General features: G+C 62.3%; 111 protein-coding genes, 5 pseudogenes and 1 other annotated feature (1 of these 117 running past the window's edge). Of the genes and pseudogenes, 63 read left to right on the forward strand and 53 right to left on the reverse strand.

Annotated elements, in window-relative coordinates:
• The 4 genes and pseudogenes from AC0L2F_RS19040 to AC0L2F_RS19055 all read right to left on the reverse strand — a co-directional run.
• Nucleotides 1–611 (reverse strand): aspartate-alanine antiporter-like transporter (locus tag AC0L2F_RS19040; protein WP_473249593.1); only part of this gene is annotated, 611 nt, incomplete at its 3' end.
• Nucleotides 612–1,147: 536 nt separating this feature from the next.
• On the reverse strand, nt 1,148–1,432 hold the full coding sequence (locus tag AC0L2F_RS19045; protein WP_473249424.1) for a hypothetical protein: 285 nt from the start codon (nt 1,430–1,432) through the stop codon (nt 1,148–1,150).
• A gap of 25 nt (nt 1,433–1,457) precedes the next feature.
• Nucleotides 1,458–3,428, reverse strand: a complete 1,971-nt coding sequence (locus AC0L2F_RS19050) for a methyl-accepting chemotaxis protein (RefSeq protein ID WP_473249594.1) — start codon at nt 3,426–3,428, stop codon at nt 1,458–1,460.
• A 209-nt stretch (nt 3,429–3,637) separates the two neighbouring features.
• Nucleotides 3,638–3,829, reverse strand: a pseudogene (locus AC0L2F_RS19055) (tyrosine-type recombinase/integrase); the annotation flags it as partial.
• A gap of 52 nt (nt 3,830–3,881) precedes the next feature.
• Between AC0L2F_RS19055 and AC0L2F_RS19060 the strand changes: the two are divergent.
• The 3 genes from AC0L2F_RS19060 to AC0L2F_RS19070 all read left to right on the forward strand — a co-directional run bounded on the left by AC0L2F_RS19060 (nt 3,882) and on the right by AC0L2F_RS19070 (nt 6,800).
• Nucleotides 3,882–5,113 (forward strand): IS3 family transposase gene (locus tag AC0L2F_RS19060; RefSeq protein WP_473249425.1). Its coding sequence is split into 2 segments (ribosomal slippage): nt 3,882–4,173 and nt 4,173–5,113, totalling 1,233 coding nucleotides; the frame shifts between segments, so codons are not numbered across the junction.
• Nucleotides 4,166–4,282: a sequence feature (AL1L pseudoknot), on the forward strand. (Overlaps the previous gene by 117 nt.)
• A 388-nt stretch (nt 5,114–5,501) precedes the next feature.
• The gene (locus tag AC0L2F_RS19065) at nt 5,502–5,819 is read left to right on the forward strand and encodes a DUF1488 family protein (protein WP_473249426.1); all 318 of its coding nucleotides are present in this window, start codon (nt 5,502–5,504) and stop codon (nt 5,817–5,819) included.
• Nucleotides 5,820–6,041: 222 nt separating this feature from the next.
• Entirely contained in the window at nt 6,042–6,800 is a 759-nt protein-coding gene (locus tag AC0L2F_RS19070) for an outer membrane protein (protein ID WP_084777531.1), read from the forward strand.
• Nucleotides 6,801–7,612: 812 nt separating this feature from the next.
• Here AC0L2F_RS19070 and AC0L2F_RS19075 read toward each other — a convergent pair.
• Complete coding sequence (locus tag AC0L2F_RS19075; RefSeq protein WP_063995468.1) at nt 7,613–8,365, reverse strand: hypothetical protein; 753 nt, start codon at nt 8,363–8,365, stop codon at nt 7,613–7,615.
• A 245-nt stretch (nt 8,366–8,610) separates the two neighbouring features.
• On the opposite strand from AC0L2F_RS19075, the gene AC0L2F_RS19080 reads away from it, so the two are divergent.
• The 3 genes from AC0L2F_RS19080 to lpxD all read left to right on the forward strand — a co-directional run bounded on the left by AC0L2F_RS19080 (nt 8,611) and on the right by lpxD (nt 12,605).
• On the forward strand, nt 8,611–9,090 hold the full coding sequence (locus AC0L2F_RS19080) for a PH domain-containing protein (RefSeq protein WP_063995469.1): 480 nt from the start codon (nt 8,611–8,613) through the stop codon (nt 9,088–9,090).
• Between the two features lie 1,421 nt (nt 9,091–10,511).
• Entirely contained in the window at nt 10,512–11,438 is a 927-nt protein-coding gene (locus AC0L2F_RS19085; RefSeq protein WP_473249427.1) for a hypothetical protein, read from the forward strand.
• Between the two features lie 141 nt (nt 11,439–11,579).
• Nucleotides 11,580–12,605, forward strand: a complete 1,026-nt coding sequence (gene lpxD, locus AC0L2F_RS19090; RefSeq protein WP_473249429.1) for a UDP-3-O-(3-hydroxymyristoyl)glucosamine N-acyltransferase — start codon at nt 11,580–11,582, stop codon at nt 12,603–12,605.
• Nucleotides 12,606–12,868: 263 nt separating this feature from the next.
• On the opposite strand, the gene AC0L2F_RS19095 is transcribed toward lpxD, so the two are convergent.
• Nucleotides 12,869–13,327, reverse strand: a complete 459-nt coding sequence (locus tag AC0L2F_RS19095; protein WP_473249430.1) for a hypothetical protein — start codon at nt 13,325–13,327, stop codon at nt 12,869–12,871.
• A 433-nt stretch (nt 13,328–13,760) separates the two neighbouring features.
• Here AC0L2F_RS19095 and AC0L2F_RS19100 point away from each other — a divergent pair, with 433 nt between their 5' ends.
• Both AC0L2F_RS19100 and AC0L2F_RS19105 read left to right on the forward strand, forming a co-directional pair.
• The gene (locus AC0L2F_RS19100) at nt 13,761–14,282 is read left to right on the forward strand and encodes an HdeA/HdeB family chaperone (protein ID WP_473249431.1); all 522 of its coding nucleotides are present in this window, start codon (nt 13,761–13,763) and stop codon (nt 14,280–14,282) included.
• 493 nt (nt 14,283–14,775) lie between these two features.
• Nucleotides 14,776–15,450: pseudogene (locus AC0L2F_RS19105) on the forward strand (IS3 family transposase); the annotation flags it as partial.
• Between the two features lie 43 nt (nt 15,451–15,493).
• On the opposite strand, the gene AC0L2F_RS19110 reads toward AC0L2F_RS19105, so the two are convergent.
• Nucleotides 15,494–15,688, reverse strand: a complete 195-nt coding sequence (locus AC0L2F_RS19110; protein WP_473249432.1) for a hypothetical protein — start codon at nt 15,686–15,688, stop codon at nt 15,494–15,496.
• Nucleotides 15,689–15,962: 274 nt separating this feature from the next.
• Here AC0L2F_RS19110 and AC0L2F_RS19115 point away from each other — a divergent pair, with 274 nt between their 5' ends.
• From AC0L2F_RS19115 to AC0L2F_RS19130, 4 genes are all read left to right on the forward strand, one after another.
• Nucleotides 15,963–16,214, forward strand: a complete 252-nt coding sequence (locus AC0L2F_RS19115) for a hypothetical protein (protein WP_473249434.1) — start codon at nt 15,963–15,965, stop codon at nt 16,212–16,214.
• Nucleotides 16,215–16,403: 189 nt separating this feature from the next.
• A complete protein-coding gene (locus tag AC0L2F_RS19120; protein WP_473249435.1) occupies nt 16,404–16,583 on the forward strand; it encodes a hypothetical protein in 180 nt (59 codons plus the stop codon).
• A gap of 287 nt (nt 16,584–16,870) precedes the next feature.
• On the forward strand, nt 16,871–17,761 hold the full coding sequence (gene ligD / locus AC0L2F_RS19125) for a non-homologous end-joining DNA ligase (RefSeq protein ID WP_473249436.1): 891 nt from the start codon (nt 16,871–16,873) through the stop codon (nt 17,759–17,761).
• A 184-nt stretch (nt 17,762–17,945) separates the two neighbouring features.
• Nucleotides 17,946–18,122, forward strand: a complete 177-nt coding sequence (locus AC0L2F_RS19130) for a DUF3606 domain-containing protein (protein WP_106946516.1) — start codon at nt 17,946–17,948, stop codon at nt 18,120–18,122.
• A gap of 1,087 nt (nt 18,123–19,209) precedes the next feature.
• Here AC0L2F_RS19130 and AC0L2F_RS19135 read toward each other — a convergent pair.
• Nucleotides 19,210–19,587 (reverse strand): response regulator, encoded by a 378-nt coding sequence (locus tag AC0L2F_RS19135; RefSeq protein WP_473249438.1) that lies wholly within the window; start codon nt 19,585–19,587, stop codon nt 19,210–19,212.
• A 142-nt stretch (nt 19,588–19,729) separates the two neighbouring features.
• Between AC0L2F_RS19135 and AC0L2F_RS19140 the strand changes: the two genes are divergently transcribed.
• Nucleotides 19,730–20,881: a sensor histidine kinase gene (locus AC0L2F_RS19140; protein ID WP_473249439.1), complete on the forward strand. Its 1,152-nt coding sequence runs from the start codon at nt 19,730–19,732 to the stop codon at nt 20,879–20,881.
• A gap of 150 nt (nt 20,882–21,031) precedes the next feature.
• Here AC0L2F_RS19140 and AC0L2F_RS19145 read toward each other — a convergent pair whose 3' ends face one another.
• The 3 genes from AC0L2F_RS19145 to AC0L2F_RS19155 form a co-directional block, all read right to left on the reverse strand.
• Nucleotides 21,032–21,280 (reverse strand): hypothetical protein, encoded by a 249-nt coding sequence (locus tag AC0L2F_RS19145; protein ID WP_473249440.1) that lies wholly within the window; start codon nt 21,278–21,280, stop codon nt 21,032–21,034.
• The gene (locus AC0L2F_RS19150) at nt 21,277–21,573 is read right to left on the reverse strand and encodes a hypothetical protein (RefSeq protein ID WP_473249441.1); all 297 of its coding nucleotides are present in this window, start codon (nt 21,571–21,573) and stop codon (nt 21,277–21,279) included. The genes AC0L2F_RS19145 and AC0L2F_RS19150 overlap by 4 nt, the downstream gene beginning before the upstream one ends.
• 327 nt (nt 21,574–21,900) lie before the next feature.
• Nucleotides 21,901–23,307, reverse strand: coding sequence for a tyrosine-type recombinase/integrase (locus tag AC0L2F_RS19155; protein WP_473249443.1), 1,407 nt, complete (start codon nt 23,305–23,307; stop codon nt 21,901–21,903).
• A gap of 487 nt (nt 23,308–23,794) precedes the next feature.
• Between AC0L2F_RS19155 and AC0L2F_RS19160 the strand changes: the two genes are divergently transcribed.
• Nucleotides 23,795–23,980 (forward strand): hypothetical protein, encoded by a 186-nt coding sequence (locus AC0L2F_RS19160; protein WP_167552297.1) that lies wholly within the window; start codon nt 23,795–23,797, stop codon nt 23,978–23,980.
• A 43-nt stretch (nt 23,981–24,023) separates the two neighbouring features.
• Here AC0L2F_RS19160 and AC0L2F_RS19165 read toward each other — a convergent pair whose 3' ends face one another.
• Complete coding sequence (locus tag AC0L2F_RS19165; RefSeq protein WP_007612884.1) at nt 24,024–24,242, reverse strand: hypothetical protein; 219 nt, start codon at nt 24,240–24,242, stop codon at nt 24,024–24,026.
• Between the two features lie 228 nt (nt 24,243–24,470).
• Here AC0L2F_RS19165 and AC0L2F_RS19170 point away from each other — a divergent pair, with 228 nt between their 5' ends.
• The 4 genes from AC0L2F_RS19170 (at nt 24,471) to uraD (ending at nt 27,081) form a co-directional block, all read left to right on the forward strand.
• A complete protein-coding gene (locus AC0L2F_RS19170; RefSeq protein ID WP_007612882.1) occupies nt 24,471–24,749 on the forward strand; it encodes a hypothetical protein in 279 nt (92 codons plus the stop codon).
• A gap of 89 nt (nt 24,750–24,838) precedes the next feature.
• Nucleotides 24,839–25,252: a DUF3830 family protein gene (locus tag AC0L2F_RS19175; RefSeq protein WP_063995479.1), complete on the forward strand. Its 414-nt coding sequence runs from the start codon at nt 24,839–24,841 to the stop codon at nt 25,250–25,252.
• A complete protein-coding gene (gene puuE, locus AC0L2F_RS19180) occupies nt 25,253–26,188 on the forward strand; it encodes an allantoinase PuuE (RefSeq protein ID WP_007612873.1) in 936 nt (311 codons plus the stop codon).
• Nucleotides 26,189–26,193: 5 nt separating this feature from the next.
• Nucleotides 26,194–27,081 carry a 2-oxo-4-hydroxy-4-carboxy-5-ureidoimidazoline decarboxylase gene (gene uraD / locus AC0L2F_RS19185; protein WP_007612871.1) on the forward strand — a complete coding sequence of 296 codons (888 nt, stop codon included), beginning with the start codon at nt 26,194–26,196 and terminating at the stop codon, nt 27,079–27,081.
• On the opposite strand, the gene AC0L2F_RS19190 is transcribed toward uraD, so the two are convergent.
• Nucleotides 27,078–29,804, reverse strand: coding sequence for a molybdopterin-dependent oxidoreductase (locus AC0L2F_RS19190; protein WP_473249444.1), 2,727 nt, complete (start codon nt 29,802–29,804; stop codon nt 27,078–27,080). The genes uraD and AC0L2F_RS19190 overlap by 4 nt on opposite strands.
• On the reverse strand, nt 29,801–30,628 hold the full coding sequence (locus tag AC0L2F_RS19195; protein WP_473249445.1) for an FAD binding domain-containing protein: 828 nt from the start codon (nt 30,626–30,628) through the stop codon (nt 29,801–29,803). Before AC0L2F_RS19195 ends, AC0L2F_RS19190 begins: the two co-directional genes overlap by 4 nt.
• Nucleotides 30,629–30,781: 153 nt before the next feature.
• Here AC0L2F_RS19195 and AC0L2F_RS19200 point away from each other — a divergent pair, with 153 nt between their 5' ends.
• Nucleotides 30,782–32,131: an 8-oxoguanine deaminase gene (locus AC0L2F_RS19200; protein WP_473249446.1), complete on the forward strand. Its 1,350-nt coding sequence runs from the start codon at nt 30,782–30,784 to the stop codon at nt 32,129–32,131.
• Nucleotides 32,132–32,243: 112 nt separating this feature from the next.
• On the opposite strand, the gene AC0L2F_RS19205 is transcribed toward AC0L2F_RS19200, so the two are convergent.
• The 4 genes from AC0L2F_RS19205 to AC0L2F_RS19220 form a co-directional block, all read right to left on the reverse strand.
• Nucleotides 32,244–33,320 carry a BMP family ABC transporter substrate-binding protein gene (locus AC0L2F_RS19205; protein ID WP_007612862.1) on the reverse strand — a complete coding sequence of 359 codons (1,077 nt, stop codon included), beginning with the start codon at nt 33,318–33,320 and terminating at the stop codon, nt 32,244–32,246.
• A 78-nt stretch (nt 33,321–33,398) separates the two neighbouring features.
• Nucleotides 33,399–34,316, reverse strand: coding sequence for an ABC transporter permease (locus AC0L2F_RS19210; RefSeq protein ID WP_473249447.1), 918 nt, complete (start codon nt 34,314–34,316; stop codon nt 33,399–33,401).
• Nucleotides 34,303–35,394, reverse strand: coding sequence for an ABC transporter permease (locus tag AC0L2F_RS19215; RefSeq protein WP_007612859.1), 1,092 nt, complete (start codon nt 35,392–35,394; stop codon nt 34,303–34,305). Before AC0L2F_RS19215 ends, AC0L2F_RS19210 begins: the two co-directional genes overlap by 14 nt.
• The gene (locus AC0L2F_RS19220) at nt 35,378–36,949 is read right to left on the reverse strand and encodes an ABC transporter ATP-binding protein (protein ID WP_473249449.1); all 1,572 of its coding nucleotides are present in this window, start codon (nt 36,947–36,949) and stop codon (nt 35,378–35,380) included. The genes AC0L2F_RS19215 and AC0L2F_RS19220 overlap by 17 nt, the downstream gene beginning before the upstream one ends.
• A 546-nt stretch (nt 36,950–37,495) precedes the next feature.
• On the opposite strand from AC0L2F_RS19220, the gene AC0L2F_RS19225 reads away from it, so the two are divergent.
• The gene (locus AC0L2F_RS19225; protein WP_473249450.1) at nt 37,496–38,605 is read left to right on the forward strand and encodes a hypothetical protein; all 1,110 of its coding nucleotides are present in this window, start codon (nt 37,496–37,498) and stop codon (nt 38,603–38,605) included.
• A gap of 134 nt (nt 38,606–38,739) precedes the next feature.
• Here AC0L2F_RS19225 and AC0L2F_RS19230 read toward each other — a convergent pair whose 3' ends face one another.
• Genes AC0L2F_RS19230 through AC0L2F_RS19255 form a run of 6 tightly spaced genes read right to left on the reverse strand, consistent with a single transcriptional unit; the run spans nt 38,740 to nt 44,612 of the window.
• Nucleotides 38,740–39,225 (reverse strand): nucleoside deaminase, encoded by a 486-nt coding sequence (locus AC0L2F_RS19230; RefSeq protein WP_063995489.1) that lies wholly within the window; start codon nt 39,223–39,225, stop codon nt 38,740–38,742.
• 13 nt (nt 39,226–39,238) lie between these two features.
• Nucleotides 39,239–40,771 (reverse strand): ABC transporter ATP-binding protein, encoded by a 1,533-nt coding sequence (locus tag AC0L2F_RS19235; RefSeq protein ID WP_084777535.1) that lies wholly within the window; start codon nt 40,769–40,771, stop codon nt 39,239–39,241.
• Nucleotides 40,768–41,451, reverse strand: a complete 684-nt coding sequence (gene biuH / locus AC0L2F_RS19240; RefSeq protein WP_473249451.1) for a biuret amidohydrolase — start codon at nt 41,449–41,451, stop codon at nt 40,768–40,770. The genes AC0L2F_RS19235 and biuH overlap by 4 nt, the downstream gene beginning before the upstream one ends.
• A gap of 11 nt (nt 41,452–41,462) precedes the next feature.
• Nucleotides 41,463–42,389: an ABC transporter permease gene (locus tag AC0L2F_RS19245; protein ID WP_007612833.1), complete on the reverse strand. Its 927-nt coding sequence runs from the start codon at nt 42,387–42,389 to the stop codon at nt 41,463–41,465.
• A gap of 1 nt (nt 42,390) precedes the next feature.
• Nucleotides 42,391–43,503 carry an ABC transporter permease gene (locus AC0L2F_RS19250; RefSeq protein WP_007612831.1) on the reverse strand — a complete coding sequence of 371 codons (1,113 nt, stop codon included), beginning with the start codon at nt 43,501–43,503 and terminating at the stop codon, nt 42,391–42,393.
• Nucleotides 43,500–44,612: a BMP family ABC transporter substrate-binding protein gene (locus AC0L2F_RS19255; RefSeq protein WP_007612830.1), complete on the reverse strand. Its 1,113-nt coding sequence runs from the start codon at nt 44,610–44,612 to the stop codon at nt 43,500–43,502. The genes AC0L2F_RS19250 and AC0L2F_RS19255 overlap by 4 nt, the downstream gene beginning before the upstream one ends.
• A gap of 404 nt (nt 44,613–45,016) precedes the next feature.
• On the opposite strand from AC0L2F_RS19255, the gene AC0L2F_RS19260 reads away from it, so the two are divergent.
• Both AC0L2F_RS19260 and AC0L2F_RS19265 read left to right on the forward strand, forming a co-directional pair.
• Entirely contained in the window at nt 45,017–46,291 is a 1,275-nt protein-coding gene (locus AC0L2F_RS19260) for an allantoate amidohydrolase (protein WP_473249452.1), read from the forward strand.
• 94 nt (nt 46,292–46,385) lie between these two features.
• The gene (locus AC0L2F_RS19265) at nt 46,386–47,759 is read left to right on the forward strand and encodes a hypothetical protein (RefSeq protein WP_473249453.1); all 1,374 of its coding nucleotides are present in this window, start codon (nt 46,386–46,388) and stop codon (nt 47,757–47,759) included.
• 10 nt (nt 47,760–47,769) lie between these two features.
• Here AC0L2F_RS19265 and AC0L2F_RS19270 read toward each other — a convergent pair whose 3' ends face one another.
• Nucleotides 47,770–49,089, reverse strand: coding sequence for a dicarboxylate/amino acid:cation symporter (locus AC0L2F_RS19270; RefSeq protein ID WP_473249454.1), 1,320 nt, complete (start codon nt 49,087–49,089; stop codon nt 47,770–47,772).
• A 214-nt stretch (nt 49,090–49,303) separates the two neighbouring features.
• On the reverse strand, nt 49,304–49,525 hold the full coding sequence (locus tag AC0L2F_RS19275) for a hypothetical protein (protein ID WP_473249455.1): 222 nt from the start codon (nt 49,523–49,525) through the stop codon (nt 49,304–49,306).
• A gap of 351 nt (nt 49,526–49,876) precedes the next feature.
• Between AC0L2F_RS19275 and AC0L2F_RS19280 the strand changes: the two genes are divergently transcribed.
• Nucleotides 49,877–50,059, forward strand: a complete 183-nt coding sequence (locus tag AC0L2F_RS19280) for a hypothetical protein (protein ID WP_007612823.1) — start codon at nt 49,877–49,879, stop codon at nt 50,057–50,059.
• 18 nt (nt 50,060–50,077) lie between these two features.
• On the opposite strand, the gene AC0L2F_RS19285 is transcribed toward AC0L2F_RS19280, so the two are convergent.
• The 3 genes from AC0L2F_RS19285 to AC0L2F_RS19295 all read right to left on the reverse strand — a co-directional run bounded on the left by AC0L2F_RS19285 (nt 50,078) and on the right by AC0L2F_RS19295 (nt 52,755).
• Nucleotides 50,078–51,454 carry a vWA domain-containing protein gene (locus AC0L2F_RS19285; protein WP_063995495.1) on the reverse strand — a complete coding sequence of 459 codons (1,377 nt, stop codon included), beginning with the start codon at nt 51,452–51,454 and terminating at the stop codon, nt 50,078–50,080.
• 5 nt (nt 51,455–51,459) lie between these two features.
• The gene (locus AC0L2F_RS19290; protein WP_007612819.1) at nt 51,460–52,407 is read right to left on the reverse strand and encodes an AAA family ATPase; all 948 of its coding nucleotides are present in this window, start codon (nt 52,405–52,407) and stop codon (nt 51,460–51,462) included.
• A gap of 147 nt (nt 52,408–52,554) precedes the next feature.
• A complete protein-coding gene (locus tag AC0L2F_RS19295) occupies nt 52,555–52,755 on the reverse strand; it encodes a hypothetical protein (RefSeq protein ID WP_007612817.1) in 201 nt (66 codons plus the stop codon).
• 222 nt (nt 52,756–52,977) lie between these two features.
• Here AC0L2F_RS19295 and AC0L2F_RS19300 point away from each other — a divergent pair, with 222 nt between their 5' ends.
• Nucleotides 52,978–53,952 carry a quinone oxidoreductase family protein gene (locus AC0L2F_RS19300; protein ID WP_473249456.1) on the forward strand — a complete coding sequence of 325 codons (975 nt, stop codon included), beginning with the start codon at nt 52,978–52,980 and terminating at the stop codon, nt 53,950–53,952.
• A gap of 30 nt (nt 53,953–53,982) precedes the next feature.
• Here AC0L2F_RS19300 and AC0L2F_RS19305 read toward each other — a convergent pair whose 3' ends face one another.
• Both AC0L2F_RS19305 and AC0L2F_RS19310 read right to left on the reverse strand, forming a co-directional pair.
• Entirely contained in the window at nt 53,983–54,258 is a 276-nt protein-coding gene (locus AC0L2F_RS19305; protein ID WP_063995497.1) for a hypothetical protein, read from the reverse strand.
• A 96-nt stretch (nt 54,259–54,354) separates the two neighbouring features.
• Nucleotides 54,355–54,963 carry a S24 family peptidase gene (locus AC0L2F_RS19310; protein ID WP_007612810.1) on the reverse strand — a complete coding sequence of 203 codons (609 nt, stop codon included), beginning with the start codon at nt 54,961–54,963 and terminating at the stop codon, nt 54,355–54,357.
• Nucleotides 54,964–55,128: 165 nt separating this feature from the next.
• Here AC0L2F_RS19310 and AC0L2F_RS19315 point away from each other — a divergent pair, with 165 nt between their 5' ends.
• Both AC0L2F_RS19315 and AC0L2F_RS19320 read left to right on the forward strand, forming a co-directional pair.
• The gene (locus tag AC0L2F_RS19315) at nt 55,129–55,656 is read left to right on the forward strand and encodes a GcrA family cell cycle regulator (protein WP_007612808.1); all 528 of its coding nucleotides are present in this window, start codon (nt 55,129–55,131) and stop codon (nt 55,654–55,656) included.
• A gap of 46 nt (nt 55,657–55,702) precedes the next feature.
• Complete coding sequence (locus tag AC0L2F_RS19320) at nt 55,703–56,278, forward strand: hypothetical protein (RefSeq protein ID WP_473249458.1); 576 nt, start codon at nt 55,703–55,705, stop codon at nt 56,276–56,278.
• Nucleotides 56,279–56,324: 46 nt separating this feature from the next.
• Here AC0L2F_RS19320 and AC0L2F_RS19325 read toward each other — a convergent pair whose 3' ends face one another.
• Complete coding sequence (locus AC0L2F_RS19325) at nt 56,325–56,681, reverse strand: hypothetical protein (RefSeq protein ID WP_473249460.1); 357 nt, start codon at nt 56,679–56,681, stop codon at nt 56,325–56,327.
• A gap of 246 nt (nt 56,682–56,927) precedes the next feature.
• Here AC0L2F_RS19325 and AC0L2F_RS19330 point away from each other — a divergent pair, with 246 nt between their 5' ends.
• The 3 genes from AC0L2F_RS19330 (at nt 56,928) to AC0L2F_RS19340 (ending at nt 58,100) form a co-directional block, all read left to right on the forward strand.
• Nucleotides 56,928–57,110 (forward strand): hypothetical protein, encoded by a 183-nt coding sequence (locus AC0L2F_RS19330; protein ID WP_473249462.1) that lies wholly within the window; start codon nt 56,928–56,930, stop codon nt 57,108–57,110.
• A gap of 324 nt (nt 57,111–57,434) precedes the next feature.
• Nucleotides 57,435–57,620: a hypothetical protein gene (locus tag AC0L2F_RS19335; protein ID WP_007612798.1), complete on the forward strand. Its 186-nt coding sequence runs from the start codon at nt 57,435–57,437 to the stop codon at nt 57,618–57,620.
• A 138-nt stretch (nt 57,621–57,758) separates the two neighbouring features.
• Complete coding sequence (locus AC0L2F_RS19340) at nt 57,759–58,100, forward strand: phasin (RefSeq protein WP_007601491.1); 342 nt, start codon at nt 57,759–57,761, stop codon at nt 58,098–58,100.
• A 187-nt stretch (nt 58,101–58,287) separates the two neighbouring features.
• Here the strand turns inward: AC0L2F_RS19340 and AC0L2F_RS19345 are convergent, their stop codons facing one another.
• From AC0L2F_RS19345 to AC0L2F_RS19355, 3 genes are all read right to left on the reverse strand, one after another.
• A complete protein-coding gene (locus tag AC0L2F_RS19345) occupies nt 58,288–58,605 on the reverse strand; it encodes a c-type cytochrome (protein WP_007612797.1) in 318 nt (105 codons plus the stop codon).
• 292 nt (nt 58,606–58,897) lie between these two features.
• Complete coding sequence (locus tag AC0L2F_RS19350) at nt 58,898–59,728, reverse strand: alpha/beta fold hydrolase (RefSeq protein WP_007612796.1); 831 nt, start codon at nt 59,726–59,728, stop codon at nt 58,898–58,900.
• 155 nt (nt 59,729–59,883) lie between these two features.
• The gene (locus AC0L2F_RS19355; RefSeq protein WP_473249463.1) at nt 59,884–61,680 is read right to left on the reverse strand and encodes a ShlB/FhaC/HecB family hemolysin secretion/activation protein; all 1,797 of its coding nucleotides are present in this window, start codon (nt 61,678–61,680) and stop codon (nt 59,884–59,886) included.
• A gap of 130 nt (nt 61,681–61,810) precedes the next feature.
• On the opposite strand from AC0L2F_RS19355, the gene AC0L2F_RS19360 reads away from it, so the two are divergent.
• Together AC0L2F_RS19360 and AC0L2F_RS19365 are read left to right on the forward strand one after the other, a co-directional pair.
• Complete coding sequence (locus AC0L2F_RS19360) at nt 61,811–63,082, forward strand: FecR family protein (protein WP_473249464.1); 1,272 nt, start codon at nt 61,811–61,813, stop codon at nt 63,080–63,082.
• A gap of 59 nt (nt 63,083–63,141) precedes the next feature.
• Entirely contained in the window at nt 63,142–65,883 is a 2,742-nt protein-coding gene (locus AC0L2F_RS19365; protein WP_473249465.1) for an EAL domain-containing protein, read from the forward strand.
• A 17-nt stretch (nt 65,884–65,900) separates the two neighbouring features.
• Here AC0L2F_RS19365 and AC0L2F_RS19370 read toward each other — a convergent pair whose 3' ends face one another.
• Nucleotides 65,901–66,185, reverse strand: a complete 285-nt coding sequence (locus AC0L2F_RS19370; protein ID WP_007612789.1) for a hypothetical protein — start codon at nt 66,183–66,185, stop codon at nt 65,901–65,903.
• Between the two features lie 242 nt (nt 66,186–66,427).
• On the opposite strand from AC0L2F_RS19370, the gene rocF reads away from it, so the two are divergent.
• The 4 genes from rocF to AC0L2F_RS19390 all read left to right on the forward strand — a co-directional run bounded on the left by rocF (nt 66,428) and on the right by AC0L2F_RS19390 (nt 69,765).
• Nucleotides 66,428–67,405: an arginase gene (rocF, locus tag AC0L2F_RS19375; protein ID WP_007612787.1), complete on the forward strand. Its 978-nt coding sequence runs from the start codon at nt 66,428–66,430 to the stop codon at nt 67,403–67,405.
• A gap of 160 nt (nt 67,406–67,565) precedes the next feature.
• Complete coding sequence (soxC, locus tag AC0L2F_RS19380; RefSeq protein ID WP_473249466.1) at nt 67,566–68,837, forward strand: sulfite dehydrogenase; 1,272 nt, start codon at nt 67,566–67,568, stop codon at nt 68,835–68,837.
• Nucleotides 68,824–69,366: a c-type cytochrome gene (locus AC0L2F_RS19385; protein ID WP_473249467.1), complete on the forward strand. Its 543-nt coding sequence runs from the start codon at nt 68,824–68,826 to the stop codon at nt 69,364–69,366. Before soxC ends, AC0L2F_RS19385 begins: the two co-directional genes overlap by 14 nt.
• Before the next feature lie 102 nt (nt 69,367–69,468).
• Nucleotides 69,469–69,765 carry a hypothetical protein gene (locus AC0L2F_RS19390; RefSeq protein WP_473249468.1) on the forward strand — a complete coding sequence of 99 codons (297 nt, stop codon included), beginning with the start codon at nt 69,469–69,471 and terminating at the stop codon, nt 69,763–69,765.
• A gap of 5 nt (nt 69,766–69,770) precedes the next feature.
• On the opposite strand, the gene AC0L2F_RS19395 is transcribed toward AC0L2F_RS19390, so the two are convergent.
• Nucleotides 69,771–70,985, reverse strand: a complete 1,215-nt coding sequence (locus AC0L2F_RS19395; protein WP_473249469.1) for a mandelate racemase/muconate lactonizing enzyme family protein — start codon at nt 70,983–70,985, stop codon at nt 69,771–69,773.
• Between the two features lie 173 nt (nt 70,986–71,158).
• On the opposite strand from AC0L2F_RS19395, the gene AC0L2F_RS19400 reads away from it, so the two are divergent.
• Nucleotides 71,159–71,347, forward strand: coding sequence for a hypothetical protein (locus tag AC0L2F_RS19400; protein ID WP_473249470.1), 189 nt, complete (start codon nt 71,159–71,161; stop codon nt 71,345–71,347).
• Nucleotides 71,348–71,505: 158 nt separating this feature from the next.
• On the opposite strand, the gene AC0L2F_RS19405 is transcribed toward AC0L2F_RS19400, so the two are convergent.
• Both AC0L2F_RS19405 and AC0L2F_RS19410 read right to left on the reverse strand, forming a co-directional pair.
• Nucleotides 71,506–72,792 carry an NRAMP family divalent metal transporter gene (locus AC0L2F_RS19405; RefSeq protein WP_473249471.1) on the reverse strand — a complete coding sequence of 429 codons (1,287 nt, stop codon included), beginning with the start codon at nt 72,790–72,792 and terminating at the stop codon, nt 71,506–71,508.
• A gap of 271 nt (nt 72,793–73,063) precedes the next feature.
• Nucleotides 73,064–73,249 (reverse strand): hypothetical protein, encoded by a 186-nt coding sequence (locus AC0L2F_RS19410; RefSeq protein ID WP_473249472.1) that lies wholly within the window; start codon nt 73,247–73,249, stop codon nt 73,064–73,066.
• 259 nt (nt 73,250–73,508) lie between these two features.
• Between AC0L2F_RS19410 and AC0L2F_RS19415 the strand changes: the two genes are divergently transcribed.
• The 3 genes from AC0L2F_RS19415 (at nt 73,509) to AC0L2F_RS19425 (ending at nt 74,395) form a co-directional block, all read left to right on the forward strand.
• The gene (locus tag AC0L2F_RS19415; protein ID WP_473249473.1) at nt 73,509–73,757 is read left to right on the forward strand and encodes a hypothetical protein; all 249 of its coding nucleotides are present in this window, start codon (nt 73,509–73,511) and stop codon (nt 73,755–73,757) included.
• A 133-nt stretch (nt 73,758–73,890) separates the two neighbouring features.
• Complete coding sequence (locus AC0L2F_RS19420) at nt 73,891–74,067, forward strand: hypothetical protein (RefSeq protein ID WP_007612770.1); 177 nt, start codon at nt 73,891–73,893, stop codon at nt 74,065–74,067.
• 157 nt (nt 74,068–74,224) lie between these two features.
• On the forward strand, nt 74,225–74,395 hold the full coding sequence (locus tag AC0L2F_RS19425) for a helix-turn-helix domain-containing protein (RefSeq protein WP_473249474.1): 171 nt from the start codon (nt 74,225–74,227) through the stop codon (nt 74,393–74,395).
• A 21-nt stretch (nt 74,396–74,416) separates the two neighbouring features.
• Here the strand turns inward: AC0L2F_RS19425 and AC0L2F_RS19430 are convergent, their stop codons facing one another.
• Nucleotides 74,417–75,187 carry an EAL domain-containing protein gene (locus tag AC0L2F_RS19430; RefSeq protein ID WP_473249475.1) on the reverse strand — a complete coding sequence of 257 codons (771 nt, stop codon included), beginning with the start codon at nt 75,185–75,187 and terminating at the stop codon, nt 74,417–74,419.
• A 628-nt stretch (nt 75,188–75,815) separates the two neighbouring features.
• On the opposite strand from AC0L2F_RS19430, the gene AC0L2F_RS19435 reads away from it, so the two are divergent.
• Together AC0L2F_RS19435 and AC0L2F_RS19440 are read left to right on the forward strand one after the other, a co-directional pair.
• The gene (locus AC0L2F_RS19435) at nt 75,816–76,064 is read left to right on the forward strand and encodes a hypothetical protein (RefSeq protein ID WP_473249476.1); all 249 of its coding nucleotides are present in this window, start codon (nt 75,816–75,818) and stop codon (nt 76,062–76,064) included.
• A gap of 195 nt (nt 76,065–76,259) precedes the next feature.
• A complete protein-coding gene (locus AC0L2F_RS19440; RefSeq protein WP_473249477.1) occupies nt 76,260–76,529 on the forward strand; it encodes a DUF6894 family protein in 270 nt (89 codons plus the stop codon).
• On the opposite strand, the gene AC0L2F_RS19445 is transcribed toward AC0L2F_RS19440, so the two are convergent.
• The gene (locus AC0L2F_RS19445) at nt 76,523–76,729 is read right to left on the reverse strand and encodes a hypothetical protein (protein ID WP_473249478.1); all 207 of its coding nucleotides are present in this window, start codon (nt 76,727–76,729) and stop codon (nt 76,523–76,525) included. The genes AC0L2F_RS19440 and AC0L2F_RS19445 overlap by 7 nt on opposite strands.
• A complete protein-coding gene (locus AC0L2F_RS19450; RefSeq protein ID WP_063996883.1) occupies nt 76,726–76,926 on the reverse strand; it encodes a hypothetical protein in 201 nt (66 codons plus the stop codon). The genes AC0L2F_RS19445 and AC0L2F_RS19450 overlap by 4 nt, the downstream gene beginning before the upstream one ends.
• A gap of 500 nt (nt 76,927–77,426) precedes the next feature.
• Here AC0L2F_RS19450 and AC0L2F_RS19455 point away from each other — a divergent pair, with 500 nt between their 5' ends.
• From AC0L2F_RS19455 to AC0L2F_RS19465, 3 genes are all read left to right on the forward strand, one after another.
• Nucleotides 77,427–77,777: a hypothetical protein gene (locus AC0L2F_RS19455; RefSeq protein WP_473249479.1), complete on the forward strand. Its 351-nt coding sequence runs from the start codon at nt 77,427–77,429 to the stop codon at nt 77,775–77,777.
• Nucleotides 77,778–77,846: 69 nt separating this feature from the next.
• Complete coding sequence (locus tag AC0L2F_RS19460; protein WP_473249480.1) at nt 77,847–78,152, forward strand: type II toxin-antitoxin system HigB family toxin; 306 nt, start codon at nt 77,847–77,849, stop codon at nt 78,150–78,152.
• The gene (locus AC0L2F_RS19465) at nt 78,149–78,532 is read left to right on the forward strand and encodes a helix-turn-helix domain-containing protein (RefSeq protein ID WP_473249481.1); all 384 of its coding nucleotides are present in this window, start codon (nt 78,149–78,151) and stop codon (nt 78,530–78,532) included. Before AC0L2F_RS19460 ends, AC0L2F_RS19465 begins: the two co-directional genes overlap by 4 nt.
• Nucleotides 78,533–79,869: 1,337 nt before the next feature.
• Here AC0L2F_RS19465 and AC0L2F_RS19470 read toward each other — a convergent pair.
• Nucleotides 79,870–81,402: an FAD-dependent monooxygenase gene (locus AC0L2F_RS19470; RefSeq protein ID WP_473249482.1), complete on the reverse strand. Its 1,533-nt coding sequence runs from the start codon at nt 81,400–81,402 to the stop codon at nt 79,870–79,872.
• Between the two features lie 125 nt (nt 81,403–81,527).
• Nucleotides 81,528–81,725, reverse strand: a complete 198-nt coding sequence (locus AC0L2F_RS19475; protein WP_473249483.1) for a hypothetical protein — start codon at nt 81,723–81,725, stop codon at nt 81,528–81,530.
• A gap of 548 nt (nt 81,726–82,273) precedes the next feature.
• Between AC0L2F_RS19475 and AC0L2F_RS19480 the strand changes: the two genes are divergently transcribed.
• Nucleotides 82,274–82,612: a hypothetical protein gene (locus tag AC0L2F_RS19480; RefSeq protein ID WP_473249484.1), complete on the forward strand. Its 339-nt coding sequence runs from the start codon at nt 82,274–82,276 to the stop codon at nt 82,610–82,612.
• Between the two features lie 33 nt (nt 82,613–82,645).
• Here AC0L2F_RS19480 and AC0L2F_RS19485 read toward each other — a convergent pair whose 3' ends face one another.
• The gene (locus tag AC0L2F_RS19485) at nt 82,646–83,023 is read right to left on the reverse strand and encodes a hypothetical protein (RefSeq protein WP_473249485.1); all 378 of its coding nucleotides are present in this window, start codon (nt 83,021–83,023) and stop codon (nt 82,646–82,648) included.
• Nucleotides 83,024–83,223: 200 nt separating this feature from the next.
• Here AC0L2F_RS19485 and AC0L2F_RS19490 point away from each other — a divergent pair.
• The 6 genes and pseudogenes from AC0L2F_RS19490 to AC0L2F_RS19515 all read left to right on the forward strand — a co-directional run.
• A pseudogene (locus tag AC0L2F_RS19490) lies at nt 83,224–83,415 on the forward strand (hypothetical protein); the annotation flags it as partial.
• Nucleotides 83,412–83,712 (forward strand): annotated as a pseudogene (locus AC0L2F_RS19495) (hypothetical protein). The pseudogenes AC0L2F_RS19490 and AC0L2F_RS19495, both read left to right, overlap by 4 nt.
• A gap of 46 nt (nt 83,713–83,758) precedes the next feature.
• The gene (locus tag AC0L2F_RS19500; RefSeq protein ID WP_473249486.1) at nt 83,759–84,187 is read left to right on the forward strand and encodes a GNAT family N-acetyltransferase; all 429 of its coding nucleotides are present in this window, start codon (nt 83,759–83,761) and stop codon (nt 84,185–84,187) included.
• Between the two features lie 237 nt (nt 84,188–84,424).
• Entirely contained in the window at nt 84,425–85,693 is a 1,269-nt protein-coding gene (locus AC0L2F_RS19505; RefSeq protein ID WP_007612735.1) for a CaiB/BaiF CoA transferase family protein, read from the forward strand.
• 188 nt (nt 85,694–85,881) lie between these two features.
• Nucleotides 85,882–87,111: an acyl-CoA dehydrogenase family protein gene (locus AC0L2F_RS19510; RefSeq protein ID WP_473249487.1), complete on the forward strand. Its 1,230-nt coding sequence runs from the start codon at nt 85,882–85,884 to the stop codon at nt 87,109–87,111.
• Nucleotides 87,112–87,120: 9 nt separating this feature from the next.
• Entirely contained in the window at nt 87,121–87,675 is a 555-nt protein-coding gene (locus AC0L2F_RS19515) for a flavin reductase family protein (RefSeq protein WP_473249488.1), read from the forward strand.
• Between the two features lie 16 nt (nt 87,676–87,691).
• On the opposite strand, the pseudogene AC0L2F_RS19520 reads toward AC0L2F_RS19515, so the two are convergent.
• Nucleotides 87,692–88,633: pseudogene (locus AC0L2F_RS19520) on the reverse strand (NAD(P)-dependent oxidoreductase); the annotation flags it as partial.
• A 150-nt stretch (nt 88,634–88,783) separates the two neighbouring features.
• Here AC0L2F_RS19520 and AC0L2F_RS19525 point away from each other — a divergent pair.
• The 6 genes from AC0L2F_RS19525 (at nt 88,784) to AC0L2F_RS19550 (ending at nt 95,136) form a co-directional block, all read left to right on the forward strand.
• Nucleotides 88,784–89,767, forward strand: a complete 984-nt coding sequence (locus tag AC0L2F_RS19525) for an ABC transporter substrate-binding protein (RefSeq protein WP_167552320.1) — start codon at nt 88,784–88,786, stop codon at nt 89,765–89,767.
• 78 nt (nt 89,768–89,845) lie between these two features.
• Nucleotides 89,846–91,540 (forward strand): dihydroxy-acid dehydratase, encoded by a 1,695-nt coding sequence (gene ilvD, locus AC0L2F_RS19530; RefSeq protein WP_473249489.1) that lies wholly within the window; start codon nt 89,846–89,848, stop codon nt 91,538–91,540.
• Between the two features lie 120 nt (nt 91,541–91,660).
• Nucleotides 91,661–92,506: an ABC transporter ATP-binding protein gene (locus AC0L2F_RS19535; protein WP_473249490.1), complete on the forward strand. Its 846-nt coding sequence runs from the start codon at nt 91,661–91,663 to the stop codon at nt 92,504–92,506.
• Entirely contained in the window at nt 92,503–93,288 is a 786-nt protein-coding gene (locus tag AC0L2F_RS19540) for an ABC transporter permease (protein WP_473249491.1), read from the forward strand. The genes AC0L2F_RS19535 and AC0L2F_RS19540 overlap by 4 nt, the downstream gene beginning before the upstream one ends.
• On the forward strand, nt 93,285–94,052 hold the full coding sequence (locus AC0L2F_RS19545) for an ABC transporter permease (RefSeq protein ID WP_473249492.1): 768 nt from the start codon (nt 93,285–93,287) through the stop codon (nt 94,050–94,052). Before AC0L2F_RS19540 ends, AC0L2F_RS19545 begins: the two co-directional genes overlap by 4 nt.
• A gap of 37 nt (nt 94,053–94,089) precedes the next feature.
• The gene (locus tag AC0L2F_RS19550) at nt 94,090–95,136 is read left to right on the forward strand and encodes a 2,5-dihydroxypyridine 5,6-dioxygenase NicX family protein (protein ID WP_063995528.1); all 1,047 of its coding nucleotides are present in this window, start codon (nt 94,090–94,092) and stop codon (nt 95,134–95,136) included.
• Here the strand turns inward: AC0L2F_RS19550 and AC0L2F_RS19555 are convergent.
• The 5 genes from AC0L2F_RS19555 to AC0L2F_RS19575 are packed head-to-tail and all read right to left on the reverse strand — an operon-like array spanning nt 95,133 to nt 100,838.
• Nucleotides 95,133–96,125 carry a 3-hydroxybutyryl-CoA dehydrogenase gene (locus AC0L2F_RS19555; protein ID WP_473249494.1) on the reverse strand — a complete coding sequence of 331 codons (993 nt, stop codon included), beginning with the start codon at nt 96,123–96,125 and terminating at the stop codon, nt 95,133–95,135. The genes AC0L2F_RS19550 and AC0L2F_RS19555 overlap by 4 nt on opposite strands.
• Before the next feature lie 3 nt (nt 96,126–96,128).
• Entirely contained in the window at nt 96,129–97,217 is a 1,089-nt protein-coding gene (locus AC0L2F_RS19560; protein ID WP_473249495.1) for an NAD/NADP octopine/nopaline dehydrogenase family protein, read from the reverse strand.
• Entirely contained in the window at nt 97,214–98,737 is a 1,524-nt protein-coding gene (locus AC0L2F_RS19565; RefSeq protein ID WP_473249496.1) for a class I adenylate-forming enzyme family protein, read from the reverse strand. Before AC0L2F_RS19565 ends, AC0L2F_RS19560 begins: the two co-directional genes overlap by 4 nt.
• A gap of 2 nt (nt 98,738–98,739) precedes the next feature.
• Complete coding sequence (locus tag AC0L2F_RS19570) at nt 98,740–100,029, reverse strand: acyl-CoA dehydrogenase family protein (RefSeq protein WP_473249497.1); 1,290 nt, start codon at nt 100,027–100,029, stop codon at nt 98,740–98,742.
• A gap of 11 nt (nt 100,030–100,040) precedes the next feature.
• The gene (locus tag AC0L2F_RS19575) at nt 100,041–100,838 is read right to left on the reverse strand and encodes an alpha/beta fold hydrolase (protein ID WP_473249498.1); all 798 of its coding nucleotides are present in this window, start codon (nt 100,836–100,838) and stop codon (nt 100,041–100,043) included.
• A 208-nt stretch (nt 100,839–101,046) separates the two neighbouring features.
• Here AC0L2F_RS19575 and AC0L2F_RS19580 point away from each other — a divergent pair, with 208 nt between their 5' ends.
• The 4 genes from AC0L2F_RS19580 (at nt 101,047) to AC0L2F_RS19595 (ending at nt 106,438) form a co-directional block, all read left to right on the forward strand.
• The gene (locus AC0L2F_RS19580) at nt 101,047–101,808 is read left to right on the forward strand and encodes an SDR family NAD(P)-dependent oxidoreductase (protein ID WP_473249499.1); all 762 of its coding nucleotides are present in this window, start codon (nt 101,047–101,049) and stop codon (nt 101,806–101,808) included.
• Between the two features lie 41 nt (nt 101,809–101,849).
• A complete protein-coding gene (locus tag AC0L2F_RS19585; protein ID WP_473249501.1) occupies nt 101,850–102,686 on the forward strand; it encodes an enoyl-CoA hydratase family protein in 837 nt (278 codons plus the stop codon).
• A gap of 94 nt (nt 102,687–102,780) precedes the next feature.
• Nucleotides 102,781–105,132, forward strand: coding sequence for a bifunctional salicylyl-CoA 5-hydroxylase/oxidoreductase (locus AC0L2F_RS19590; RefSeq protein WP_473249502.1), 2,352 nt, complete (start codon nt 102,781–102,783; stop codon nt 105,130–105,132).
• A gap of 55 nt (nt 105,133–105,187) precedes the next feature.
• Nucleotides 105,188–106,438, forward strand: a complete 1,251-nt coding sequence (locus AC0L2F_RS19595) for a flavin-dependent oxidoreductase (RefSeq protein WP_473249503.1) — start codon at nt 105,188–105,190, stop codon at nt 106,436–106,438.
• 2 nt (nt 106,439–106,440) lie between these two features.
• On the opposite strand, the gene AC0L2F_RS19600 is transcribed toward AC0L2F_RS19595, so the two are convergent.
• On the reverse strand, nt 106,441–106,896 hold the full coding sequence (locus AC0L2F_RS19600) for a cupin domain-containing protein (RefSeq protein ID WP_007601580.1): 456 nt from the start codon (nt 106,894–106,896) through the stop codon (nt 106,441–106,443).
• Between the two features lie 29 nt (nt 106,897–106,925).
• A complete protein-coding gene (locus tag AC0L2F_RS19605; protein WP_473249505.1) occupies nt 106,926–108,101 on the reverse strand; it encodes an ABC transporter substrate-binding protein in 1,176 nt (391 codons plus the stop codon).
• 249 nt (nt 108,102–108,350) lie between these two features.
• Here AC0L2F_RS19605 and AC0L2F_RS19610 point away from each other — a divergent pair, with 249 nt between their 5' ends.
• Together AC0L2F_RS19610 and AC0L2F_RS19615 are read left to right on the forward strand one after the other, a co-directional pair.
• On the forward strand, nt 108,351–108,869 hold the full coding sequence (locus tag AC0L2F_RS19610) for a MarR family winged helix-turn-helix transcriptional regulator (RefSeq protein ID WP_473249506.1): 519 nt from the start codon (nt 108,351–108,353) through the stop codon (nt 108,867–108,869).
• Nucleotides 108,870–109,015: 146 nt separating this feature from the next.
• A protein-coding gene (locus tag AC0L2F_RS19615) for a benzoate-CoA ligase family protein (RefSeq protein ID WP_473249507.1) crosses the window boundary here: on the forward strand, nt 109,016–109,019 show its 5' end (the start). Its footprint extends 1,688 nt past the window's final position; 4 of the gene's 1,692 nt are visible here — the first part of the coding sequence; it begins with the start codon at nt 109,016–109,018; the stop codon falls past the right edge of the window.

The raw sequence follows: 109,019 nt of genomic DNA on the forward strand, positions 1-109,019 counted from the left end.
CCACCCGAAAGCTCCGCCTCGAGCTTTGCAGCTTCCGCTTTCAGATCGATCCCCATCAATTTCGGCGCGACAAACGGCACGTACAGGAGCGTAAGTATATAGCCGAGCACGTAGGTGACGGCGTAGCCGGCGGCAATATTGGCGTCTTGCTGCTGCAGCACCTCTTTGGCCAGTCCGAGCTGGGATAGCGCCCCAGATGCGGTGCCGATGACTGACGACTGTGTCAGGGCTCCCGCAGCAAGACCGGAAGCGGTGCCGGGACCGAGCGCGAACACATGGGCAAATATGAGAACGATAATGAGGCCGGTGCCGCCAAGCACGAGTGCGAGCGCAACCTGAGCCAGGGTCCGGATGCTCAATGAGGCAAAGAACTCGGGTCCTGACCGGTAGCCGATCGTGAACACGAACAGGCTGAAGAGGATGACCCTGAGTAAGGACGGAAACGTGAAGGTGCCGAGCTGCCCGATCAGAACGGCAACGATGAGCGTGCACGCCGTGGTGCCGATCGAAAAGCCGCGGATCCGGACGCGGCCAAGAATGGTGCCGAGCGCGATCGACAGCAGCAGGAAAATTTCCGGTGCGGCTGAGATGACCCATTTCACCGTGCTCATAACGAAGGCCCTCCAGCAATCTGCGTCAAATTGGCCGCTGTATTCCCGCGACACTTGATCCAGATCAATTCTGGTCGGCGCCCTTGCTCCCTGTGTTTTTTTCGCCACCTGTCGACGACGCGCTCGCTAACGTCGGCTCTTGCCCCAAAGCCGAAGAGCACCTCAGCCGCCGTGATGTCCGCTGTCGCTAGTAAACCCGACGCCGCGATCCGCTAACGCTTGCGCACCAGTAAAGTCCAAACAGGCGACGCAACATCCCAGCCGCGAAGGCGCCCCGACAGCCGCACCTTCAGCCCGGCTTCCGTGATCCGCTCGACAACCAGATGCAGCGCTATCACGTCGCCCTCTGACAACTCCACACAGCCACGCTTCCGCGACCACACCGCGCCCGGGAAGCGAAACAAGTTCGCCTTCAGCCACCTGCCGCTGCGCTCCGACAGCGGTTGTAAGTCGACCTGAGCGCCGGCCCTAGGCCGCAGCCTGACATCTGCTCGTCGCAGCCAATTCGGAATCCAGCCCATGCGAATGACTAGCCGTTACTTTTCACGTTTGTCTAGGCGGCGTGCAACCATGGTCAGCCCGAAAAGCGATGGTCCATCGGCGTCGTCCGTCTGAATGGATTCGCCGCCGGAAGCCGAGGGCGTCCACTCTTTCAAATTAGACTGGAAGTTTACAGCCCGCGCCGAACCGGCGGCTGTTGGCCTCAGCTGAAGGCCGCTGAAAGAGGTGTGTCGTCGGCTGTCAGGGCTAAACCGGACCTCGATCAGGTTGGCGCCAACTGCCGCTTGTGAGGACCCACAGCCGACGTCCTCGTCGGCCATGGTGCTTTTTCCCCGTACCCGATGACTAGGCCGCGCGGACTGTCACAAGGAACCGGTCGACTTGCTGCTTCAGTCGATTGCTTTCCAGCGATAGGGACTGAGCGGCGGAAAGCACCTGCGTCGAAGCTGAGCCCGTTTCGCTTGCTCCCCGCTGAACGTCGCTGATGTTCGAAGAGACCAACTCGGTGCCCTGCGCCGCCTGCTGAATATTACGCGAGATCTCCTGAGTGGCCGCGCCCTGCTCCTCGACGGCGGCGGCGATGGTAGAAGAGACTTCCGAGAGCTGTTCGATAGTTCCCGAAATCGCATTGATCGCATGGACCGACTCCTCGGTCGCGGTCTGAATCCCGGATATCTGCTGACCGATTTCACCTGTAGCCTTGGCGGTTTGCTCAGCCAGTGCCTTGACCTCGGAGGCGACTACCGCAAACCCACGGCCTGCCTCGCCGGCGCGCGCAGCTTCAATGGTGGCATTAAGAGCCAGCAAGTTGGTCTGGCCGGCAATGGTGTTGATTAGATCAACGACGTCACCGATCCTGGCCGCTGCCTTCGACAACGCGCCGACCTTTTCTGTGGTCGTTCTTGCCTGATCGACCGCCTGCGAAGCCATCCGGGCTGAAGCCTGGACTTGCCGGCTGATCTCGGTCACGGACGACGACAGTTCCTCGGTTGCGGAGGCGACTGATTGTACATTGGTGGATGCTTCCTCCGAGGCCGAAGCAACGGTGGTTGCGAGGTCCTGGGCGTGTTCAGCCGTTCTTGAGAGCGTTCCTGCGGATGCTTCGAGTTCGGTCGAAGCCGACGAAACGATTTCCACAATCTCGCCAACAGCGGCTTCAAACTCGCCAGCTAGGCGATGCATGTCGGCTTTCCGCTGTTCGGCCTGACGTTTTTTGGCCTCGACCTGTTCGGCACCGAGGCGATCCGCCTCGATCATGTTCGTCTTAAAAACGTCGACCGCCCCCGCCATCTCGCCGATCTCGTCATGTCGTCCGATGCCGGGGACCGCCACTGTCATGTCGCCTCTGGCCAGCCGGACCATGGCCTGCACCATGGAGGCAATGGCCTTCGTAACAGAACGAGCAATGGTCAGCGAGATTGCTGAAACAACGACAATTGCGAGCACCAATGCAATCAGCATCCAGCGTTTCACGGCGGCCAGCGTGTCCGACTCTCGCGCCTGGGCGTCATCGTGGCGCTGCCGAACATCCTGTTCGATGGCCTCGAAGATAGGCTCGATGTTGGCATATGCCTTCGACAATGCCGAAGCTTCGGCCTTGGCGCGTTGGGCGGCCTCTGCCCACGACGCAAAGTCGTTTCTGTAGCTCTGCAGCTTGGCTGCGATCTCGGTCTTCACAGCGGTAACAAGATCAGAACCTGCGACCGTCTTGGCAAAGTCGTCCGCGCTCTTCTGGAACGACTCTACGTAGCTTGCGTCTCGGCGGAGCATGAAATCTTTCTCATGTCGTCGCATCATCAGCATGCCGCTCGTGAGCGTCTGGCTTCCCGTATCCTTCAGTCGGGCTTCGATGTCATGCACCGACCCGCGCAACGACCCGCTTAATCCGAGCTTCTCGTTCAAACCGAGCCTGATCTCTGTTTGCTGCAAGGCGGCAAATTGCTTCTGGTATTCACTGAAACCCTTGGCAAGGCTGTCGACCTTCTCTGAAAGCCCACTAAACCCGCTCGCTCGGATCATCGTCCCAAGCCGGTCTATCTGTGTCGTGATCGTCGCGCTGACTGCTGCATGGCGCTTCATGGAAGCTTCATCCCGTCGCAGCAGGAAATCCTTCTCGGCCCGGCGAGCATCCAGCATGTCACGCGCGAGCTTGTCATTGAGGTTCGACAGTAGCCGAGCCTCTTCTGCCACTTTGCGCGATCCCTCCTGCGAGGCTGCGCCTGTCAAATAGATGCCGCCGAATACGGCGAGCCCGAGCAAGCCGATGAGCCCGATCAACAGGATTTTATGACTCAAACGAAAGGAGAAAAAACCCATGATTGAACCTCTAAAAAAGGTCGCTTTAAACAGCAAAAAGTGTTTGCTTTGCTTAACTTACGGGTAATGAAAGAACGAACCGTAAAAGGGGCTGTCGCTTTTAGGCAATTAAGAAGATCCGAGCAGGCGGCGGGGCGCGCCTGACTTCGGTTGCTGGCCCGCAGCCGACTGTGAGGGCAGGGCAGAGCACGTCTGCTCTGCCCCCGAAGTCAGGCGTCAACCTGTTCTGCTATCGTGAGAGCGTCGTCGACCTCGATGCCTAGGTATCGAACGGTGCTCTCGATCTTGGTATGCCCCAGCAGGAGCTGTACGGCTCGCAGGTTGCCGGTTCGGCGATAGATCAAGGTTGCCTTGGTCCGGCGAAGCGAATGCGTCCCGAACAGGTGCGGATCCAGTCCGATATTGAACCGCCCCGGGTTTGCCGGAGGCTCCAACTCCTGAGAGGATGGAGCCATGACGAGCAAGACGCCGAACAAGTTTTCACCCGAGGTCCGGACCCGAGCGGTTCGGATGGTTCTGGATCACGCCAGCGAGCACCCGTCGCGCTGGGCGGCAGTGACGTCGATCGCGGCCAAGATCGGCTGCACGCCACAGACGCTGCATGACTGGGTCAAGAAGGCCGAGGTCGATAGCGGGCAGCGGGCCGGCGTTCCGACCGACGCGGCCGAGAAGCTGAAGGCGCTCGAACGGGAGAACCGCGAGCTTCGGCAGGCCAATGAGATCCTGCGCAAGGCAAGCGCCTATTTTGCGATGGCGGAGCTCGACCGCCGGTCCAAGCCATGATCGCCTTCATCGACGATCATCGTGGGGCGCATGGGGTCGAGCCGATCTGCAAGGTCTTGCCGATCGCCCCCTCGACCTACCACGCCCATGTGGCCAAGCGGCGCGATCCCGCTAAGCGGTCGGCGCGCGCCAGGCAGGACGCCGCGCTGAAGATCGAGGTTCGGCGCGTCTTCGATCAGAACTTCTCCGTCTACGGCGTGCGCAAGGTCTGGCGCCAGCTCAAGCGCGAAGGCTTCGATGTTGCCCGTTGCACGGTGTCGCGACTGATGCGGGACATGGGCTTGCAAGGGGTTATCCGCGGCAAATCCGTCAAGACCACGATCAGCGACAAGGCCGCGCCATGCCCGCTCGATCACGTCAAGCGCCAGTTCAAGGCGCCGAGGCCAAACGTCCTCTGGCTCTCCGACTTCACCTACGTCGCAACTTGGACCGGCTTCGTCTACGTCGCCTTCGTCATCGACGCCTATGCCCGCAGGATCGTGGGCTGGCGGGCCTCGCGCACGGCGCATGCGGGCTTCGTGCTCGATGCGCTGGAGCAAGCCCTCCATGATCGACGGCCGGTCCATCGTGGCGGGCTCGTGCACCACAGCGACAGGGGCAGCCAATACGTATCCATCAAGTACACCGAGCGCCTCGCTGAAGCAGGTGTCGAGCCTTCTGTCGGCAGCGTCGGAGATTCCTATGACAACGCTCTCGCCGAAACCATCAACGGTCTCTACAAAGCCGAGGTGATCCATCGCCGCGGACCATGGCGCAGCTTCGAGGCCGTCGAGTTCGCAACACTGGAATGGGTGGACTGGTTCAACAACCGGCGGCTCCTGGAGCCCATCGGCAACATACCGCCAGCCGAAGCCGAGCAACGCTACTACGCCATGCTGGAACAACCGGCCATGGCGGCATAACTTAAACCAAATGGCCTCCGGCAAACCCGGGGCGGTTCAATATCAACGATCCAGTGAGATAGGAGTCGGGCGTACTGGCGCGTCGTCATATGCCCACTCCGCCGCCGGCCAGTGAACCGAGTATTCTCCCGACTTCTTGCCAGTTGGAGGAGGAGCAATGTTTCCGCGTGAAGGACGCCAACGGAAGGCGTACTGCGCCGCAATACCAAGACCGGGTCAATTTCGGTGACGTCACCCGCGATCCCAGCAGGTCTCGAATTTGCAAACCGCTGAGGACATGCTTTGCTCCGTTGCTTCAAGAAGGTCAGTTGCCGCGCTTATAGATGCTCACCTGGCAGCCCACCGCGCGGTCCGCTTCACGGGTCGTTGGGAAAAGGGGACCGGGTTCATGCCGCTGAGGAGAGGAAAGGCCATTGGGTATGATGCCGACCTGATGGCGTTCAAGTTTACGATGAGGAATGGACAGCAAATTGTGCAATGCCAAATTAGCACTGCCGCGCTTAGCGACTTGGCTGATCGCCGGAGAGGCTCGAAGGGGGACTTGCTTGCTGAATTTAAGGCTCGTCGCGTGCTGATCGAAGCCATAGCGTCCGCACTGTTCGACCAATCATCCAATGAGAAAACAAGGGTGGTCAGTATTTTTTCGAAACACATTCCGACCAGCCGTTTCGGCAGACGTCATACGATAAAGCCGGGAAGTAGCTGAACGGGCGGATAGCGCCTATTCGCCGCGATCTCCGCCGAATGAGTGACCTCACTCAAAAAAATTCAAACAAATCATCAGCTTAGACGAATGCTCACTTTGGTCTTGAGTGTTGTCCATCGGATACAGGTCTTTGGGATATTTCCGCCTATCGTGCCACCATAGATCGATCGGCAGTCGTGCCAATGACCGCTTCGCCTGAAGCGCACAACAAGTGGGGATTTAATGATGAAGAAGTTTTTACTAGGCACGGTAGGCGTGCTTGCTCTCGGAATGGCTGTGCCAGCCTCGGCTGCCGACATGCCGATGAAGGCTGCGCCGGCTCCCTATGTTGCCCCGATCTACAACTGGACCGGCTTCTATATCGGCGGCAATGGCGGCTGGGCGCAGAACCACAATTGCGTGGATTTCCTTGACGCGGCTGGCGTAGCCTTCGCTTCTGGCTGCCGCGATCGGTCCGGTGGCGTCATTGGTGGCCAGCTCGGTTATCGCTGGCAATCCAGCCAGTGGGTGTTTGGTCTGGAAGCGCAGGGCGATTGGGCGGATCTCAGCAACCAGCGCGTCAGCCTCATCAATCCTGCGCTCTCAACTCGTACCAAAACCAGTGCCATTGGCCTCTTCACCGGTCAGATAGGCTACGCTTGGAATGCGTCACTGTTTTACGTGAAGGGCGGCGCGGCGGTGACGGACAACCGCTTCAGCGTCCTCGATAACGCTTTCGGCACTGAACTCGTGGCGCAAAGCGCGACCCGCTGGGGTGGCACCGTGGGTGTTGGTTGGGAGTATGGCTTCGCGCCGAATTGGTCAGCCGGTATTGAGTACGACCATCTGTTCATGGGGCACCGCAATAATTCGTTCACGGTCGCCGATCCGCGACTTGCTGCTTTCGTGAACGACCGGATCACGCAGGACGTGGACATGCTCACGGTGCGCGTGAATTACCGCTTCGGCAATTACGGCAGCCCGGTCGTCGCGAAGTACTGATCTCGCGTTATTTAGACTGCTCCAGCAAACCAGGTCGGCAGAAATGCCGGCCTTTTTGTTGGAGGGTACAAATCTAAAAAGTCCTCAGACCCGCCACCCGCAATCGAGCCCTCGGTTCGCTCTATCGCCTGCACCGGCTAATGACCCGCCGCGAACCGCGGCGGAGGATCGAAGACATGGCTCAAATCGAAAAAAACCGCGATCGATGCGGTGCGCCGAGAGCGCGAGGAAAAGTGGCGCTAGACCGGCTCACGCTTATCAGACGCATGAAAGGCAGCGCCGACGTGATGATTGCCTCGACTATACGCGTCACGCTCCCTGCGCATCAGGCCGTATGTCGACGAGAACTTCCCTTGAAAAACGGATCAAGTTTCACGGGTTCCCCGGTTTCTTTCCAGTACAGTTGTTTACCGGCGCTCGCCGCCACCGCGAGGCGGTGGTGACCGCCGATCAGCGTATGCCTCCGATGCCATCGCAACGATCTCGCCAGCTTCGTCCACGATGTTTCGCATGCGCCTTTCTTTGGCGGCCGTCGCGCGGCATCGTTGATTTGGATCATGTGAGGCAATAACAGTACCTGACCGAAATCAATTCCGGCCAACCGCCCCGGAGAGGTCCCGCCCTTGGTCCGAAACGCACGAACCGCACACGCTGGCGTTGCAGCGAAAATCCGATAGTTTAATTCGTTCCGGCGCTTTAGATGTTCGATCTGCGACGAGCAAACAACCGTTTACCCGGTGCCTGCAACAGTTCAGTCCGAGCGAACTCTTGGTGGGCTGCCATCGCTCTGAACAGGATCGTAGCGCAAAACGCTAGCGGGGTTGCGCTATGTCGGCATCCAATTCGAGGGGATCCCGCGCAGCCTCAAAGCGGGGAATAAGATCGGCAGGCAACGCTACCAGTTTTGCTGCACGGTTGATCGACGATCCGAAAACTGTGGCGGCAGCGATGTGCTTTGCGAGCCTCGTGTAGTCGGACCATATCAAGTAGAACATGAGTGGTGGCTGCTCTCCATTCGCCAACAGTTGACTGGAGCGTTCGCCAGCACCCTCAGTTAACCACCACCTGTGAGCAAGCGTGACGAGACTTCTGAAGTGACGAATAGTGCCCAACTGCTTACTTGGCTGAACGCCGGCCAATTTGGCGCAATGTGTTAGCCAATTGAGGCCAGCCAAGATAGCAATCGAAAAATCAGTCGCCGCCGTTCCAGTGAAATCGACCACGGTCTCGTCGTGAGGACGCTGGAGGAGGTAAGCGTCTATCATTTCGATTTGCCGGTCTGCATCGCTTAGTAAGTCAAAGTCGGCCCTTGGCACCATCATTACATAGCGCATCGCTTCCAGCCGGGTGTGATCCCAAACCGAGCGAACATCACCGTTCAAATCCGACAATGCCCGCTTGCACGCTGGATAGATCAGTTCGCCCTGATCGACCTCATCGAGATATCGAGGAACGTGGCGGCGCAATTCATCGAGGATAACGTGCGGTCCGAAGAAGCGGTGACCGCCCGCTTTGTAGTCGGAATGTTTCCTGAGCCGCTTTCTGGGTTGCCACCAATCAAACAAGTGCCTTGCCTCCCAGCCAGGCGAAGGAATCGGGAGCAAACCCTGATAACCGCTACCGCCATCGGCAATCCAAACGAATAGCAATCAACCCTCAGCTCGCTCCGGCCCTTTGCGGGGGATCGTTGCGGCTCTCGTATGAACCGCAGCTTCCGGGCGCGGTCGATCGAAGGCTTGAGATAAATCAAGGTCCCGATCGGCTCAAAGGGCGCAAGGTGCTGCGGTGGCGGGTTAACTCAGGGTCCGTTATGGCGCGGTATATCGACAAGATTATACAGCCCGGCGAACGGTTGCTGTATTCGACCAACGAACACTGGATGTACTTTCTGCCCGCAATCGCTGCGTGGATCGTGGTGGTCGCATTTTTGGTGCTGTGGCGCTTCTTTACTTCCGACGTGCTGGCTTCGGTTTGCTTGGCCTTCGCGGCGGTAGCTGGGCTTGCGGCTTTGTACTGGACGGCGACGGCTTGGTTTCACCGCTGGACCACCGAGACCGACGTGACCAACATGCGGGTTGTCCACAAGACAGGTTTCATCAAGCGGGACACCTTTGAGATGAGCCTCGACAAAGTTGAGAGTGTCGATGTCAAACAGAGCATTCTTGGCCGCTTCATGGACTACGGCGACCTCACCATTCAGGGTGTCGGCGAAGGCACGCGAACCATTACCACCATCACGGCGCCGCTCGCGTTTCGCAACGCCATCACGACAAGGCCGGTTGGTACGTGAACCAAGGCATGGTGTGACAGCCGCCTGGCCTCACGGCAAAGCATTGCCGGCCAGCCGTCAATGCCGCCGACCTGAACGCACCAAGCCGCTGAACTGGCGAAGATCAAGGTCAGGGTGACTTCGGCAGCTACCAGCAATCATAAGCGGGTGTTACCTCTGACCATTCCGATCCCAACATTCCGCCCCCGGGGAAGCCCCGCTAGGCATTTCGCCTCGATGTCTGCGGGGAAATGAATAACCGGCACCAGTACCTGCTCGAATCAAATCTCGGCCTACACCCCCCGGAGTGCACCCGATCATCCGCCATCGTGCGAACATCCAGAGGCTTTTTGCAGGAGTGGACCCGCGTCCGGGTCAAAACCGCCCGGTTGAAGAAGCGAAAGCGCAGGGTTTAGCACAGGCGTCATGAAGGACCTCTTCTGGCCCTAAGCGGAAGTGCGGATGGAAACGTGTCACGTCGACTGTCAGAGGCAAACCGGACGCCGAGCCCGCTTTAAGTTCACCGCCGCCTCCCCCGTTGCAGACGTTCTCGGAGGGATCAGGCGATGCCACATGGTGCGCCCGTGCGCTTTGCTCAAAGGACAGCGCAAAGGCCCGGTTTGATGGGGTTCTCTCCGGGCCTCTGGCTCCGCTTCGTCGCACGCCGGTTCGGGATCGAGAACCGTCACAGACGAGACGCCGGCAACGAATACAACCACAGCCTGAGTCGGATGGTGAAATTGAGGCGCAAACAGCGCCGCGTATGCACGGCGGTCCGCGTTGGCCTGGGGAGCACCTCAGAGCGACAAGACAAGCAGTGCCACCAGCACGAGGTTGAACGTGCCTAACACTAGCACGGCGACATCAAAAACGCGGGTCAAACTGATCATAGTGTCCCCCGATACACGCCGACCGGGTAAAATAGTTGAACTGCCACGAGAGGAGGTCTATGCGGTTTGTGCCTCAGCACCCGATGATGGAAGGCTCCCCACGCAGACTGCAACTGAATCGATGGGGAAGGTCGCCTGAGGAGCCGAGTCCATTTATCCCAACCCCGCTGAAGAAGCCGGACTAGTTAAGAACCCTTGATCCATCTCAAGTCTTGGGACCAAGTGCGACGTCAGCTTGGCCGTTCATTGCTCTTCGAGGGGGTGAGAATGATCAGGTTGATTGCAATTGGCGCGCTCGCTCTGTCTCTCGCGGTGTCGGCGCAAGCTACCCCCGTTGCTCCCGTGCTCGCGCAGCCGGACAGCATGATCACGGAAATCGCTGCTGCCTGCGGCGCGGGCAGAACTCGGGTGAACGGTGTTTGCGTGGCACGAACAACCGTCCGGCAAACCCGTCGAGCCGTCCGCAGATGTGCGACCGGAATGACCTGCTAGCGTGGTCTCCCGGTCAGCGTAGCTGATTAGCCCACAAAACGCGTCTCGACCGGTAGTGCCGTGGCCAATGAGCAAAGCCCAGCATGGATTGAAGAGCGCCGCGTGCGCGGTGCACTGGACGACGTGATCATCGTTCCACTTGCTTTGATAGCGATCGCCGCGAACAAGATCCTGCGTTTCACTATCGCGTTTTTAATGCGATTGCTCGACTATACTTTCCCTCTGGTCATGGAGATTGTCCGGCTTCCGCTTTTCGCGGCCAGGGTTCTGGGTAACCTGATCGTCGCTGTCACGGCCGGTGCGCTGGGCATCCTTCCGCTATCCGAGGCGAGGCGTCGAAAGTGGATCGTGTCAATGCGCCGTCGCTGGTCGTGGCTCCGGCGCAGAATTAGCTATCGGGCGTTCGAGCGAACCCTGCACGTTGCCTTTGCCAAAGGTATGGCGTGGGTGTTTCGAAAATGTCGTCATCTCACCCCGAACACCGCATTGCTTGTAATCCTGGCTGCGGTAGTGTGGCTTCCAATCTCTTTCGGCGTCGCGACAGTGATGCATGCGGTATTGTTTGCCAAATTAGCCTCTTGGCCAGCCTGGATGCAGCTTTTGCATCCGTTGGCTACGGTGATCGCTAAGAGCAAGCTTCTGGTATTGCCGGTGTATCCGGCAGCGTGGCCGCAAGCGAAGAAAAGTTCGTTCGCTCGGCTCATGGGTAGCTCTTACGAAAGCATCCAGCGTCAGTACGTCATTAAAAAGCTAGGTTACCGTTATCGACAGGCCGATACGGTCGGCCTCGCACTGTTTCGCGGGTTGATGCGCTCAGCCTGTTTTGCGTCGCTCGCTGGATGGCTTCGCAACGCGCACGTGGCCGAACATCTTGGCGTGGAAAGACCCACGCAGAAGTTGCGTTCGTTCTTCTCTCGGTGGTCGATCAAGTTTTCGGCCGAATACTACGAAGCACAGGAACGGCAAGCTTCGAATGTCCCGCGATAGCAGCAAGTCAACAGTGACAGGATAAGAGCCGGTAAGTCCATTGGATCAACGTCTCAGAGCCACCGGCACCCAAGTGAGACTTGGCTTGACACAGACGTCGGAGGAAACGCCAGTTCAACTCGCATTGCGGGAGGGGATGTGATGACCGAAACAGTACTAGGGAGCGCAAGGTTCTTCCGGCGAACTGGCCCGCATTCCCTCGCGCTCGTCGCTAGCGCGGCGCGGGGTGTGGCGGACGGACGCGAACTTTTGCTGGAAGGTGTAGCCCCTCTACAAACGGCTCGGCCGAGTGAAGTGAGCTTCCTAGATAACCGACGTTACACTTCTGCGCTGGATCAAACGTCCGCCGGCGCTGTGGTCGTTCACCCTGATATGGCTGCGCGAGTGCCAGCGACAACTGCGGCGATTCTTACGAGCGAGCCCTATGCGGCCTGGGCCCGCGTTGCTGCCCTTTTCTATCCTGTGCCGCCGCTGCGACCCGGTGTTCACCCGTCCGCCATAGTAGCGGATGACGCACACATAGATCCCTCGACAGAAGTTGGACCCCTGTCTGTGATCGAAAGCGGAGTGGAGATAGGGCCGGGCTGTCGGATCGGTCCTTCCGCAGTCATCGGAAGCGGCGTCACCATCGATAGGGACTGCCGGATTGGCGCACATGTGAGCCTTAGTTACGCGGTATTGGGAGCGCGCGTTTACGTATATCCGGGTGCGCGGATTGGCCAGGAAGGGTTCGGATTCGCCTCCACCAGCGGTGGGTTTCTCTCGATCCCCCAGCTTGGGCGAGTTATTCTTGAAGATGATGTTGAAGTAGGTGCTAATTCGACGATTGACCGAGGATCATCGCGAGACACCGTGATCGGCGCTGGCTCCCGCCTCGATAACCTCGTGCAGATCGGTCACAATGTTACTCTCGGCCGCTGTTGCGTCGTAGTTGCACAGGTGGGGATCTCGGGTTCAACCGTCCTTGAAGATTTCGTCCGCGTTGGTGGGCAGGCTGCTATGGCAGGGCATCTTCGAATAGGCCGAGGTTCGGAAATCGGAGCGCAGGCGGGCGTCATTTCGGATCTAGCACCCGGCGCTAGGGTTCTCGGAAGCCCTGCCCAGTCGATAAAAACCTTCTTTCGACAGATTGCCACGCTTAAGAAGATGGCGGCGCACAGAAACTGAAGCAGCGGGCCACAATCGGCAAGGCGCACGACAGACAAGAAGCTCCGCTGTACCTGCGGCCGGAGTCGCTATCCGGCTGCCGCCATAACGGCTGACAAAGCGCGTGCCGCGATCCGTCGATGCGTCCGATTCCGCGATCAACCGAACATCATGAATCGAACGGCCCGCGCAATGCTAGTAACATGGCATGCTGAGTTGTCAGCGGTTCTGAGCTTACATTGCTTGTCCACTTATGTTGCCGCTCGCGGACGGCCTCTGGTCAGTTACAGCCTTAGAAAAATTGCAGCATCCAGATAGCACCGTGCGAACATGTCCTGCAACTTCGGCCCCCGAAGGAAGATCATGCGAGGCGACAACCCACCCCGCGTTGATATCCAATTCCGAACTGGAGCCGGGTACATCAAATACATCGTCCGTGTGGCTTCTGGATTTGTAATGTGGCGTCCACCAGGCCCGAGGTCCCAAGCTGCGTGGAAAGCAAGGTTTGCCTTTTCGGTAACGCAGATCCTGTTTGATGGGACTATCGAAAGCACGATCGTGCAGGCGGAGGCGCACAGCCCATCGATGACCACCGTCTGGCCCGTGTCGTTCAACTGATCGTATCGATCGACGTAATGTCGGATCAAGCCGCCGCGATCATTGGCAATTCTCACCACAGCGTGGCTCTCGCCTGCGCAGAAGAGGAAAATTGCCGAAGCGAGCAACAGCGCAAGTATCTTCATATTTTGCCTCTTCCGACGAGACATCAACTAGCACTAGCGACTATCATCGGGGATCCTGACTGGCGCGAGGTGGAATAGCGGCTTCGCGATGCGCGGCCGTCTTGCCAGAGAATTGTGGCGGATGGCATTCCGATCCAGCTAAAGGCATGAACCCAAAAGAAACTTGCCTGCGGGTGGGGATTGGCATTGATCTAAGTCAATGATTGGCGACCCGACAAATGGCGGAAGGTTTACTGGGATTGGAGGGACATACTTTTGCTTGAGCGGAAATGGCCGGAAGGAGATTGCGTCGCCGGCCTTGATCTAGATCAAGTAGGTCAGTCGCCCTAAGGGCGAATGCCCTTGTAGGCACGGGAGGCGTGTGTGATCACGGTGATCGTGCTTGGTCCGGCAGCCAATCGTCGCTTGGGAGGTCATCACAATGAGGTGCAGATTGCTTCTGCTTGCGCTCGTCCTAGTCTCCTCAACTATCGCCAGCGAGGCGGGCGCCACGACGGCAGATATTCGCAGCATCACCTGTGGTGAATATCTTGCCATGCCGGCTGCACCGTCGAGCAAGTTTTCGGCTTGGATGACCGGCTGGTTTAGTTATGAAAGTCGGAGGACGTTTGTAGATTTTGACCTGCATCGGACAAATGTCACAAGCGTAAGAGGGTGGTGCCAATCCAACCCGAATGCCGGCGTGATGGCAGGGTTGGAAAAATCGATAGGCGTGACCGCAGTGCCTACTGCTACGCTGGATTTTAACAAGATCACTTGCGGAACTTGGTTGGCGTACGGTCCAGCGGATCAAGATTTCGTAAGATACTTCATGAGTGGCTATTACAACGCAGCCGCAAGCAACAGTGTATTGGATTACGACCGCCTGCAGCGGAATTCCGCTGCGGTCGTCGCGTATTGTAAGAAAAACAAATCCCGGACTCTACCAACGGCCATTCAGAACAGAGCTACCTAGGTCGAACCAGTTTGCAGCCAGGGAGGGACGACGGCGCTCCCAAAGTCCCTGTGCCGGGCAGGACGTTTCGGCACGAAGAAGCCGTAGACGCGCGCCAGCCCGCCTCGCTCTGTCAGACCCGGAACGAACGCGTTATTTGCTTCGCCAAGACAAGAACAGCGTCAGTATACTTGCCGTTTGATACTTGGTGATCGTACAATGCCAAAAAAAACAGCGCGAAAGCAGCAATCGTGCATCCTTTTAGCATAAGGGTCTCTCCCACGAAGAGACTGCCAACCGAGCAGGTCTAGATGATAAGGGGCGACGAGTTGCAATGCTCTCGACGTTGGCAATGATCCATTAAGTTTCCGTAAATCAGAACTAGAGAGGCGGGCGCCCCCGATCTGCCGACCAATAGTATCCTCGAAGAACATGCCCCGCTCAAGGCCTTAATAGGCGCCTCAAAACCAACAGCTCGCACAGCGTTGCGGATCATCAGGTGGCGTCAGCATCTCGTTGGAGGCGAGGCGAAGCCCTCAGCGTGCGCAAGCGCCGGGCCCGCCGCCGCGCCGTGGGCACCCGAGCGCCGATACTGGTCGAGGCTCGGCCGAACGCCCGGTGGTCGCTGGATTTTGTCCACGACCATTCCGCCAGCGGCCGTCGCTTCCGGGTCCTGAATATCGTCGATGACGTGACCCGCGAATGTCTGGCGGCCATCCCCGACACCTCGATCCCGGGGCGGCGGGTGGCACGCGAACTGACGGCGCTGATCAATCAGCGCGGCAAGCCGGGCATGATCGTCTCCGACAACGGCACCGAGTTCACCTGCAATGGCATGCTGGCCTGGTCGGAGGAGAACAAGATCGACTGGCACTTCATTGCGCCGGGCAAGCCGATGCAGAACGGCTTCTGCGAAAGCTTCAACGGCCGGATGCGGGACGAGCTTCTCAACGAAACCTTGTTCTTCGGCCTCGATCACGCCCGCGCCAAGATTGCGGATTGGGTCGGCGACTACAACGGCCAACGCCCGCATTCCTCGCTCGGCTATCTGACCCCTGCGGCCTATGCCGCCTACCTCACCGCAACGTGCGATCGGCTGCGCAACCCCGACCAGCTCCGCCGATCGCACGTTGCTCACACCGCGCCAAACGGCGTAACATCCCCCGAGACTCTAACCGCTACTGGGTGAAACTTCAGGGGCAGGTCAGAATCATCAAGGAAGAAAGGTAAGCTTAGGCTCCACGCCAGACGCGCAGCACGCCTTCGCGAAAACCGCCGACGAAATGATCTGACAGGTCCGCTGGCAGCATTTGGCTGAGTTCATTGAACGAGCCGCTCACCAAGGTGGCCAGCTCGTGTGCCGAAGCGTGCTCCGCCCATCGGCGACCCAACTCCAAACCACGTTGCCGCTCAGCTTCAGCGTCCATCGTCTTGAGCTATCCCGCGCTGACCGGCCCCGGCGAAGCTGACCGCGCCGGGGCCTTCGACGCTCTCGCCAATCGTCGGAAGCTTGGGGGCTTGAAAGACTGGCAAGGCGCACCTTAGACAAACAGACCGTCCGTCTTTGGCTAGTGCACTATGTGCCCAATGCCGGTGCGATGCTCCCGCCGAGTGAGAGAGGTACATCAGTAAATCTTTCACGTCCGCCGCCTTGACCGGATGTTCGGCCTTTGTTCTATTGTGGGAAATCCAGGTCTGTCCATGCCCACACTCGAATATCTCCGCTCGGAAATCGAGCGCATGCGCTCGCAGGTCAGTCGCCAGCGCAAGGAAATCCTCCAGCTTCAAAGGGCGGGGTTAACGACCGCCTCGGCTGAGACCCTGCAACGGATGCAGAGCAAGGTTGACGATCTCTGCGCTGAGCGAGACCGGCAGGTGCGGGCTGCAAAGGAAGGCCCGACCTATGCCTCCAGTAAGCCGATAAGGGGCACTCCGGCAAACCGACGGATGTGATGGATAACCCTCGCGGTTTCCACCACCGTGGACCATCCTGGAGGACGACGGACATTGCTTCTCGCCCGCGACGAACCCTCGTTTCGATTAGTGATAGTCCTGTGCCGTGCACGGGTCTGATGCGAAATGTGATCCGACTGCCGCGCCTGAGCGTTTGAGGTTTCGAAACCACGCTTACAAGGTTAGTCAATGTCAGAACGCGATAGCGCTCACCATGACGCCGCCATTCAGTATTTGGCCTGGGCTGTCGAAGAGATTGAAAAATCAGGTAACGAAGAAGCCGCTCGTCACGCTCGGGCTGCGTTGAAGGCGCTTGAAGAAGGCTACGCCATCGTGCAAAGGCGATCTCGCGTCTGCCGGAGCTTCTGAAGAGGTCCCAGTACTAAGGGCGTTCCGCTGTAAGAACGCTTTATCGCATCGCGTTCGCTAACCGTTCGTCTGACGTTCTAGTTGACGTTGAAAATACAACCTGGAATCTCAATCGCGGTTGTATGTGAGAACGCCTGGGAACGGCGCATGAGCCTCGCGGTTGGAGAGTCCTAAGTAAGGTAGGTAGACTGCCCCGCCGTCGGCTCCCCCCACCGACGGCGGGCTTTTTGTGAGTTGCGTTAGTGGCAAAGCGTACCCGAGCACCGGCCAAGAAGCCGCGAGCTTCCATGCCGGGCTTTATCAGCCCCCAGCTTGCGACCCTGAAGATGAAAGCTCCTTCAGGGGCTCAATGGATTCACGAGGTCAAATACGACGGCTACCGCATTCAGCTCCACATCGATGGCGACAGTCGGAAGGCCTTCACCAGGAACGGCCATAATTGGATCGACAGGTTCTCCGTCATTGCCGGCGGCTTTGACCTCGAAGGCCAAGCCATTGTTGATGGTGAGGTAGTCGTCATCCACGAAGAGCGCACCAACTTCTCCGAACTCCAGGCGGACCTGGGCCGAGGCGACCAAGACCGGCTGGTTTACTTCGCCTTCGATCTCCTGTGGCTCGACGGCGTAGACCTCCGCAAACATGCGCAGCTCGCCCGGAAAGAACTGCTGAAGCAGTTGATCGAGGAGAACGGGCTGGAAGCACCAATCTTCTACAGCGAACATCACGAAGGTGACGGGCAATCGCTGTTCGAGGCGGCCAGCAAGCTGAACTACGAGGGCATCGTCTCCAAGCGGGTTGACGCACCCTACCGGTCGGACCGGGTTGAGGCTTGGCAAAAAATCAAGACCGTGCAGCGCGAGAAATTCCCCGTTGTCGGTTTCGTCAAGGACCCCTCCGGCGTCGCCGCGCTCTATCTCGGCAAGCAGGAAGGGAAAGAGCTGCGCTATATGGGCAAGGTCGGAACGGGCTGGAGCCGGACGAAGTCGGCCGAGATTCGCAAGGCCCTCGATACCGTCGTCAGCCCGAAGCAGAAGCTCACCAAGCCGGTCAGGAAACCGAAGGCCACCTGGGTCGAGCCGAAGTTCTACGCCGACATCGAATACCGGGACATCACCTCGGAAGGCCTGCTGCGGGCCAGCTCATTCAAGGGGCTTAGCAAAGGAACGCGGCGTTCCTGACGGCGTTTTCTCCACAGTAAGTGGAGTACCGGCATGCCGGATCGCGTAACCCGAGCGGTAAAAGAAGCCCAGGCCATCCTAGCTCGCTATGTCGAGCCTGGGCCGAGGGACGCCGAAAATACGATCAATGACCTGCTAGCCGTTCTCGATGATGAGCGGCTCGTATGGGCGATGGAGGAGGAAGATGAGCGACAGTCTCACCAAACGGGACCAGCGCGACCGTAGCAAGATCAACATGCATGAAGACTTCGAGGTCAAGTATTGGACCAAGGCGCTTGGTGTCTCAAAGGACGAGTTGCAAAAGGCCGTCGACAAAGTAGGCAATTCGGCCGCCGCCGTTCGCAAACAATTGGCGGTGTAACCGAGGCGCGCGGTATGCTTGCGATCTTTGGAGCAAGGCCGCGCGCTTTTTCATTCCATGTCAAATCCCAACTGTCCCATTCGTCTGCGAGAACAACCCGGACGGGGCTAGAGCTGCCGGTGATCCGTGCGCCTGCAATAGATCGCCGGACATCGACGCGGGAATCGAAGAGCCGGACGCCAGCCACATCATTTCGGACACCTACGGGAAAAGGGAAGCCACTGAGCACGGTGAGGACGGGAAGCGACCTATTTACTGACTGCCTCCGAGCGTGCGCCTCCGGCTTCTCGCCTTCGTCAGTATCACAGGCATCGCTTGGATGAATCGGCTCGACCACGGGGTTATCGTGAGGACACTGGAGACCTGATGCGGCCTCAGCGTCTTGTCGATCCAACGATTGTCAGCGTGTTCGTTCAGCAATCGGTTGAGTTCACCACAATAGAGCTGACGCCAGTTTGCTTTCAAGTTGGCGAGGCGTTCGAGGTCACGGTCTGTGAAGAATGACATAGTGATGAAGAGCCTAGCTCAGATTGCGGTGGACGGGGTGGCCGGCACAATCGGACGGACCGCTCATCCATTCGGCGGATAGGACAGCCGCTTCACGCTACGGTCGCTTGACGCAGATCAAGGCCGTTATCCGAGTGCCGCCAAAACGACCGTCCCAGCGGCGCAGGCATGCAAAGGCATGACCGGACGCATCCCGTCGGAGCCGGTTTCCGCATGGCACAACTGCATATTGCCGAGCGTTGATCTGCAACAAGACATGCCGAAATTGCATATCCCGAGTGTCACCCGGTTGATAAAATCCGTGCATGGATGGGGGCAGGGTTTACCGCGCGAACTATGAGGATTGCCGAGCGGAAGCTAGTAAGGCTACTAGCGCGTCCAGCAAGGCGCAGTGGCTGTTGTTCGCCGAAGAATGGTTGAAACAGGCGGAAGCAGCCGAAGATCAACAGCGCCGAGAAGCAGCAATCTCTGTAGTTGCTCCAGCAAGTAAGGTCGACGCGAGTTGCGCCGATCCAGCGGCGATGTTCGCGCGATCAGTTCTCGAGGTACCCTCCAGCCGCTCAGCCGCGAAGCGGAGGGCCTAGGTGCCGGCGCTGACGTCGAGGATGACTTCGAGAATTCCTTGAGCGCTATAGGGTTTTCGGATAAATCGGCCGCCCGAAGGCAAGTCGTCGGGGCCGACCTTCGTCATTCCAGACGTAGCAATGATCTTGATTGGCGGCCAGCGGTCGCGAACCGCAGCGGCCAGTCTGAGGCCGTCCATCGAGCCCGGCATTTGCACGTCCGTAAATACGACTGTGATGTCGCGTCGGCGCTCCAGAATGGCGATGGCTTCATCCGCGCCGTTTGCTTCAATCGTTTCAAACCCGGCTGCCTTGATCATATCCACGGCATCCAAACGAATAAGGAGGTCATCCTCTACAATCAGCACAACGGGTAGCTTAATATCTGTTTTCAAAGCATAAATGCCTCCAGCCAACCTAAGCTCTGCCGGCTCGGATAGTTCCCCCTCTGCGAGTGTGCGGCTCGCTTATCCCGAAACAGTAGACATCGCTGTCTGTAAAGGCCACCATACTGGCCACATAGATATCAGAGAAATCGTGCAAGCTGATCTGCATAGGGCTGAAGAATCTCGTCTTGCTGCCCTCCGGCGGTATGGCATCCTCGATACTCCACGAGAAGCTGACTTCGACGAAATCGTGAAGGTCGCGTCCGCCATCTGCGGCACGCCAATCTCTGTCATCAACTTGATCGACTACGGCCGCCAATGGTTCAAGGCGGAAGTCGGATTAGGCATCCGGGAAACGCCGCTGGACAGCTCGATCTGCGCGCACGCGATCTTACAGCCGGACCTGTTTGTCGTACCCGACACCACGCTGGACTCGCGTTTCGCGGATAATCCGCTGGTCACGGGCGACCCGCATCTGCGGTTTTATGCCGGAGCGTTGTTGGAGACGCCTGATGGCCTTCCGCTAGGTACCGTTTGCGTGCTCGATTACAAGCCACGGGAGCTTAATGAGACTCAGAGGGCTTTCTTGCGACTGATGGCCAATCAGGTGATGAAGTTGCTTGAACTGCGCCGGATTAGCGCTGCCGAACACGCCGCCAGAGTCGAAGCCGAAGACCTGCTCAACGAAAAAGAGACGATGATGCGCGAAGGCGATCACCGGCTCATGAATTCATTGCAGCTCGTCCAGTCAATTCTGGCACTTCAGAGCCGCAATGCCGCGAGCGAGGAGACGAGGGCTCAGCTCGATATGGCCAGCAATCGTGTGCTCGCCATTGCAACCGTCCACAAGCAGCTGCACTTGACCGGCAGTCATGAAGAGATCCAAATCGATACCTTTCTGCTCAGGCTGTGCGAAAGCCTCAAGCACACAGCTCCGGCACAGATAACTGCGATCAATGTCGATGCGGAAAACACCAGAGTTCCGTCGGATGTCGCGAGCGGACTAGGCCTTTTGGTCGCGGAGTTGGCCACGAACAGTTTCAAGTATGCTTATGCTCCGGGTCAGCCGGGGCCTGTCAACGTAAGCTTCAAAACAAATGCGGGCGGATGGGCTTTGGTAGTCTCTGATCAGGGGCGCGGCTTGCCGGCAGGATTCGACATCGATCAGAGCAAAGGCTTCGGCATGCAAGTCGTGAAAGCATTTGTGCGGCGACTAGATGCAACGATGACGATTTCTTCTCGCCCAGGATGTACCGCATTCGAGATTGTCGGCCAGACCAACGGCCAGCAGTCCGCTCCTTGACCCACATCTCCGACTCCGTCCGGCTAATTAGCCTCGTCGTGTCGTTGTTTGGGTCGACTACGTCGTGGGTGCGGAGCGACCTATCGCCTCGCACTATCGTTGCGACTTCACATATCGGCTCGTCATTGTCAGTTTTCGCCGTCTCGGTCATCAGCAGGCAAGCCATCTGAACGCCACCGCGCCCCGCCGTGCGAAGTCGATCAGCGACAGCTCGGCGCGCCAATCGTTGCGCCCCTTGCTCCAGTACAGGTACAGGTGCGGTTCGTAGTAAAGGCCTTCCTCATCCGGGTTTATCGCCGCATCGGGGATCACGACATCAAACCGAATGTCGGTTGCGTGAATGATCTTGTTGCAAGCCTCGCGCAGCGTGAGCACCTCGACCGTTTTTGGATCGGTCACCCAGTTCGGAAACAGTTTCCCGCAATCTGATCTCTCGTCGTTCGTTGGTCTCTGGGACGCTGATCGAAACGGATGCGCAAGCCAGTGGCACACGAGATCAAAATCCGTGTGACTTCGGACTTGAAAAAACCTCCCTGCATCATCGCGATGACGGGCGAGGTGAGGCCGTGTCTCGCCACGTCGCGAGAGGCCATAACCATGCAAAGCAGCCGGTAAAGATCGAGCACGAATGCTCCCGGCTCAATGGCGTGGGGCTGCTTCTGGTTCGTGAAGTAGAGGTCTTCTTCCGCCATCGGTCACCGCTCTGGCGGCGGCTGCACCGACGCTGCGCCGGCCGGCGGCACTGACGGGACAATTGTCCCGGCAGAAAGTGCGAGCAGGATCATCGTGGGATTCGTCATCCGCTGATCGTAGCGCGACCGTTGCGCCCGCCGCTAGACTTCACCGCGATCCACAGTAACTCATATAATTTTCTCGCGGACCGCCTCCGGATCGCGACACAAATGTGGACATTGCGGCACCATGGCATTGATATAACTATGATTTTAGCGCCCATTGACTCCCTGCAGGGGAAGAGGCCCGCGAGAGTGACCGGGCTCGGAGTCGGTGCGCCTAAGCAATTAGGCGGCGAGCCGTTGCCCCTCTTTTCCTTGGGCATTAGCGACAGGCGCGCCAACGATCCGCCGCAGCTCGGTGGCGATTCCGTCCAGCACCGCCCGCTTTTCTTTCATCCGTCGGGAGTGGTTGTAGACCTTGCCCGTGACGGTCGGCACGATGGTGTCACCCTTCTTTGTCACGGCGTGGTCAAGGCATTTGGCGATGGCAGCATCGTCAAAGCCGAGATCGCCGGCCAACGTCGCCGCCGTTCGCCGCAGATCGTGCGGCGTAAACGGCTTGAGGCCCAACAGCTCGCAGAGCCCAGGCGTCTTGGTCTTGTCCTCGTTCTTCTCGTATTTGGTGCCGCGCAGCGCGTCGGCCATCGCTTTGCGGTGGATCGGCTGGCCCTTGTACATCGGGCTTTCGAACACAAACTGCTGGTCGGTGGACGCCAGCGCCTCCTTGATGATTTCAACCGCCAGATCGGACAACGGCTGCTGGATCACGCGCCGCTTCTTCACTCGCTTGAGGGGCACGTCGAAGCGCGGGTTGTCGCCATTGAGGTCGAATAGCTCATCCCGGTGCGCACTGAGCAGTTCACGCGAGCGCAGCATGGTCACGAGTTCGAACTTGAGCGCCAGCCGGGTCCGGCGGTCCCAGGGCAGGTCCTTGCGATCAAGACCGTGCCAGAAGATCCTGATCTCATTCTCCGACAGGACGCGGGTGCGCGGATGTTCCGGATCGAGCTTCGGCAGGTTGACGCAGGGGCTGGCTGTCGCATAGTCGCGGCCTGCCTCCGCCGCCCAGTTGAACAGGCCCGAGGCCGCCTTGCGCATATGACGCGCGTTACTGACCGAGGGCTTGCCGAACTTCCCCGCGACGATATCGTTCGAGAGTGTCGCAATGTCGTGCTTGGTAACCTCCATCGCCAATTTTTTGCCGAGGCGGGGCCGGATGAAACGGTGGAGGTGGCTTGCCGTGTTCTCCCAGCTTTCCAGCCGGGGCCGCATCTCGCCATCCGGCTTCTTGACTGGCGTCTTCATCCACTCGATCCGCTCCTCGATGATCTCGGCGACGGTCTTGCCGCGCCTCGCTTTTGCGGTCTTCTGGTCGCGGAAGGTTTCGGCGAGAGCCTCGGTACCCAGTCCCTTGAGGCCGTAGACCCTGCTGCGGGCGTCTTCGACGGTAAAGGTCTCGGCATTGTAGACGCCGAGCCAGCCGGTGCGCTGCTTCCCGGTCTGGCGGTCGGTGAACTTGTACGAAAAGGTCGCCACGCCCGCCGCCGTGATGCTGACGTACAGACCAGGGCATTTGCGGTCGTAGAGCTTGGCTCGCTTGGCGACCCGCTTCTCGCACAGGCGGTCGGTCAGGATGACGCTGCTGTTGCGGCCGCGCTTGCGGACGGGGGAGGGGGCGATGCTACTATCCATTTGGTTTCGGCTCCTAAGGCTTGGGACCAAAGGGCTCGGCTCTGAGGCTTTCAGTTTGTCGTGCGGACGCTGAAAGACTTAGGGCCGGGCCCTTAATTTGGTGAAGCCCGCTGAAACAGCCTGCATCAGGGTAGTCCAAAGGCGCTTGTTTTAAAGTCTTTTGTTAGTTTCGGCGTGTTTCACCGAGTACCAAAATATAGACGTGTGGTCCTGGCCGTCGTTGCTACGGTCAAGCTCTTGCGGATGCGGCATGCGCGTCAACCGGCGCGGTGTCGGCGACTTTCGCTGGGGTGAGGGAGGCCAAAGAGAACTCGGCTCCCGGGAGAGCACGGCATAAGCCGTCCAACCATCGCGCAGGGAAGGCCGAGTGATTGGCACCACCTGTATGCTGCTGTGCGGTTTTCCTGCGTGTGCTTTTCGCGCAGCGGACCGCGGGTGCGAGGTCAGCACCCGGCCTTCCCTGCGCCCTCTTGGACAAGAGGGTGAAATGACGAAGCAAAACTCGGGCGAAACGCGCCGCGAGGACGCGAATGCGTGTATGCAATTAAAATGCGAGCTGGAAGAGTGGCGCTGCCGCCTCATACTCCGTCATTGCGAGCGCAGCGAAAGCATTCCAGAAATGCATCCGTGGAAAATGTCTGGTTTGCTTCGTCGCAAGAGCTCCTCGCAATGACGACATGGAGGCACTTTCGGTTGATCGCGCTAGGCTTCCGGCATCACCGTCCCGCTGGTGCAGACATCGCGCCGTTGGAATAGCGCGACCAGTCGGGCCCGGTCGGCTGCGATGGCCAGAGCGCGGCGTTGGAATCGCGCACCGACTGGGTGATGGGATGGGGTTGCGCCTTGCGGACATGACGGCGGTCGTTCGCCGCGGCAGTCTGGATGGTGGCGGCGGCAATCAGCGTCGCGCCGAGAATGATGAAAGTCTTTTGCATTGTTTCTTTCTCCCGTGACGACAGCCCGGCTGTGAGATGTGTGTTTTGTGTGGTCGCCGTCGCGGCTGACATGGCGACGCGCCTAGCCGATATCAGCGCTCGCGACATCACATTGGGGCGAGCCAATTTTCTAGCCTCGGCTAAATATTCGGCAATCGCGCCCGTGGCACCGATGGACTTGACCTGCGCAATCCGGTTCAATGGGCCAAATTTGGTTTTCAGGCGACAATGATGTCGAAATATCTGCTTGTCCTTCTGCTGATCGCCTCGCCGGCCGTGGCCCAGGTCAAGCTGACCCCAAAAACATCGGCGGCGCATCCGGACCCCTGCGTGCCGATCGGGCGGACCGCGGACGGCAAGCTGGTCTACTCCATGAAATGCGAGAATCTGCCGGTGCCGCCTCCGCCGCCGCAGGCAGAACTGAGGGAGGCGCCGCAGCCCGCCGCCGAGCCGGAGCCCGAGACGCGGCGGAGTGGCGTTTTCGGCTGGTCCTACGACCGCAGGTAACGGGCCGCGCCCCTTGCGCGAAGCCCGACGGAATGCTCTTTGCCTGAAAATTCCCCGTGGGGCCATCGCCCCCGATCCAGAGAGATGAGATGACCAAACTCGTTATCCGTGCCGGCGACTTCACCTTCGATGCCCGTTTCGAGGAGCAAGCGGCGCCCAAGACTGTCGCCGCGTTCCGCAAGGCGCTGCCGTTCGAAAGTCACGTCATCCACGTGCGCTGGAGCGGCGAGGGCGTGTGGATGCCGCTCGGCGACCTCGATTTCGGTGTCGGCTACGAGAACCACACCAGCTATCCCGCGCCCGGCCAGATCATCCTCTATCCCGGCGGCATCAGCGAGACCGAGATCCTGATGGCCTATGGCGGCGTGCACTTCGCGAGCAAGATGGGCCAGCTCGCCGGCAACCATTTCATCACGCTGACCTCCGGCCTGGAGAATCTGGCGACGCTCGGCAAGAGCGTGCTGTGGAAGGGCGCGCTGCCGATCCGCTTCGAGGAAGTCTGAGTGACTGGTACCCGCTACCCGCGCGATCTCCGCGGCTACGGCCGCAACCCGCCGCACCCGCAATGGCCCGGCAACGCGCGGGTCGCGGTGCAGTTCGTCGTCAATTTCGAGGAGGGCAGCGAAAACAACATCCTGCATGGCGACCCTGCCTCGGAAGCGTTTCTGTCCGACGTGCTCGGCGCACAGCCCTGGCCCGGCCAGCGCCACGCCAACATCGAATCGATGTTCGAATATGGCTCGCGCGCCGGCTTCTGGCGGCTGTGGCGGATGTTCAGCGAGCGGAAGTGGCCGACCACGGTGTTCGGTGTCGCCACAGCGCTGAAGCGCAATCCGGAAATCGTAGCTGCCATGAAGGAGGCGGGCTGGGATATCGCCAGCCACAGCCTGAAATGGATCGAGCACAAGGACATGACCGAGGCGCAGGAGCGCGCGGAGATCGCGGAAGCGATCCGCGTCCACACCGCGGCGACCGGCTCGCGGCCGCTCGGCTGGTACACCGGGCGCTCCTCGATCAACACAAACCGTCTGTTGATGGAGGAGGGCGGCTTCCTCTATCTCAGCGATTCCTATGCCGACGATCTGCCCTATTGGCTCAAGGGCGCGAGCGGCAAGCAGCTCGTCATTCCCTATACGCTCGACGCCAACGACATGCGCTTCATCAATCCGCAAGGATTTGCCGAAGGCGAGCAGTTCTTCACCTATCTGAAGGATGCCTTCGACGTGCTCTATGCCGAAGGCGAGAGCGCGCCGAAGATGATGTCGGTCGGCCTGCACTGTCGTCTCGCCGGCCGCCCCGGCCGCGCGGCGGGGCTGATCCGCTTCCTCGACTACATAGGCAAGCACGATCGCGTCTGGGTGCCGACGCGGTTGCAGATCGCACAGCATTGGCACGACAAGCTCGCGCATCTTGCCGCCGACGCATTCGAGATCGAGTGAGGACGATGTCGCAAATATCCCTGTCTGATCTCAATGCCGCCGATGAAGCCGATTTCGTTGCCGCGCTCGCCAACGTCGTTGAATATTCGCCGTGGATCGCCGGGCAACTGGCCGCGAAGCGGCCGTTCGCCGGCATCAACCAGTTGCACGCCGCGCTGATGGCGGCGATCCAGAGTGCCGAACTCGACGTGCAATTGGCGCTGATCCGGGCGCACCCGGATCTCGCCAACAAGACCCAGCGCGCGGCGGGGCTCACCGCAGAATCGACCGACGAGCAGAACAGCGCCGGCCTCGATCGGCTGTCGGAGGCCGAATACGCGGCGTTCGAGCGCGTCAACAATGCCTATCGGGCGAAGTTTGACATCCCCTATATCGTGTGCGTGCGTCGTCACACCAAAGATTCCGTGCTGCGCGATTTCGAGACGCGGTTGCGCAATATCGCCAAGACCGAGACGCGACGTGCGATCGAGGAGATTGGCCGCATCTCGGCGTTGCGGCTCGATCAACTCGTCGCAGCCGATGACAAGCTCAAGGTCCATGGCCGGCTCTCGACCCATGTGCTGGACAACCACGCCGGCAAGCCCGCACCGGGCATTCCGGTCGAGCTGGTCGAGCTCGCGAACCTCGGCGAGAGCCGCGTGATAGCGCGCGCGGTGACCAATGCGGACGGCCGCACCGATCAGCCGCTGATCGGTGGCCGCCCGCTGCCGATCGGCCGCTACGAGCTCCGGTTTAGCGTTGCCGAATATTACGCCGAGCGCAACGTGCCGCTCACCGACCCGCCGTTCCTCGACGAGATCCCGCTGCGTTTTGCGATCAGCGAGCCGGAGAGCCACTACCACGTGCCGCTGCTGGTCACGCCGTGGAGCTATTCGACCTACCGCGGCAGTTAGTTACCGAACTTCTCGTGCAGCGCCGGAAACAGCCGGTCCGGCTTGAAGGGTGGCGCCGTGAAGCGAATGCCGGTGGCATCGGCAATCGCGTTGCCGAGCGCGGCGGCGACCGGATTGTACGGACTCTCGCTCATCGACTTCGCACCCAACGGTCCGATGGTGTCCAATGTCTCGGCGAAGAAGACCTCGGTACGGGGCACGTCGGCGAAGGAGGGCAGATGGTAGTCGCGGAATTTGGGGTTGGTGACGCGGCCGTCCGCGTCGATCACCATCTCCTCGTAGAGCGCGGCACCGAGCGCCTGCGCGACACCGCCTTCGACCTGACCGCGGCACTGCATGGGATTGGCGACGACGCCGGCGTCCGCCGCATGCACGCTCCTGAGAATCCGGAGCTCGCCGGTGCCCTTGTTCACCGCGACGCGAAAGCCTTGCACGTTGAAGCCGACCGAACGCGGCGTGCCGCCGGAATTGCCGGCGCCTGCGAACGGCTGTCCGCGTTCGCGCGCGAGCTTTGCCAGCTCCATAAAGGACATCCGCCGCACGCCACTGACGACGGCTTCGCTCTCGAGCGTGCAGCTGCCGACGTCGCAGAGCCATGCGCCGGCGGCGGCCGCCTTCAGCTCGGTCGCAAGCTGCATGGCTGCCGCATGCGTCGCCTTGCCTGCCACGAACATGCCGGCGCTGCCATAGGCGCCGGTGTCGTGGCCGCCATGGGCGGTGTCGGACTGGCGCAGGCGGATCCGGTCGACGGTGGTCGCAAGCGTCGTCGCCGCGATCTGCCGGTGCACGGTGCTGGTGCCGTTGCCGAATTCGGCGGTGCCGACGGTGAGGTCAAAGCCGCCGTCGTCGTTGAGCGCGATCCTCGCATCCGCGAGATGGCCCGCCGGGGGTACCGTGTCGATCATGGTCAGCGCGATGCCCTCGCCGATCAGCCACTCCGGCGACAGGCCTGGCTGCGGGCCATCAGCCTGCATCGCGCGCTCGACGAGGTCGAGGCATTGGTCCAGCCCGTAGGAGCCGTAGTGCACGTCGTGAAATTCCGACGGCGGCGGCGATACCATGGGGTCGCCGGGCTTGACGACGTTGCGCCGGCGCATCTCGTAAGGGCTGACGCCGAGCTGCCTGGCCAGTTCGTCGATCGCGGCCTCGACCGCAATCAGTGTTTGCGGCAAGCCATAACCGCGAAACGCGCCTGCCGGCACCGTATTGGTGTAGACCGCGTGGCCGTCGACCCGCTTGTTCGGGCAATTGTAGACGCTGATGGATTCGGCCAGCGAGTGGAACATCACGGGGCCGGCGTGATTGCCGTAGGCGCCGGTGTTGGAGAGGACGTCGAGCTGGAGCGCGGTGAGCTTGCCGTCCGCGTCGGCCCCCGCCTTGACGTGGACCCGCATCGGATGCCGCGTCGAGGTTGCGATGAACTGCTCCTCGCGGGTGAGCTCCAGCTTCACCGGCCGCCCGGTCTTGAGCGCGGCGAGCGCCAGAATGTCCTCGACGAACATCTCCTGCTTGCCGCCGAAGCCGCCGCCGACGCGCTCGCAGAACACGCGGACCTTGTCCATGGGAAGCTCGAAGATGTCAGACAGCGCGCGCCTGGTCAGGAACGGCACCTGCGTCGAGGTGCGGACGTTGAGCACGTCCGAAGCATCGAGCCAGGCGAGACCGCCGTGGGTTTCCAAAGCGGCATGCTGCACACGGTGACTATGGAAGGTGCCCTCGAAGGTGGCGGCGGATGTCGCGAGCGCAGCCGCCACGTCGCCGAATTCGCCATGCGTCTCCGCGGCGAGGTTGCGCTGGGCGTCGGCAACGCGGTTCGCAGTGGTGCGGTCGGGATGAATGACAGGCGCGCCGGGCGCCATCGCCTGCTCCGGATCGATCAGCGCAGGCAGAAGCTCGTAGCGGACCTTCAGCCGGCGGCATGCGTCCTCGGCGGCGGCTTCGCTGTCTGCGACCACGGCGGCGACCTTCTGGCCGATGAAGCGGACGATGTCGTCGAGGACACGGGTGTCCTCGGGATCCATCCAGTCCTTCTCGTGCCGCGCGGTCGAGAGCAGGATCGTGGGCGCATCCTCATGCGTCAGCACCGCGTGGACGCCGGGAACGGTCAGTGCTTCCGACTTGTCGATCGCGACGATCCTCGCGTGGGCGTGCGGTGAACGGAGCAGCTTGATATGCAGCAAGCCGTCGATCTGCGTGTCGAACGTGTAGCGCGCCTTGCCGCGCACGATATCGCGGCCAGCTGGTGCCGGCAGGCTGCGGCCGAATGCGGCGCCGGCCTCGACGCTCTCCTCGATGTTGGTCTTGCCGAGCAACGCATCCTCGATCGATCGATACCCGGTGCAGCGGCAGATATTGCCCTTCAGCGCCACGCCGAGATCGGTGCGCTGCGCCTGGTTCAGCGAGGCGCAGGTCAGGATCATGCCGGCGGTGCAGAAGCCGCATTGAAAGCCCTGTGCGTCAAGGAAAGCCTGCTGCATCGGGTGCGTGCCGCCGTCTCCGCCTAGACCTTCGATCGTGGTGACGGCACGGCCGTCGGCGCGAAATGCCGGGATCAGGCAGCTATGCACCGGCTCGCCGTCCAGCAGCACGGTGCAGGCGCCGCAATCGCCGGCGTCGCAACCCTTCTTCACGCCGAAATGACCGAGCTCGCGCAGGAACGTGCGCAGGCACTGGCCGGCGCGGGGGCTCTGCGAAAACGGCTTGCCGTCGACCTCGAAGCTCATGACGACGTCGCTCCGAGGAGTTCGTCGCGGATCTCTTCGGCAAGCCGCAGTGTCATGTGCTTGCGCCAGAGCGGCTTGCCGTGGATGTCGGTGTGGTACAGATCGTCCGTGATCTGCTGCGCGATGGCGTCGCGAAATGCTTTCGCCTCGGGGGCCTCGCGAAAGGACAACCGGATTGGCCGCACTGTCGATGCGGTGACCGTGAGCGTCAGCGTGCCATCGGTATCCAGGCTGCCGATCAGAAGCGCCGCCGAACGGCCGACCGGCGCCAGCGAGATCTGGCGGAAGGCAGTACGACGCTTCAACGCGGCAATCGGAACATCGATCTGCCGGAGCAGGTCCCCCGGCGCCAGAAGGTTGCGTTGGTTGCCGGTGACGAAGTCGACGACGGGCATCATCTGTTCGCCACCGCCGGCCTTCCAGATCGTGCAGACGCCGTCCAGCGCAGCCGTGAGCGAGATCATCGGTCCTGCCGGCAGCGACATGCAGAGATTGCCGCCGACCGTCGCCGTCTTCCAGATCTTGAACGAAGCAAGGAAGGCGCGGCAGCACTGATTGATCAGCGGCGCCGCGAACCAGTCGCGTGGGCAGACGAATCCATCGAGCTGCGCAACGGTGCAGGTGGCCGCGATGCTGAAATGGCTCTCGGTGACCGTCAGCGCCGGCCATTTCAGGTCGGTGAGATCGATGAGCCGAGTGAGTTGAACTTGCGGCTCCGAGAACAGCCAGGTGCCGCCCGCGAGCCAAGCATCACCTGGCGTCCAAACAGGCAGCTGCGCGCGCGTTTGCGGATGGGCGACCGCTGTGATGGTATTCAAGTCCATGACGACGCCAACGCTTCCAACGAGTGAATCGAACCAGGAGAAAGTCTTGCAAGACGAGCGCCAAGTCGCAACAACAAGTCGCAGCAAAAACGCAATCAGGCCGGCCCCTGTCGTGCAAGCCTGTCGTCAGCGGATGTGAGGAGAAGCAGGTTGATGAGCAACGCAAAGCCGATCTGGATCAGGGATCCCCTGGCTATCCTCGCCGATGGCGCCGAGCGCGGGATCGTGGTGAAAGGCGGCCGGATCGTCGAGCTGGTGCCGGCCGGCGCTGCGCCCGCAACCGCTGACGTCGCGGTGTTCGATGCTAGCGACCACGTCGTGCTGCCGGGCCTCATCAACACCCATCACCATTTTTACCAGACGCTGACGCGGGCGTTGCCGGCGGCGATGGACCGCGAGCTGTTTCCCTGGCTCCAGGCGCTCTACCCGGTGTGGGCGAAGCTGACGCCGGATGCGCTCGAGCTCGGCGTCACGGTGGCGATGTCCGAACTGCTGCTGTCGGGCTGCACCACCACGACGGATCATCACTACGTATTTCCGGCAGGGCTCGAAGACGCCGTCGATATCGAGGTGGCGGTGGCCAGGCGGCTGGGCGTGCGCGTACTGCTCACGCGCGGCTCGATGAACCTGTCGCAGCGCGACGGCGGTCTGCCGCCCGATAGCGTCGTGCAGGATGAGGACACCATCCTCGCGGACAGCGCGCGCGTGGTCGCCAGGCACCATCAGCGCGGTGCTGATGCGATGGTGCAGATCGCGCTCGCGCCTTGCTCGCCCTTCTCGGTGACGACATCCCTGATGCGCGCCACCGCCGATCTGGCCGAGAAGCTCGACGTGCGCCTGCATACCCATCTTGCCGAGACCGAGGACGAGAACAAATTCTGCCAGGAGATGTACGGCTGCCGTCCGCTCGACTATCTCGAACAATGCGGCTGGCTCAATGCGCGGACGTGGCTCGCCCACGGCATCTTCTTCAATGCAGACGAGATGAAGCGGCTCGGCAGGGCGAAGACAACGATCAGTCATTGCGCCTGCAGCAACCAACTCCTGGCCTCCGGCTGCTGCCCCGTCTGCGAGATGGAGGAGGCCGGTGTCGGCATCGGCATCGGCGTCGATGGCTCGGCCTCGAACGACGGATCGAACCTGATGCAGGAGGTGCGGGCCGCGTTCCTGCTGCAACGTGCCCGCTACGGAGTGACGAAGGTCAGTCACAAGGATGCGCTGCGCTGGGCCACCAAGGGCTCGGCGGCCTGCATCGGCCGGCCGGAACTCGGCGACATCGCCGTCGGTAAGACGGCCGACCTCGCGCTGTTCCGGCTCGACGAGCTACGCTTCTCCGGCCATGGCGATCCCCTGGCCGCACTTGTGCTGTGCGGGGCGCATCGGGCTGACAGAGTGATGGTGGCCGGAAAATGGGCCGTGATCGACGGGACGATCCCGGGGCTGGATGTGGCAGACCTCATCCGCCGCCACAGTTCGGCGGCGCGGGCCATGCAGGCCGGATAATAATCAGGCGAAAATTGAAAGAGGGGGCGACCACAAGTGCCGGGTGCTTCTGGCCACCCCCTCCGAACCTGTTCCGGGAGGAGCAGGTGATCTAGGCAATGCAAGAAGCGTGCTACTTGCCCGGCAGCTTGTCGTCGATGCCCTTGACGTAGAAATTCATGCCGAGGATTTGGCCGTCGTCGAGATTGGCGCCGCCCTTGCACTCGACAGGCTTGCCGTCCTGCCCAACGACCGGGCACTTGAACGGATGCAGCTTGCCCGCAGTGATCGCGGCCTGGGCATCCTCGGCGATCTTCTTCACGTCGTCAGGCATGTTGGTGTAGGGCGCCATCGCGAACATGTGGCTGTCGAGGCCGCCCCAGCTGTCCTCCGATTTCCAGGTTCCGTCGAGCTCGGCCTTGACCCGGGCGATGTAGTAGGGACCCCAGGTATCGAGGATCGAGGTCAGCTGGGTCTTCGGCCCGAACTTGATCATCTCGGAATCCTGGCCGAAGGCGAGCTTGCCGCGTTCGCTGGCGATCTGCATTGCCGCCGGCGAATCGGTGTGCTGCATGATGATGTCGGCGCCCTGGTCGATCAGCGCCTTGGCGGCGTCGGCTTCCTTGCCCGGGTCGAACCAGGTATTGGCCCAGATGATCTTGACCTTGATGTTCGGGTTGATGGTCTGCGCAGCGAGGATCGTCGCGTTGATGCCGGAGACGACCTCGGGAATCGGGAACGAGCCGATATAGCCGAGCACGCCGGACTTCGACATCTTGGCCGCGATCAGGCCCTGGATGTAGCGGCCTTGGTACCATTTGGCCGAATAGGTCGACATGTTCGGGTTGCGCTTGTATCCGGTCGCGTGCTCGAAATGCACATTCGGATATTTCTTCGCGACCTTCAGCGTCGGATCCATGTAGCCGAACGAGGTGGTGAAGATCAGCTTGTTGCCGGCGCGGACGAGCTGCTCGATCGAGCGCTCGGCGTCGGGGCCTTCAGGCACGTTTTCGAGAAAAGTGGTCTCGATCTTGTCGCCGAGCTCCTTCACCAGCGCCTGGCGTGCCAGCTCATGCTGATAGGTCCAACCGAGGTCACCGACCGGGCCGAGGTAGATAAATCCGACTTTCAGCTTGTCGGCGGCGGAGGCTGCACTGACGCTCCCGGCAAGCAAAAGCCCGGCAGCCAGCGCAAGAAGTGATTTCCTCATCATCAATCTCCAAACATCAGGGGAAAGCCACGATCCCCAACGTGCGCGCCCCATCGCGCACGCCGCGGAAATGAAACGCTAGCGGTCGGGCACGAACACGGTGCCAAGCGCAGCCGGTGCGGTCGATCCGCCCGTGCGCGCACGGGAGAGCAGGACCAGGACGATGACCGTCGCAAGGTAAGGCAGCGCCGACATGAGCTGCGAGGGAATGCCGACGCCCCAGCCCTGCGCGTGCAGCTGCAGGATCGTCACCGCGCCGAACAGATACGCGCCGACCACGAGGCGGCCCGGCCGCCAGGACGAGAACACCACCAGCGCCAGTGCGATCCAGCCGCGACCTGCGGTCATGCCCGGAATGAAGAACGGCGTATAGGCGAGCGGCAGATAAGCGCCGGCAAGTCCGGCGCAGGCGCCGCCGAACATCACGGCGAAGGTCCGGATCCGCAGCACGGGGTAGCCGAGTGCATGCGCAGACACGTGGTTGTCGCCGCAGGCGCGCAGGATCAATCCTGGCCGCGTGCGGTACAGGAACCCCCAGACGCCGGCGACCAGTGCCAGCGAAAAATAGACGAAGGCGTCCTCGCCGAACAGCACGCGGCCGATCAGTGGGATGTCCGTGAGGCCGAGAATGTAAAGATGCGCTGCCGGCGTGATGCGCTCGCCGACGAAACCGGCGCCGATCAGGCCGGAGAGTCCGACGCCCAGGATGGTCAGCGCCAGCCCTGTCGCAACCTGGTTGACGGCAAGTCCGAGCGCCATCAACGCGAAGACCAGCGACATCAACGAGCCGGCGACGATGCCGAACAGCGCGCCGATAAAGATCGAGCCGGTCAGCCACGCACCCGCAAAGCCACATGCGGCGCCGACGATCATCATGCCCTCGACGCCGAGATTGAGCACGCCGGAACGCTCGGTCACGAGCTCGCCGGTCGCCGCGATCAGGAGCGGCGTCGAGGCGGCGAGCACTGCGAGAATGATGGCTTCAATGAGTTCCACGAGCCACCTGTCGGTTCGGGAAGACCAGCTTGAAGCGATAGAGAATGAGGGAATCGCAGGCGAGCACGTAGAACAGCAGGATGCCTTGAAAAACCTTGGTGACGTCCAACGGGATCTTCATCGCGATCTGCGCCTGCTCGCCGCCGATAAAGGTCAACGCGAGAAAAAGGCCTGCAATTAATATTCCAAGGGGGTTCAACCGGCCGAGAAAGGCGACGATGATCGCCGTAAAACCGTAACCCGGCGAGATGCCGGGCTGCAGATGCCCGACCGGACCCGCGACCTCGATGATGCCGGCGAGGCCTGCCAGCGCGCCCGAGACGGCGAAGGTCAGGATGATCAGCTGGTTGGAATTGAAGCCGCCGAACCGCGCGGCACGAGGCGCCGCACCGACCACGCGAATCTCGAATCCCTTGATGGTGCGCCCGAGCAGGATCGCCGCGCCAGCGACGACGAGCAGGGCGATGATCGAGCCGAGATGCAGCCGGCCGCCCTCGATCAGCAACGGCACCGTTGCGACCGGATCGAACTCGGCCGTGGTCGGGAAGTTGAAGCCGTGCGGATCGCGCCAGGGGCCGCGCACGAGATAGTCGAGGAAGAGATCGGCGACGTACACCAGCATCAGGCTGGTCAGGATTTCGCTGGCGCCGAACTTCACCTTGCAGATTGCCGGGATCAGTGCGTAGAGCGCGCCTGCGGCGGCGGCGAGCACGAGCATGACCGGCAGCACCCAGACGCCGGCGTCGGTGCCCTGCGTCTTCACCGCAATCCAGCTTCCGGCGACTGCACCGATCAGGAACTGCCCTTCGGCGCCGATGTTCCAGGCATTCGCGAGATAGCAGAGCGACAGTCCGATCGCGATCATCACCAGCGGTGTCGCCTTCACCGCGATTTCCTGGAGCGAATAGCCGTCGGTCAAAGGGGCGATGAAATAGGCGTGCAGGGCGAGCAGCGGATTCTTGCCGAGGATCGCGAACAGGATGACCATGGTCACGATCGTGAGGCCGATCGCGATCAGCGGAGAGATCAGCGCGATCGTGTTGGAGCGTTCGGCGCGCTTCTCAAGCACCAACTGCATGCGCGGCCTCCCTCGGCTCCAGCGTGCTGCCGCCCATCAACAGGCCGAGTTTTTCGCGCGTCGCCTCGCTGGCGGCGAGCGGTGCGGATAGATGGCCATGGAACATCACGGCGATGCGGTCGGCGATTTCCGCGAGCTCGTCGAGGTCCTGGCTGGTCACGAGTACGGCGGCGCCTGCGGTTGCGAGATCAAGCAGTGCCTGGCGGATGACGGCGGCAGCGCCGGCGTCGACGCCCCAGGTCGGTTGGCTCACCACCAGCACCGCGGGATTGCGCAGGATCTCGCGTCCCACGATGAATTTCTGCAAATTGCCGCCGGAGAGGGATGCTGCTTCCGGATCGCGCTTGGCCTTGCGGACGTCGAACGTCTCGGTTGCGCGGTCGACCGTCTTCAGAGTGGCCGCAGTATCGATGAAGCCGTGATGGACCATGCCGCTGGCGGCGTGCCCGGTGAGCAGCGCATTCTCCGAAAGCTTCATGCGCGGCGCGGTGCCGTGGCCGAGCCGCTCCTCTGGAACGAAGGCCGCCCCGAGCTTGCGGCGCTGCGTGATCGAGAGATGGCCGGCGGCAAGGCCTTCGATTACGATCGTGCCGGGATCCTTCGACAGGCGTTCGCCGGACAGCGCGGCGAACAATTCGTCCTGGCCGTTGCCGGCGACCCCGGCGATGCCGAGGATCTCGCCGCCTTTTAGCTCGAACGAGATGTGCTCAAGGCGCACGCCATGCGCCTCGCCGGGGGCGAGCGAGAGTTCGTTGACGACGAGGCGCGGCACGGTCGTCTGCCGGCCTGCGGTCGCCTTCACCTCCTTGATCTCGCCGCCGACCATCATGCGCGCGAGTGAAGCGGCGGTTTCAAGCCTGGGATTGCAGGTCTCCACCTTCTTGCCGCCGCGCAGGATCGTTGCCGTGTCGCACAGGCGCTTCACCTCCTCGAGCTTGTGGCTGATGTAGAGGATGGCGCGACCTTCGGCCTTGAGCCGCTCCAGCACGACGAAGAGCTGGTCGGCTTCCTGTGGCGTCAGCACCGCGGTGGGTTCGTCAAGGATCAGGAATTGCGGATCCTGCATCAGCGCGCGCACGATCTCGATGCGCTGGCGCTCGCCGACCGACAATTGCCAGACCTCGCGTTTGGGATCGAGCGGCAATCCATAAGTCTTCGACACCTGCTCAAGCCGCGCCGACATGTCCTTGAAGGATTCTCTCCCGTCGAGGCCGAGCGCGACGTTCTCCGCGACAGTGAGATTGTCGAACAATGAGAAGTGCTGGAACACCATGCCAATGCCGCGGCTGCGCGCCTCCGAGGGACCGGACAGCATGATCGGCTGGCCCCGCCAGAAAATCTGGCCGGCGCTGGGCTGGATCAGCCCGTAGATCGCCTTGACCAGCGTCGACTTGCCGGCGCCGTTCTCGCCCAGCAACGCATGGATTTCCGTTGGCCAGATATCGATGTCGATGGCATCGTTGGCGAGGAAATCGCCATAGCGCTTGGTGAGCCCGACCGTCCTGAGGAGCGGGGACTCGCCGGAATGCAGGCTGTTAGCCGTGGGATCCAACATTCGCTGATGCGCTTGCATGGGGTGAAGTGCCTCAATACTGGGCTAGTTTGAACCGCTGCGTAAGGTGTGAAAAAGCGTCATCCCTTGCTCAACGCTTCGGCAGGCAGGTGGTGTCGGCGAGTCGCAGCTCTCGCCTGCGGCGATCGTCTTCAGATATCTTCCGAGATGACGCCTGTTGCAAATTTGTGACGGCTCAAGCCAAATCGGAACCCGCTATGCAGACTTGGCGTGAAGTTAAGCAGAGACGCGCCATCACGCGTATGCATTTGCGAACACTGCGACAGTAGCTCCCGCCCATTCTGTCTGCCTCGTCCGCTCGACATGAAAAGGCGAGCGAAATCAAATGGGAATATCCGGCAATGGCCGCTCTCGCCTGGCCGCGCGGCGGTGAGGTTGGCGTTCAAATCGGCCGGTGAAACGCAGTGCCCTGTGCAAACAAGCGGCATGCCTTGAAATAAGTTGAGGCTTCTCACTCCGGGAGATCGGCGCAAGTGTCGCACCCAAGGGACGTTCGTTTTTACGTGTCCAAACTTGGGGGTATTCAGGATGTCGTTTCGTTTCAAGGCAATTGCAGCAGGCGCGCTGTCACTTGCCACGCTCGCTACCGGTGGCCTGGCTCAGGCGGCGGATCTGCCGGTCAAGGCTGCCAAGAAGGCGGCGGACCTTCCGTTCTTCCTGGTAATCGACGACCGCGTCACCTTCTCCTACATCTTCAATGCCTCGCAGCCCGGTGCGTTCACCAACACCAACGGCGTGATCAACGCCAAGACGACGAAGCAGGTCTACTCCTTCACCCACTTCGATGCCTGGACTTACGGCACCAACTTCTTCACCATCTCGATGTTCAAGTCGGACCACAACGATCCGGCAGGCCCGTGTACTGCCACAGGCGTGGTTGTGTCGCCGGCTGCAGGCTTCGCAGCGACGCCGACGAGCTGTGCCGGCGCGACGGAGATCTACGGCCTTTTCCGCTCAACCTTCGGCTGGAACGAAATCTTCAACACCAAGGCCTTCACGCAGGGGCCGCTGCATAACATCTCGTTCGAGGTTGGCATGGATGCCAACACAGAGAACCGGTATTTCGGCGCCGCCAAACGCGACGTTGTCGCCGGTCTGCAGTTCGCCTTCGACCTTCCCTATAAGGGCTACTTCAACGTAGCGCCGCTGGTGTATTGGGAGTTCGCCAACCACAACTCCTTCTCGCAGTGCGGCGCCGGTTGGTCCGCTCCGTGTATTGCCGACGGCAACACGTCGTTCAAGCCGACCTGGGCGATCGAAACCAACTACTATATGGACCTCGGCTTCCTGCCGCAGAACATGCAGTATTTCTCGATCAGCGGTCGCGCGGCGTGGTACGGCAAGAAGGGCACTGACACCGAGCCGCTTCCCGCCAGCGTTGCCAACAACGTCTATCCGACCAAGGTCGAGTTCAATTCCGAGCCGATCCGCCTGACCCTCGATGCCTCGAAGGCGATTTGGGGTGATAAGTACTCGCACTTCGTCGACGTCTGGGTCGCCTATCGCTACTGGCAGAACAAGTTCGGCCTCGATCACAACAATGCCTTTGCTTGCACCACCTTCGTCGGTGGTACGAAGGTGAGCACCGGATCCTGCACCGAGTCCTCGCTCTACTCCGGTATCACTGTGAAGTTCTAGCCACCTGACATTCTTCAGGTGAACGACGATGGCGCCGCGTCAAACCTCCGCGGCGTCATCTTCGTTTGGGGGATGGGCTGGGTACCGTCAGGCGGCCCTTCGGTGAGTGCGGGGCAAGGCCCGCTTGGCGCCGTCTACTTCGTCCACACGCCGTCGTGCAGGGCTTCGGCCTCGTCTTCGAGCAGCGGCCCCGCAACCTCTGTCGGCCGCTGGCCGCTGGTAAAGACCTCGCGGCAGGGCAGGTCGAGTGTCGGGTTCTCCGGATGATCGCCGGTAATGCCGCGCAGGCGGTGCTCGCTGAGCCCGTAAACGACACGGCCGATGCCGGCCCAGTAGATCGCGCCGGCGCACATCGCGCAGGGCTCGGCGGAGGAATAGAGCGTGGCCCTCGCCAACACCTCGCGGTCGAGCGTGCGGCAGGCCTGCGTGGCCGCGAGGCGCTCGGCATGCGCGGTGCCGTCGTGATCCGGCATGTAGCCGTTCTCGGCTTCGATCAGGACCTTGCCCTCGGCATCGACGACGATGCAGCCGAAGGGATGGTTGCCGTGTGTGAGGGAACGGCGGGCGACCGCAAAGGAAAGGCGGAGGAAGTGCTCGTCGCGCCCGGATCCGCCGCTCATCGCTATTCCCCGGTCAATGCCCCGCCATATGCCGGCCGACCACGGTGAGATCGGCTTCGCTGGTCCGTGCTTCATACACGAATTCGCCGTGGAACATCACCACCAGCCGATCGGAGAGTTCAAGGAGTTCGTCGAGGTCCTCGCTGACCAGCAGCACCGCGGCGCCGCGGTTGCGCGCAGCCATGATCTCGGCATGGATTTGCGCCACCGCAGCGAAATCGAGCCCGAAGCAGGGATTGGCTGCGATCAGCACCTCGACGTCGCCGCCGAGCTCGCGGGCCAGCACGGCGCGCTGGACGTTGCCGCCCGACAGCGCCGAGATTGGCGTGTCGGGCGTGCGGGTCTTGATCTTGTACTGCGCGATCTTCTTCCTGGCATCGACGCGGAAGGCGCCGTGGTTGAGCCACCAGCCGAGGCTTGCGAAGGGCGCGCGGTCGAACTCGCGGAAGGCGATGTTGTCGGCGACGCTCATGCCGCCGACACAGGCGTTCTTCAGCGGCTCCTCCGGCAGGAGCGACATATTGTGCCGCCGCATCTCCTCGCGGCTGGCATGATAGGGATCGCCTGCGACGCGGATCTCGCCGCTCTCGGCTGCGCGCTGCCCCGCCAGCACCTCGACGAGCTGGCGCTGGCCGTTGCCGGAGACGCCGGCGATGCCGACGATCTCGCCGGCACGGACCGTGAGGGAGACGTCATGCACGGCGATGGCGCCGGCGTCGTCGAGCGCGCGCATCTTCGCCAGTTCAAGCCTCGCCTTGCCGGCTTCTCCGGTGCGCGGCGGCTGCACCGTCAGCTCCTCGGCGCCGATCATGGTGCGCGCCATCGCGTCCGGCGTCAGTTCGGAAACCTTGCCGGCGCCGGCGAGCTTGCCGCGGCGCAGGATCGTGACGTCGTCGGCGAAGGCCATGACCTCGCGGAACTTGTGCGTGATCATCAGGATGGTCAGCTCGCCCTTGACGACCATGTCGCGGAGCATGCCGAGCACTTCGTCGGCTTCCGCCGGGGTCAGCACCGAAGTCGGCTCGTCCAGAATCAGGAAGCGGCGCTTCAGGTAGAGCTGCTTGAGGATCTCGCACTTCTGCCGTTCGCCCGCGGAGATGTCGGAGACTTTTGAGCTGAGCGGTACCTTGAACGGCATGCGCGCGAGAAAGGCCTCGAGCTCCTTCATCTCTTTCGGCCAGTTCACGACAGCCGGCACGTCATCGCGCGCCAGCACCAGATTTTCGGCCACTGTCATCGCCGGCACCAGGGTGAAATGCTGGTAGACCATGCCGAGGCCGAGGGCGTGGGCGTCCTTCGGATTGCCGATCGCCTGCTCGCGGCCCCCGACGAGGATGTCGCCCTCGGTGGCGTGATAGTAACCCATGATGCATTTGACGAGGGTCGACTTGCCGGCGCCGTTCTCGCCGAGCAACGCGTGGAACGAACCCGGCCGCACTTTCAGCGCGACATTGTCCAGCGCCAGGAAATCACCGAAGCGCATGGTCATGGCGATCGCATCGACGCCGAAGGCGCCCGATGGTGGAGGCGTTTCGCCGACGATCACGAAATCGCTCCGATGAAGGCGTCGGAGGTCGAGACCGCACCGAACACGCCACCCTGCATCTTGATCATCTTCAGCGCGTGGTCGTGGTTGCTCCTGTCGGTCGCGCCGCAGCAGTCATGTAACAGCACGCATTCGAAGCCGCGGTCGTTGGCCTCACGCATGGTGGTGTGAACGCAAACGTCGGTGGTGATCCCAGCGAGCACGATGTTCTCGATACCGCGCACGCGCAGAATCAACTCCAGATCGGTGGCGCAGAACGAGCCCTTGCCGGGCTTGTCGATGATGGGTTCGCCGGGCAGCGGCGCGAGCTCCGGGATGATGTCCCACCCGGGCTCGCCGCGCACCAGGATGCGGCCACACGGGCCGGGATCGCCGATGCCGGCGCCGATCTGCCGGGAACGCCAGCGCTTGTTGGCAGGCAAATCCGACAGATCGGGACGGTGGCCTTCGCGGGTATGGATGATGTGAAAGCCTTGGGCGCGCATAGCCGTCAGCAATTTCTTGATCGGCTCGATCGGCGCCCGTGTCAGTGAGAGGTCATAGCCCATCTTGTCGACATAGCCGCCGACGCCGCAGAAATCGGTCTGCATGTCGATGATGATGAGCGCGGTATTTTCGGGACGGAGATCGCCGTTATAGGGCCAGGCATAGGGCTCGGACTTGATGGTGCGCTCGGGCATGATCTGGCTCTCTAGCGGGTGATCGACAATTCGGCCGGGGCGCCGGTCAGCGTGCGTTTCGGCGAGCAGGTGATGATCATGATCGCCAGCGTCAGGATGTAGGGTGCGGCGTTGAAGAGATGGTAGCCGGAGGTGACGCCGACCGATTGCAGCGCCGGGCCCAGCGCCGCGGCGCCGCCAAAGGCGAGCGAGGCCCACAGACACAGCAATGGGTCCCAGCGCGCGAAGATCACGAGCGCCACGGCCGTGATGCCCTGGCCCGACGACAGGCCCTCGTTCCAGCTTCCGGGATAGAACAGCGACAGGAACGAACCACCGATGCCGGCGAGGAAGCCGCCGACCATGGTCGCGCGCAGGCGGATTAGCAGCACCGAGTGGCCCATCGCACGCGCGGCGTCCGAACTCTCGCCGGCGGTGCGGATCAAGAGGCCCCAGCGCGTGGTCCGGAAGGCCCAGTAGAGAATTGGCGCGAGCGCGACGCCGATCAGGAAGAGCACGTTGACCCGTAGGGCCGCGCGCACCTGCGGAATGTCGCTCCACCAGCCGAAATCAATCGCGGGCAGCCGAGGTGCTGTCGGCTCGATCAACGGTTTGCCGAGGTAGAAAGCTAGGCCGGTGCCGAACAACATCAGCGCGATGCCGACCGCGACGTCGTTGACGCGCGGCAGGGAGCAGATGCCAGCATGCAGCGCACCCAGAAGCGCGCCGGTGATGCCAGCGGCGAGCACGCCGAGCCACGGCGATCCCGTGAGGTAGGAAATGCCGTAGGCGCTCATCGCGCCCATCACCAGCGTGCCTTCGAGGCCGAGATTGATGCGGCCGGAGCGCTCGGTGATACATTCGCCCAGGCTCACGAACAGGAACGGTGTCGAGACACGAATGGCGCCGCCGAGCACGGCGAGCGGGACCGTCCAGAGTCCGATCGAGCCGTCTGCCATCTCAGGACTTTCCCTTCAGAAACCCGATGCGGCCGTAGAGCGCATCGCTGGCCAGCACGAAGACGAAGATGATGCCTTGCAGCACCAGCACGGATGCATCCGGCAATCCAAGGCGGCGCTGCAACAGCCCGCCGCTGGCGCTGATACCACCGAGCAGGATCGCGACGGGGATAATGGCGAGCGGATTTTGCCGCGCCAGGAAGGCGACGAGAATCCCTGTGAAGCCGTAGCCTGCGGCGAGGTTGGCATTGGTGCGCCCCTGCACGGCGGCGACCTCGACCATGCCGGCAAGGCCAGCGGCGCCGCCGGCGAGGAAGCAGATGGTCAGGATCAGCTTGCTGACATTGAGGCCGACGATCTTCGCAGCCCGGATGTTGCCGCCGGCAACGCGCGCGGCGAAGCCAAACACGGTGTGATAGATCAGGATATAGGCGGCGATCGCGGCGATCAGGCCGAACACGAGACCCCAATGCACGTCGGTGCCGGGAATCGATCCGATCATGTTGGCCGCGCCGATCTCGCGGGTCGACGGCTTGTTGAGGCTCGAGGGGTCGCGCATCACGCCTTCGACAAGATGGTTGAGGACCGCGAGCGCGATGTAGACGAGCAGCAGGCTTGAGATCGTTTCGTTGACGCCGCGATATTGCCGAAGCGCGCCCGAAAGCATGACCCACAGGCCGCCGCCGATCACGCCGGCGATGACCATGGCGATCTGCACGATGAGCGGCGGCATGCCCTGAAGCACCAGTGCCGCGCTGGTTGCCGACAGCGCGCCGATTAGGAGTGCGCCTTCGCCGCCGATAATGACCATGCCGAGCTGCGCCGGCAGCGCCGTGCAGAGTGCGGTAAGGATCAACGGCGCCGCGCGCGTCAGCGTGTTCTGCCACGAGAACCAGGTGCCGAACGCGCCGTAGTACATGTAGAAATAGAGGTCGAGCGGGCTCTTGCCGAACATTGCGACGAAAATGCCGAAGACGCCGAGCGCGCCGGCCAGCGCCGCGCCCGGGATCAGGATATATTCGATTGCTCCGCCGTGACGTTGGAGGAATCCCGGATCGGCGGCCGGGGCAACCGTCCCGACCGCATCAACAGGATCCGCAGCTTCCGTCGTCACGAAGTCGCCCCGACCACGCCCTCCACGAGATAGTCCATCTTCTCGAGCTCGGGATCCTTCTGGCCGCGATCGGTGCCGGCCGCGATCACCGTCTTGCCCTTGTTGTCGACCAGGCCTCCCTTGAAGATGGCGTAGCCGTCACCGGACAAGAACTTGGCCTTGACGTCGTCGGCGTGCTTGCGCGCCTCGGCGGAGACCGCTTCGCCATACGGCGAGGTCTTGACGATCTCTTCCTTGAGGCCGCCGCGATAGAAGTTCGGGATGCTCTCGCCGGCGGCGATCATCTTGACGAACTTGGGGTACAGCGCTTCCCAGTTCCACTCGGCGCCCGTGAGATACGCCTTCGGCGCGAGCGGCGACTGGTTGACGTGATAGCCGCACACCATGGCGCCCCGTCGCGCGGCGTTCTCGACCATGGTCTTCGGACCGTCGACATGGCAGGTCAGCACGTCGACGCCTTGGTCGATCAGGCTGTTGGTGGCCTCGGCTTCCTTGACCGGCATCGACCAGTCACCGGTGAAGATGACCTGCGTGGTAGCCTTGGGGTTGGCAAGCCTCGCGCCGAGCGCGAATGCGTTGATGTTGCGCAGCACCTGCGGGATCGGCTTGGCGGCGACGAATCCGAGCTTGCCGCTCTTGGAGCTATAGCCGGCGACGATGCCCGAGATGTACTGAGCTTCATCGATATAGCCGAAATAGCTGCCGGCGTTTTTCGGGTCCTTGTCGCTCCAGAGGCCGCCGCAGTGCTCGAAGTGCAGCTTCGGGAACTTGTTGGCCATCTTGACCATGTGAGGATTGTAGTAACCGAACGAGGTGGGGAAGAGCAGGGTGGCGCCGTCGAGATTGATCATGGACTCGATCGTCTTCTCGACCGCGTCGGTCTCCGGCACCTTCTCTTCTTCCACGACCTTGAGGCCGGGAATCTTTTTCAGCGCCGCCGCGCCCTGGGCATGTGCCTGGTTGTAGCCATAGTCATCGCGCGAGCCGACGTAGATGAATCCGATGGTGGTCTCGGCCGCGAAGGCCGGACGAATGCCCGTCGCCGCACCGAGGGTGAGGGCCGCACCGCCCTGCAACAAATGACGTCGTGAGATCCTGCCAAATTCCATTGCTTGCTCCCCTTGGCGGATGCACCGCCTCATCTCGCGCTGCGCCGGTCTGGCGGAGCCCGGGATAGATTGTCGCAAGCTTCGTGCCAGAGGCTGTCGAGAGAGAATTTCTAGTTAAGTTATTGAAATTAATTTGTTATTTTCTGTGATCCGAGCTTGATCAGGAAAGCAGCAGATGAAATTATAGGCAGTATTTTGTAATTGTATGCAATGTGGTTAAGCAGTCTTAACCGGCTTGGACATGTGCATGACGAGGGCCGGGCGGTCTGCCGGCGACCTCATTCATGCTAACCACGCGCTGATTGGAACGATGTCGGCAGCGTGATTTCGCTGGCACCGAACTTGAATCGATTGCCGCCAGGACCGCCGTCGCCGCGGTCCCAAGAGATGGAAAGCCCGCCGAGATGGCTGCTGGTACCGCCGTTCAGAATGGTTCGCTCGGCGAAGAGATCGTGCGAGGGATCAACGACCTCGCGGCGATCTCGGAAGAAGGCGACAAGCTCACCCGCATCTATCTGACCGGCGAGCTGCGCAAGGCCGCGGACCTCATCCTGAGCTGGATGCGCGATGCCGGCATGAGTGCGCGTCTCGACGCGATCGGCAATGTCTGCGGGCGCTACGAAGGCGAGCGGCCGGGCGCGCCGTGCCTGATGCTCGGCTCGCACTACGACACCGTGCGCGATGCGGGCAAATGGGACGGGCCGTTGGGCGTGATCACGGCGATCGCCTGCGTCGCCGATCTCAACCGCCGCGGCAAGCGCCTGCCGTTCGCGATCGAAATCGTCGGTTTCGCGGATGAGGAAGGGGTGCGCTTTGCCTCGACCCTGCTCGGCAGCCGCGCGGTAGCCGGCACTTTTGACGAAAGCGTCCTGAACACACGCGACAGCGATGGCGTCGCCATGCGCGATGCGCTGGTGCAGTTCGGGCTCGACCCCGATCATATCGGCGCAGCCGCGCGGGCCCGGCGCGAGCTGCTTGCCTATCTCGAGCTGCACATCGAGCAGGGGCCGGTGCTGGAAACGCAAAACCTGCCCGTCGGCGTGGTCACCGCGATCGCGGGCGCGACACGGCTTGCCGCGCGGCTGACCGGCATGGCGGGGCACGCGGGCACGGTGCCGATGTCGCTCCGGCGCGATCCGTTGGCGGGCGCGGCCGAATGCATCGGCGCGATCGAGCAGTTTTGCCGCACCGACGAGGGTGGGCTGGTCGGCACTGTCGGCTACATCCAGGCGAGGCCCGGCGCAACCAACGTCATTCCGGGCGAGGTGTCGTTCACCATCGATATGCGGGCGCCGACCGACATGCACCGGAAGCGCGCGGTCGCCGATGTCGTGAGGCAGATCGAAGCCATCGCAAGGCGCCGTCAACTGTCGCTTCAGCTCGACGTCACCCACGAGAACCGCACCGCGCCCTGCGCGCCCTGGCTCCAGGAGCAGATCGCCCAGGCGATCAAAGCGGAAGGTTTCTCCGTGTTCGAGCTGCCGAGCGGGGCCGGGCATGACGGCATGGCCATGATCGACATTGCCGACGTCGGCATGATCTTCGTTCGCTGCCGCGGCGGCATCAGCCATCACCCCGACGAGCATGTCGAGCTAGCCGATGCCCATGCCGGTGCGCGGGTGTTGCTGCGGGTGATCGAGAATTTTCGGCCGCGGGAGGACCGCACCGGCGCGAGCTGAGTGTCGGGAGTTCACGTCATCGGAGCGAGACGCGAATCAGCCATGCTTGGAATGGTGACCGGCCAGTGCCGGGATCGCCGCAGACCAGGCGAACATGAACAGCGATATTTCCTTGCCGTCACATCGTGAGAACCGATTTTATCAAGGCGCGGCTGCGACCTTTGTCGCCAACGCGCTTCAGGCGGTGAATTTTCTCGGTGATCGATTCCTGAGGCAGTCACATCATCCGTTCACGGCCATCGAGGACCTCTACCGGCACTCGATGGACAGCGCCTTTTCGATGACCGAGGCATTCCTCGTCACGGGGGCGCCGCACGCTTCCGCCTATTACCCCCGCGACTTCGCCTGGTTCTATCCCGACGTCCTCGACCCCGAAACCATCATGGGCCCGCAGGATGCGGTGCGGCGGGCTCGTCTGCTCGAAAAGAGCGTCCGCCTGTTGCTGGAAGCGGTTCGCGCCGACGTCGTCACGACGACCATCGTCCCGGCGGGTCGCGCCCGGTACCTCGGCGTGAACTATTTCTCGCGCCCCTCGGATACGCTGCTCGGCATTCTGGCCGGCCTCCAGCAGATGATCTCTGCCGAGCAAAGAGCGTCATCCTATTTGGCGATGTCGCAATGCGCGCATGCCGGCCGCCTGCTCCTGGCCGAATATGGTGGTGATCTGAAGCGCGCGATCCTCCAGCTCGCAAGCGAGCTCGAACCTTTCAATGATGATGGCTCCACGTATTTGCTGTGCGATGCCAGTGCTCCGCGCTCCGCGGCAACCGACACGCGCGCCGAGCGCAGGCGTTTCGTCACCAATGCCTGCGTCTACACGACGTTCGTGTGGGGCGTGCGGCTCGGAATCGTCGACGAGAACGAGCTGAAGCGGCGGCTCGGACGCGATCTGGCGCAGTACAAGAGGGACCTGCTCCGCCTGTTCGGCAAGGGCGGCTATATCAGGCATTCCCTGGACGGCCCCGCGGGCTCGCCGGTATTCTCGGTCGCGTTAGATTTCGTCAGCGTGCATCGCGGCTTCTGGGATCTGAACGAGGCAAGCGAGCGCGCACTGTTCGCGGCCACGGCGGATCTGATCATTGCGGAGCCGCGCTTTCGCATCCCCACCACGTTCCACTTCCTGGTGTCGGCGGATAATCCGCGCAATAAGATGATCCACAAGATCGCGGCTCCCGCCTACCAGGGACGTTCCTCCTGGCCGACGTTCAACGTCGAGTTCGCGGATCGCATGCTGGACTATGACGAATTCTCGGGGAGCGATACCTACCGCGCCTGCGCGCAAGGAATATTGAAGGACATCCGCACCGCGACCGAAGTCCACGGCGGCTATCAGGAACTGATCTCGGAGCAGGGCCTGAAATATCGTACGTGGGCCTACAAGGGCGCCGTGGCCCACTCCTGGTTTCCGCGTTTCCTATCCGTCTGGAGGAGGGCGTATGGAACGCCGCTCCTCCAGTGGAATGACTGAACGGCGGTCGTTACCCCGCCGTCACGTCCACAACCTCACCACCGTCGAGGACCTTGGCCGCCTTGGCGCGGTCGAGGTCGCCTTCCCAGGCGGCCACCACCACGGTCGCAACGCAATTGCCGGTGAGGTTGCCGACCGCGCGGGCCATGCCGATGAACCAGTCGACCGACAAGACCAGCACGAGGCCGATCGCAGGGATGCTCGGCACCGCATTCAGCGTCGCTGCCAGAATCACGATCGCAGAGCCCGGCACGCCATGCGCTCCCTTCGAGGTGATCAGGGAGACGCCGAGCACCAGCAACAGATCGCCGAAGGACAGCGGCGTGTTGGTCGCCTGCGCGATGAAGACGACCGCGAGCGTGAGGTAGATCGAGAAGGCGTCGAGGTTGAAGGAATAGCCGGTCGGAATGACGAGGCCGACGACGGAATCCTTCACGCCCATCCGCTCCAGCTTCTTCATGATCTGCGGCAGCACGGCGTCGGACGAGGCGGTCGCGAGCACGATCGTCAACTCCTCGCGCAGGTAGGCGAGGAATTTGAGAATGTTGATGCCGGCAAGCGCCATGACGCCGCCGAGCACGCCCAGCACGAAGATGCCGACCGAGACGTAGAACAGCGCCACCAGTGAGACGAGCTGCTTGAGCGAGCCGACGCCGTATTTGCCGACGGTGTAGGCGACTGCGCCGAGCACGCCAAGTGGAGCAACGCGGACGATAAGCCCCATGACGCGGAACAGCACGGTCGAGGCGGCATCGATCATCGACGTGACGAGCTTGCCCTTCTCGCCGCCGACCAGTGCGAGGCCTACGCCGAACAGCACGGCGAAAAACAGTACCTGGAGCACGTCGTTGCGCGACAACGCGTCGAACGAGGTGCTCGGGATCACGTTGAGGAGGAAGGAGCCGATGCCGCCGCCCTGAAGCTTGTGGGCGTTATCGGCATAGCTATTGAGCGCCTTGGCGTCCAGCGTCGAGGGGTCGATGTTCATGCCATGGCCGGGGCCGAAAGTGTAGGCCAGGATGAGACCTACCACGAGCGCGACTGTGGTCATCACCTCGAAATAGACCAGCGCTTTGACGCCGACCCGTCCGACCTTCTTGAGGTCGCCCGCGCCGGCAATGCCGTGCACGACGACGCAGAACACGATCGGCGCCACGATCATCGAAATCAGCTTCAGGAAGGCGTCGCTGAGAATCTTGAGGGAGATGGCAAAATCCGGCACGGCCACGCCGAGGATAATACCGAGGATCAGCGCGGCCAGGACCTGGACGAACAGCGATGTGTAGAGCGGTTTTGGCTCGGCGGCCGGGGCCGCGGCAATGGTCGACATGGTGACTCCCCCGTTTTGACGACGTCTCGATCGTCTAAAGGAGCAACTAGCGTGCCAGATTGTCGCGGTGTTCGCTGAGGAGGAGGTCTATTCGGCCTTCTTGCGGTGCGACCGGGCATCCGCGTCGGCACGGGGAAACCGTTCCAGAAGCCGACGGTCACGTGGACAGGAGATTTGCGGTCCTACTGTCACGTTCCGCACGCGCGTGGCCGCGTCACGCCGCGAGATCCAGCAGCCGACACGATCCGCGTACCAGCACCTTGCGTCCATTCGGCGTCATGACCGGCACGCCGTCGCGGACGACGACAAGACCAAGCTTGACGAGGCCCTCGATGAGATAAGGCTTCGAAAGGCGACCGTTCGACACCGGGTTGCGAAGCGCCTTCAGAACCTCCCATTGGTCCGGCGCAAGATCGAAGTCGCTGTCGTTGCTCATGTTGCCTCAAGCCACATTGCCGGTCGTGCGCCTCTGTTAGAGGCGCTGCATGAAGACCGTGCGACGACAATGAGTCGGGAATTCGGTGAGGCGTTTAGAACTTCTCTTCACAAATTGCTGCACGCCATTGCGCCACAAGAGTTAAGTCCGCCCGATCACGGGGACCATCCGGAGCCTCGATCACATATTGATGATGTGGGCTTGATGTTGGTCCGCGAACTACCGCACTGCATGGGAAGCGCTGCTGTCCCATTCTGCGTCGCAATATGCACAGAAATCATGAGACGAAGGGTTCGAGATTCTGTTACGCTGATTCGCGGGGAATGGCTTCACACGGCAGGAGTGGAGTGCATGAACAGGCTGGTCGAAATTCGCAGTCAGGAATCCTTGTGCCGGGAGCGCGCCGCGCTTGATTTCGAGCGCCGGGTTTTCTGGCTTGCGCAAGCTCAGGAATGGGAGCAGCGCGCGCTTGACGAGATCGCCTATCATTTCCGGGAGTGCAATGTGGCTCAGACGGAGCTGGTGCGAAACTGACGTCGGCTGTGGTAAGGCCTACTGATAAGTCGCCACAATATCGGACACCGCGCGCTCGAGCTGCTGCGCGGTGGCGCACTGGCGCACCACGCTGCAGAAGGTCGCATAGCGCGGCATCTCGGAATCGCCAAAACCCCAGGCGAGACGTCCCTCGGGATTGAGCCACACCAGTCGCTTCGAGCGCTCGGAGATACGGCGCAGGATGTCGGCGCGCGGATCGAGATTGTTGCTACGGGCATCGCCTAGCACGATCACCGTGGTCTGTGGCGTCAGCGCACTCATGAACTCCTTCTCGAAATCGGCCAGCGACGAGCCGTAGTCGGAGGAGCCGAAGCCGACCTTGGACATGATCTCGGCCATCGCTTCTTCCGGCGATTTCTTCTCGAGGATGTCGCTGACTTCGATCAGATGCGAGGAGAAGGCGAAGGAATGGACGTCGTCGACGACCTCGTGCAGCGAGTGGATCAGGAGCAGGAAGAAATCCGAGACCTGTGCGACCGACCCCGAGACGTCGCAGAGTGCTACGATCTTCGGCCGGTCGCGATGCTTGCGCTTCCAGGCCGTGAGAAAGGGGATGCCGCCCCAGGCGGCATTGCGGCGCAGCGTGCGGCGGACGTCGAGATGACCGCGCCGTTGGCGCTTGCGTGGTTTCGAATAGCGCTCGCGCAGGCGCCGTGCGATCTGGCGGATGAGAGCGCGCATCTCCGCGACATGGCGCCGCTCGATGCGGGCAAGCGGCGCGTTGCGCAAAATCTCATTGCGGAGGTTCTCGGCCTCCTCGCGGGCATAGAGCGCAAGCCCCTGCGCGACGGTGTCGCGAACGGCTTCGCGCAAGCCATCGAGCGCGGCGCGCAGCCGCTCGGCCAGTGCCGGATTGGTCGCGGTCAGCTCGTCGAGATCGTCGCGCAGCCGCTGGAGCCCCATGGCGTCGAGGATGCGGCTGGAGAAGATGCCGCGCTGAGTGGAGTAGCGGATGTCGGACAGGGAGGCCGCCCCTGAGGCGCTGGCGATCGCGGCGGTGATCGCGTTGCGATCCTGAGACAGCAGCATCTGCGCGAGGGGACCCAATTCTGCGGGAGGCGAACCGCCGCTCGCATCGCTGGCCTCGTCAGACGACGGAGATTGATCCGCGTTCTCCGAAACATCGTTGCTGTCGGCTTCAGGCTGTTCCTGCCGCGGCTCCGGCTGGCTGAAGAACAGATCGAAACAGTCACCGAGCGCGAGCTTTTCGTCCTGCGACTTGGCGAGCGTCAGAAGGAGCGCATCGCGCAGGATGGTCCGGTCGGAAACGCCGACCTGTGCGACCGCGCGCATCGCATCGATGCTTTCGGCAGGCGAGACATGGACGCCGGCGCCCCGTGCCGCACGGAAGAAACGATGGATATTCTCGCGCATCGGCGTCAACCGAAGACGTTGGATCGTGCTGCCTTGGCAATGAAGGTCGTAATCTGAGGCTGAGCCGCCTCGATGTCGGCCTCGTATTTCAGGAGCACGTTGAGCGTGTCCTTGACGATCTCGGTGTCGAGCTCCGAGGCCTGCAAGAGCACCAGCACGCGGGCCCAGTCGATGGTCTCGCTGACCGAAGGCAGCTTCTTCAGGTCCAGCGAGCGGATTTCGTGGATGAAGCCGACCATCTGCCGCCGCAGCGTCTGCGAAATACCGGGGACGCGGCTCTCGACGATGCGCTCCTCGAGCCGTTGCTCGGGGAAGCCGATGTGCAGATGCAGGCAGCGCCGCTTCAGGGCGTCGCCGAGATCGCGCTCGCTGTTGGAGGTGAGGATCACCGTTGGCGGCGTGATCGCGGAGACGGTGCCGAGTTCGGGGATCGTGACCTGGAAGTCGGAGAGAATTTCCAGCAGCAGCGATTCGAACTCCGCATCCGACTTGTCGATCTCGTCGATCAGGAGCACGCAGCCGCCCGGCTGCTCCAGCGCTTGCAGCAGCGGGCGCGGCTCGACGAACTCCTTGGAGAAGAACACGTCACCGAAATCGTGGAGCTGATTAAGTGCAGCGTGCAAAGTCTGCGCGCCGCCGAGGACTTCGCCAAGCTTGTCCTTGAGGATCTGCGTGTAGAGAAGCTGCTTGGCGTATTTCCATTCATAGAGCGCCTTGGCCTCGTCGAGGCCTTCGTAGCATTGCAGGCGGATCATCTTCAGGCCGCGCCAGGCCGCGATCGCCTTGGCAAGCTCGGTCTTGCCGACGCCCGCGGGTCCTTCGACCAGGATCGGCTTCTCGATCTGTTGCGACAAATAGACGGCGGTCGCGATCTGCCGGCTCGCGATGTAGCCTTGCGCGGCGAGGCCGCTCTCCACTGCCTCGATCGCTGTCGAGGGCTTCTGTTCAGCCACGAAAAGGCGCTCCCAAAGGTCTTGATTGAGGCTTGTTCTGCCTGCGTTCATGGCAAAGAACAAGCCTCGTTTGGGAGAGGCCAGACCCGCGCGAATGGGCGTTTTTTCCGCTCAACGCAAATAGTCGGGCGGCTACCGGCCGCGCGATCAGTGCCGCAGCAACTCCGGCTTGCGGATCGTCTGTCTGACCTCGGCGCCGCAATCGGCGCATTCGTAGACGAAGTCGATCTTGGCAAGACTCCAATGCGGTTCGACCTCGCGCACATACATTGGAAGGAACCCCATGCATGCAGGGCAAATCACAGGCGCGATTTCGATATCCTGATGATGCTGTACATAAGCTGGCATCTCGGCTCTCCTTCGCAGACGACCTCCAAACCCGCGCGAAGGCTACTGCCGGCCGGCGCAAGGCCGAGATCAACTCTTTCGAACAGAGGCGGAACGGCGGAGGTTTGTCGTTCGCTGTGACATTCTTGTTACGTCTCTGTACTGTGACGGGCGGACCAAATACCTATTTCGAAAGCCCGAGCCGGTATTCGGCTTTACCTCAACGATAAGGGAGCAACGCCCATGACGCATGCCATTCGCTTTCACAGGACTGGTGGTCCGGACGTGCTGGTCTGGGAGGAGGTCAGTGTCGGCAAGCCCGGACCGGGCGAGGCACGAATCCGCCATACCGCCGTCGGTCTCAACTTCGTCGACATCTACAACCGTTCGGGCCTTTACCCGGCGCAACTGCCGAGCGGGCTTGGTAGCGAGGCTGCTGGCGTCGTCGAGGAGGTCGGGCCCGGTGTCACCGATCTGAAGCCGGGCGATCGCGTCGCCTACGGCGCCTCGCCGCTGGGCGCCTATTCCGAGGCGCGGCTGATCCCGGCGGACCGACTGCTGAAGCTGCCGGACGGTGTCGACGACAAGACCGCGGCGGCGATGATGCTGAAGGGGCTCACCACGCAATATCTGATCCGGCAGACCTATCGCGTGAAGGCCGGCGACACCATCCTGCTGCATGCGGCCGCCGGTGGCGTCGGCCTGATTCTCTGCCAGTGGGCCAAGCATCTCGGCGCGACCGTGATCGGCACGGTCAGCAACGACGAGAAGGCCAAGCTCGCAAAGGCGCATGGCTGCGACCATGTCATCATCTATAGCCGCGAGGATTTCGTGAAGCGCGTGGACGAGATCACAGGCGGCAAGAAGGTGCCGGTGGTTTATGACTCCGTCGGCAAGGACACGTTTCTGAAGTCGCTCGACTGCCTCGCGCCGCTGGGCGTCGCCGCGCTGTTCGGTGCGTCCTCCGGCGCCGTCGAGCCGCTCAACCTTGGTCTGCTAGCGCAGAAGGGCTCGCTCTACGTCACCCGGCCGACGCTGTTCACCTACGCCGCCAAGCGTGAGAGCCTGGTCGCGATGGCAGGCGAGCTGTTCGACGTCGTCAAGTCCGGCGCGGTCAAGATCGAGGTGCACCAGACCTATCCACTGAAGGACGCCGCCATGGCGCATGCCGATCTCGCCGCGCGCAAGACCACGGGATCGACCGTCCTCACGGTGTGATCTCCGACCGGGCTGCCGCTTGGGCCTGCGTCACGTCCGCTCGTGCTTACGCAGATCGCGGGCGTGATCGAGGCGGAGAGCCTGTAGGTCGACTTCTTCGGGGCGGATCTCCGGGAGGGCCGCCTCGGCGAGGATCGCCTCGGTCACGTCTTCGACCGAATTCTCCACGATTTCCTGGATGAACGAGATATTCCGATATTCACCTGAGGCGACGCGGGAAATGACCTCGCGCCTGGTGATTTCAGGGTCGACGACCGCCTCGCGGCCGCGGCGCCCATAGTCGATCATCACGACGAAATACTGCATGAAACGATCCTGCCGTGCCCACGGTCGGGCACGGCAGAGTATTTCCGAAAAACGGAATCAAGTCAAGGTGAATTTCGTAAAAACGGAAATTGCAGCCTACTTGCTCCTCTTGCGAGGGCGCGCCGACTTGGCGCGCAGCCGCTCCAGCTGCCCCTTGGGCATCGACAGGCAGATCTCGCCGACCCACTCCAGTTTCACGCCGACGATCTGCTTGGCATTGAAGCTGCTGAGATTGACGACGGAGGGGGATTTGCCCCGCTCGATGGTCTTCAGATAGCGCTCGCCGGTCTTGAGCCGGACCACGGCCTCCTCGCCGTAGAAGCTCGACAGCGGATGGCGCTGGTCCTTGTAGACTACGATTACGTCGCCGCTCTCGTATTTGGGCAGCATCGAATCGCCCACGATCTCGAATGCGATGGTCTCCTCCATGATCGGAAAGGGCAGCGCGATGTCGCCAAGGCCTTCGGGGGGAACCTGCTCATAATCCGGCTCGATCACGGCACCGGCCCCGACCCGGCCCATGATCGGCGCGAGATTGAGCTCGAGATATTCCATGATCGGAATGATTTCCGAAGCCTTCACCAGGCGTTCGCCGCCTAGGATCTCCGAAACTGCGCCGGGGCGTACGCCCATGGCAGCCGCCAGGCCGCCCTTGCTCTTGCCCGTCTTTTCCAGGCCCCGTTCGATCATCGCAGCGTCCAACATGGTGATTCCCTCGACTGTCCATCGTTCCGCCTCTTGTAATCCGAAATTCGGAATTGATGCAATTATGAATATCAGAATTATCGCTTGACTTCGACTTCGGAATACCGGAATGTAGGCCCGCCTCGCGATCGTGCGATCGGAGGAGGCGCATCACAGGACAGCAGCATGGAACCGGGCCATTGGCCGTCGGAGCACTCCGACGCGCTTCGCGACTATCTTCTCAAGGGAATGTCTTATACGGAGATCGGAAGACAGATTAATGCAAGGTTTGGAACGGCTTACACGCGCAATGCGGTGGTCGGCCGCGCCAAGCGGCTCGGACTGATCGTGCAGGTGCGGACGACGAGCCCGTCGATCGTGCCGGTGCTGCCGTCTGGAGCCTGTCTTATCCTCCCGCACCGTCCCGCGTTACTGAACCTGCCTCCGAAATCCGCGATGAAGCCTGCCGCGCAGATCAAATTGCGATGCGTCGGCGTCCAGCCGCGCCTGGTCCCGCTGGTCGAACTCGCTGGCGAGGACTGTCGCTATCCCTATGGCGGCGACAAGGACGGGGAGGAGATTACCTTCTGCGGCCATCCAAGTGAGCCGGGCTCGAGCTATTGCACGCCGCATGCGCGCCTGACGCGCCGCGCCGGAGCTGGCTCCGCGCGCGTCGCCGGCCCGGTCGTGCTGAGGCTGGTCTCCGCCGCCTGATCCGACGACCGCCCGTCCAATCGTCAATTTCGCAAGGAGTACCCGAGTGGCACGTGTCCGACGCAACAGATCCTACAAATTGGCGAATGTCTACGACCGACGCTCACGTGAGATACCGTTCAATGCGGAGGTGGCGGAAGTCGAGGTGGACAATCCGCTGGCGCTCGACCCCGGCGAGAAGATCATGGCCGTGCGATCCATCCGCAGCGATCCGCTCGGCCGGCTGCATGCGCACCATCAGATCGACGAGGCGCAGTATCGCGGGGGGCGCGCCTTCCAGGACGATTGGGAGAAAGCCGAGCGAGGCCTTCAGGCAATCGACCCGACTCGCGAACATGTCGATGGCGCGCGCACGCGCGAGCCGGTCACCGAGAGCCAACGCCAGGCGGTGCTGCGGCTGAACAGGATCGAGCGCGAACTCGGCACCGACGGCGCCGCGCTAGTGCACGACGTGTTGGTGCTGGGCCTGACCATGGACGAGATCGGCCAGCGTCGCGCCGTCCGTACGCAGCGCTGGACCGACTATTTTGCCCGACGTTTTCGGGAATGCCTGGATCGGCTGGCGCTGATCTATGGCTTTGCGACGGAAAAGGGGACACGACGTGCAGGGCAACGCCGATGACAACGGCGCGCCCGCGACCGCGGTCGCGGGCGCGCCAGTCTGCTGCTTAGGGATGCGGCAGGATCTGATAGGTCGTGGTATAGGGCTCCACGCGCAGCGAGGCGTTGGCCAAAAGCCCTATTCTGGCGGTAGGCGCTTGCTGTAACTCGCCGTTCGGACCGCGATGCACGTTGTATTGCCAGACGGTGAGATCGCCCTTCTGTGCCAGAGCATGTGCAACGGCGCTGGCATCGTTGCCGCCGAGCGCCTGAAGCTCCTCCATCGACAATCCGACGACAATTTCGTCCTTGATGGTGACGATCTTGAACAGGTTCATCCTGGTCTCCTGCGCCCATGCGCCTTGTATCGAGAAGGTGAGAAGCGCGACTGCGGCGCCCTTGATGAGATCGCAGCGAGAAAGCATGCCGTCGTCCTTTGGTGCTGGGGCGCCCGAATCGATCAAATGCATCGGCCACGGCGCCCGTGATCTGCGTGATTGTTTCGCCATCGCTTTGTCGTTTGTTCCTCGAAAACGGTTCACGGCCGGAAACAAATGCGGCCCGATGAATCCTGGTGCGAAGAGGCCTGCGCAAGTCCAAGAGCTCGAGTGGGCGGGTTTGGATGAAAATCCAAATGCCATAGTTTGTCTCTTGGTTCAGAAGGCCGCGCTGTGGCTGCCGATCCATGGCGCGAGATCCACGTCTATTTCGTCGACGATACAACCGCTGGCGCCGGACTCAACAATTACGTGTATACGCTGAAGAAGCACTGGTTCGCGTCCACCAACGTCCATTCACATCCGAAACAAGACGAAACGCAGCGTCGATTGACGGCGATCGAGGCTGTATGCTGATCGATGACGCTTCTTGACGCAGGTGGGTGACGGCGGGCCATATTCCTGTTATCCGGAATTGCCGTGGTGCGATGCAGACGAAGCATCGCTGCGCCAACTGTTAGGCTTGCCGGAGGGGTTGTTTCTTGACATAGTTGCAACCTGTTCAGGTGTGCGCGCTTGCACATGAAGCTCGGCGTGCGAACGTACCGGGCTTCCCCCCCCGGCCGAAGGCGCGCCGTCGCCATAGCATCCGGTTGGTTATGGCATCCGGTTGTGGCGTTTGGTTCTTAGTTGGGACCTCGATGTTGGATCACGAAGTCCGATGCTTGTCATAGGTGCGAGATGAAGAACCTCAATTTCGCAGCTGAGCTGCACCTCAAGCTCGGCGCGCCTGCAAGCGGCACTGTCGAAAGCCTGCGGCTGCTCCGCGCGTTTCTGAAGCTCGCGCCCCGGCAGCGTTTCGAGGTCATCAAGCTCGTCGAAGACCTCGCCACCGAAGAAACTCTCCCCGAACACCCCCTGTCCTGAGCCGGCCTGCGCGCCGGCCTTACGCCTTGCCGTTCGTTTCCTCTCAGAGCCGGCCGCCGGGCGACGTCCCCCGGCTGGACGCTGGCAGTCGATCCGGCAAGTGTGGTATTCAGTTCAGAAAACGGGAGGAGTGCGACCATGATCGAACCGAAGCTCGAAGTTCCGGCCGAACTGCGCGACCTGGCCGAGAAGACGATTGACCAGGCGGAAAAGGCATTCGGTATGTTTTTCGAAGCCGCCACCAAATCGATGACGACCGTTCCGGGCGCGGGGGCGGACGTGTCGAAGCAGGCGCTCGCTTTCACCGAGCAGAACATGAAGTCGGCATTCGAGCATGCCCGCAAGCTCGTCCATGCCACCGACCTTCAGGAGGCGATGCGAATCCAATCGGATTTCCTGCGCAGCCAGTTCACCAGTGCCGGAGACCACATGCGCCAGATGACCGGGAGCCTCATGCAGCCGGGCAAGGGCAAGTCCTAATTCTCGGTGTGTTTACGGCGCGTCCACAGATTGGACTTGCACGGCGTGACTATCCGCACTGGGATCGGTCCATGATGGGCCGTCGAATGGACCTTATTCGCCGCCCATCATCCCTTCTGCCGATCCCTGTCGGTTCTCAGGCGGGGGTTTGCATTGTCGCAGGTGTCTTGACCGATCGGCCGCTCTGCTAGCGCAGCGATGCGATGTAGGCCGCGATGTCGCCGGCTTCAGTCCGGCTCAAGGGGAAATTCGGCATCTTCGGGTGCGGATCTAGCAAGAAAAAGGCGAGCCTTTCCGAACTGAAGTCGGGCCTGCGCGCAACGGACGCGAAAGAGGGGACGTCGGCGCTCGCCTGGGTCTGGCCGTTCGCCACGACATGGCAGCTGGCGCACCAGCGCCTCGCAAGATCGGCGCCGTGATCTGCATCGGCGGCGAGAGCGGACAACGTGCCCATGCTCGAGGCCATTGCAACCAGCAGGCAAATTCGTCTCAAATGCCGGTGCATAGAGCAACCCTGTGTGTTGTTGGCTTGCGACGCCGTCCTCATCCGCAACACGAACCCGGAAACTGCGAGAGGTCGATGCGGGCGATGATCGACCGCAGCAGCTTGCGAGCCGAACGATAGAGATGCCGGGCGAATCTCGGCGTCCTTGCCACGGGCAGGCCAAAGCTTGTCCTATCGAGTCTTTTCGTATCAAGGCTTTCGATCGAGTGCGACACGTGCCTCTCCGAGATGGCGAGACCCTTTCTATCGTGGTCGGGTCGCGGCAGCCTTGATCTGCCGCAAAGGGGCCGGACTAATAGTCGCCGGGGTTCATGATCATCGGGCTTCGTGTATCGGCCGGGGCGAGCGCGCTGCTGGCGCTGTCGCGCAGGAAGCGGTCGAGTGTCGCCTGGATCTTTTCTTTGACAGCGTCGGGACCGCGATCGCTCATCTCGGTATGCTGTGCGCCAGTGTGGATAATGTCGATTCCGCGCGCCTTGGCCTCTTCCGGCGTCGGCAGCACGCCGGGATCGGTTACGAAATGCGGATCCTTCGAGCGGAACGACAGGATCTTCATGTTGTCGCTAAGCACGAAAGGCACCCGCAGATTGTCGAGCGTGATCACTTTCGACACCAACTCCGGGTGCTGATGGGCGACATACATCGAAACGTCGCCGCCGTTGGAATGCCCGACGAGCGTGATGTGGTCGTAGTCGGCGTTCTCCTGCCGCCGCTTCAACTCGCCCAAGGTGAAGAGGATGTTGGCCTCGCAGCGGATATAGACCTCGCGCCGGCCGACATATGGCTGGCCGGCCTTGGTCATCAGCGGCGGATCGCTCGGCAGATCCTGCTGGATACTGGCGACAAGATAACCGCGTGCGGCGAGCACGTTGGCGAGGAAGGAATATTCGGTGGCCTTGACGGTATTGCCGTTGCTGATGATGGCGAGCGGGAGCTTCCAGAGGCCGAGATTGGCCTTGGTCTCGTAATCACGCCGCACAGCGATTTCGACCGCAATCGGCCGCTGGCGCGCGGCGTCGAACAGGGTCAAATCCTCATGGCGGATCGCGAACCGGCTGACCACGAAGTACTGGCCGACGCCGAGGACGCAGAGAAACGCCAGAACTGCAAACACCTTTTTCATGGTTCCGTCTCAATCACTTTTGACTGAACATGGCCATTCGGAACTCCCGGATCGAGCGATCGTGAGCAGGTTACGGGATTAAATTTAGGCAAGCTTGTGAGCCACGCCTCGAAAAGGGCCGCATGCCGGGGGCCATAGCGCGAAGGACAAGGGGCTTACAGACAGCCGCCCTTGCCGCGTTCGGAGCAGAGCCGCAGCGCGCTTGACAGGGTAAACAGGAAGCGCGGGCTGCGGCGCTCGTTGTCTGGCGCCCGGTAGCTCAGGGGGACAGCCACGCCGAGATCGGCCTGGAAATCGTCCGGCAGGAAGAACCGCACGCCAGCTCCGGCCGAGGTCAGCGACAGGCCGTCGCTCAGGCGGTAACCGTCGTTCCAGACGGCGCCGGCGTCGCCGAAGGCATAGAGCTGATAGCCGGTCCAGTAGCGGAAATTGAGCTTCTGGTCGAAGCGCAGTTCGAGCGAGCCGGCAAGACCGTTGTCACCGCTGATCTCGGCTGCGCCATAGCCGCGCCCGAAGGCAACGCCGCCGAGATAGAATTGCTGCGAGGTGAACAGCGGCCGTGACGCCGTCTGGCTCGCAGCGGAGAGCTTGAGCGACCAGACGTCGTTGAGCGTCTGGTAGCGCGTGAACCAGAGGTTCAGCACGGAGAAGTTCGATGACGCGCCATCGCGCGACAACAGGTCGTCATCGAAATGCGAGGCACCGAAGATGTCGAGCCCCTGGCGGTAGGTCAGCGTCGCGAAATTGGTGCCGCCGAAATGATCCTGGAGCCGGTACTCGGCGGTCAGGCTCGCGGTCCTAATGTGGTCGTTGTACCAGGGGCCGTAAAGGTCATGCTCGGACACGTTGCTGAAGGTCGTCGCCGCGGTCAGGATCAGCGAGGAGGATTGCGACTGCAATGGGACGATGCCGGCACGCAGCTCGAACGCCTCGGTCGTGGTGATGTCGCTGTTGAGGCGGCGGGCATCGCCCGGTCTGACCGCGCTGTACAGGACCGACCCGCCGAGACGCACGCCGTCGACGCCGACGGGTGCATCGTAGGACAGCCGTGCGAAGCCAAGCTGGCGGGGGTCGTTGGCGATGGTCGACAGGTTGACCGCCAGCGTGTCGCCGGGCGTGAGATAGGAGTTGAACGCGCCGGTCGCGTAGGTCTGCCACGGACCGACTGATGATGAGCCCAGATTGTCCAGACCGAATGAGGAGAAGACGTGCCAGGTCTTCAAATAGACGATGAGGCGGAAGCGGCCGGTTGCACCGCCGATCTCCTCCAGTGCGGTATCGGTGATCCGGACGCCAGGTCTGCCGTTGATGAGAAAGAGCTGGCGTTCCAGCGTTGCCAGACGCGACGGTTGCTCCGCCAGAACCGGCCCAAGCATCGGTCTCACGCCGAACTGCTCGGCGCCGTCGCCTTTCAGCTCCGCCTGCACGATGGCGCCTTCGATCACCTGGATCCGGAGCAGGCCGTCCGCAATATCCTGCGGCGGCACGATCGCACGGCTCAAGTGAAAACCATCGGCACGGTAGAGATCGCTGATCGCGCCGGCGATCGCGGCGAGATCGGCCTGCGAAACCTTCTTGCCGACATAGGGCTGGTAGACCGCGGCGATGCGATCGGGGGAAACGGCCCGGGCTCCGCTGACATCGACGCCGCGCAGCACGAATTGAGGCTTGGTATCGCCGCCGGTGTTGGGCTGGCCGATTGTCGGTAGTCTGACTAGAGGACGCCTCAGCGATTCCCGCTCGGTTTGGTTTTCAAAATATTTCTCTGGTTGGCGCGGATCGAAGCCCGGCTGGTTCGCCTGTTGTGCGAAAGCCTGGGAAATTCCGGCGAAAAAAGGCGCCAACAGCACCATTGTGGTAATGAGATGCCGCTTCCCGACGCGCGTAACGCGCCGGTCCCCGTAGTTTGACGGAGATGTGCCCGAGAAGCGGTAAGGGTTCGTTAGCCACATGATTTTTCATAGTTTTTTATGGTCAATGAACCGTTAACGCGACCACTCCGCTGGTCGCTTCCCGCTAATCTCATGTTGAGTGATTTCGGATACCCCTCAAGGCCGGCTGTAACGCGGACTGAGGATCGTCATGCTGAACAATATTGGAATGCGGTGCGCCTTCGCGGCTGCGCTGATCCTGGGAACGGCTTCCGGCGCATCCGCCGCGGACGATGGCGTCTGGTCGGTCGGCAAAGCCACTGGCGAGGTCTGGGTCGCCACCACCGGCGCGCAGCAGGTGTCCTTGAGCCAGCAGGAGGTACTCAAGCCCGGCGACACCATTCGCACCGGGCGTAACGGGCGCGTGCTGCTCGTCCGTGGCGAGGAAACGATCCTGATCTCTCCCAACTCGGTGGTCGGCTTGCCGACCGAGAGCAAGGAGGGCCTTTCGACCACCATCATCCAGCAGGCAGGTTCGATCCTGCTCGAGGTCGAGAAGCGCAACGTCAAGCATTTCGAGGTCGAGACGCCCTATCTCGCCGCCGTGGTCAAGGGCACCCAGTTCAGCGTCACCGTGAATGCGGGCAGCACCAAGGTCGGCGTGCTCCGCGGCCAGGTCGAGGTCTCCGACTTCAAGACCGGACAGATCGCCCAGGTCCTGCCGGGGCAGGCCGCCACCGTCTTCGAGCATGGCAAGCCCGGCCTCTCTCTGAGCGGCTCTGGAACGTTCAATCCGATCGAGCACGGCAAGCCGCGCGCCTCGAGCATCGAGCGCGTCCCCGTGCCGAAATCGGGCCTGTCGGCCCCGCGCAATGCCGCGAACGGCCGTGCGATCCATGCGCTCGGTCCGATCGACAAGGGCACCAAGGCGGCCGGCGCGCTCAAGCCATCGCAACAGGGGGCCGGAGCTCACGCGTCCAAGGGCGGTGCTGCCAAGTCTGATGCTGCAAAGCCTGGCGTCGTGCGCATCTCGAACTCGCTCGGCGAGGTCAAGCTGAACGTCCACAAGGTCACGCACGGGCTAGCCCACGGAGGCGGTGCCCCCGGACAGGTGCGCAACGCGCACGCCAGCACCGAGACGGTCTGGAGCGACTCGAAAGCGAGCACGACAGCGTCCAACAGCACCGTCCAGACTGCGGTCACGACGAGCAGCGGCGTGACGGCTGGCAGCAGCAGTTCGTCAAATCCCGGCGCCGCGATCGCCGCAGCGGCCGCCAACGGAAACGCTGGTGGCAACGGCAACTCCGGCAACGGCAACTCCGGTAACGGCAATTCCGGCAATGGGAATTCCGGCAACGGCAATGGTAATGGCAACAACGGCGCCACCGGCAACGGCAGGGGCAACAACGGTAACGGCAATGGCAATGGCGGCGGCAACGGCAGCAATGGCCACGGCAATGCCTTTGGCCACAACAAGCACTGAGGCGATTTCCAGGGGATGAGGGGGCGTACCCGCAGAAGCGGGTGCGCGGGAGGATCGGAGTGAAGCGCTATCGTCCGCATATTCTAGTCGTGACCGCACTGGCGATCGTGCTGTCCACGGGGTGGCATGGTGCGCTTCGCAACGCGCTGACCGACCTGCGGTTCACATGGCAATCGCGCCCCGCGAGCGGCAACGTCGTCGTGGTGGCCATCGATGCGCCCTCGATCGACCAGATCGGCGTATGGCCTTGGCCGCGCCGGCTGCACGGCGAATTGTTGCGCAAGCTCGAGGCCGCGGGGGCGCGGGACGTCGCTTTCGACGTCGATTTCAGCTCGCCATCCGATCCGGCCTCCGACGAGGCTTTCGTCAACGCGCTGCGTGAGGCCGGCGGCTCGACCATCCTGCCGTCCTTCAAGCAGCCGACGCCGAATGGCGGCGCAGCTCACATCAATCGCCCCCTGAAGCCGTTCAGCAATCAGTCGTGGCCGGCGCTGGTCAATGTCGCGATCGAATCCGACGGGCTGGTTCGCCGCTATCCATTCGGCGAGAAGCTCGGTGATGCCCTGATGCCGTCAATGGCCGTCGTGCTGGCCGGACAGGACGCCAATCGGCGGCCTCCTTTCCTGATCGATTTCAGCATTCGGGCGGGCTCCGTTCCGAGTGTCTCGTATGTCGACGTGCTCCGCGGCAACACGGCAACTCTCGACAAGCTCAGAGACAAGAAGGTCATCATTGGTGCGACGGCGCTCGAACTGGGCGACCGCTTCAGCGTTCCAAATGGCCGCATCATCTCCGGACCCATCCTCCAGGCGCTGGCAGCGGAATCGATCCTCCAGAGCCGGATGCTGCGCTGGACCTCCGATACCGGCATGATCCTGGGTCTCGCTGTGATCTGCCTGCTGATGGTGTTTTCGTGGCGCCGCTTCGGACCGGGAATTCGCGTCGCGATCCTGATCTCGGCCGGGGCAGCCTTCGAGCTGGTTGCGGTCCTCGTGCAGGCAAGATGGCCCTTCATCATCGACACATCACTGTTCCACATCGCGATTGTGGCTTATCTGACGGCGATCGCACTCGACGAAATCGACTTCCGCGGTCTGTTGGGGCGCATCGCCGAAAGCCGCTTTCATCGTATTGCGATGTCGCTCGGCGATGGCCTCGTCTGCACCGACGAAGATCAGCTGATCACCGTGTGGAATCCCGGCGCTAGTGCGATCTTCGGCTATATGCCCGCCGAGATCATCGGCCGTCCGTTCGAAACGCTGTGCGCCGTGTCGGTGGACGGTGACGCGAGGCCGTCCATGCGCGACGCCGCGCGCCAGGCACTCCTGGTCCCCGGCGGAGCGGTCGTCGTTGAATTCGAAGGGCGGCGGAAGAACGGTGAAACTTTCCCGGTCGAGGCAAGCTTCTCGGGCTGGCAGGGAACGGACGGCTTCCAGTACGGAGCGATCCTGCGCGATATCTCGGTCCGCAAGCGCGAGGCCGAACGCGTCAGATATCTCGCCGAGTACGACGCGCTGACCGGTCTTGCCAACCGCAACACGCTGCATGCAGGACTGGTCGGCATGATCGCGGATGCGGCGCAGCGCCCTTGCGAGGTCGCGCTGCTCGTGATCGGGCTCGACGGCTTCCAGAGCATCAACGACATGCTGGGTCATTCGGCCGGAGATCTCGTGCTTCAGGCGGTCGCTGGTCGCCTGAAAGCCGAGGCGCGCGACGGCGCTGTCGTTGCCCGGCTTAGCGGAGACGAATTCGCCATTGCGCGCAAAGGCGCCGATGGCGACCCGCCAATCGCAGAGTTCGCCGCGCGCATCGCGCGCGCGTTCGAAGCGCCGCTTGCGACCGGCACGCGGCAGCACCGCGTCAGAATCAGCATCGGCGTCGCCGTCCATCCGGAAGGCGGACACAGCGCCGACGATCTCCTGAGCAATGGCCATCTTGCGCTGACCAAGGCAAAGCTGACGCGGCGCGGCGGTTATGTGGTCTTCGAGAGCGCGATCCGGCAGGAGCTGGAGAACCGGCTGACGCTGGAGAGTGAACTAGCGCTTGCCGCGGATCGCGGCGAGTTCGAGCTGTTCTACCAGCCCCAGGTTCGCCTGATCGACGCGAGCCTGGTCGGGGCCGAAGCTCTCATCCGCTGGCGGCATCCCGTGCGCGGCTACGTTTCGCCGGGAGAGTTCATGCCGGTGGTCAACAGCTCAGCCCTATCCGAGCGGATCGGAAACTGGGTGATGGAGACCGCCTGCCGGCAGGCACGCGCCTGGGAATTGTCCGGCGACAGAGTGCGGGTCGCGATCAATTTGTCTCCCTCGCAGATCCACTCCGGCGACCTCGCGCATTCGGTTGCGGAAATGCTCGAAGCGACGGGGCTCACGCCGTCGCTGCTCGAACTCGAGGTTACCGAAGACATCCTGCTTCACGACGAAGCCCGCGTGCTCGACATGTTCAAACGCATCCAGCAGCTCGGCGTCCGCGTCCTGTTCGACGATTTCGGCACTGGCTATGCGAGCCTGAGCTATTTGAAGAAGTTTCCGCTCGATGGGCTCAAGATCGACCGGTCGTTCGTGCTCGGTCTGCTCGCGAACTCCGATGATGCCGCGATCGTCGGGTCGACCGTCGGCCTCAGCAAGCAGCTCGGACTGACGGTCGTGGCCGAGGGCATCGAGAACCGCGCTACGGCCGATTTCCTGGTGAGCATGGGATGCGAAGAAGGCCAGGGCTATTTCTTCGGCCGTCCGATGCCGGCGGAAGCATTTGAGCGGCAATTCCTCACTGCCGACTGCGAAGCCGTCAGCGCCGCCTGAACGGGCCCGCTCGATTTCTAGCGCCGACGCGCGACCGCGACGCCGAACAGGAAAGCAACGAACAGGCTGGCAAGCGGTGCTTCGCGCGTAATCGCGGCGACGGTCGCGAGGGGCCGGCCCGGCTTTCGCGCTTCGTCGATAGCGGAGGTCATGCGATCGACAGCTGCATGCAGGCCACCTGCGACTTCACCGATGGTGCGGGATACGTCCGTCGCGGCATCGATGGCGCGCTCGGCCATGCCGGGATGTGAGGTGGACTGCGGGATCTCCGTGCTCAAGTGCGCGACCTCCGGGCTGATCATGTGACGGAGGCCGATACCTTTGGCTATCCGCGCGAGCGCTCGTTCTGAACAGCGGGTCGCATGACCTTTGGCTATCCGCGACAGGCGCCGTGGTTTTACGGCGGGTACCGGCCTTGCATGAGCAATTCGGCGCGCGGGCTTTTGTTCCGAGACGATGCGCCCCCGCGCGGACCGCCCCCGTGAAACGACGGATGCGAATCTCTGTTAGGCTGGCTCAATCTTGCTGATCTCAGGAGACAGCTGTGACCGACCAGACTACGACGGATCGAGCCCGGCGCATCGCCTTGCTCGGCGCTCCCATCGACATGGGGGCTTCGCAACGCGGTACCCTGATGGGCCCTGCGGCGCTCCGCACCGCCGGCCTTGCGACACTGCTCGAGAGCCTGGATTTCGAGGTCGTCGATTACGGCGATCTCTCGGTGGCCGAGCTCCGGGACCTCGCAGACAGGCCCCCGGAGAATGCCAACCACTACCGCGAAATCCAGCGCTGGACCCGCGTGCTGAGCCGCAGAGGCTACGAGATCGCGAAAACCGGCGCGCTGCCGATTTTTCTCGGCGGCGATCACACGTTGTCGATGGGATCGGTGAATGCCATGGCCCGTCACTGGCAGGAGCGCGGACGCGAGCTGTTCGTGCTCTGGCTCGATGCACATGCCGACTACAACACGCCGGAGACGACGATCACGGCGAATATGCATGGCATGTCGGCGGCATTCCTGTGCGGCGAACCCGGCCTCGACGGATTGCTTGGCGATGATCCGCGTGCCCCGATCGGTCCCGACCGGCTCGACCTGTTCGGGGCGCGCTCAGTTGACAAGCTCGAAAAGGAGCTGATGCGCACGCGCCGGATCAGGGTTGTCGACATGCGCCAGATCGACGAGTTTGGCGTCGCCGTGCTGATCCGCCGCGTCATCGAGCGCGTCAGGGCCAGCAACGGCGTACTGCATGTCAGCTTCGATGTCGATTTTCTCGACCCCTGCGTTGCACCCGGCGTGGGCACGACAGTGCCGGGCGGCGCGACCTATCGTGAGGCGCATCTGATCATGGAGCTTCTGCACGATTCCGGCGTAGTCGGATCAGTCGACATCGTCGAGCTCAATCCCTTCCTCGACGAGCGTGGCCGCACGGCGCGCACCGCGGTCGAACTGATCGGCAGCCTATTCGGCCAGCAGATCGCCGACCGGCCGACCCCGAGCAATGCGATCGCGCCGGGCGAGTGATGGACGAGCCGTTTGTGCATTGCGAAGAAGAGAACTGCCGCCGCGGCCGTCGGATTTAGATCAGTCGCGGTCGAAATGGCTCATTTTTGAAACAGCTGCGAATTGCAAATGCTCGTCGCAGAATGTTTCATGCGGTCGCGCTTCATCCGAGGGTCCGCACATGAGCAGCACGAGCGACGCCGACGACAAATCCGCGGGGACGACTCGCCGTCACTTTCTGCGCGCCGGCGCGGCGGCTGCGGGTGGCACTGTCCTGGGCGCCGGCGCATCGGCTGCCGCCGGGACCGACAACCTTCCACCCAACATTCCCGAATGGATGAAGGCGCCGGGCGAGCCGACGGGGGGCCAGCTCTATGGCGCGCCATCGCCGTTCGAGAACGGAGTCGTCAAGAACATCTCGAAGACTCTCAAGCAGTACATCTCGGCCTCCAGCCGGACTCCGTTGCAGGAGCTCGAAGGCATCATCACGCCGAACGGCCTGTTCTACGAGCGTCATCATGGCGGCGTTCCGACCATCGATCCGGCCCAGCACCGGTTGATGCTGCACGGACTGGTCGAGCGCCCGCTGATCTTCACAATGGATGATCTCAGGCGTTTCCCGTCGGAATCGCGCGTCCACTTTCTCGAATGCTCCGGCAATCCCGGCTACACCAAGCCTTACGGCAAGACCGCGTCGGACCTAGTGGGTCTGGTGAGTTGTGCAGAATGGACCGGCGTCAGCCTCAAGCTGGTGCTCCAGGAGGCCGGGTTGAAACCAGATGCCAAATGGGTCGTGGCCGAGGGCGCCGACGCGGCTGCGCTGACCCGCAGCATTCCGATCGAGAAATGCCTCGAGGACGCCATGCTGGTCTATAGCCAGAACGGGGAGCGGCTGCGCCCGCAGCAGGGCTATCCGCTGCGGCTATTCCTGCCGGGCTTCGAGGGCAACATGAGCGTGAAGTGGCTGCGCCGCCTGCATGTGACAGCTGAGCCGGTTTATTCGCGCGAGGAGACCTCGAAATACACCGACCTCCTGCCGGACGGCACCGCGCGTGAATTTTCGTTCTACATGGAGGCGAAGTCGATCATCACGCGGCCTTCGGGCGGCCAACGTCTGAGCGCACCCGGCTTCCACGAGATCTCCGGCATCGGCTGGAGCGGGCATGGCAAGATCGCGCGCGTCGAAGTGTCCGTCGACGAGGGAAAGAGTTGGCAAAGCGCCCAATTGCAGGAGCCGGTGCTGACGCGTGCGCTGACACGCTTTCGCCTGCCCTGGCGATGGGACGGCAAACCTTCCGTGATCCAGAGCCGTGCCGTCGATGAGACCGGCTATGTGCAGCCGACTCTGGCCGAACTGCTCGCGGTGCGCGGCGAGAACTATTTCTACCACAACAATGCGATCTGGCCCTGGCGCATCGCGGCCGACGGCGAGGTGACCAATGCGCTGGCGTGAGACTTGCGGTATTGCTGTCGGCATCGTGCTGTGTGCGTACGCGAGCGGAGCGCAAGCACAAAGCCTGTACGGCCTCGGACGTGCCGCGACGGCTGCGGAGATTGCGGGCTGGAATATCGATATCGGGCGCGACGGCAGCAATCTGCCGAAGGGAAGCGGCTCGGTCAGCCACGGGCGCGAGGTGTTCGCCCAGCAATGTGCATCATGCCATGGCGACAAGGGCGAGGGCGGGCTGGGTGACCGGCTCGTCGGTGGGCAGGGCACGATCGGAACGCCCAAGCCGATCCGCACAGTCGGCAGCTATTGGCCGTATGCGCCGACGCTGTTCGACTACATCCGCCGCGCGATGCCGCAGAACGCGCCGCAATCGTTGAGCGATGAGGAGGTTTATGCGGTATCCGCGTACATCCTGAACCTGAATGGACTGGTCGGAGCGGATGCGACGCTCGATGCCAAATCGCTTGCAGCGGTCAAGATGCCAAACCGCGACCGGTTCGTCGGCGACGCGCGGCCGGATGTGAAACGCTGAGTGCTTATGGCGATCAGGTTCCACGCATTGACTTGGAACTTGCCTGGGCCTGGGGCGGAACTCGCGAGACCGGATTGAATTAACCTGCGATAGGAAAAACGTATGGGTCCCTCGATGGCAACGGATCGCTTCGCAAATTCCATCTCCTCGGCGCTTCGCCATCCCGGCGTGATCGCGTTGATTGTGGCCGCGGTGACGATTGCTGCGATGCTCATCGTCGATCACGGACCATGGAATCGGGCCAAGACGCAGCCCGCCCACGTTGCGATGTACGCAACCACGGGCGAAGCCGCGCGCGCCGCAGGCGCCAAAATTCTTCCGACCGAACCGAAATCACCGATCGAGCCGGCGCGGCCGGGGCCAAAGACGTCCCCGACCGTCAATCCAGTGACGCCGTAAGACGCTTAGCCCTTGCGGCCGTAGTTGAGCAATCCGCCGCTGGTCTTCGGCGGATGGGCGCGAAGGGCTTCCTCGTTCGGATCGGTGCCCCAGCCGGGCCGGTCCGGAATGACCAGATGGCCGTTCTGAATATCCGGCTCATGCGTGAACAGCTCGCGGTCCCAAGCCAAGCGATCGATGTCGATCTCCATGATGCGCAGGTTCGGCACGGCGGCGCAGAAATGCGCGTTCATCATCGAACAGAGATGGCCGTAGAAATTGTGCGGGGCAACGTTGACTTCGAACGCTTCCGCGGCGGCTGCGATCTTCATCGACTGCCAGACGCCGTTCCAGGGCGTGTCGATGATCGCGACGTCCATGGCCTGCTCGCGGAAATAGGGCAGGAATTCCCGCAAGCCCAATAGCGTCTCGCAGGACGAGATGGGATGCGGGCTTTGCCTGCGGATGTAACCGAGGGCTTCCGGATTGAAACTGTCGATCTCGATCCAGAACATGTCGAGGTCCGCAATGGTGCGCAGGATCTCCAGATAGCCCTCGGTCTTGGCGTTGAAGTTGCAGTCAAGCAGGATGTCGACGTCGGGGCCTGCACCGTCGCGGATCGCTTCCAGGTGCATGCGCAGGTCGCGCAGGATTTTGCGATCGACGTTGATCTCGGGGGCGAAGGGAGAGCCGAAGCCCGGTCGCCAACCGGTCGGCTTGCCGTCGTCGTAAGAGAAGATGTTGGTCTTGAGCGCGGTGAACTTCTTCTCGCGGACCTCGCGTCCTATCGCCTTGACGCCATCGAGGTCCTCGATCGGCGGCTTGTACCAGGACGGGTGATTGATCCGCCACGTCGCGCAATGCGACCAATAAACCCTGACACGGTCGCGGATCTTGCCGCCGAGCAGTTCGTAGCAGGGCACACCGAGACATTTCGCCTTGGCATCGAGCAGCGCATTCTCGATCGCGCCGAGCGCCTGCGCCACCACGCCGCCGGCGGCGGGACGTGTGGCCGCGAACAGTTCGGCGTAGATGCGCTCGTGCCGGAAAACGTTCTGCCCGACGACGCGGGCGGACAGGCGCTGGATCGCAGCACCGACACCGGGCGAGCCGAAGCCCTCGTCGAACTCGCTCCATCCGACGATGCCGTCCTCGGTCGTCAGCTTGACGAAGTGGTAGTTTCTCCAACCCGCATCGCAGGCGAGAATCTCGAGACTTGTTGCCTTTGATGATCTGGTCATGTCGCTCCCTGTGACCCGGCTGGGTTCCTTTTTTCGTTGGCCGGCTCGCAAGCCCGGCTCCAGCTGCAACTGTTAGGCTAAGAGCCCTGCGCAGTGAAGCCCGGGGAGCTGCGCCGCGGCCGCTTTGCCGCCTTCTTCGGCGGAAAAGTCTGTGGAATCCGGTGGGGACAGCCATGATCTTGCCTGGGATCGTCCTGAAAAGGCACCACGCTCTGACGTTTTTGGCCACAATCGGGATCGACCCTCCGGCCATGAGATTTCTGGCTGTGATTTCGATTCTCGCGCTGCTCACGATGGGCGGAGCCGCCATTTCCGATCAGTTTCTGACGGCCGATCAGCACGCCGCTCACGGGGTGGAATAGCGCGGCGGGCTTATAGGTTTTTTGTCTTGGGGGAGACAGCGATGCTTTCGGTCGACCAGTTCCTGCGCTTCATCAGTGTGCCGGCCGTGTTCGCGGCCCTCGTCATCGCCTCGCAGATATCGGCAGCCTTGTCGCAAGGCTAGTCAAAGGCTAGCTGGTCAGCCGATCAATGACGAGCCGAGCAGGGCGAGCACGGCCAGCGCCATCAACGCGGTGCCGAGCCAGCCCAGCGCGACGAGCCATGACCGGCCCTTGAAGCGACCCATGATCGCCTTGCTCGAGACGATCAGCATCATCATGGCCATGATCGGAACGGCGACGATGCCGTTGAGCACGGCGCTCCAGACCAGCATGTGGATCGAATCGATGCCGGTGAACCCCAGACCGAAGCCGATGATGGTGGCGGCCGCGATGATGGTGTAGAAGCCGACCGCCTCGTCGGGCTTCGCCTCCAGCGTCGCGCGCCAGCCGAAGATCTCCGCCACGCCGTAAGCGGCCGAGCCCGCCAGCACCGGAATTGCGAGCAGTCCGGTGCCGATGATGCCGGCCGCGAACAGGGCGAAGGTGAAGTCGCCGGCGAGCGGCCGCAGCGCCTCGGCGGCCTCCGTCGCCGAATTGATGTTGGTGACGCCGTTCGCGTGCAGCACCGACGCGGTGGTGAGGATGATGAAGAAGGCGATGCCGTTGGAGAGCAGCATGCCGGAGATGGTGTCGGCCCGGATGCGCGCGAGCTCCGGACTGCCGCCGCGCTTCAGCTCGCGCAGCGGCTTGTCGCGCCTGCCCTGGTTCATCTCTTCGACCTCCTGCGAGGCCTGCCAGAAGAACAGATACGGGCTGATCGTGGTGCCGAGCACGGCGACGACCATCATGAAATAGTCGGCGCTGACATTTGTCTTCGGCCACACCGCCGCGAGCAGCGCCGTGCTCCACGGGATCTTGACGGTGAAGGCGGTCGCGACATAGGCGAACAGCGCCAGGGTGAGAAATTTCAGCACCGGCGAATAGCGCCGATAGGGCAGGAACACCTGCAGCAGGGTCGAGCCCGCCGCGAAGATCAGCGCGTGCTCGTGGTTGAGGCCGCCGATCACGAGCGAGAGCGCCTCCGCCATCGCGGCGATGTCGGCGGCGATGTTGAAGGTGTTGGCGGCGACGAGCATGGCGACGAGCGACAGCACCGCCCAGCGCGGCGCGATCTGCCTGACGTTGGCGGCCAGCCCCTTGCCGGTGACGCGGCCGATCCGGGCGCTGACGAGCTGGATGGCGATCATGAACGGCGTGGTCAGAAACACCGTCCAGAGCAGTCCGTAACCGAATTGCGCGCCGGCCTGCGAATAGGTGGCGATGCCGGACGGATCGTCGTCCGCCGCCCCGGTGACGAGACCCGGCCCCAGCCTCTGCAACAGCGACGGCGCGGATTTCGTGGGGGTGAGGGCACTGTCGGCCATGGCAAGAGGGGTCTCGGTCGGGGCGCGTCCTTCACAAATGCTAATCCGGGAACAAGGTTCCCGAGCGCGGCGTAACGGGCTCCTCGCCTATTTTCTGATAAAGCGAATCTCCATTTGACTCGTCGGGCAAAACACCTGTATAACTGCATCATCCAAGAACCCGGTGCAGCCTTTGCGCGTATCCCAAGCGCGACCGGACTGCCGTCGTGCAGTCCGCAACCCGCGCACGGACACCGGCGAGACGTATGTCCCCTGAGCGCGTGCGGTCGGACTATTTGATGCTGACGAACATGCCCCAGGCGCCGGCCAACGCGGCGCCGGAAAAGACGATCAGCGGGTTGTCGCAGAACGCGCCACCATAGGTGCACATGGTGACGCCGAACGAGCCGATCTCGTGATGGCTCGCGGAGTAGAACAGTCCCGACAGCACCAGCAACGCGGCGGCGACGACATACATCGACGATCTCTCCGAGCTATCCCCGTTGCGTCTGTCGCAAGGGACGTGTTCCAGCATGGCGCGAACCCATTGCATCCTGCCGAATCCGCCCTGCTGCATTTGAACTAAAGTCGATCTTTCCCGCGAGATGCTGTCGTCGTCAGCTGCGATCCGTGCGCAATCTCGACGTGTGATCGCAGCCGGAACGTCGGCGCGGGAACTCCTGGACGGGCTCTTTATTAAGGACATGAACGGTTGGACCAACTGAGGGGAGTGGCCCATGGGAGCCGAGCGGATGCACCCTCCGCGGTACTGGCGGATGCGGGCGGAAGAATTCCGCACCAAGGCGGACAATTGCGAATATCCCGAGACGCGGGACGTGCTGCGCAAGGTGGCGGAAAATTACGACGAGCTGGCGCGCCGCGCCGCGCGCATCATCACCGTCGAGAGCCTGGACGAACTGCGGGGGGGGGACCCGCCAGCAGCAAGCCGGCTTGATGGTTCAGGACAAGCCCGCTTGATCGTTTAGGACAAAGCCGATGATCAGCGCGCGCGATCATGTGGCGTCCAGGCCATCGCAGCCATGAGGAGCGCCGCCCGCGCCATTTGGAACGAATGTCCACTTTGGCACTTAGGAACTCAGTCCTCCAATGAGGGATGACATGAGCAGCGAACAGCAAAGCCCGGCAACGAGGCCGGATCAGTATTTCAAGCCGGGGCCGGCCTGCCCCAAATGCGAGAGGGGCACGCGCTACCTGACGTCGATCTTAGACGTGAGGCGCGACTGCTCGGTCCTGATCTATCGCTGCGACTCGTGCCGCGAGGACGTCTGGATCTGAGCGAGGCCTTGTCCTCGGCGTCGGCCGACTTGCGGGATGGTGCGCCCCACATCGCATAGCAACGTCGCATGGGAACTTCCCCTGTTTCGGTTTATTGTCGGCTGCATCGACCACGCGGGCTGGGCAGCTTCCAACCATGCAATCACGATACCCGTTGTTGAAGAAGTGGACAGCGGAAGAGCACGAGCGGCTGAAGGCGTTGGCCGAAGCCGGCTGGCGGCCGGACGAGATCGCCGCCGAGCTTGGTCGCAGCGAAGCGGCCGTGAGGGTACGGGCCTGGCAGCACGGCATCTCGCTGCGCCTTGTCACCCAGAAGCGCGGATCCTGAAAAGCAGCCCCGCGGCCTTCGTCAACTGGCGATCGAGACATCCAGCCGCTGGAGTCCCGCAACCTCCGGCAGCGACATGAAGCCGGGTTTTGCGAAATGGTAACCCTGGAACAGCGCGATGCCGGCGGCCCGCAAGGACGTGAGCTCGGCTTCGCTCTCGACGCCTTCGGCCAGCACGGTGATGTCGAGCTCGCGCGCGATCGCGGCCACCGCGGCGACGATCACCTGCTTGGGATGGCTGAGCTGGATGTCTCGCACGAGCTCCATGTCGATCTTGATCAGGTTCGGCTGCAACCGGGCAAGCAGGCTGAGGCCGGCATAGCCCGCGCCGAAATCGTCCAGTGCGGTCCAGAACCCGAAGGCCTTGTAGGCGCGGACGATGTTTTCGATATGCGCCGGATCGGACATCCGCTCGTTCTCGGTGAACTCGAACATCAGCTTCGAGGTCGGAAAGCTCGCGCGCCGCGCGGCCTCCAGCGATTTCTGGATGCATGCGCGCGGCTCGTACACTGCATTGGGCAGGAAGTTGATCGAGAGCCGCGCCTCCGGGTCGTCGAACAGCGCGCCCGCGGTTTCGATCGCCATCACGCGCGCGGCCTGGTCGAAGCGGTAGAGCTGATCGGGAGTGAGCTGGCTGAGGACGCTGTGCGCGCTTTCGCCGTTCGGACCGCGCACCAGCGCCTCATAGCCCCAGATGCGGTGTTCGACGACGTTGACGATCGGCTGAAACGCCATCTTGAACTGGAACGGGAGCTCGGTCCCGTCGGCACATCCCGCACACTTCACAGCCATCACGCGAACCCTAAGCCCTCTCAAACGCCGCGAAAAAAATAGGTGTCAGGCGTTAAGGAACAGCGAAGAGCAATAGCAACCTATCCCGCTGTCCCGCGTTTGCGCGCATGGCGAACCAAGACACCAGGTCGCGGCCGATGTGTGCCGCGTGCGACCAACCCATGACATTCATCGACGCGGTCAGTTCACCCGAGGGCGCGATTGCCATCTTCCGGTGTTCCGGCTGCAACAAGCTGTCCTGGAAGAAGCCCATGCGAGACCGGAACGCGCGCGCGCGTTGAATTTGCGCGGGGGCAAAAACGGCCCCAGCCCGGGGAGCGAGCTGAGGCCGGGGGGGCCGGTCGTGCATCCGGACCGACGCACCGATAACCCTTTGACCCCAGGAGCTGTTCCTATTCAGGCGACCATGAACATCGCGCGTCACGATGAAACACGCCTGAAACAGTGCTGAAACCAGATTGTCTCGAACGCCCCGCCCGCTGTGCCCGACCAACCTAGCGAAAAGGAGATCATCATGATCCAGGTTGGTTCGAAGGAAGAAGTCGCGTTTTTGCTGGCGCTGTTCGGCTGCCACACCCAGCCGGTCAAGCGGCCGGCGAAATCGCGGCAGGCGTGAGGCGCTGATCCCATGCCAGGCTTGGCCGAATGCCAGAGCCTCTTGCGGCTTCTGATCGCAAGGGGTGACCCGAAGGCCATCCCGCTCGCAAAGGGCGCCATCGACCAATATCTGAACACGGCGCCGGCCTGCATGCGCGGCCGCGGCCTGCGCGTGCTCCAGCGCGACGCGCTCGAACAGCATGGGACTGCGGTCGGCGTGCAGCGCTCGTTCGCCGAAACGGTGGATGCCTATATCGTCGGGAAGCTTGCGGAGGAGTGAGGGTGCGCCGATTGTCGGTTCGCCCTTTTCGCTTTCGCTCCCTGAAAGAGACCGGCACGCACGCGACAAGCGGTGCTTCCGCGTCGCGCCAGCGGACGTCGGAGTTCCCGGAACCCGTTGATTCCACCAGATTTTTTCGCTGCCGCCGGAAACCCTTTGGCCGCTTCGGACCTATTACGGGCAAAGGATGCCGCAATGCCCCGATATTATTTCGACCTGCGCGACGACACCGGTGTAGCGCTCGACGAGGAAGGGCTGGAGCTGGCCAGCTGGCGCGCCGTTCAGGCGGAGGCCGCCAAGTCGGTGGCGGACATGGCGCGCGATGCCATCCTCTCCGCGCCTGCCGCGGGCGGCAGGCAGACCATGGCGATCGACGTTCGTGATGCCAAAGGTCCGGTGATGCAGGTCAAGTTCTCGTTCGCGTTCGAGACCTTCAGGACGCCATCGACATCACGCGATCATTGACGCGTGAGAAATTCCGGCGCGGATGACTCGGGCTCGAGCACGGCGATCTTGCGGCCGAGCTGCCAGACCTCGACCTTGCCGTGCCGCGTGAACTGCTGCGCGAAGATGAGGGCGATCGCATCCGACGCGGCCTCGAACGCTTCGGCGGAGCGGAACACGCCGTTATCGCCGACCAGGTAGGCGCGATATTGCAGGGTCATGACGGTGCCCTCAGCCCGGGCGATTGCAGCCAGGCGTCGATGTGCATGGCGGTCTCGTCCTGCCGCGCCCGGCGCAGCAGCATCTCGCGGCGGCGCCCCGGCGCGAGCGTGCGCGCTTCCTCGCGAAGCCGCGCGGCCTCCTCGGCGAGCCGCTGGGTGAGTGTCCTGGTCTGCTTGAAACGTCGTCGTGTCGGCATGCACATCTCCCTCGTTCGTGGGCGGGAGCGCTGGTTGGGCGTTCTCATCACCGGCAGATGCCAATTGCCTTGCGGTGATGGATAAAGCTTAACTCCCCCGTCTGAGGGAGAGACATATCCTATGATATGTCGGCGGATTAAATTGCGAGAGCGGGTTGAGCCAGTTGAGGGACTTGCTCTACTTGAGTGCTTGCGATTGCAATGTTCACTTTTGGACAGAAGCCAGCTCAGCTCGCGCGGGCAGGGACGCGCCGGATGATCAGCACGGGGTGTGAGATCTCTGCACCGGCTCGAGCGCTGCCGAGCTCAGCGCAGCAAAGCCGATGACGATCACGCGCGGGGGATCGCTTTAAGAACAACGTGCGCGTGGCCCGCCAACCGACGCGGGCGAGAGGATGAGTTGACGCTGTTCGTGTTTTGTTCTAGCAATTAAAAATTCAACCTTTGGGCGAAGAGCAAGTGCATCTGGTCTCGCTCCCAAAATTTCTGTGGGGTAGCCGATGAGCAATTCACTGCTCGCTTTGGTCCTGTTGGACACGCCGGCAACGCCGGACATGTCGGCACTTGCGAAGGCCCTCCGCGCTCGACATCCTGAGCTGGCAACTGAAGTTGCGGAGAACGGAGACGCGCAACAGACTCAGGCAAACTCGCCGCTCATTCGCTGTGGCAACGAGCTTGTTGCCGTCATGTCGATGCCGGCGCGCATTCCTGACGATCCCGGTTTGTGGTCGCGCGCCGTGGGGACGTGGCCGGACTTCGAGAGGCGGCCCGGCGCTTTTGGAGAAGTGGGTACAAAACACTACCCAAAGGCGAAACCAGGACCTAAATTCGTTAAATATTGGCGAAAATAAACCCCGCCGCTCACTTTTAAAGTTCCCGCATTGGGAATTTTAAATTTGATCCCATGTTGGGAACATGCTATGCCTACGAACGTAATAGCACGAAAGGTACTCCAAACCTTTTGGAAGCAGTACCCCGACGCTGAAAAACCAATCAGCACTTGGTACCAAATCGTTTCCAAAGGGGAATGGAACTTCCCGGCAGAATTGAAGGAGACGTTCGGCAACAACGTGGACTTCGTCGCAGATAACAGAGCTATCTTCGATATCGGCGGCAACAAATACCGCATCATTGTCCACTTTGCTTATAGACGTAGGTTCGCTCTCATCAAATTTGTCGGCACGCACGAAGAGTATGACAGGGTAAATGCGGAGAAGGTGTCATGATGGACGTTAGACCCCTCCACGATGAACAGGACTATGATTGGGCTGTGGGCGAAGTAACTCGTTACTTCGACAATGAGCCTGAGATGGGTACACCTGACAGCGACCGTTTCGAAGTTCTCGCAGCTCTCATCCGAGACTACGAAGACAAAAATTTTGAAATGCCGCACGCAGATCCAATTGAAGTCCTGCATTTCGCAATTGAGTCGATGGGCAAGTCGCAAGCTGATCTTGGCAACGTGATCGGTCGCAACCGCGCGTCCGAAATTCTAAACCGCGTTCGGCCCCTTACGCTCGACATGATCCGAGACATCAGCACGGAATGGCACATTCCCATCGAACTACTAACACCCAGATATGAATTGGAGAGGGCTTACGCCTAGCTTACAGCCCCGCTGCGGCGGGGTTTTTCTACACCTTCGGTTTTTCCTTCCGGATCATGAGGCTTGAGCCGGCCTCGAAACGCTCTTGCGCTCCTTGCTCGCTATGGTCGCCCGATCTCTCTGCCATGGCTTAAAACCGTGGCGAAACACCCAAAGCCCCTCGGCCCCCCTAAGCCCCCGATCAAAGGGCACGTCTCCTAGGATGATCTACCCGGCTCGACACCAGTCAACCCGAGCGAGTTTCCACCGCTGCCAGGCTACAGTTCGCCTTCTCTCGCAGGTCTGAACGCAACGGAAGGGTTTGCGCGGAGCGATCCACGCTTCGCAGGCGGAGTGCCGGCATTTCCGCTGCCTAGTCCAGATGAGCAGCGGCTCGGCAAACTGCCTCCCAGCACGGCTATGCCGCCGCCTCCGCAGGTTCTGCAATTCAATCCGGAGACTAGCGATCTGCTCAGGCGCTCGGACGGATCGCTATTGATGGGACCCGACCCGCATAATCGCCCCTACGATCCTGCCGACCGTCCGGCTGTTTTGCGCGGACTCGCGATTTTCGGGGGCGCGATGGTCGCACCCGAATTGTTGCCGCTCTTACAGGCTTGGCTGCCTATCGCAGGGGCTCTTGGGCTGACGGGCGCGGCGAGTTCTGCCGCTGGCGCCGAGCCCGCCAGCGGGAAAGAGAGCGGAGTATCTGCCGTATCGACGTCACACTCTGGTGCGCAGCAACCATCGGACAACTCGCTCGACCAAAATTCCGCGCGGGCGAGCACCTTTACCGATCGTTTCGGTCAATGGACCGAAGCGGCAGACGGTGCAACGCCCGCTCAGTCTTCGAGCGGAATTGAAGCGCCAGTTGCCCCTGGTGCTGGGGCTATCGCGCCCGAAGAGGTCCGCCGTCTCACCCGTGTCAATGAGTCGAATGCGGGCAGCGTTTTCAGGTCGGGAAGTGCGCCAGTCCCTTATCTGCCTTCCACGGAATTCAACGATCGGTTCGGCAACTGGACCATGCCGACCGCTAACGGCCAACAGTCGGAGCCGAGCAGGCCGATCGGCCCATTTGCGAATGAGCCAAGCTATTTCATTCCGCCACCGATCTTTGGAGTGGATGGCGCAGGAAGTCCGCACAACGACGCTGAGGAGTGGTACGCGCGCTGGATACGGCCGTTGCGTGGGCCGGAGTGAAATGCGGGTTATAGCGACGTGCGAATGTTGTTCGAGATCTGTCGTTTGACACGTCGGGCAAAACACTGGCAGAATAGCATCATCGAAAAGGTGCCTGGTTCAAGCCCGCGGAATTCCGCGGGCTTCTTTGTTTCGACGGAGTGTCGAACGTTCATGCCTCACGCCGCAGCAGGTCCGAACCACCTCGCCATCGTGTCCGCCAGTCCGCGTTGGCTCTCGTCTCCCACCCAGGCCACGTGCCCGTCGGGCCGCACCAGCACGGCGCCGGGTGCCGCGACTTGTCCGATCGCCGGAAGCTGCCACGGGCCGTCGCACTCGGCGTCGATGCGATCGACGCGACCGGCCCAGGGCGCGATGTCGAAGCCGCCTGTCTTGCTGAAGCTGAGCAGCAAGCCGCGCGCGCCGTGCAGCAGCGTGAACAGTCGCAGCGGACGCCCTTCCACCGTCAAATCGAGATCGGGCATGCGGCGCCCGAGCAGCGCGTGGCCTTGGCCGAGATCATAGTGCACGTCGAGCCCGCTCATCATCGCGCCAAAGCGCTTTCGCGCCGCGTCCATCGCGAGCAGCTCGGCGACGATTTCGCGCGCGGCCTTGAGGCCGTCCTCGCCGCGGCGGAGCAGGGCGATTTGCGCCATGGTGTTGCGCAAGGTCCGCGCGCCGACGGGATGGCGCTCGGCGTGGTAGGTGTCGAGCAGGCTGTCGGGCGAGATGCCGTTGACCACCTGTGCGAGCTTCCAGCCGAGATTGACGGCGTCCTGCACGCCGATGTTGAGGCCTTGCCCGCCGACGGAGTGATGGATATGCGCGGCATCGCCGGCGAGCAGCACGCGACGCTTGCGATAGGACACGGCCTGCCGTGCCGCATCGGTGAAGCGGGAGATCCAGGACGGGTTGTGGAGCCCGAAGTCGGTGCCGTACACGGCGACGAGGGCTTCGCTGAGATCGCGCGGGCCTGGCGCGCCGGTGCGCGTGAGCGTCGCTTCGGTGACGACGACCAGCACGCGCCCGCTCTCGGTCTTGCTGAGGCCGTGAAAGCCGAGCGCGTCATGGCGCAGGCCCCAGGCAGGCTCGTCGCGCATGTCGACTTCGGCCATCAGATTGCTCAGCGTCGGCTCGGAGCCTGCGAAGTCGATCCCGGCGGCTTTGCGCACCAGGCTGCGGCCGCCGTCACAGCCGACCAGATAATTCGCGCGCAAGGTTTCGCCGTCGGAAAGCGTCACGTCGATGCCGGTCTCGTCCTGCGCGAAGCCTGTCACCTCGCGGTTTCGATAGATCGGCACCGCGAGCTCGCTGACCCAGTCGGCCAGGATGCGCTCGATGTGGCTCTGCCGCAGCGCGAGCCCGTAAGCGTGCCGGGTGGGGAGGTCGCTGATGTCGAGCCTGGTCCAGGCGAAGCCCGCGAGCTGCGTGATTTGTCCTTCGCGCAGGAAGCGATCCGCGACGCCGCGCTGGTCGAGGATCTCGATGCTGCGCGCGTGCAAGCCACCGGCGCGGGTGCCGACCAGTTCCTGATCGCGGCGCCGTTCGACCACGGCGACGTCGACATCCGCCAGCGCGAGCTCCGCGGCCAGCATCAGGCCGGTCGGTCCGCCGCCGGCGATGACGACCGCATGGTCTGTCATCGCCGGATTGTTCGCGGTGGCCTGTTGTTTCCGGCTGCGCGACCGGGACGTCGGATGCAATACGGACATGTCGTGACCCCTCGACTTGTTGGCTGGGCCGAGGGTTCTACGCGATCACCGGGGGCTTGAAGCAAGCCCGTTGCGCACCACATATCAGAATGGGAGGAAGAGCCTCGTCATTCGGGCTCGCCGGCCTAATCATCCTTCGAGAGATCGCCGGGCCTGGTGGGACAATCGATGGTTCCGCCCTCGCCGTGAACGAGATCGCGGTTCTGGTCCCCGGTTTCGTCAGCATCCGGGATGATGGCCTCTCGCGTGTCGCGCTCCCCGTCGATGCGCGGCTTCTGGCCCGACAAGTCCCGCGATGTTTTCGGTGTCGTGTTTAGCGTCATTGGTCGATCCTCCTGACCGGCTTAACGCGGGCAGGGACGGTTCGTTCGTTCACACGTCGGGCGAAACGCCGGCAGCCTGAATGGAATTGGCTTGCCGAAGGTTTCCGTCGGCTTTAATTCGCAAAAATCGAAATAGAGCTTGACCCGTCGGGCAAAACACTGGCAGAGTGGCATCATCGAAAAGTTCGCAACGCCCGCGCGGGACAAAATCCGCCGCGGGTTTTTTCGTACCCAGTTGTCGGAATCGGACGGCGGCCCACGCATCACGGCCACGCACTCGCTTGAAACGCGTTGAGGGAGCGCCGATCGGCGTGCCGCCGTCCGTACCATTGCTGGCCGCGCACGCGCGAACGTGCCGGCCCGCGGCGCGAGCGATCTGCTCGCGCCGCTGCGGTCTCCGGATGCGGAGATAGGGTTCGCGCCCGAAACGATCGCGCCTCATTCGCGATCTGCCGCGCATTTCTTTGTCGAGGAGAGACGATGACGGCCTATTTGATATCGCTCGCGCTCGCGGGCCTGGTTGCAATCGCGCTGTGGGAGACGTTGTCATGAGCGAAGACATGGAAATTGCGCTCGTGAGCGAGCCGGTCCGCGCGCCTGCGCGACGGAAGACGTCCAGCGCGCGCACCCTGACCGAAATCCGCTCGCTTGCGCGCAGCCACACCAGAACCGCGCTCAGGGTGCTGGTCGGCATCATGCGCAGCGACGACGCGACGCCGGCCGCCCGTGTCTCCGCCGCCAATGCAATCCTCGATCGCGGCTGGGGCAAGGCGGCGCAGCCGATCGAGAACAGCGAGGATGGCGTGCTGGAATTGATTCACCGGATCGAACGCATCATCGTGTATCCGGGGAGCGCGGGCGGCGGTGCCGCTGGGCGCGACGCGTGAGCCGACGGCTGTGAAAAATTGTTCGAGCTCAGATTAGCCCTTCTTCTTGGAGTCGCTATACATGCGCTGCGCGTTGTCCGGACAATAGGCCATCGAGCCGCCGGATCGCTTGAACTTCCCGTCCTGGGTCTCGCGAGTGAAGATCGTCTTCTCGTCGATCTTCTTCATGAGAATGATCTCCTTGTACGGATGTCCTTCCCTGTCAGCGGACTCGCAGACCACGTCAAGTCTGATGCTGCCGGGAGCGGTATCCGATAATTTGGTAATCTTGCAGCCCTCCTCGCCTCCCGAGGTGAAATTATCGCTCCAGTCGATCCGCATGTCGCCGTACTCCCCGCATCTTGCATCGAAATTGGGGCCCGGCGTTGCATAGATGCCGTCCCTTGGGCGCCATTTGCCGGGCGAACTCATCTTGGGCGAACTCCTGGGCCCTTCCTGGGCCTGGGTAGGCAAAGCCAGCACACGACAGCAAAAGCGCGGCAAGCATCGACAACGAGGTGAGGTCCTTCATCCGATTCAGTTTCACGAATCTGTTCCTGTGCGAGGTTTGCTGATGAGCGGTCAGAGGGGGCAAGCTCAGAATAGTCCATCTATCAGGGGTTGAGCGAGGGTGGGAGCCGGACAAATTGATGGGCTATTGCGTCGCGCTTTACTTCGCGAAACTCCTGGTCTGGGACAAGGTCCTCGGCTTTGGTTCTACGGACGCCCTCGCGGGATTTGCGGCGATCACAGCCAATCTGGTTGTCTCCTTCTACTTCGCCAAGCGCGGCTTCGAGAACGCTGCGAGGATCATCAAAAGGTGAAGATGCCAGATGACGAAATCAGGGCGATCGTTGCCGAAACGCTGGCCGAGCAACACAGAGTTCAGCAGGCGAACATAGATGCCATCGTGTTGAGGACGGTGGCATCGGTGCTGGCGTCTTTCGGAATCGAAGATGACGATCGAAAGGAGCTGAGGGCCGATTTTCAGCACCTGCGCCGATGGCAAACGAGCGTGGAGCAGGCGCAGAGCTACACCTTCAAGGCCGTCATTACGGTGATTGCCACCGGGGCTGATGGGCGCGGTTTGGCTCGGCGTCAAGGTCGTGCTGGGCAAGTGAGCCTCAACGGGTACGACATTTCTGCACTCCATCCAATGGACCGTCCATGTACAGAATTCGCATTGTCGATGCATCCGATGACGACATCGTCGATACATTGGCCGACCTGCATCAGTCGACGTTCTTCGATGCGGCTCCTTTGCCACAATTCGAGTTAGGGGCGTGGTGGCTTGCGTATCACGGCGATGAGCCAGTAGCCTTCGCCGGTGTCGTGCCGTCAACGCACATTCGAAATGGCGGCTATTTCTCCAGGGTCGGTGTGTTGCAGCGGAACCGGGGACGTGACCTCCAGTGCAGGCTAATGCGGGTGATCGAGGCAAGGGCACGGCGTATTGGATGGGACAGCATCGTCTCGGATACGACGGACAATGCGGTGTCTGCCAATAATTTCATCCGGGCGGGCTATCGGCTCTTCGAACCCCACGTGCCCTGGGCTTGGCCGCATACGCTTTACTGGCGGAAGCGGCTTCGCTGAACGAGTGGGCCAAGTTTCCCGTGATGCGGAACGCGATTCACGCAACGTAAAAATGCTTCGCGCGAGATGAAGCGCAACACGGAACGTTCAAGGGCCCGGCAGCCTGACAGCTGCCGGGCCCTTCTTGCGTATTGAAGCGATGCGGGCGAAGCACTTGCGAAGTCGGCGGTGCCGGGCTTTAAGTTTGCTCCTGCGGGAAATTCGGCAACGATAAGCCGATGTAAGGGAGCGCCGTCGATGCCCACCAAGCCTCAATTGCCGGAACGTTCGTCGCGGGCGACGGGCGCGCCTACCGCGCTCGATGGTCTGCTGGTCGTCGATTTCACGCGTGTGGTTGCCGGCCCGGCCTGTACGCAGACGCTTGCTGATTTCGGTGCGCACGTCATCAAGATCGAGAATCCAGACGGAGGCGATGACACGCGTGCGTATGAACACGCCGAGATCGGTGGAGAGAGTGCTGCCTATCTGAGCCTCAATCGCAACAAGCGTGGCATCGCGCTCGACCTTACCGTGCCGGAGGCTCGTGAGATCGCGCTGGATTTGATTCGCAAGGCCGACGTGGTCGTCGAGAACTTCTCCAGCGGGGTCATGAAGAAATTTGGCCTCGACTATGAAACGGTTGCGCCGCTCAATCCGCGGCTAGTCTATTGCTCGATCTCCGCCTACGGGCGCACCGGACCGTTTGCCTCGCGTCCCGGTTTTGATCCGATCACGCAGGCGGAAAGCGGCTTCATGTCGCTCAACGGATTTGCCGATGGCCCGGCGGTTCGCACCGGCCCGCCCATCGTGGACATGGCGACGGGGATGTCTGCCTGCAACGCCATCCTAATGGCGCTGCTGGCGCGGGATCGGCTCGGTCGCGGCCAGCATGTCGAGGTCGCCTTGTTCGACATCGCGATGGGGATGACGGGCTTCTACGGCATGGCTTATCTGATCAACGGCGAGAACCCTGGGCGGTTTGGTAACTCGCCGAGCGGGTCTCCTACTGTCGGCGTCTATGAGGCCTCCGATGGGCCGCTCTACATCGCGTGTGCCAATGACCGGCTCTATCGCAGATTGGTCGTCGAGGTGCTGAACAGGCCCGATCTCATCACCGATCCGCAGTTTGCAACGCGCAAAGCCCGCTCCGAGCACAAGGAGCTCTTGCGAGCAGCTATCGCGGAGGTCTTTGCGAGCGATACCCTCGAGAACTGGATGACCAAGATGAAGCTGGCCAATATCCCGGTCGGCTATCTCCGGACGGTCGAGGAGGGGTTCAATGCACCGGAGGCGCGAGAGCGCCATCGCTTGAACCGGATTCCGCATCGTACGGCGGGGTGGGTCCCGAACATCGAGCCGCCGATTGCCATGAGTTTGACCGGCCCGATTGACCCTGTGGCTGCTCCGTTGCTGGGCGAGCATACGGAGCAGGTCTTGCGGGACACCCTCGGTTACGACGAGCGCCGGATATCCCAGTTCACCCAAAAGGGCGTCTTTGGCTCGGGCAAGCCCTCGACGTCGGGCTGAGCCTGAGGGTTGAGTCCTGCAGGCCAGCCTCGCGCGACTGGCGGATCACGGTTTGGCGATGCCGCCACCTTCGCGGCATCGTATCTTCTCGGGCAGCCCGGGTTCAGGCGACCATACCCGGACAGCGCTGCCTCAGCTTGATTTGGCAAGGGTCTCGCCGCATAAATGTGTGAAAGCGAGGGATACGAATGGCGCCTGGTCAAGAGCCGAGCGTGGGCCGGCCCGGAGGGGCGCAATTCGATGAGCCTGCCCATGCGGCAATGGTCGCGAAGGCCCGCGCGCTCGTCCCACGGCTGCGAGAGCGGGCGGCGCGGACGGAGGAGTTGCGGCATTTGCCGCCCGAAACGGAGAAGGATCTGCACGACGCGGGCCTGTTCCGGATGCTCCAGCCCAAGCGCATCGGCGGCGCAGAACTCGATTATGTCGCCTTAATCGATTGCGCGGACCTGCTCGGACAAGCAGACGCCTCGGTGGCGTGGAATCTGGCCAATCTGGCGAGCCATCACTGGATGCTCGGCATGTTCGAGCCGACGGCGCAGGATCTGGTCTGGAGTCGTGATCCGGACGCGCTGATCGCGTCCTCGTTCATTTTTCCCGCCGGACGTGCCACGAGAGTCGAGGGCGGATACCGGCTCCATGGCAGCTGGCCGTTCTCCTCGGGCGTTGCCTCCTGCGCATGGAACATGCTTGCAAGCGTGGTCTACTCCGACGATGAGGCAGACGGCATCGAGTATCGGATATTTCTGCTGCCGAAAGCCGACTACAAAGTCCTCGACACCTGGAATGTCGCGGGGCTGCGCGGGACAGGGTCTTGCGACGTGGAGGTCAGGGACGCTTTCGTGCCCGACGACATGACGGTCGCGGTCGGCGATCTTGACGGTGGGCCGACTCCGGGAAGCAAGCTCAATCCCAACCCGCTGTATGCGCTCCCGGTGTTCTCGCTGTTTCCCTACGTCCTCTCAGGCGTCGCGCTGGGAAACGCGCAGGCGTGTCTCGACGATTATGCGGAGGTCGTCCGTCATCGCATTTCCACCTACAATCACGCCAAACTGAGCGACTTTCAAAGCACCCAAATCAAAATCGCCGAGGCCTCGGCGAAGATCGATGCTGCCCGCCTGATCATGCGCTCGGCCTGTCTGAATGCCATGGAGGATGCAAGGCGGGGTCATATCCCCGATATGGCGACCAAGACCAGATATCGGCGCGACGGTGCTTTTTCAGTAAACTTCTGCACGGATGCGGTGTCGATGCTGTTTGCCGCGAGCGGAGCACGGGGCCTGTTCACGACGGGCGCGTTGCAGCGGCAATTCCGCGATGCGCACGCGATCAATTCGCATCTCGCGTTCAATTTCGATGCGGCCGGGACCAATTATGGACGCGTGGCGCTGGGCCTGCCGTCCGAGAATCTCACGCTGTGAGGCCGGCCGATGAATGATCTGCCGAAGCAGCCGGCCGTTCCCGATCCGGCCAACGAGTTCGCGAGCGACAGCTCGCCGATCGATCCCCGTGATTTCCGCAGTGCGCTAGGCACCTACGCCACTGGCGTGACGATCATCACGGCCGCGGCTCCTGACGGCAAGCCCTATGGCCTGACGTGCAATTCGTTCGCCTCGGTCTCGCTGAATCCGCCGCTGGTTCTTTGGAGCCTCGTCGTCTATTCCTCTAGTCTAACCATCTTCCAGAACGCCAGTCATTTCACCGTCAACGTTCTTGGTGTTTCGCAACAGGCGTTTGCAAGCAAATTCGCCAAATCGTCTGATGACAAGTTCACCGGTGTCGACTGGGCGCCGGGCCTCGGCGGCGCGCCGGTGCTCGCCGAGAGCGTTGCCAATTTTCAATGCCGCTCGGTCAATCGCTATTACGGCGGCGACCACGTGATCTTTCTCGGTGCAGTCGAGGCCTATACTTACAATACGAAGGAGCCGCTGCTCTTCGCGCGAGGTGCGTTTGGCCGATTTCTTGCCGACGACGAGCGCAAGTAGTCACTCCAAGCGTGCTTCAGCTCGCGCTCGACGGTTCAGCGGCCCCTGCCGAAAGCTTGTAGATTTCGAGCGCATCCGCGTCCGCGCCTCGCGCGGCCTTGGCGAGCCTGAAAAGTTGTCCGGCGAGCGAGGCCATGGGCACCGGCGTCGACGTCGTTTGAGCGACGTCGGCGACCGTATCGAGGTCCTTGAGCATTGTAGCAATGTGACCTAGCGGGGGTGAGTGAATGCCCTGGACCATCCGCGGCACGAACAGCTGCAACGGAATGGAGTCCGCGAAGCCGCCGGCGAGCGCTTCGGGCAACCGGTTGGCATCGATTCCGGCGTTCACGGCAAGGCGTGTTGCCTCCGCAAGAACGACCATCGCGCATCCGACGATCACCTGGTTGCATAGTTTTGTAGACTGGCCGGCGCCGGTCGGGCCCATATGGGTAAACCTGCGTGCCATGGCCAGCACGTAGGGGCGGACCCGCTCGATGTCGCTGGCTTTTCCGCCGGCCATGATGGCAAGCGTGCCTTCCTCGGCGCCCTTGGTACCACCGGACACCGGCGCATCGATCCAGCCCGCGCCATTCGCTGCCAACAATCGCGTTGCAAGGTCCCGTGCGGCATCAGGATGGATCGACGAGAAGTCGACCACGAGCTTGCCCGCGCCAGCCGCGGTTGAGATGCTCGCGGGCCCGAAGATCACCTCTTCCACGGCAGCCGCATCCGTCACGCACATGAAGACGATGTCCGAACTCTCCATCAAGTCGCGGGGGGTGGCTGCGCGCCTGGCACCGGCGTCGACGAGTGCGGCCATCTTCCCTTCCGAACGGTTCCAGACTGTGACCTGATGGCCGGCGTTGAGCAGGCGCCGGCTCATCGGTGTCCCCATCAGTCCAAGGCCGAGATAGCCGAGCCGCTCGGCGCGTTGCGGGTTTGTCTTGCTTGCCTCAGCCATAGGTTGCCTCCATCTGCGCCGCGCGACGCTGCGCTACCATACATGGCGTATCCCACGACGAAACCGCCCGGCCTGCATGGCTTGCTTGATTGTTTGAACCATGAAACATTTGCCGCGGTCGGGTTGGATGGCGCCGGTCGGCGCCTGGGCAGCGGAGTGGGCATGATGCGAACCGTTTCGAAGTGGATCCTGGTTTTGGGGGCGGCAGCGGCCGTGAGCGCGAGCGCGGGCTCGTCATGGGCGCAGCAGACAATTCGCGTCGGCTGGACCATTCCGGCCGAGGAATCCAAATACTGGATGATGCGCCGCCCGGCTGAGTTTCCCAATATCGGCAAGGCCTACAACATCGAATGGACCCAGTTTCAGGGCACCGCTCCGATGACGCAGGCGTTGGCGGCGGGCGCGCTGGATTGCGCGACGCAGGCGCCGCTGTCGCTCGCCAACGGCGTGGTTGGCGGCAACCTCAAGGCCTACATCGTGGCGCAGCACGTCTTCGAGAAGGCCGGTGGTTTCTCGGTCTACTGGGCTGTCATGGACGACTCCCCGATCAAGACGATCGCCGATCTCAAGGGCAAGACGGTCGGGATCTCCGTGATCGGCGGCGGCACCCAGGGCCCGTTCAATCTGTTGCTGAAGCAGAATGGCATCGATCCGGCCAAGGACATCAAGCTGGTCGAGGTGGGCTTTGCCGTCTCCGAAGATGCGTTGCGGCAGGGCCGCGTCGATGCGGTCAACATGAACCAGCCGTTTGCCGCACGCGCGGAGGCAAAGGGCGGCACGCGCAAACTGTTCTCGCTGTCGCAGGCGATGCCGAACATCGTGCACATCCTGGAAGCCTGCCGTGCCGATTTCGTCGACAAGAACCCTGAACTGGTCAAGGCTTACGTGCGTGACATTACCTCTGGCATGAAGAAAGCGCTGGCGAACCGCGAAGAGACGTTGAAGGTCGTCAACGAAGTCCTGAAGGCACCTATTCCGGTTCTCGAGACCTATCTGCTCAAGGACAACGATTTTGGCCGCGATCCGGGCGCGGCACCGAATTTCCCCGCGATCCAGAAGATGCTGGACATCTACGCGGAGACCGGGATGCTGCCAAAATTGGATGTCGCGCAATTCAAGCATTCGACGATTGTCGCTCCGCTGCAATAGGCGGTCGGTCGAATGAAGCGAGCGAGAAGGTCGCGGCGTCCAGAATGATCCGGGACGTTGCATGAAGAAGACGCACGTATGAAGAAGCTCCGATCTCGGATCACGACGGATGGTCTCGACCGGGCTCCGCACCGCGCGTTCATGCGCGCCATGGGGCTCGACGACGCCGCGATTGCCAAGCCGATGGTCGGCGTCGTCAGCATGAAGGGCGAACAGACGCCCTGCAACATGACGCACGACTTCCAGGTCGCAGCGGCCAAGACCGGGATCGAAGAGGCCGGCGGCACGCCCCGCGAGTTTTCGACCGTATCGGTTTCCGACGGTATCAGCATGAATCACGAGGGGATGAAGTTCTCCCTGTTTTCGCGGGAGCTGATTGCCGACTCGATCGAAGCCGTCGTCCATGGGCTCGCCTACGATGCGCTGATCGGTTACGGCGGATGCGACAAGACGCTTCCCGGCGTGATGATGGGCATGGTCCGGTGTAACGTGCCAGCCATTTTCATCTATGGCGGCAGCGCGCTGCCGGGCCGCGTCGATGGGCGGACCCTGACCGTGCTCGACTCCTACGAGGCTGTCGGCAGCTTCATGACGGGAGAGATCGACGGTGCCACGCTCGAGCGGATCGAGCGGGCTTGCCTGCCGACCATCGGCGCGTGCGCCGGGCAGTTCACCGCGAACACCATGGGGATGGTGTCTGAAGCGATGGGCCTTACCATTCCCAACGTGTCGATGGTGCCGGGTGTCTATGCCGAACGCGCGCAGATATCCAGGCGGGCCGGGCGCCTCATCATGGCGGTGCTGGAGCGCGGCGGGCCTTTGCCGCGCGACATCGTGACGCGGAAATCCCTGGAAAACGGTGCGGCAATCGTGGCTGCCACGGGCGGTTCGACCAATGCTGCGCTGCATCTGCCGGCGATCGCGAACGAGGCCGGGATCGCATTCACGATCGACGATGTCGGCGAGGTTTTTGCCAGGACGCCGTTGATCGGAAATCTGCGGCCGGGAGGCAAATATACGGCAAAGGATGTCTATGATATCGGTGGCGCCGCCGTGGTGATCCGGGAGCTGATTCAGAGCGGGCATATTGATGGCAGCTGCCTGTCCGTCACGGGCCGTACAATCGCCGAAGAATATGGCACCGCCAACGCACCTGACGGAGAGGTCGTTTACAGGGCTGGCGCGCCGATCATGCCAGATGGCGGCGTCGCGGTGCTGAAGGGAAACCTCTGTCCCGACGGCGCGGTCATCAAGGTTGCGGGCCTGAAGAGCCAGTTCTTCGAAGGCGTGGCGCGCGTTTTCGAAGACGAGGAGGCCTGCGTCGTGGCGGTTCGTGATCGCACTTATCAGGCGGGCGAGGTTCTCGTGATCCGCAACGAGGGGCCGGTGGGCGGCCCCGGCATGCGCGAGATGCTCGGCGTCACCGCGCTGATCTACGGACAGGGCATGGGCGAGAAGGTCGCCCTGATCACGGATGGACGGTTCTCCGGCGCCACCCGCGGAATGTGCATCGGCTATGTGTCTCCCGAGGCCTTCGTTGGCGGTCCGCTGGCGCTGGTTCGCGATGGCGACAGGATCCGGATTGATGCCGCAAATCGGCGGATGGATATGCTGGTCGACGAGCAGGAACTCACTGCTCGCCGACAGGATTGGAAGCCGCGTCCGCCTCGTCACCGTGCCGGTGCCCTCGCGAAATATGCGCGATTGGTTGGCCAGGCACCGGGCGGGGCCGTCACACATGAGGGGCCCGCAGAATGGCCCTGGTTCGGATGACGCGACGAACCTGCCGGAAACAGCCACTGGTCTGGCAAGTTTCTTGCTAAGCTTGCGTCGCTGGCGGAGGATGTTCAGCGAGCGTGTTGCGCTGGGTTCGCGCGAATGAAGTGAGACGGGATGAAGGTAGTGCCTTCGAGATCGAGCGGATGGGTGAGACCGGTGACGCCGCAAAAACCGGCTTCTGCAATCATCGAGATCGAGAGCGTCTCGCAGGTATTTCAGACCTCGGCGCGCAAGGACCATGTGGCGCTATCGGACATCTCCCTCTCGATCGAGGAGGGAGCCTTCGTCTCCATCCTTGGTCCGTCCGGCTGCGGCAAGTCCACGCTGCTTTACGTCGTCGGCGGCTTCGTCAACCCGACCAGCGGTTCAGCGAAGATCAGGGGACGGACGATCACGGGACCAGGGCCGGATCGCGGTCCGGTATTCCAGGAATTCGCGTTGTTTCCGTGGAAGACCGTGCTGGGCAATGTGATGTACGGCCTTCGCCAGCAGGGCGTGCGCACCACCGAGGCGGAAGCACAGAGCCGGGCCCTGATCGAAATGGTCGGGCTCAAGGGCTACGAGAACTTCTATCCCAAGGAGCTGTCCGGCGGCATGAAGCAACGCGTGGCGCTGGCTCGGACGCTGGCTTACCATCCTGAGGTTCTGTTGATGGACGAGCCGTTCGGCGCGCTCGATGCACACACGCGAACGCGCCTGCAGAACGATCTGCTGAATATCTGGGAGCGTGATCGCAAGACGGTGCTGTTCGTGACTCATTCGGTCGACGAAGCGGTTTTCCTCTCAGACAAGGTCGTGATGATGTCGAAATCGCCCGGCCGGATCCGCGAGGTCATCGACATCGATCTGCCACGGCCGCGCCGCCGCAGCGAGCTGCTGCTCGATCCACGGTACCAGAAATACGTCGTCGACATCGAGCGCATGTTCGACGAGGTCGAAGAGACAGGATCGCCGTCATGACATCGCTGACGGCCGTGGGCAGGCGTGCCGCGCCGGTGTTTGCCTGCATCGGGCTTCTGGCGGCATGGCAGGTTGCGTCGCTCGCGCTGAAGAACGACAGCTTCCCGACAGCGATCGAGGCAATCCGTGCAATCCCGGACATCCTCGGAGACAAGGAGTCGCTGATCAACATCCTGGCCTCGCTCCGCCGCATGGCGATCGGATTTAGCATAGCGGTATCGGTTTCGATCCCACTCGGCCTGTTGATGGGCCGCAGCCGGGCCGTCGCGGCCTTCTTCAATCCGCTCCTGATGGTAATCTACCCGGTGCCGAAGGCAGCCTTGATGCCGATCATCATGCTGTGGCTGGGCGTCGGCGACATCACGAAGACGCTGGTGATCTTTCTCGGCGTCAGCCTGCCCGTGATCTATCACAGCTTCGAGGGCGCCAGGGCGGTGGAAGAGAAGATGCTGTGGTCGGGCGCCGCGATGGGGCTTTCGCCTGCGCAACGGCTGGTCCGGATCGTACTGCCGGCGGCGCTGCCGGAAATTCTGACCGGTTGCCGCACTGGACTCGTGCTGGCGCTGATCACGATGATCACCAGCGAGATGATCGCGCGTCAGTCCGGCGCCGGCAATATCCTGTTCAATGCCCTCGACATGGGCCAATACGACACCGTCTTTGCGATGATCATCATCGTGGGAGCGATGGGAATTTGCCTCGATGCGATATTCGAGCGGGTCCGCGCAAGGTTGGTGCGCTGGTCTGAGCCTCAGTTCGATTTGCCGCTGAGCTTCTCATGATGCCGCAGCTTCGCTCCAGCAGCATCATGCTCGGGCTCGCGCCGATCGTGTTGGTGATCGCGCTGTGGCAAGGCCTCGTATCATTTGGCTTTGCGCCTGCGGTCTTGCTGCCGCCACCGGGATACGTCTTCAGCAGGTTGCTGCAGCAGCTCGTGACATGGACGTTCCAGCAGGAGATCGCGGCGACCCTGATCCGGCTGTTTGCCGGCTTCGCGATTGCGGTCGTGCTCGGTGTCAGCATCGGCATCGCCGCCGCCGCCAATCCGGCTATCAACGCCGTGGTCCGGCCGATCGTTCGCGTACTCGCGCCCTTGCCCAAGGTCGCGCTCTATCCAGCATTGCTGCTGCTGCTCGGCTTCGGTCACGGGTCGAAGATCACGCTGGTGGCGGCGGATGCACTCTTTCCCATTTTGCTCTCTACTTACTATGGTGCGTCAACGGTGGAGCAGAAGCTGATCTGGTCTGCTATGGCGGCGGGAACGCCGCGCTATGAGATCCTGTTCAAGGTGGTGCTGCCGGCGGCGATGCCGTCGATCCTGACCGGTTGCCGGATCGGCCTTGTCATTTCCTGCATCGTGGTGTTTCTGGCCGAGATGATAACGTCGAGCGACGGGCTCGGACATGTCCTCGTCACGGCGGCCCGGACTTTTCAGGCGGTCGATATGTTCGTTCCGCTGATCACGATCTCGCTGCTAGGCCTGATCCTGAATGGCCTGCTCGGGGCAGTGCGCGCGTATCTGCTGCGGGGTTTCCCCGACGCATGAACTGACGAAGAAGAAACCAGAAGACCGGGAGTAGACCATGCTGGCTGATCGCATCGAGGCAAAATGGATCGACGCATTTTGCGAGATTTTTGAGCGATGCGCCGTCAAGGCCGGCGATACCGCGGCGATCCTCTCGGAAACCCAGTCACGTGCATTGAATGTTCACCTGGCGGAGCTCGCGCTGCTGCGGATGGGCGCGCGACCGTTTCACGTGGTCATGCCGACCCCGCGTAACCGGAATATCGTTCCGGTTCGCTCGACAGGGGCAAGCGAGGCGATCCAGCGGCTTGGTCCGGTGATCACCGCGCTTCAACTGGCTGGCTTTGTGGTGGATTGCACCATCGAGGGCCTGATGCACGCGGTGGAAACGCCAGAGATCCTCAAAGCCGGCGCGCGCATCCTGGTGATCTCCAACGAGCATCCCGAGGCGCTGGAGCGGATGGTGCCGGATCCCGCGCTCGAGAAGCGGGTCCGTGCGGCGGCAAAGATGCTGCGCGGGACCAAGCGGATGCGGGTGACGTCAAAGGCCGGCACGGCGCTCGACGTCGATATGGTTGGCGCATCCACGGTCGGCGTGTGGGGGTGGACCGACAAACCCGGTACGCTGGCGCATTGGCCCGGCGGCATCGTCGTCAGCTTCCCCAAGAGCGGAACGATCAATGGCACGCTCGTGATGGCGCCCGGCGACATCAACCTGACCTTCAAGCGTTACCTGACATCGCCGGTCAAGATGACGCTGAAGGACGATTATGTGGTCGAACTGGATGGCGAGGGCACGGATGCCGCAATGATGCGTGCCTATCTTGCCGCCTGGGGCGATCGGGAAGCCTATGCGGTATCGCATGTCGGTTTCGGCATGAATCCGGGCGCGCGCTACGAGGCGCTGTCGATGTACGACCAGCGCGACACCAACGGCACGGAAATTCGTGCCGTCTCCGGCAACTTCCTGTTCTCGACCGGTGCCAACGAATTCGCCGGCCGTTACACGGCGGGCCATTTCGATCTGCCGATGATGGGAACGACGATCGAGCTCGACGGAGTCGCGGTTGTGCGTGAAGGGGTGCTGCAGGACGTCTTCGGCTAGTTCCGATCGAGCACAGGCGGGCGAGCCAGGTCGAAGTGACGGAGCAGGTCGACCATGGCCTGAAGCCGTTTTGCCCGATAGGCGTCGATGTCGAGACCGGAATAATCGAGAAAGCCTGCGCCTGTGCGCAGGCCGATCCGGCCTTCGTGCATGTTCCGCGAAATGACCTCCGGCGCGCGATAGCGGTCGCTGCCGAGTGCGCCTTCGAGATAACGGCTCGCGTAATAGAGGATGTCACCGCCGCCCCAGTCGATGAATTCGAGCAGCCCAAGCACGGCGTAACGGAAGCCGAAGCCGTAGCGGATCGCCTTGTCGATGTCTTCTGCGCTGGCGACGCCTTCCTCGACCATGCGCGCGGCCTCGTTCATCGCCAGCGCCTGGATGCGCGGGACGATGAAGCCTGGTGTCGCCGCGCAGACCACCGGCACCTTGCCGATGCCTTCGAGCAGCGCCTTGACCTCGTCGATGACAGCGGGATCGGTGGCCTTACCGGGCGAAACTTCCACCAGCGGGATCAGATAGGCCGGATTAAGCCAGTGCACATTGAGGAAGCGGCGAGGATTCACGATCGCGCCCGAGAGGTCGTCGACGAGGATGGTCGAGGTCGTCGATGCGATGATCGTATCGGGGCCGACCTGTTTTGAGGCCGCCCCCAGCACCTCCCGCTTGAGCTCGACGACTTCGGGGACTCCCTCGAAGACTATTCCCGCATCGGATAGTGCCACATCGCTCTGGCCGGCCGGCACCACCGAGACCCGTGCAACGAGCGGGTCGACATCCGCCTCGGCCAGTAGCCCGAGCTTCGACAGGCTGGCAAAGGTCTTCCTGACTTCGCCGACTGCATCCGCCTCCAGCCTGGCGAAATCCTCCACAGAACGGGCCTTGATGTCGATCATCGTGACCGTATGCCCCGCGTAGGCAAACGCGACGGCGATGCCGCGCCCCATGCGGCCGGCTCCGAGACAAGCGATGGTGGCTCGGCTGGTCATCGGTCAAAATCCCCCGCGAAGAAGCGTCTGCAAAGCGGCCTTGCCGAGATTGCCGAGCCCCAGCGTATCGAGGGTTCGGCCGCCTTGCGCAAAATCCTCGCCGCAGATTGCGCCCCCGATGGCCAGGAATGCTTTGGCCAATGGCGTAGCAACGCCTGCCAGGCCGGCGACGGAGACCAGCAGCGATAACCCAAGCCGCAAATCTTCTCTCATGTAGCGGTGCTCGGTCAGCACGATCCGCTCGCGCCAGTCGCCGGAATCGGTCAGCCGGTCATGCGAGCCGCGGCCGTACATCCAGATCTCGCCTTCCCTGGCGTAATGATGGGCGAGCGGAAAATGCGGTGCGCCATATCCGAGCGCCTCACGCACGGCAATCCGTTCGCCGTCGAGCGCGTCGGTGACCCGGCGAATCGCGGCTTGCGTTCCTTCCTTGTGAATGTCCCACTTCTCGAAATGGTCGATCGGGCCTGCATTCATAATGATCAGGGGCGGATGGATAATCGGGCCTGCGTTCATTAGCGCACCGGAGAGAGCATCTCCGCACGGCTCGATTGCGCCGGGGAAAGCCTGTCCAATCACCTCAAGTGCACGCGGCGCCTGATCGAGCGGGAAAACGCCGACCGGCAGTCGCTTGGCGCGGATGGTGATCGCGACCTCGAACGGGCCGTGCTTGCGGGTCAGCCAGGGCAAGGTCCCCGTTTCAGCAAAGCACGCCTTGGCGTGGTTGCCGGCATCCCGCGCAGCCTGGGCGAAGATCATCGAGCCGAACGTGGCCGGTGGCAGAAACACGACCTGTCCCTCCCGCAGATGTGGAGCAAGCAGGCGCGCAATATCAGGCTGCGCGAAAGCGGGGGCGGGGCACAGGATCAGCTCTGCGCCGTTGACGGCTTCGGCGATGCCGGCCGTGACCAGCGCGAGCTTGACGTCGTGACCGCCGTTATGATCCTTCACCAGGACGCGCGAGCCGGCGGCGCGATGGGCTGCGACCTGATCCGCGTCGCGGCGCCAGAGCCGGACCTCATGTCCCGACAGCGCAAAATCGCCCGCGGCCGCGAAAGAGCCGTTTCCCCCACCCAGAACCGCAATCTTCAAGATGCTTCTCCTTGCGCGCGCGATTGCGCATCAAGCTGCTTCAGCAGGAAATGCTGGACCTTGCCGAGCGCCGTGCGCGGCAGGTCGGTGACGAAAACGATGTCGCGCGGAACCTTGTAGCGGGCGAGTTGGGCCTGGAGATGCACTTTCAACACGTCTGCTTCCAGTCGAGCGCCGGACCGCCGGATCACGTAGGCGATGGGCACCTCGTCCCAGCGTGGATCGGGCCGGCCGATCACCGCGCATTCGCTGACATCCGGATGTTCGAGCAGGACGCGCTCGACCTCCGCCGGGTAGACATTCTCGCCGCCGGAAATGATCATGTTCTTCTTGCGGTCGCGCACCCAGAAATAGCCGTCCGCATCGCACAGGCCGATATCGCCGGTGCGATACCAGCCGTCGTGCAGCGCATCGCGCGTGGCGTCCGCATTGCCCCAATATTCGAAGAACACGTTGGGCCCGCGCACCGCGATCTCGCCCGGCGCACCCGCCGGCACCTCGTTGCCGGCCTGATCGATCACTTTCGCTTCGCAGCACAGGCCGGCAAGTCCGGTCGATCCCGCGCGCGAGAGATCCCCACCAAGCCGGGTGTAGACTGCAATGGGGCATGTTTCCGTCGAGCCGTAGACCTGAAGCACGGGCACGCCGCGCGCCACGAAGCGGTCGATCAGATGTGGCGGCACGATGGTCGAGCCGGTCGCGACGGCTTTGAGTGACGAAAGGTCTGTCGTAGCCCAGGCGGGATGGTCGCTTACGGCCTGGATGATGGCTGGCACCATCACGGTCAAGGTCGGCCGATCCCGTTCGATCGCTGCAAGCGCGGCGTCCGGCGTGAAGCGTGCGTGAACCGTGACCGTCGCGCCCAGCTGGAGCGCCGCCGTGGTCTGGATGTTGAGGCCACCGACGTGGAAGAACGGCAGCAGCGTCAGCACATGGTCATCGGACGTCATGTTGTGCATGTGCTGGCTCATGACTCCGTTCCAGAACAGCGCCTCCTGGCGCAGCACCGCGCCTTTGGGCCGTCCGGTCGTTCCTGATGTGTAGACAATGAGGAGCGGACAGGAGAGATCGGTGTGCGGGTTGCGGCCGTTGCCCTCACTGCGAGCCAACAGGTTTTCGAACCTCGTGCCGCGGGGCGGCTCGAAATCGAGCCCGACAATTGCAGTCCCCTGGAGCTCGGCAAGTACCCCCTCAAATGCCTGCTCGAGCACCAGGACCTTGGCGCCGGCATCGGTGAGGATGAAAAGCTGCTCGGCGATAGCCAGCCGCCAGTTTAGAGGCACCAGCATCGCGCCGAGCCGCGCGCAGGCATAGAGCAGAACCAGATAGTCCGGCCGGTTCAGGCTGAGGATCGCAACGCGGTCGCCCCGGCCTACGCCGAGCTCCTGCTTCAATGTTGCCGCCGTCCGCTCGATGCGTGCAGCGAACGCTGCATAGCTCAACCGCTCGCCTTCGAAGGCGATGGCTGTCTTGTCTGGCGCGAACGCCGCGTTACGATCGATCAGACTACAGAGGTCCACCGTCAGTCGTCCGTTTCGCCGGCCTCGTACAGCGCCTCGCGCCCGATCCGGTCGAGGCAGAGCTCGGCTGTCCAGGGCAACATCAGCGAGCCGCAGCGGCTGTCGCGATAGATCCGCTCCAGCGGCAACGAGCGCAGCATGGCCTGTCCGCCGCAGGTGCGGATCGCGAGCGCGGCGAGCTCATTGGCACCCTCCATCACCGAATATTGTGCGGCATAAGCGCGAAGCACCTGCTCCTTGCTCGGATTGGCGCGCGCTTCGGTGACGGCCTGGAACCAGATCGCCTTGATCTGCTCGAGCTTGATCTGCATCTGCGCGACCGCAATCTGCTTGGTCGGATACATCCTGCGCTTGACCGGCGGCATGCCCGGTACTTCGCCGCGCAGATATCGCACGGTGAAGTCATAGGCGGCTTGCGCAAGGCCCATATAGGTCGGCGACAGGGTCAGGAACATGTGCGGCCAGCGCATCGCGGCCTGGAAATAGACGCCCCGCGGCATCAGCGCCGAATCTGCCGGCACGAACACGTCCTTGAACAGCAGCGTGCGCGAGACCGTTCCGCGCATGCCCAGCGGATCCCAGTCGCCGACGACCGAAACGCCCTCCGATTTTGCAGGGATGGCGAGGTAAAGCGTATTGCGGCGCGAAGCCTTCTCACCTTTCTCGATCTCGGTGCAGAGCACGCCGTAATAGTCCGCATGGCCGGAGAGTGATGCAAAGATCTTCTTGCCGTTGACGATCCAGCCGCCCTCGACCGGCCTTGCTTCCGTGCCGAAAGCGACGCCGCCTGCTGCCGCCGCACCGCCCTCCGAGAAAGGCTGCGAATAGATCGCGCCGTCCTCGACGATGCGCTTGTAGTGGACTGCACGTCGCCGCTCGTGCTCGGCGCGGGTCTCTGCATCCATGTCGAGATCGTCGGCGAGGGGGCCCGACCACAGCGTCGAGCACACATGCATGTTCCAGGTGAGCGCAGTCGCACCGCAATAGCGGCCGATTTCGGCTGCCGCGAGTGCGTAAGTTTGATAATTCGCCCCGAGCCCACCGTGCTTCTTGGGCACGGCAATGCCGAGCAAGCCGACGCGATGCAGGTCGCGATAATTCTCGGACGGGAAGATCGCCTCGCGATCGTAAGTCGCGGCGCGGCCGGCGAACACGCTCTGGCCGATCTCGCGCGCCCGCGCGATGATGCCGGCCTGTTCGTCGCTCAGTCGGAACGCGACGGGATCGAAGATCGGTGCATCCAACGCGACCTTGTCAGTCGCGCCGATGGTGTTGCTGACTTGCATGGTCATTGCGCAGTCACCTACGTTCTGGTCGCGACGGAATTCAGGAAGCGGCCGAGGGCCTCGTCAAAGGCATCCGGACGTTCGAGGTTGGCGAGATGGCCGACAGAGTCGAGTTCGACATATTCCGCGGAGGGAATGTAGGTCGCCGTCTTCGCCATCATCGGCGCTGGCGCGTTGTTGTCCTTGGAGCCGGACAGCAGCAGCGTCGGGATGGAAATGTCCTTGAGGGTGCTGCGTTGGTCGAAGCCAATCAAGGCCAGCATCATGGCGCGATAGCTCGCCTCGGGCACGCTTGCCATGCACTCGCGTGCAACCTCCATTCCCCTGGGATCAGGATCGTCGCCCACGAGTTCCTTCACCAAAGAGGGCGCCAGCGACTTCATCGTTTCACCGCGATCGAGCGGCCCGAGCCGTGCGGCGATAAACGATTTCTGCCAATCACCGTCGGCCTTGCCGAAGGCGGGGCTGGTCTGCGCCAGCACGACCGCGCGCGCCAGTTTTGGGGATTGCACCAGCCATTTCTGGACGATCATGCCGCCGATGGAATGGCCGACCAGAATCGGCCTGCTCGCACCAAGCTGCTCGATGAATTGCTGAAGCGCATCCGCCAGGGCAGCGATGCTGACGCTGGCGAGCGGTGCCGACCCACCATAGCCGGGCATGTCCCATGCAATCGCGTGGAAGCGGCCGCCGAATGTGGCAAGCTGCTGCCGCCAGGCCCGTGCCGCCCCGCCGATGCCATGCAGGAAAATCAGAGGTGTCCCGCCCGGATCGCCCGCGGCTTCATAGGCGAAGCGGCCGTCCTTTGTTATCATTGGCGCAGGCTGCGACACGCGACATCCTTTTGCTCGGCCCTTCGATGCTAACAGGCCTGTGAGGGATGGGAAGAGATAATTTTATACTTAAAGCAATTTTCGGGCCGGCGTGCGGCCGTTCGCGGAGTCGCGTCGAGCTTTGTTTGCAAAAGTTTGAAGGTTAAAATATATCGAGAGAGCGATCAGCAGAATGCAAGGAAGCCAGCGCATGTCCGGATTACCGCATTCGCCGCACGCGCTGGTGACCGGTGGCGGTCGCGGCATCGGTCGCGCCATCGCAGCAGCGCTCGTCGAGGCCGGTGCCACGGTGACCGTCCTTGGGCGGAACCCTGCGACGCTTGAAGAGGCTGTTAGCGTAGGGGCAGCGCATTTTGCGGCCGTCGCCGACGTTTCGGACGAAACCTCATTGAAAGTCGCCATCGCTCAAGCGAGTGCGCGGCAGCCGATCGATATTCTGATCGCCAACGCGGGAAGTGCCGAGTCCGCACCGTTCTCCAAATCCGACAGTGCCTTGTTTGCGCGCATGATGGACGTCAATTTCATGGGCGTGGTCCATGCTGTCAGCGCCGTGCTTCCGGGGATGAAGGATCGTCCCTATGGCCGTATCGTCGCGATCGCGTCGACGGCGGGGCTCAAGGGCTATGCTTACGTGAGCGCGTACACTGCCGCCAAGCACGCCGTGATTGGTCTCGTGCGTTCGCTTGCACTCGAGACGGCTGGCAGCAAAGTGACCGTCAACGCGGTGTGTCCCGGTTTCACCGACACAGATCTGGTCGCCGGCAGCATCGAGAACATCATGAAAAAGACGGGGCGCAGCCGCGAGCAGGCCATTGCCGAGCTCGCGAAACATAATCCGCAAGGCCGATTGATCTCTCCTCGGGAGGTCGCGGATGCCGTGCTCTGGTTGTGCGGCGAGGGCGCCGGCGCGATCACCGGGCAGGCCATCGCTGTTGCCGGTGGTGAGATTTAGCGCATGGCTAAGGCGCGGAACAAGGAAGCCAAGGAGATCGTATGAGCAGACCAGCCAATCCCGTGACCTTACCGCTTGCGCACTATTCGCCGCAGCACTTCCTGCTGGCCGTGGTCGACGGTGTCGCGACAGTCACGCTCAATCGTCCCGAACGGAAGAATCCGTTGACCTTCGAGAGCTATCGCGAACTCACCGATTTCTTTCGCGCCTGCGCGTTCGACGATGCGGTCAAGTGCATCGTCGTGACCGGCGCTGGTGCCAATTTCTCGTCCGGCGGCGATGTGTTCGAGATCATCGGTCCGCTCGTGAAGATGGACACCAAGGGGCTGACGGCGTTTACGCGGATGACCGGCGACCTCGTCAAGGCGATGCGGGCATGCCCCCAGCCGATCGTTGCCGCGGTCGAAGGCATCTGCGCCGGCGCGGGCGCAATCATCGCCATGGCGTCGGACATGCGGCTTGCTGCGAGCGGGGCCAAGGTCGCATTCCTCTTCAACAAGGTCGGCCTTGCCGGTTGTGACATGGGCGCCTGCGCGATCCTGCCGCGGATCATCGGACAGTCCCGCGCTTCCGAGTTGCTCTATACCGGCCGGTTCATGACCGCGGAGGAGGGCGAGCGCTGGGGCTTCTTCAGCCGCCTCGTCACGCCGGAGCAGGTGCTGCCCCAGGCACAAGTGCTCGCCAAGCAGATCGCGGAGGGACCGACCTTCGCCAACACCATGACCAAGCGGATGCTGGCCATGGAATGGGCGATGTCGGTGGAGGAGGCGATCGAGGCGGAAGCCGTTGCTCAGGCGCTCTGCATGACGACGGCCGATTTCGAACGGGCCTTCGAGGCCTTTGCCAACAAGGTCAAGCCGGTCTTCAGGGGCGACTAAGCCGGGCTTTGCCGCCAGCCCGCCGCAATGGGGACTTGCGCGAAATTATTTTAGGCTTAAAATAGTTTCGGCGGGTTGAATTGGCGAGGCTCCCATGAAAGTCGCGATCATCGGTGGCGGACCTGCGGGTCTCTACGCTGCAATCCTGCTGAAGAAGCAGCGACCGAGCGCCGAGATCGCGGTCTACGAGCGCAACCGCGCCGACGACACCTTCGGCTTCGGCGTGGTGTTCTCGGACGCCACACTCGATAATTTCGAGAAGCACGACCTTCCGAGCTATCGCCGCATCACCCAGGAATTCGCCTACTGGGATGACATCGCCGTGCACTTCCGCGGAACGGTCCATCGGGTCGGCGGCAACGGCTTTTGTGGCTGCTCGCGGCAGAAGCTGCTCCTGATCCTCCAGGCGCGCGCGTGCGAACTGGGCGTTGTCCTGAATTTCGAGGCGGACGTCGAGGACGAATCCCGCTTCGCCGACGCCGATCTCATCCTGGTCGCGGACGGCATCAACAGCCGCTTCCGCGACAAATACGTCGATCATTTCGCGCCGGAAGTCGACCTCCGTGCCAACAAATTCGCCTGGATGGGCTCGACCAGGCCGCTGGATGCCTTCACCTTCATCTTCCAGGAGACGGAGTGGGGGCCGTTCATCGCCCATGCCTATCAATATGAAGCCGGGCACTCGACCTGGATTTTCGAGACCGATCCGGAGACGTTTGAACGCGCCGGACTGACAGGGCTGAGCGAGACCCAGTCCGCTGCGCGGATGGCCGAGATCTTCGGCTGGTTCCTCGATGGGCACCAATTGCTCACCAACCGCTCGACGTGGCGCAACTTCCCGATGATCCGCAGCAAGCGCTGGGTCAAGGACAGCATGGTTCTGCTGGGCGACGCCAAGGCGAGCGCGCATTTCTCGATCGGCTCGGGCACCAAGCTCGCGATGGAAGACGCGATCGCGCTGGCTGACGCCATGGAGAAGGCGCCCAGCATCAAGGCGGCGCTGGACGTCTATGAGCACGGACGGCGTGAGGAGGTCGAGAAGACGCAGCACGCCGCTGACGTCTCGCTGGTCTGGTTCGAGCATGTCGATCGATTCTGGGATTTCGATCCCGTGCAGTTCGCCTTTGGCGTGATGACGCGCTCGAAGGCGATCACCTATGACAATCTGAAACTCCGCGCCCCCGACTTCGTGGCGGAGGTCGAAAGATCGTTTGCCAAGCGTGTTCGTGACAGCGGTTTCGACGTCGACACCGAGAAGCCGATGGTGCCGCTGTTCCAGCCCTTCCGGCTGCGCGAGATGGAGATCGCCAATCGCGCAGTGGTGTCGCCGATGTGCATGTATTCGGCGAAGGAGGGCGTGCCTACCGATTTCCACCTTGTGCATTATGGATCGCGCGCGATCGGCGGTGCCGGCCTGATCTTCACGGAGATGACCTGCGTTGCCCGCGACGCCCGCATCACGCCCGGCTGCGCAGGACTGTGGAATGATGAGCAGGAGTCGTCCTGGCGGCGCATCGTGGATTTCGTCCATGCCAATTCAGCCGCAAAAATCTGCCTGCAACTGGGGCACGCCGGGCGCAAGGGTGCGACCAAGCTAATGTGGGACGGCATGGATCGTCCGCTCGAGGAGGGCGGTTGGGAGGTGTTCTCGGCGTCGCCGCTGCCCTATTTCCCCGACAGCGAGGTTCCGCGCGAGCTCGATCGCGCCGGCATGAACGCAGTGAGGGACGCTTTCGTCGCGGCGGCCGAGCGCGGCGAACGCTGCGGCTTCGACATGCTCGAACTGCACTGCGCCCACGGCTATCTGCTTGCGAGCTTCATCTCGCCGCTGACGAACACCCGCACGGATGAGTATGGCGGCTCGCTCGAAAATCGCCTGCGCTTCCCGCTCGAGATCTTCGAGGCGCTGCGGGCCGTATGGCCGTCGCACAAGCCGATGTCAGTGCGCATTTCCGCGACCGACTGGGCCGAGGGTGGCATCGGCGGCGACGACGCGGTGGCGATCGCGCGCGCTTTTGCCGAAGCCGGCGTCGACCTCGTCGACGTCTCGACCGGGCAGACCGTGCGCGATGCGCAGCCGATCTATGGGCGCATGTTCCAGACCCCGTTCTCCGACCAGGTCCGCAATGAGGCGCGCGTGGCCACGATGTGCGTCGGCAACATCACGACGGCGGACCAGGCCAACACCATCCTGGCTGCCGGCCGCGCGGACCTCGTTGCGCTCGGGCGGCCGCATCTGGTCGATCCCTTCTTCACCATGAGGGCGGCGGCCTGGTACGGGGCGGACAACGCATTCTGCCCGCCGCAATATCTTCCCGGAAAAGATCAGATTTTCCGCAACAGCGTGCGCGACCGGCAGGATCTCGAGGAGCTGAGAATTAAGGCTAAGCCCAAGACCCGGGCCGAGCTCAAGGCGGAGGCGACAAAGCCGCTTGCGGCCGAGTGACCGCCCGTGCGAATTTGGCCGTATTGCCTGGTGTGTACCGAGTGGAGTGAGGGCGATGAAGGCGATTATCGTCGGTGGCGGTATCGGTGGTCTCACCACCGCATTGATGCTGCGCTCGCGGGGCCTCGCTTGCGAGATTTTCGAGCAGTCCGACACCATCCGCGAGCTTGGCGTCGGGATCAACACGCTGCCGCATGCCATGCGCGAGCTGGCGGGCCTCGGTCTGCTCCAGCAGCTTGACGATGTCGCGATCCGCACCGACCAGCTCTATTACCTCAACCGTCACGGCCAGGAAGTCTGGCGCGAGGCCCGCGGCATCGACGCCGGCCACGATGTGCCGCAATTCTCAATCCACCGCGGCCGCCTTCAGGGCGTCATCCATCGGGCTGTCGAGCAGCGGCTCGGGCCGGAGGCCATCCACACCGGCTGCCGCCTCGGTGCTTTCACGCAGGACGAGGGCGGCGTCACCGCTTACTTCTTCGACCGCTCAGGCGCGCACATCCATACCGCGCGCGGCGATATCCTGATTGGTGCCGACGGCATCCATTCGCGGGTCCGTGACACGCTGTTCCCGAGCGAGGGGCCGCCGTGCTGGAACGGCCTGATGCTGTGGCGCGGTGCGCGGGATTGGCCGCTATTCCTCACCGGCAAGTCGATGATCGTCGCCGGCGGCCTCAACGCCAAGGTGGTGATCTATCCCATTGCGGAGGGGTCGAGCCCGGCGAGCCGTCTCACCAACTGGGCGGTGTTGGTGAAGGTCGGCGAGGGCAATGCCCCGCCTCCGCGCAAGGAAGACTGGTCGCGGCCGGGCCGTCGCGAGGAGCTGATGCCGCATGTGGCGCGCTTTTCGGTGCCTTACGTCGACGTGAAGAGCCTGATCTCGGCCACGCCGGAGTTCTACGAATATCCGACCTGCGACCGCGATCCGTTGCCCTATTGGTCGTCGGGCAGGGTCACGTTGCTCGGCGATGCCGCCCATCCGATGTATCCGGTTGGCTCCAATGGCGCCTCGCAGGCCATCCTCGATGCGCGCTGCCTCGCTGACGCGCTGGTGCGCGCCGAGCATCCGCGCCAGGCATTGCTTGAATACGAGAAGAAGCGCCTGCCCATGACCGCGGACATCGTCCGCTCCAACAGGCGTGGCGGTCCCGAGGGCGTCATCGACGCCGTCGAGCAGCTCGCGCCCGACGGTTTCGATAATGTCGACAACGTGCTGAGCTATTCCCAGCGCGAGGCGATCGTGCGCGGCTATGCCACCAAGGCCGGATTCGCCGCAGTGCCGGGACTTGCGGCGGTGCGGGCTTGAATCTAGCCGCCGGGAGGCGGCGGCAGGAAATGAATGTTGAACTCGGCCGCCATCGCCACCACGTCCTCGGGCTTCTGTTCCTTCATGTTGTGAAGGCCCCAGAACAGGTCAAACAGCTTGCGGGTCGGTGACACCCAGAACAGCACCTTCGCGGTCTGCTCCGATTTGTTGAAGATGCCGTGCGGAACGCCCATGCCGAGCCGGATCAGGTCGCCCGCGGTCGCCTGCGACTCGGAATTGCCGAGCATGAAATCGAGCTTGCCCTCCAGCATGTAGAGATATTCATCCTGGTCGGGATGGATGTGCGGCGGCACGAACGTGCCCGGCGGCAGCGTCGCATGCCAGGAGAAGCTGTGCTCCGTGTTGCTCTTCGGCACATAGGTCTGGCCGAGGATATTCCAGGAGATGCCCTGGATCCCCTCATTGGCCCGTGTAATGCCGGTGATTTCGCTCTTCATTGTGATCCTCCCTCGACGCGACGTGCGGCCTAGTTCGCCGCTTTGCAGTCCTTGGCGTAGCGGTCGCCGTAATTCTCGAAGACTTTCTGGACGATCTCGGTCTGGAACTTGCCGTCCGCGCGCTTGGCGACCTTGGTCAGGTAGAAATTCTGGATCGGATAACCATTGGTGTTGAACTTGAAGGCGCCGCGCAGTGAGGTGAAGTCGGCCTTTTTCAGAGCGGCTGCGACCGCGTCCTTATTGGAGAGGTCGCCCTTCACGGCCTTGACGGCGCTGTCGATCAGCATCGCGGCATCATACGCCTGGAAGGCGTAGGTGCCGGGCACGCCGTTATAGGCGGCCTCGTAGGCGGCGACGAACTTCTTGTTCTGGGGATTGTCGAGATTGGGCGCCCAGTTCGCGCCGCCGAACATGCCGACCGCCGCGTCCTGCTGCGCCGGCAAGGTCGATTCATCCACCGTGAAAGCCGAGAGCACCGGAATGCTGTCGGCGAGGCCAGCCTGCCGGTATTGCTTGACGAAATTGACCCCGAGGCCGCCGGGCATGAACGTGAAGAGCGCATCAGGCTTCTGCGATGAAATCTTGGAAAGCTCCGGCTGGAAGTCCAGCGTGTTGAGCGGCATGTAGGATTCTTCGACGATCTCGCCCTTGTAGTCGAGCTTGAAGCCGGCGACCGAGTCCTTGCCGGCCTGATAGTTCGGCACCATCAAATACATGCGCTTGTAGCCGCGATCCTGCGCGACCTTGCCGAGAATTTCGTGCACCTGATCGTTCTGATACGAGGTCACATAGAAGAACGGGTTGCAGTCCTTGCCGGCAAAAGTGGACGGGCCGGCATTGGGGCTGATCAGGAAGGTTTTCGATTCCGTGACCGGCCGGTGGATCGCCTGGAGGATGTTGGAGAAGATCGGGCCGACCACGAAGTCGACCTTGTCACGCTCCAGAAGGCCCTTGACCTTGGTGACCGCTGCGTCCGGCTTCAACTCGTCGTCGACCACGACGACCTCGACATCGCGGCCGCCCATCTTGCCGCCGAGATCCTTGACCCCGAGCGCAAAGCCGTCGCGAACCTGTTGGCCGAGCGCGGCGGCGGGTCCCGAGAGGGTCACGATCAAACCCAGCTTGATTTTCTCCTGGGCGAGGGAAGGACTCACCGCGGTGCCAAGCAGCAAGGCGGCTGCGGCCAACGTCATTTGCGTCTTCATGATCTGTCCCCCGTGACAACAGGACTTGCGCTGCAAGCCGCTACTCCAATCCAAGTTTATGCCGATGATTGCTGCCGCGGCAAGCGAGCTCAAGGCGTCGTCATCTGCGGGCAGCGGCGCATGCAAGCGGCGCGCCAATTATTTGAAGCCTAAAGAAATCGGCATGCGGTCGATTGGTGAGGCTTTAGGCTTGCAGCCGGCTTCGATTTATTTGAAGCTCAAAACGTTGGGATTCCGTGCCGGGCGCCCATGCCGGCCGAGAGTGACTGCATCAACATGCTCGATTCCGAGACCAAGGCCGTCGAAACGCCGGAGGATCACGCCGAAGAGCTTCGGCTGTGGCTGCGCCTCTTGACCTGCGCGACCCTGATCGAGGGCGAGGTCCGTGGCCGGCTGCGGTACCGCTTCGACGTCACATTGCCTCGCTTCGATCTGATGGCGCAGCTCGACAAGGCGCCGGACGGCATGACGCTGTCCGACGTCTCCAAGCGCATGATGGTGTCGAACGGCAACGTCACTGGCCTCGTCGAGCGCCTCGTGGAATCCGGTCATCTCGACCGCCGCACGTCGGAGACGGACCGCCGCGTCCAGGTGATCCGGCTGACCAAACTCGGTCGGGCCGAGTTTCGCAGAATGGCCGCGGAACACGAGACCTGGATCGCCGATCTCTTCGGCGATCTGACGCCGAAGGATGTGCGCGAGCTGATGCGCCTGCTCGCCAAGACCAAGGCGTCGGCGCAGAAATCGGCCGCTCGCCGCCGGGCCTAGGTCCGCGGCTGAGGCACCCACAATCCCGTTTGCCGCCGGAAAAAGCATGGGATGCCCAAAATCCGCTATTGCGCGAAATTGCTTTAAGCCTAAAATGTTTCCGAGTTAGTGCTGCCGGGTGCTTTCCATGCTGAAAGGAGCGTGCGATGG

This window comes from Bradyrhizobium sp. Ken64 (genome assembly GCF_055807555.1).

What these genes read in the sequence shown, in the direction of transcription:
- AC0L2F_RS19045 (WP_473249424.1), bottom strand. Translation starts at nt 1,432, where the DNA reads ATGGCCGACGAGGACGTCGGCTGTGGGTCCTCACAAGCGGCAGTTGGC.
- AC0L2F_RS19050 (WP_473249594.1), bottom strand. Translation starts at nt 3,428, where the DNA reads ATGGGTTTTTTCTCCTTTCGTTTGAGTCATAAAATCCTGTTGATCGGG.
- AC0L2F_RS19065 (WP_473249426.1), top strand. Translation starts at nt 5,502, where the DNA reads ATGCCGCTGAGGAGAGGAAAGGCCATTGGGTATGATGCCGACCTGATG.
- AC0L2F_RS19070 (WP_084777531.1), top strand. Translation starts at nt 6,042, where the DNA reads ATGATGAAGAAGTTTTTACTAGGCACGGTAGGCGTGCTTGCTCTCGGA.
- AC0L2F_RS19080 (WP_063995469.1), top strand. Translation starts at nt 8,611, where the DNA reads ATGGCGCGGTATATCGACAAGATTATACAGCCCGGCGAACGGTTGCTG.
- lpxD (WP_473249429.1), top strand. Translation starts at nt 11,580, where the DNA reads ATGACCGAAACAGTACTAGGGAGCGCAAGGTTCTTCCGGCGAACTGGC.
- AC0L2F_RS19095 (WP_473249430.1), bottom strand. Translation starts at nt 13,327, where the DNA reads ATGAAGATACTTGCGCTGTTGCTCGCTTCGGCAATTTTCCTCTTCTGC.
- AC0L2F_RS19110 (WP_473249432.1), bottom strand. Translation starts at nt 15,688, where the DNA reads ATGGACGCTGAAGCTGAGCGGCAACGTGGTTTGGAGTTGGGTCGCCGA.
- AC0L2F_RS19115 (WP_473249434.1), top strand. Translation starts at nt 15,963, where the DNA reads ATGCCCACACTCGAATATCTCCGCTCGGAAATCGAGCGCATGCGCTCG.
- AC0L2F_RS19120 (WP_473249435.1), top strand. Translation starts at nt 16,404, where the DNA reads ATGTCAGAACGCGATAGCGCTCACCATGACGCCGCCATTCAGTATTTG.
- ligD (WP_473249436.1), top strand. Translation starts at nt 16,871, where the DNA reads ATGCCGGGCTTTATCAGCCCCCAGCTTGCGACCCTGAAGATGAAAGCT.
- AC0L2F_RS19130 (WP_106946516.1), top strand. Translation starts at nt 17,946, where the DNA reads ATGAGCGACAGTCTCACCAAACGGGACCAGCGCGACCGTAGCAAGATC.
- AC0L2F_RS19150 (WP_473249441.1), bottom strand. Translation starts at nt 21,573, where the DNA reads ATGGCGGAAGAAGACCTCTACTTCACGAACCAGAAGCAGCCCCACGCC.
- AC0L2F_RS19155 (WP_473249443.1), bottom strand. Translation starts at nt 23,307, where the DNA reads ATGGATAGTAGCATCGCCCCCTCCCCCGTCCGCAAGCGCGGCCGCAAC.
- AC0L2F_RS19160 (WP_167552297.1), top strand. Translation starts at nt 23,795, where the DNA reads ATGACGAAGCAAAACTCGGGCGAAACGCGCCGCGAGGACGCGAATGCG.
- AC0L2F_RS19165 (WP_007612884.1), bottom strand. Translation starts at nt 24,242, where the DNA reads ATGCAAAAGACTTTCATCATTCTCGGCGCGACGCTGATTGCCGCCGCC.
- AC0L2F_RS19170 (WP_007612882.1), top strand. Translation starts at nt 24,471, where the DNA reads ATGATGTCGAAATATCTGCTTGTCCTTCTGCTGATCGCCTCGCCGGCC.
- AC0L2F_RS19175 (WP_063995479.1), top strand. Translation starts at nt 24,839, where the DNA reads ATGACCAAACTCGTTATCCGTGCCGGCGACTTCACCTTCGATGCCCGT.
- uraD (WP_007612871.1), top strand. Translation starts at nt 26,194, where the DNA reads ATGTCGCAAATATCCCTGTCTGATCTCAATGCCGCCGATGAAGCCGAT.
- AC0L2F_RS19190 (WP_473249444.1), bottom strand. Translation starts at nt 29,804, where the DNA reads ATGAGCTTCGAGGTCGACGGCAAGCCGTTTTCGCAGAGCCCCCGCGCC.
- AC0L2F_RS19195 (WP_473249445.1), bottom strand. Translation starts at nt 30,628, where the DNA reads ATGGACTTGAATACCATCACAGCGGTCGCCCATCCGCAAACGCGCGCG.
- AC0L2F_RS19200 (WP_473249446.1), top strand. Translation starts at nt 30,782, where the DNA reads ATGAGCAACGCAAAGCCGATCTGGATCAGGGATCCCCTGGCTATCCTC.
- AC0L2F_RS19205 (WP_007612862.1), bottom strand. Translation starts at nt 33,320, where the DNA reads ATGAGGAAATCACTTCTTGCGCTGGCTGCCGGGCTTTTGCTTGCCGGG.
- AC0L2F_RS19215 (WP_007612859.1), bottom strand. Translation starts at nt 35,394, where the DNA reads ATGCAGTTGGTGCTTGAGAAGCGCGCCGAACGCTCCAACACGATCGCG.
- AC0L2F_RS19220 (WP_473249449.1), bottom strand. Translation starts at nt 36,949, where the DNA reads ATGTTGGATCCCACGGCTAACAGCCTGCATTCCGGCGAGTCCCCGCTC.
- AC0L2F_RS19225 (WP_473249450.1), top strand. Translation starts at nt 37,496, where the DNA reads ATGTCGTTTCGTTTCAAGGCAATTGCAGCAGGCGCGCTGTCACTTGCC.
- AC0L2F_RS19230 (WP_063995489.1), bottom strand. Translation starts at nt 39,225, where the DNA reads ATGAGCGGCGGATCCGGGCGCGACGAGCACTTCCTCCGCCTTTCCTTT.
- biuH (WP_473249451.1), bottom strand. Translation starts at nt 41,451, where the DNA reads ATGCCCGAGCGCACCATCAAGTCCGAGCCCTATGCCTGGCCCTATAAC.
- AC0L2F_RS19245 (WP_007612833.1), bottom strand. Translation starts at nt 42,389, where the DNA reads ATGGCAGACGGCTCGATCGGACTCTGGACGGTCCCGCTCGCCGTGCTC.
- AC0L2F_RS19255 (WP_007612830.1), bottom strand. Translation starts at nt 44,612, where the DNA reads ATGGAATTTGGCAGGATCTCACGACGTCATTTGTTGCAGGGCGGTGCG.
- AC0L2F_RS19260 (WP_473249452.1), top strand. Translation starts at nt 45,017, where the DNA reads ATGGCTGCTGGTACCGCCGTTCAGAATGGTTCGCTCGGCGAAGAGATC.
- AC0L2F_RS19265 (WP_473249453.1), top strand. Translation starts at nt 46,386, where the DNA reads ATGAACAGCGATATTTCCTTGCCGTCACATCGTGAGAACCGATTTTAT.
- AC0L2F_RS19270 (WP_473249454.1), bottom strand. Translation starts at nt 49,089, where the DNA reads ATGTCGACCATTGCCGCGGCCCCGGCCGCCGAGCCAAAACCGCTCTAC.
- AC0L2F_RS19275 (WP_473249455.1), bottom strand. Translation starts at nt 49,525, where the DNA reads ATGAGCAACGACAGCGACTTCGATCTTGCGCCGGACCAATGGGAGGTT.
- AC0L2F_RS19280 (WP_007612823.1), top strand. Translation starts at nt 49,877, where the DNA reads ATGAACAGGCTGGTCGAAATTCGCAGTCAGGAATCCTTGTGCCGGGAG.
- AC0L2F_RS19285 (WP_063995495.1), bottom strand. Translation starts at nt 51,454, where the DNA reads ATGCGCGAGAATATCCATCGTTTCTTCCGTGCGGCACGGGGCGCCGGC.
- AC0L2F_RS19295 (WP_007612817.1), bottom strand. Translation starts at nt 52,755, where the DNA reads ATGCCAGCTTATGTACAGCATCATCAGGATATCGAAATCGCGCCTGTG.
- AC0L2F_RS19300 (WP_473249456.1), top strand. Translation starts at nt 52,978, where the DNA reads ATGACGCATGCCATTCGCTTTCACAGGACTGGTGGTCCGGACGTGCTG.
- AC0L2F_RS19305 (WP_063995497.1), bottom strand. Translation starts at nt 54,258, where the DNA reads ATGCAGTATTTCGTCGTGATGATCGACTATGGGCGCCGCGGCCGCGAG.
- AC0L2F_RS19310 (WP_007612810.1), bottom strand. Translation starts at nt 54,963, where the DNA reads ATGTTGGACGCTGCGATGATCGAACGGGGCCTGGAAAAGACGGGCAAG.
- AC0L2F_RS19315 (WP_007612808.1), top strand. Translation starts at nt 55,129, where the DNA reads ATGGAACCGGGCCATTGGCCGTCGGAGCACTCCGACGCGCTTCGCGAC.
- AC0L2F_RS19325 (WP_473249460.1), bottom strand. Translation starts at nt 56,681, where the DNA reads ATGCTTTCTCGCTGCGATCTCATCAAGGGCGCCGCAGTCGCGCTTCTC.
- AC0L2F_RS19335 (WP_007612798.1), top strand. Translation starts at nt 57,435, where the DNA reads ATGAAGAACCTCAATTTCGCAGCTGAGCTGCACCTCAAGCTCGGCGCG.
- AC0L2F_RS19340 (WP_007601491.1), top strand. Translation starts at nt 57,759, where the DNA reads ATGATCGAACCGAAGCTCGAAGTTCCGGCCGAACTGCGCGACCTGGCC.
- AC0L2F_RS19345 (WP_007612797.1), bottom strand. Translation starts at nt 58,605, where the DNA reads ATGCACCGGCATTTGAGACGAATTTGCCTGCTGGTTGCAATGGCCTCG.
- AC0L2F_RS19350 (WP_007612796.1), bottom strand. Translation starts at nt 59,728, where the DNA reads ATGAAAAAGGTGTTTGCAGTTCTGGCGTTTCTCTGCGTCCTCGGCGTC.
- AC0L2F_RS19355 (WP_473249463.1), bottom strand. Translation starts at nt 61,680, where the DNA reads ATGTGGCTAACGAACCCTTACCGCTTCTCGGGCACATCTCCGTCAAAC.
- AC0L2F_RS19360 (WP_473249464.1), top strand. Translation starts at nt 61,811, where the DNA reads ATGCTGAACAATATTGGAATGCGGTGCGCCTTCGCGGCTGCGCTGATC.
- AC0L2F_RS19370 (WP_007612789.1), bottom strand. Translation starts at nt 66,185, where the DNA reads ATGATCAGCCCGGAGGTCGCGCACTTGAGCACGGAGATCCCGCAGTCC.
- soxC (WP_473249466.1), top strand. Translation starts at nt 67,566, where the DNA reads ATGAGCAGCACGAGCGACGCCGACGACAAATCCGCGGGGACGACTCGC.
- AC0L2F_RS19385 (WP_473249467.1), top strand. Translation starts at nt 68,824, where the DNA reads ATGCGCTGGCGTGAGACTTGCGGTATTGCTGTCGGCATCGTGCTGTGT.
- AC0L2F_RS19390 (WP_473249468.1), top strand. Translation starts at nt 69,469, where the DNA reads ATGGGTCCCTCGATGGCAACGGATCGCTTCGCAAATTCCATCTCCTCG.
- AC0L2F_RS19395 (WP_473249469.1), bottom strand. Translation starts at nt 70,985, where the DNA reads ATGACCAGATCATCAAAGGCAACAAGTCTCGAGATTCTCGCCTGCGAT.
- AC0L2F_RS19400 (WP_473249470.1), top strand. Translation starts at nt 71,159, where the DNA reads ATGATCTTGCCTGGGATCGTCCTGAAAAGGCACCACGCTCTGACGTTT.
- AC0L2F_RS19405 (WP_473249471.1), bottom strand. Translation starts at nt 72,792, where the DNA reads ATGGCCGACAGTGCCCTCACCCCCACGAAATCCGCGCCGTCGCTGTTG.
- AC0L2F_RS19410 (WP_473249472.1), bottom strand. Translation starts at nt 73,249, where the DNA reads ATGTATGTCGTCGCCGCCGCGTTGCTGGTGCTGTCGGGACTGTTCTAC.
- AC0L2F_RS19415 (WP_473249473.1), top strand. Translation starts at nt 73,509, where the DNA reads ATGGGAGCCGAGCGGATGCACCCTCCGCGGTACTGGCGGATGCGGGCG.
- AC0L2F_RS19420 (WP_007612770.1), top strand. Translation starts at nt 73,891, where the DNA reads ATGAGCAGCGAACAGCAAAGCCCGGCAACGAGGCCGGATCAGTATTTC.
- AC0L2F_RS19430 (WP_473249475.1), bottom strand. Translation starts at nt 75,187, where the DNA reads ATGGCTGTGAAGTGTGCGGGATGTGCCGACGGGACCGAGCTCCCGTTC.
- AC0L2F_RS19435 (WP_473249476.1), top strand. Translation starts at nt 75,816, where the DNA reads ATGCCAGGCTTGGCCGAATGCCAGAGCCTCTTGCGGCTTCTGATCGCA.
- AC0L2F_RS19440 (WP_473249477.1), top strand. Translation starts at nt 76,260, where the DNA reads ATGCCCCGATATTATTTCGACCTGCGCGACGACACCGGTGTAGCGCTC.
- AC0L2F_RS19445 (WP_473249478.1), bottom strand. Translation starts at nt 76,729, where the DNA reads ATGACCCTGCAATATCGCGCCTACCTGGTCGGCGATAACGGCGTGTTC.
- AC0L2F_RS19450 (WP_063996883.1), bottom strand. Translation starts at nt 76,926, where the DNA reads ATGCCGACACGACGACGTTTCAAGCAGACCAGGACACTCACCCAGCGG.
- AC0L2F_RS19455 (WP_473249479.1), top strand. Translation starts at nt 77,427, where the DNA reads ATGAGCAATTCACTGCTCGCTTTGGTCCTGTTGGACACGCCGGCAACG.
- AC0L2F_RS19460 (WP_473249480.1), top strand. Translation starts at nt 77,847, where the DNA reads ATGCCTACGAACGTAATAGCACGAAAGGTACTCCAAACCTTTTGGAAG.
- AC0L2F_RS19465 (WP_473249481.1), top strand. Translation starts at nt 78,149, where the DNA reads ATGATGGACGTTAGACCCCTCCACGATGAACAGGACTATGATTGGGCT.
- AC0L2F_RS19470 (WP_473249482.1), bottom strand. Translation starts at nt 81,402, where the DNA reads ATGTCCGTATTGCATCCGACGTCCCGGTCGCGCAGCCGGAAACAACAG.
- AC0L2F_RS19475 (WP_473249483.1), bottom strand. Translation starts at nt 81,725, where the DNA reads ATGACGCTAAACACGACACCGAAAACATCGCGGGACTTGTCGGGCCAG.
- AC0L2F_RS19480 (WP_473249484.1), top strand. Translation starts at nt 82,274, where the DNA reads ATGAGCGAAGACATGGAAATTGCGCTCGTGAGCGAGCCGGTCCGCGCG.
- AC0L2F_RS19485 (WP_473249485.1), bottom strand. Translation starts at nt 83,023, where the DNA reads ATGAGTTCGCCCGGCAAATGGCGCCCAAGGGACGGCATCTATGCAACG.
- AC0L2F_RS19500 (WP_473249486.1), top strand. Translation starts at nt 83,759, where the DNA reads ATGTACAGAATTCGCATTGTCGATGCATCCGATGACGACATCGTCGAT.
- AC0L2F_RS19505 (WP_007612735.1), top strand. Translation starts at nt 84,425, where the DNA reads ATGCCCACCAAGCCTCAATTGCCGGAACGTTCGTCGCGGGCGACGGGC.
- AC0L2F_RS19510 (WP_473249487.1), top strand. Translation starts at nt 85,882, where the DNA reads ATGGCGCCTGGTCAAGAGCCGAGCGTGGGCCGGCCCGGAGGGGCGCAA.
- AC0L2F_RS19515 (WP_473249488.1), top strand. Translation starts at nt 87,121, where the DNA reads ATGAATGATCTGCCGAAGCAGCCGGCCGTTCCCGATCCGGCCAACGAG.
- AC0L2F_RS19525 (WP_167552320.1), top strand. Translation starts at nt 88,784, where the DNA reads ATGCGAACCGTTTCGAAGTGGATCCTGGTTTTGGGGGCGGCAGCGGCC.
- ilvD (WP_473249489.1), top strand. Translation starts at nt 89,846, where the DNA reads ATGAAGAAGCTCCGATCTCGGATCACGACGGATGGTCTCGACCGGGCT.
- AC0L2F_RS19535 (WP_473249490.1), top strand. Translation starts at nt 91,661, where the DNA reads ATGAAGGTAGTGCCTTCGAGATCGAGCGGATGGGTGAGACCGGTGACG.
- AC0L2F_RS19540 (WP_473249491.1), top strand. Translation starts at nt 92,503, where the DNA reads ATGACATCGCTGACGGCCGTGGGCAGGCGTGCCGCGCCGGTGTTTGCC.
- AC0L2F_RS19545 (WP_473249492.1), top strand. Translation starts at nt 93,285, where the DNA reads ATGATGCCGCAGCTTCGCTCCAGCAGCATCATGCTCGGGCTCGCGCCG.
- AC0L2F_RS19550 (WP_063995528.1), top strand. Translation starts at nt 94,090, where the DNA reads ATGCTGGCTGATCGCATCGAGGCAAAATGGATCGACGCATTTTGCGAG.
- AC0L2F_RS19555 (WP_473249494.1), bottom strand. Translation starts at nt 96,125, where the DNA reads ATGACCAGCCGAGCCACCATCGCTTGTCTCGGAGCCGGCCGCATGGGG.
- AC0L2F_RS19570 (WP_473249497.1), bottom strand. Translation starts at nt 100,029, where the DNA reads ATGACCATGCAAGTCAGCAACACCATCGGCGCGACTGACAAGGTCGCG.
- AC0L2F_RS19575 (WP_473249498.1), bottom strand. Translation starts at nt 100,838, where the DNA reads ATGATAACAAAGGACGGCCGCTTCGCCTATGAAGCCGCGGGCGATCCG.
- AC0L2F_RS19580 (WP_473249499.1), top strand. Translation starts at nt 101,047, where the DNA reads ATGTCCGGATTACCGCATTCGCCGCACGCGCTGGTGACCGGTGGCGGT.
- AC0L2F_RS19585 (WP_473249501.1), top strand. Translation starts at nt 101,850, where the DNA reads ATGAGCAGACCAGCCAATCCCGTGACCTTACCGCTTGCGCACTATTCG.
- AC0L2F_RS19590 (WP_473249502.1), top strand. Translation starts at nt 102,781, where the DNA reads ATGAAAGTCGCGATCATCGGTGGCGGACCTGCGGGTCTCTACGCTGCA.
- AC0L2F_RS19595 (WP_473249503.1), top strand. Translation starts at nt 105,188, where the DNA reads ATGAAGGCGATTATCGTCGGTGGCGGTATCGGTGGTCTCACCACCGCA.
- AC0L2F_RS19600 (WP_007601580.1), bottom strand. Translation starts at nt 106,896, where the DNA reads ATGAAGAGCGAAATCACCGGCATTACACGGGCCAATGAGGGGATCCAG.
- AC0L2F_RS19605 (WP_473249505.1), bottom strand. Translation starts at nt 108,101, where the DNA reads ATGAAGACGCAAATGACGTTGGCCGCAGCCGCCTTGCTGCTTGGCACC.
- AC0L2F_RS19610 (WP_473249506.1), top strand. Translation starts at nt 108,351, where the DNA reads ATGCCGGCCGAGAGTGACTGCATCAACATGCTCGATTCCGAGACCAAG.